Raw genomic sequence first — 112,697 nt, forward strand, 5'->3', positions numbered from 1 at the left:
CTGTGAAGTGCTGTCTGGGCTCATGAAGAGCCGCGGCTTTGGCGAGGTCTACCAGCTCGACGGTGGCGTCGTGCGGTATGGCGAGACGTTCGGTGATGACGGCCTCTGGGAGGGCTCGCTCTACGTTTTCGACAACCGCATGTCGATGGACTTCTCGGACAACGCCGCCATCGTCGGTGAATGTGCGATCTGCGGCGTTGCCAGCAAACATATGCAAAATTGTGCGGATGCCTCCTGCCGCACCCAGTTGGTTCTGTGTGAAACGCATGCGGCTGAAGCTCCACTCTGTGAGGCCCACGCGGCGGTGGGCAGCGTAACGCCGTAATCGCTTAGAACGAGATTCGGCAGTGCCGATGCCTCGGGCACCCGAAGCCCCACGCCGCGCTAGCCGGCTCCCTCCACAGGCACCGATCTGAGACTTTTTCGAACATAGCTTCTAATCTCGGGCGGGGTCTGGGTAGAATGGAGCATGGTCCAGATGTCGGAGCAGATTCGTCAGATCGCGCAGGGTGTGTGTGATCGGATCGCTTCGCTGGAAACCCCTTCACCCTCTCTCACCTCTCCGTTGGCGCCTTCCCTTCAGCTGGCGCCCTCACTTCACCCGGCGCCCTCACTTCACCCGGCGCCCTCCCTACAGCCGACGCCCTCCCTACAGCCGACGCCCTCGGTTCATGTGCCCTCTTCGGCTGAATTGTCGGCTGTGCCGTTGTCGGTGTTGATTGATGCGGCCTCTGATGCTGAGCTGCAGCAGTTGTTGTGTGAAGCGTCACAGTTACGGTCAGAGGCTGATGCTGTGGTGGCCGCGACAGCAGGGGTGGTCGCGAAACGTTCGCTACGTGAGCTGGGCTATTCCGGGCTCGCGAAACGGCAGGGCGATCACAACGCGGTAGACATGGTGCAACGACTGACCGGCTCCACCCGGGTCGAAGCGGCCCGGCAGGTCAAGCTTGGCGAAGCGATGGGTTCGGCCGATGCCGCCACCTACCCCCACACCACGAGCACTGACCCGGACGCTCCCGGCTCTGGCACTCCCGACGCTGACGCGCCCGACCCCAACACCGACCCTGACCCGGGTGCGACTGGTGGTGCTGCTGACCGGCCGGTGCTGGATGTGCCGTGGCATGAACCGTTGACTCGGGCTGTTCGCACCCGGGTGCTGAGGCCGGAAGCGGTGACAGTGATCATGCGTGGCCTCGGTGACCCGAACGACCGGATCAGCACCGACGACCTCCGAGTTTGCGCTGAGCAACTCGTCGCCGACGCGGCAGGAGCCAACGCTGACGAACTCGGCCGCCGGGCACGGCTACTCCGTGACCAAATCGACCCGGTCGGGGTTCAACTGCGGTGGGACCAACACTTCGACAACCGCAAATGGCGTTTCGGCCGCACCCCCGACGGGGCCCGCACCGCCTGGATCGAGTTCGACGACGAATCCGGTGCCTACATCGACCAACTCGTCGGCGCCGCGATGCGACCCCGCCGCGGCGGACCCCGCATGATCGACCCGGTCCAAGCGGAACAGGCCCAACAACTCCGCGACGACCCCCGCAGCAACGACCAACTCGTCTTCGACCTGCTGATGGCAACCCTGAAAGCCGGCGCCGAAGGCGACCCCCGCAGCACCGCCAGCGCCCGGCAACCCGGCGTCCGAATCGTGATCACCCAGGAACAACTCGACACCAGGGACGAGAACGGACACCTCACCGGCACCGGCTTCAACGAAGACACCGGAGAAGCGATCCCCGGCCCCATCATCGAACGCCACATCTGCAGCAACGGCACCCGCACCATCACCGTCGATGGAAACAACAACCCGCTCGACGTCGGCCGGGACGAACGCACCTTCACCACCAAACAACGCATCGGCCTCGCGATCAGGGACGGCGGCTGCGTCTTCGAGGACTGCACCCAACCACCCTCAATGACCGAAGCACACCACATCAACGAATGGGCCAGCCAAAACGGACTCACCGACATCGCCGACGGCATCCTGCTCTGCCGAGACGACCACATGCTCATCCACAACAACGGATGGAAAATCATCCGCGAAGACACCAAGTACTACTCGATACCCCCAAAAAGCGTCGACCCCGACCAAAAACCCCGACCCCTCCGCAGCCGCTCCACCCTCAAACAACCCCCACCCCAAGCCCACACACAACAACAAACCGCCCCAGCACAGCCGACGGGGTGCGAGTCGCCACCGACCGAGGTGGCACCTCCTAATGAGGAGATTGCTCAGACGACTGCGCCGCCCTCGGAACTGCCGCCAACTCCTCGGCGACAAGCGGCAGGAGCACCGTCAGGTTCTCAGACGCCGTCCAGACGATCGCGACCGGCGATTCGAGAACAGGCAGCCGGCGCCAGTCTGCCAGTCCGGCGTCGACCACAGAACGTGCGCGCCATGGAGGCTTGGTACGTACCGGAAGAGCCTGAGAAATAGCGAATGCGGCTGTGCTCGCGAGAGCACAGCCGCATCACTTTGCGAACTCAAGCCGCTCAACCGTCAGTTCGACCGTCAATCTGGTCGTCGAGAATGTCGTCTGCGGCGTCAAAATCGGTGTCAGAGTTGTTGTAGTGCTCCTTGAGCGTTTCGTTGTCGCCCTCATAATCCTGTGCACGAAGCTCGGGAGTCGAGACAATGTCTTCGCTGAAGCCCTGCTCAACGAACTGAGCGTCGACGACCTCGGGCGTCGCGGCAAGGCCATCGGGGAGTGCGTTCTTCGGCGATTCTGCATCAGTCATGTGGTGCCTCCTTCGTATAGCGTGCCTCTACGGTAAACCGATGAGCCGTGCGCTGGCAGGGGCTTGCGCAGTGGTTCGAGGACACGCAAGGGTGCCGCCGTCAGGTTTGCCGACGCCACGCACCGAGCTCTTCGACGTCTCGAATGGAACCAAACGCCCGCATGAGAGGCAGAGGTGACAGGAGGATGAGGGCACCGGCGACCCAGAGGGTCGCTCGTAAGCCAACGAGCTCTCCCAGCAACCCGCCGACCACCGCGCCGAGCGGAAATAGCCCCATGATGAGGACCCGCATTGTCGCGTTGACCCGACTCAGCATGTCGTCCGGACACAAGCGTTGCCTCAGGCTGACGTTCGTCACGGCGTAGACGATCTGCCCGAGTTCGCCAGCGGCCATGGCAACGGCCACAAGAATGACCGCCCAACCCGGCTGCGCCAACGGCGTAAGAACTGCCAGGGGCCCGGTAACCACGAGCGATAACCAGATGATGCGGACGCTTCCCACTCGTCGAGACACGAGCGGGGTGAGAGCAGCACCCGCCATCGCTGCGACTGATCCGACTGCCACGATGAGCCCGATCACAAACGGCGAGAGCTCAAGCGTTCGCGAGAGGAAGATGAAGGTCACAGCGGAGGAGATGGCGAAGGAGAAGTTGCCAGCCGCGCTCGCGAGTGCGGTCGCCCGAAGGATGCGGTTCCGACCAACGAAAACGAGTCCCTCGACGATCTGTGAGCTCAGCCGCGGGCGATTCGACGGCACCGGGATAGCGGCCTCCCGAGTGCGGATACCGAGCAAGCAGGCTGCCGACATGGCAAAAGTCACCGCTTGGATGAGCACCACGCTGGCCGCCCCGAACAGGGCAACGAGGCCGCCGCCTAAGCCCGGACCAACGACCTGGCCCGAGGCGCGGATGGTCTCCATGAATGAGTTTCCCGCGAGTACTCGTTCCTTACCGAGCACGGTCGGCACATAGCTCTGGTACCCGACGTCAAAGAAGACTCGCGCGAAGCCCGTGAGTAACGAGACCACGATGAGGTGAGCCATCGTGAGCACACCGAGAAGCGCTGCCAGCGGGATAGTCGCGAGGAGAAGCGCCCTGACCAGGTCGCTCGCGACGAGGACGGGAAGTTTCCGCCACCGGTCGAGCCACGCCCCTGCGGGAAGGCCGATCAACGCAAAGGCAACAGTGGACGATGCGGTGACCAGTCCCAACTCGATCGGAGAAGCGTCGAGAGTGATGACTGCCAGCAGTGGGATCGCCACCCCACTGACTTGCGCCCCCAACTGGCTCGTCGTCTGACCGGCGAGAAGTAACCGGAAGTCACGGTTTCGGATCAGTGGGGCATCGGACATGGAGTCCCATTGTGCTCGCCAGACTCAGCGCTCACAACGTCTCATCACCGGCGAGCGGCGACTTCCGCACCGGCGTGAGCCGACATACGCCACGCTTCGACCGCCGGCACGAGGAGGAGCACGGCGAGAACGGCGAACGCCCAGCGATAGCCGAGCTCGGACGCTCCAGGGTCGACCAATGATGCCCCGGCCGTCGTTGCCCGCACGATGAGCGCAGCCACCGCAATGCCCAAGCCGACCGCTACTTGCTGCAGCGTCGAGGCGAGAGTGTTGGCACCCGAGGTCAGCGACGCGGGGACATCCGCGAACTGCACCGAGTTGTAGCCGCTGAAGCCGATGGATCGGAACACTCCGCTCAGGAAGAGGAGCACGGCGATCAACGCAACCGGTGTCGACGAATCAACGAACGCGCACAGGCTGAACACCACGGCACCGCAGAGGTTGCTCCAGACGATCACCGCCCGAAAGCCAAACCGCCGAATGAGCGGACTCGTCGCCGGTTTGATCACGACGTTGCCCACGAAGACGGCCATGACGAGCAATCCAGCCTGGGACGCAGACCACCCGAAGCCCGACTGGAACAGGAGAACGAAGAGGAACGGTGCTGCTCCGATCACCAGGCGATACACGCCGCCCCCGACGTTGCCCACCCGGAAGGTCGCAATTCCGAGTGCGGACAGGTCAAGCAGCGGATGCACAGCCCGCCGTAAGCGCACGACGGCACAGACACCTGCGACAACGGCGAGCGTCAACATACCGGCCGCCCACATCCCGTCGGTACGGCTCCCGCCGAGCTGCTCCATGCCGAGTACCAGAGCGGCCAAGGCCACCCCGACCAGCACGAATCCTGCCCAGTCCAGTCGATGCCGGGCAATGGTGTCGACCGCTGGCACCAGTTTGACTGCCGCGACAAAGGCAACCACACCGATGGGAATGTTGATGAGGAAGATCCAATGCCAACCGACCGTGTCCGCGAGCACCCCGCCGATCACCGGCGCGAGAACCGGCGCGAGCAAGGCCGGCCAGGTGAGGTACGCCATCGCGTCGAGCAGGTCACGCTTCTCAATCGAGCGCAGCACGGCGAGCCGCCCAACCGGCACCATCATGGCTCCACCGATGCCCTGCAGCACCCGCATGACAACGAGCATCGGCAGGGTCGCACTCAGCGCACACAGCGCCGACGCCAGGGTGAAAATGACGATCGCCAGCATGAAGATGCGGCGCGTGCCGAAGCGATCAGCGAGCCACCCGCTGACCGGGATCCCGATCGCCAGCGTGAGCAGATACGCGGTCATTGCGATGTTGATGTCGACGGCCCGAACACCGAAGTCGAGCGCCATAGCGGGCGCCGCCGTCTGAATAATCGTTCCGTCGAGGTTCTCCATAAAGAACGTTGCGGCGACCAGAAGGGCGAGCGGCCTGTTGAGCGTCGCCGATCGGGTCATCGTCCCATTCTGCCCGACTGGCAACCGGCTGCCGCACACCCGGCCCCGCGTCGTTCGGTCAGCGCCTTAGGCTGGGCGGATGACAACGACGTTCCGGGCCTGGCAGGTTGAGAAGCAAACGGATGCTTCAGGCACCGCCACGCACACAGCATCCGTTTCACATCTCACCGACGACGATCTGATGGACGGAGACGTCACTCTCGACGTGTCGTGGTCCAGCATCAACTACAAAGACGGGCTTGCCCTGATGGGTAAGCCCGGTGTGGTGAGAACCTGGCCACTCATTCCCGGGATCGACGCCGTGGGCACGGTCACCGCGACGGAGTCCGACCGGTTTCAGGTCGGCGACGAGGTGCTGATGAACGGTGCGGGGCTCGGCGAATCACACCACGGTGGCCTGGCCGAGCGAGCCCGCGTCGACAGCGCGTCGCTCGTGCGGGTTCCGGAATCGCTCGGCGCGAAGCGGGCTGCAGCGATCGGCACAGCGGGCTTCACCGCCATGCTGTCGGTACTCGCCGTCGAGCGTCATGGTGTCTCACCCGGAGACGGGCCGGTCCTCGTCACCGGGGCAGCCGGCGGCGTGGGCTCGATCGTGATCGCCGTTCTCGCACGGCTCGGCTTCGAGGTGGTCGCCTCGACCGGGCGGGTCGACAGTCAGGGCGACTACCTCCGCCGACTGGGCGCGAGCACCGTGATCGACCGGGCCGAGCTCAGCGACGCGGGCAAACCGCTGCAATCGCAGAAGTACCCGGCCGTGGTCGACGCGGTCGGCAGCACGACGCTCGTCAACGCACTCGCCCAACTCACCTACGGCGGCATTGCGACCGCCTGTGGACTGGCTCAGGGCGCCGACCTGCCCGGAACGATGATGCCGTTCATTCTCCGCGGCGTCACGCTCGCCGGCATCAACTCAGTGGACGCGCCGCTCTCTCGTCGTGAGGAGGCGTGGGCCCGGCTGGCGACCGATCTCAATACCGATCTCCTCGACGAGCTGACGACGCGAATTGCCCTCGCTGACGCGCGGGACGCTGCCGACCAGATCCTTCAGGGCAAGCTGCACGGCCGAACGGTCGTCGACGTTCGCGCCTGACCTCAGGAGGCGGCAGAAGCTCCCGTCGACGGTGTCGATTCGGTCGACTCGGCTGTCGACGGTGCCGATGTGGTCGGCTCGCTTGGCGACGATGCCGCGACCTCGGTCGACGCGGTGCTCGCCGCCGCGGCCTTCGCCGGGGTCACCGGCTTCGCAGCAGCCGCGCGAGCCGTTGCCTTGGCGGCACCGGCGGCCGGCTTCGTGACTGTCGTCGCCTTCGCCGCAGCGGGCTTCTTCGTCGCGGCCGACTTCTTTGCGGCAGCCGGTTTCTTCTCAGCGGCGGGAGTCTTCGCGCGAGCCGCCCCCGTGCTGGCGGTTGCGGCCTTCTTCGCCGGGGTGACCGCGGCTTCTGGAACCGACGTGACCGCCTCAACAACCGAACCTGCCTCGGCGTCGCTGGCCGCGGCATCCGTTTTCGGCTTCATCACTCGCTTGGGCTTCGGAGTCACTCGCGGCGTGGCCTTGCGCGCGCGGGCCGTCTTCTTGGCCGGCTTCACATCGAGCTGCAGCTTCGCGACGAGTTCGGCGCCGTGCTTGGTCGTGATGATGACACGCGAGAACTCTTCATCGGCGATGTCGATGACCACCGACGACTTGGTGCCTTTGAGCACGAGGAAGTCCTTGCCGCCGTGGAACTTCCACTGGCCGACCGCCAGGGTGAGCGGAATGGCCGCGCCGGGCGCACGAATACCGCGCACCCAGATCCACGGGTCGTCGGTGAGCGTTGCGGAGCGAATGGCCGATCGCGGGATGATGATGTCGTCTTTGCGCAGCGCCAGAGTCTTTTCAGCCCTCGACAGGGTGATCTCGAGTCGGTCGGGGTGCAGGTGAAGACGGGCCATGGTTCCAGTCTGCCGTTTGGGTCATCGAATTCGGGTGGTGAAACCTCACAAAGAGGTAACAGCGGCGTTGTGGCCGGGTGGTCGGGTCGTAACCGATTAGACCGGCTGCGCTGCGGCGGCGGCCTTCGCTGCGGCGGGCAACACGTCGATGATGCGGCCGAGTACCTCGTCATCGTGCATCGCCGAGACGAACCATGCCTCGAACACGCTGGGTGGCAGAGACACTCCACCGTTGAGCATCGTGTGGAAGAACGGGGCGTATCGCCAGGCGTCCTGCGCCTGCACATCGACATAGTTGCGCGGCGCCTCGTCGGCGAAGACGAAGCTGAACAGGTTGCCCGCCCGCTGCACAACGTGGGCGACACCCTCGTGTGAGAGGGCGTCGGAGACGGCGTTGGAGAGGGTGACGGATGCCTCGTCCAGGCGGGCATACACCTCGGCAGTCGCTCGTTCGAGTGTCGCAATCCCGGCCGCAACGGCGACGGGGTTACCCGAGAGCGTGCCGGCCTGGTAGACCGGGCCAACCGGGGCCAGGTGGTCCATGATCTCGGCTCGGCCACCGAGAGCAGCGAGCGGCATCCCGCCACCGATGACCTTGCCGAACGTGAAGAGATCGGGCTGGTAGGCCGGGCCCTCAGCGACCGAGAGGCCCCAGTAGCCGGCCGGGCTCACTCGGAACCCGGTCAGGACCTCGTCGAGGATGACGAGCGCACCGTACTCGTGCGCCAGTTCGACCAGTGCGGCGTTGAAGCCGGGAAGCGGGGCGAGCACACCCATGTTCGCCGCGGCGGCCTCCGTGATGACCGCGGCGATCTGGTCGCCCCGTTCTTCGAACACGAGCCGGAGCGCGTCGATGTCGTTATACGGCAGCACGAGCGTCTGGGCGGCAATGGCGGCGGGAACACCCGCGGAACCGGGGAGCGCCAGCGTCGCGAGACCCGAGCCCGCCTGCGCCAGAAGACCATCGGAGTGGCCGTGGTAGTGCCCGGCGAACTTCACAAGCAGGTCGCGACCGGTGTAACCGCGCGCCAGCCGGATGGCCGTCATGGTGGCCTCGGTGCCGGTCGAAACGAGTCGCAGCTTCTCAATCGGTGCAAGCCCCTCGGCGGCAACACGCGACTTCACGAGTTCAGCCAGCTCGGTCTCGGCCGGCGTCGATGCACCGAACGACAGGCCGAGTGCGGCGGCGTCCTGAACGGCGCGCACGACATCGGGCTGCGCGTGGCCGAGGATCGCGGGGCCCCACGAGCCGACCAGGTCGACATACTCGGTGCCATCGGCGTCGGTGACGTATGCTCCCGACGCCTTCACGAGGAAGCGCGGGGTGCCACCGACCGAACCGAAGGCACGCACCGGTGAGTTCACACCGCCCGGGATCGATTCCTTGGCTCGGGCGAAGAGCGTGTCGTTGTTCACTTGAGCCACCCCGCGGCCTCGGTTGCCCAGTAGGTGAGCACGGCGTCGGCGCCGGCTCGGCGAATGCTGACGAGCGACTCTTCGATCGCCCGGCGACGGTCGATCCAGCCGTTCGCGGCAGCGGCCTCGATCATCGCGTACTCCCCGGACACCTGATACGCCCACACCGGAATGTCGCTCATCGCGGCAACGTCGGCCAACACATCCAGGTAACTCATCGCTGGCTTCACCATCACGATGTCGGCCGCCTCAGACATATCAAGCGTCGACTCCCGCATGCCCTCGCGCCGGTTGCCCGGGTCAAGCTGGTAGGTACGGCGATCGCCCTGAAGCTGCGAATCCACCGCCTCACGGAACGGCCCGTAGAACGCCGATGCGTACTTCGCCGAGTAGGCGAGAATCGCGGTGTCGATGAAGCCCTCCTCATCCAGCGCGGATCGGACCGCATCCACCTGGCCGTCCATCATGCCGGACAGGCCCAGAATCGCCGATCCGGCGTGGGCCTGCGAGAGGGCCATGTCGACATACCGCTCGAGCGTCGCGTCGTTGTCAACGGCACCGCGCTCATCGAGCACGCCACAGTGCCCGTGGTCGGTGAACTCGTCGAGGCACAGGTCAGTCTGAACCACGAGCGCGTCGCCCACCTCAGCCACGAGGGCTTCGGTAGCGACGTTCAAAATTCCTTCAGGAGCGGATGCCTGTGAGCCCGTCGCATCACGTATGAGGGGCACCCCAAAGAGCATGACTCCACCAACGCCGGCTTCGGCCGCCTCGGTCGCAGCGCGCTTGAGCGAATCGAGCGTGTGGTGCATCACGCCCGGCATTGAGCCGATCGCCGTCGGTTCAGTTGCGCCTTCACGAACAAAGAGCGGAAGCACCAGTTCGGCGGGATGCACCCGGGTCTCTGAGACCAGGCGGCGCATGGCCGGGGATGAACGAAGTCTGCGGGGTCGAATCACGGGAACATTCACCCGTCCAGCCTACGCTGGGCCGGCTGTGACCCAGCTTGAAGCCGGCTCCCAGCACGAGGCGAGAAAGCGACTCAGAACTCGCTCGGCTGTGGCTGGTTTGCTTCGACCGTTGCAACGATCGAGTCGAGCAGCGCTGACACCGTCTGGTGCCTCGAGACGACATCGACCTGCAGTCCGTAAGCGACAGCATCCTTCGCAGTTCGCGGACCGATAGCGGCAACCAGGGTTGCTTCCGGCAACTCACCGAACTGCTGCACAACCTGCTCGGCAACCGATCCACTGGTCACGAGGATCGCGTTGATGCGTCCGGACTTCACGTCAGCAATGATGTTCTCGGAGACCGGCTCACCGATGGTCCGATAGGCAACGACCGACTGCACGTGGTGGCCGGCTTCAGCGAGCCCCTCACTCAGCAGCGGCTTCGCGATCTCCGACCGCAGGGTGAGGAAACGCTTGGGGGTCGGCTCGAGCTGTGTGAGTTCAGACACCATGCCGCGCGCGGAGTTGTCCTTCGCGGGCACGAGGTCTACCCGGTACCCAACGGCCTGCAGTGCGGCGGCCGTTGTTTCTCCAACCGCGGCGACGCGAGTGCGATCAGGAATTTTCACGCCCTGCGAATACATGACGTCGACTGTGGTCGCACTCGTCACGGTCAACCAGTCGAACTCGCCGTTCTCCAGCGCCTGAAGCGCGTCGGTGAGGCGCTCCGGGTCGTCGGTCGGAGCGAAGTTGATCATCGGTGCAACAACGGGAGTCGCCCCGCGTGCACGCAGATCAGCGGCGACGCTGTCTCCCCAGGGGCCTCCCCGGGGCACAAGAATGCGCCAGCCCTTCAGGGGCTTGGATGATGGTGCAGAGTTCATCGGGTCCTCAGTCTTGCTTCAGTGGCGCGAGTGCGGCTGCTCCCCGCGCCAACAGTTCGTCGGCGAGTGCTGTGCCAACGGCTTCGGCTGTCTCTATGATGCTGGCTGAACTCAAACTCACGAAATCCTCAGCTTCGCCAGCCCCGGTGCGGGGCGCGCCGGCGACGGCTGAGTGAGTCGACGCGAGCTGTCCAGAGCCGTCAGGAGCATAGACCGCCCCGTGCAGCGTGACGCTGTTGTTCTCCACGACGGCGTGTGCACCAATGGGTGCGGCACAGCCCGCTTCCAGCCGGAAGAGAATCCGTCGCTCGGCGACGGCAGCTGCATGGGTGGCCTCATCCTGAATCGACGCGAGGGCCCGCGCGAGATCATCGCTGTGCTCCTCGTCGCGAACCTCGATGGCCAGCGCACCCTGGGCGGGAGCGGTCGGCCAGGAGTCCAGGTCAAAGTACTCGGTGACTCGTTCGCTGCGCCCCAGTCGGCCGAGGCCAGCCGCTGCGAGGACGACGGCGTCGAGCTCACCCGAACTGACGAAGTTCAGCCGCGTGTCCACGTTGCCGCGAATGTCGACGATTTCGATGTCCTGGCGGCGCGACGCCAGTTGTGCGGCACGGCGCGGCGATCCGGTTCCGACTCGAGACCCGGCGGGCAGGGTGGCCAGAGTGAGTCCGTCTCGCGCGCAGAGGGTGTCCCGCGCATCAGCGCGGACCGGCACTGCACCGATTCTCAACCCGGGGTACGCCGCGGTCGGCAGGTCCTTCATCGAGTGGACGACGAGGTCACAATTGCCGGCGAGCAGAAATTCGCGCAGCGCCGATGCGAAGACACCGGTGCCTCCGAGGCTCGACAACGACTCACGAGAAACGTCACCGTGCGTCGTGACGGGCACGAGCTCGGTCGGTACACCCGTCCGCTCGGTAATCTCACGCGCGATGTCACCCGCCTGCGCGAGTGCGAGGGCACTTCCACGCGTTCCTACTCGAAGGGTCACGGCTGGAGGCCTGCCAATGCTGGCTTGAAGCCGAGTCGCACGTTTTCACAGCACCCGGGCCGGCACACGTCGTACCAGGGCCCGAGGTCGGTCATCGCGGGGCGATCGGCAACCGCAACACCATCACGACGCTCAAGCACGAGGTCGATCAGGCCGGTCACGTAGGCCTGGTGCGTTCCCGGCGTCGGTACGCGCACCGAATACAGCCCGTTCTCCTGTGCCGACTCGGTTGCTTCGTTATCGAGGTCCCAGAGAACTTCCATGTGATCACTCACGAATCCGAGCGGAACAATAATGACCGCACGGATGCCTCGGGCTGGCAATTCAGCGATCGCGTCATTGATGTCCGGCTCAAGCCAGGGCATGCTCGGGGGGCCAGAACGCGACTGGTACACCAGCTGCCAGGCCAGCTTCGCGTCGAGCGAGAGCTCCTGCTGAACCGACTCGATGACGACTTCAGCGACAGCGCGGTGCTGGGCCGCATACGCGCCACCTTCACCGAAACCACGCTCGGCCGGGCCGGACTTCGCGGCATCTGTCGAGGGAATCGAGTGCGTCGAGAACAGGATCTCAACCTCGGTCGCGAGGTCGATGCCCGGGTTCTCCCGCTGAACCTCAACAAGGCCATCGCGCACACCGTCAATGAACGGGGTGACGAAGCCGGGGTGGTCGAAGAACTGACGCACCTTATCGATCTGGATGTGCCCGAACAGGCTCGTCTCGTCGAGCGCGATCGCGAAGTCCTCGCGGTACTGCCGGCAGCTCGAGTATGAGGAGTACGCGCTTGTCGCGATGGCAATGAGCTTTGTGTAGCCGCGGTCGTTGGCCTCGACCAGCGCATCGCGCAGGTAGGGGTCCCAGTTGCGGTTTCCCCAGAGCACAGGCAGGTCAATGCCCCGCTGAGCCAGCTCGGCCTCGAGCGCTGCCTTGAGCTGACGGTTCTGGTCGTTGATCGGGCTCACACCACCGAAGTGACGGTAGTGGTGAGCGACCTCCTCCAGGCGCTCCTCGGGGATCCCGCGTCCACGGGTGACGTTGCGCAGGAAGGGGATGACATCGTCCTGTCCCTCCGGTCCACCGAAGCCGGCCAGAAGAATAGCGTCATAGGCGACGGGCTCGGTGATGTGCGGCTCACCGGATGCCGCAGCCTCCGTAGCGCCGAGAACGAGATCGGTCACTGAATTACCTCGGGAATCTCTGCCGTCGAAATACGACGGCCGGTGTAGAAGGGAACTTCTTCGCGAACGTGTCGACGGGCATCCGTCGCTCGAAGGTCACGCATAAGGTCGACGAGCTCGGTCAGTTCGTCGGATTCGATGGGGAGGATCCACTCGTAGTCGCCGAGCGCAAAAGCCGAGACCGTGTTGGCGATGGCACCGCGGAACGCAGCGCCCTTGCGGCCGTGGTCTGCGAGCATCTGGCTGCGTTCAGCGTCCGGGAGCAGGTACCACTCAAAGCTCCGCACGAACGGGTACACGGTGAGCCAGTCCTTCGGCCCGATTCCGCGCAGGAAGCCAGGCACGTGGCGTTTGTTGAACTCAGCCTCACGGTGAACGCCCATGGCGTTCCACGTCGGCAGCAGACCGCGAAGGATGCTCGTGCGGCGCAATTCGCGCAGGGCACGCTGAAGGGAATCGGCGGTGTCGCCGTGGAGCCAAATCATGATGTCAGCGTCGGCTTTCAAGCCGGAGACATCGTAGAAACCTCGAACGACGACGCCGTTGTGCTCGACTCGCTTTACGGCGGAGTCAAGCTCGAATACAGCGTGGTCGCTGATCGAGAGCGCAGATTCGGGTCGGCGCAGAACGGCCCAGAGGGCAAATCCTGTCGGGTTCTCTTCGGGTTCGATTGTTTCGTGGGGCAGAGGTGCCTCGGCAGAGGCCGGGTGAGTCATACCTAACATCATCACCCCTTAATCTCTCCCCACCAAATGGGTGCCTTTTCCCTGAACGTTCGCTCAAAGCCGAAGCTCCGCCGGCGATCAAAACCGCTCGCGGAGCTTCGGAGAAGTTCTTTCTGTCCGATCTAGCGCCGGGCTATCCCGCGGACAATCGCCCATGCGGCGAGCCCGGCGACGGACGCGACTGCGGCAATCCCCGCGTAGATCGCTGTCGGGTTTTCGCGCTGCAGAGTTGCTACCTGTCTTTTGCCCTGCGTGACGAGGCGGTTGAACTTGCGCGGGACGTTGAGCTTGTCCTCGATGGCATTGAGTGTCGCGACGAGTTCGGCGCGGGCAGCGGCAGGTGATCCTGGATTAGTAGCGGTCATATTCACCCTCGCCCTTCACAGCACGAATGTCCTTCTTGACGCTCTCCACTGGGTTCGGGTCATCGCTGAGTTTCTTGAAGAATTTCAGCCCGATAAGCGCAAGCACCACGGCGATAAGCACGAAGGCCACAAAGACGATGAGCGCGCTGAGCCATGCCGGCAGCACAAGGGCGAGTGCGAGGATCGCGACCGCGACAAGGGTGCCGATGGCGAAGAACAGGAAGATTAGCGCCAGGACGAAGAAGATGACGCCCTTACCGGCGTAGCTTCCCAGGTGTTTCGCCTTGGTCTTGACCTGCTCGATCTCTGCCTTGATCAAGTTGGTGATCAGGTTCGGCAGGTCCGCGAGCAACTCAAAGAGCGATTCGCGGCCCTTATCGCCGAAATTTCGGTCCGTCATAGTCAGACGCTCCAGGTGCTACTTCGTGGGTGTTCCGGTTGACGGGTTTGCGTCGTCGTGCGGCAGGACTCGCTCCGCCACGTCATCGACAGCATCTTTGGTCTTCGCGATCGTCCGGTCGAGCTTCTGGCCCGGGGTACCCTCGCCGCCTACGGCGGTCGAAACCTTTTTGACGCCAGCGAACACGGCACCGGGCACCTCGCTCAGGCGCGCCTTCGCAAATCCCTGCACGACCTCGACCTTGTCCTGCACCATGTCGGTGTTCCAGACCTTCAGCCAGTTCTTCTTGATCTGGTTGTACCGCTCGCGGCCCGCACGGGATCCGAGGACGTATCCGGTGGCCATCCCTGCCACAAAAATCAGCTTGCCCTTCATGGGTCGCTCCGTTCAATTGGCGGTCAGTGGCTCAAGCGTAGTCCCTAGCTGGGGTTCGCGTCCGGGCTGGTGTCGTTCATGCCTGTTCTGGTATGCGGATCGATCACGACGCCGTCTGCGAGATAGCTCGCAGCCACCGCAGAACGGATTCGTGCGGATGCGGCGAGCGCATCCGGGACCACCGAAGCGAGGCCGGTGCCGGAGAGCCACCCGCCCGTGACGTCGAGTTCGCCGATCGCGAGCACGGAGGTGCGAAGCCGTTCTGCCCGCTCCCGCTGCCCGATGGCTGCCCCCGGGAGAGTCCCTACCCAGCGAGTGCGGGTGAACCCGAGCACCTGGCTGTCCTCAAGCGGAACACCAAGAATCTCTGCAGCGTCCGAGACAGCGAGCGCACGCAGCGCGTCGTCTCCCAGGTCCAGGCTCGGGTTTGCTGAGCCCAGGCGCCCGTAGGAGAGCCGAACGACGTGGCGGTGCGGGTGTCCGCTCGTCGCTTCGTCAGCGAGCCACTGCCATTTGGCCGTCGAATGAGTCAGCGCCTTAGCGGTCACTCGCGGACCTGACGCGCGTTGCCCTGGCGTCGCCTCGGCAACGAGAACCCCGGTTCCACGGGGCTTGGCATCGAGCTCCGGCGCGTCGAGAACGAGTGTCGCCAGCTCGACGGTGGGCGTTTCGAGCGGTTCCTCGTTCGAGAGGTCGTCGGACAGTGGCGCGAGCAGCGTGAGCGCTGCCTCTTCCGGCGTCGCGACAATCACATAGTCCGCGTCGACGATCTGGTCGTCATCGAGCACGGCCCGCCAGCTCGCGGTGGCGCCGTCTGCGGACTCGGAACGTTCCTCGTCGGTGAGGCGGCGCAGCTGAGCCACCCCCGACCCCAGAACGATGGTGGCTTCCCGTCGGCGAAGCTCATCGAGCATGGCCTCGACGAGCGTGTACATTCCGCCGCGGAGTCCCTCGACGTTGGACCCGGCCGGCGCAGCCGAACGCAACATCGCCACGGCACCCGAGAGAGAGCCGGCCGTTGTCAGCGCCTTGTTCAGTCCCGGCGCTGCACGGGTCACGTCGAGATCGTAGGGGTCCGCCGAGTAGACGCCACGCGTGACCGGCGCGACGAGCGAGTTCAACACCGCCGCGCCCATGCGTTTCGAAACCAGCTCTCCGAGGTTGTGTTCGAGCCCGATGGTCAGAACCGGCCGGATCCGATCCAGGTACGCACGGAGCGCTCCTCGCCACCCAATAACCCGCCGCACGTCATCGGCGAGAGGATTGGACGGGATCCCGAGCAGCCCCGCTTTCGGTAACGGTGCACTGACGCCCGACGGCAGTCGAACCCACGCCCCGCCCGCGGCCGGTCGGACGACAGAATCGGAGAGCCCCAGCCCGTCGACGAGCTTCCGCACCGTCCCTTGCCGGGTGGCGAAACTTTCTGCCCCGGTATCGACCCGAATGCCTGCAACAGTCTCCGTTGCGACCGAGCCGCCCGCGCGCTCCGCCTTCTCGACAACCGTGACGCGAATGCCCACTCGCGCACAGTCGAGCGCAGCCACCAGCCCGGCGACGCCGCCGCCGATAACGAGAACGTGGCGCGGTTCGATCACTGGGCGTGGACGAATTCGACGAGTCGGGTCAGCACGGTCGGATCCGTTTCGGGCGGAACCCCGTGTCCCAGGTTCAGGACGTGCGACGGGGCGCTCTTTCCACGCTCAAGCACGTCGAGGACATGCGCTTCGAGCACCGGCCACGGAGCAGCAAGCAGTGCCGGGTCGATATTGCCCTGCACCGGCACGAGTCCGCCCAGCCGACGCGACGCCTCATCGAGCTGAACCCGGTAATCGACACCGACAACGTCCGCCCCAATGTCGTGCATCGCTTTGAGCAGTTCGCCGGTGCCCACACCGAAGTGCACAATCGGCACATTCCGGGTCTCGCGCGCATCCTCCGTGCTTCCTGCCACCGAATAGGTGAGGTCTCGAACGTGATCAAGAGCGTGGGCGGATGCTGGCGCAACGTACCGCACATAGTCGTCAAGAGAGAGGGCGCCGGCCCATGAATCGAACAACTGCGCGGCACTGGCTCCGGCCAGAACCTGGGCGCGGAGGAACCGGCCGGTCACATCGGCCACCCAGTCCATCAAGCGCGCCCAGGCCTCAGGGTCGGAGTGCATGAGGGTTCGGGCGTGGATGTGGTCCTTGCTCGGGCCGCCCTCCACGAGATACGCAGCGAGCGTGAACGGCGCCCCGGCGAACCCGATCAGCGGAGTCGAACCGAGCTCAGCGACCGTCAGCGCGACGGCGTCGCGTACCGGCGCGAGCGACTCATCGAGAACCGACGGGTCACGGGCAACGAGCTCATCGACGTCTGCGGCCGTTCGAACAGCCTTGCCGAGTACCGGCCCCTTGCCCGGGACGATGTCGACGTCGACGCCGACCTGCTTGAGCGGTACAACGATGTCGCTGAAGAAGATACCCGCATCGACACCGTGCCGCCGCACGGGCTGCAGGGTGATTTCGCTCGCGAGTTCCGGGTTCAGGCAGGCGTCAAGCATGGCGGTGCCGACGCGAAGGTCGCGGTACTCGGGAAGCGACCGGCCGGCCTGCCGCATGAACCACACGGGAGTGACATCTGGGCGCTCACCGCGGTAGGCGGTGAGAAGCCGGGACGATGGGGTCAGTCCCGCTTCAAGCGGGTGGTTCGAAGAAAGCTGCACCCGACAATCCTCTCAAATTGCGGAGGCCCCCGACACTTCTGCACAGACGTGCGCACCGGCACCCCCCGCCGGGCGGACCGAACACTCAGAATCCCCCGGTATCCTTAACGGGTGCTCATGTGTCTGACGGCGAGTCACAAAAACGCCTCCTTCGATCTGCTCGAGCGACTCTCAACGGGTGCCGAGACCGTCGGCCAACGCATCACCGACCACTCCGAGTGCGTCGCCGGGGCCATCGTCATCGCGACCTGCAACCGGTTCGAGGCGTACATTGATCTCGATGAGCCGGTGACGGCGGGTGCGCAGGTTGCCCTTCAGGCCGCAACGGATGCCGTCAGTGCTGCGACAGGAATTCCTACGGAAACCCTGCACCAGACCTGGCACACGCACACCGATGAAGAGGCGGCCCGCCACCTCTTCGCTGTCTCCGCCGGACTCGAATCTGTCGTTGTCGGCGAGGGCGAAATCGCCGGCCAGGTGCGCCGCTCACTGCAGCAGGCTCGCGAATCGGGAACCACAACAAGCGACCTCGAACGCCTCTTCCAGCGCGCGTCGCAGACCTCGCGCGGAGTCAAGAACAACACTCCCCTCGGCCGAGCGGGCCGCTCGATCGTTCGCCTGGGCCTCGACCTCGCCGAAAGCCGTATCTCGGACTGGTCGAAGGTCCGCGTCCTCCTCATCGGCACCGGTGCATACGCTGGCGCGAGCCTCGCCGCGCTCCGTGACCGCGGCGTCACCGACGTGGCCGTCTACTCGCCGTCCGGCCGCGCAGCCAAGTTCGCCGCCGGCCACGACATCCGGCCCATTGACGCCGATATGTTTCCGCGGGAGGCCGCAGAGGCAACCGTCATTGTGACCTGCACGACAGCATCCGGTTTCGTGCTGGATGCTGAGACGATCACCGCAGGCCGTCGGGATCTCGAAGCGATGCTGCCCGCCTTCCCCATCGACGGCACCCCCGGCTGCCCAGTCGATCACTCGGCCGGTCAGCTGGTGATCGACCTCGGGCTGCCGCGCAACGTTGACCCCGACGTCGCAACGCTCGCCGGAGTCGACCTGCTCGACCTCGAGACCATCCGCATTCACGCGCCGCTCGAAGAGCTCCAGGCCACCGACCACGCCCGGCAGATCGTCAACAAGGCCGCGCGGAAGTTCGCGGCAGTGACCGACGAGCAGAGCCTCGCGCCGGCCGTCGTCGCCCTGAGGTCGCGTGCGACCGAGGTGCTGGAGCAGGAGATTGCGCGCGTCGCGCCCCGCGATACCGACGGAAATATTGAACGTGCACTCCGACACATGATGGGCCGGCTGCTGCACACCCCGACAGTTCGGGCCCGTGAACTCGGCCGCGCCGGTGATCACGACCGCTACGTCGACGCCCTCGACGCGCTGCTCGGCATCACGCTCGACGAGGAGGACGTCGACTCGGCACCGATATCCCTGCCTTCGACCGAGGACGAACGCGGTACTGAGCTCACCGCTGAGGCGTCCTGACCCTCGGAGCTGTCACGACAACGCCCGCCCCACGAAACCGTGGAGCGGGCGTTTCTTTCGGAACTGATCAATCGATTTAGTAGCCGGTGTAGAGATCGGGGCTGTTCAGCAGAGCGACGAAGAAAATGATCGCGATGATGTACCCGATGGTCGCGAGCGCGCCGATCACGATACCGACGATGGCGAGGACCTTGCCCTGCTCACCCGTGCGCTTGATCTGGTTGAGCGAGATGATGCCAAGCACGATCGAGATGATCGAGAAGCCGAGGATCGAGCTGACCAGGGTGATGATCGAGAGCACGTTCCACTTTGCGGACTGCTGCTGACCGTAACCCTGCGCACCGTACTGGCCCTGGGGGGCACCGTACTGCGGGGCCTGGGGAGCGCCATACTGCGGAGCCTGAGGGGCTCCGTACTGCGGAGCCTGGGGGTTCTGCCCGTACGGGGGCTGATTCGATCCAGCGTTGGCTGGCGGAATGTTGTTGGTGTTTTCGTCAGTCATTGTGCTCCTTTGTAAGCCGGCTTCCAGAGTGGCAGTGAGCTGTATGGGTGTCAATTACAACGGGGGCCCTTGCGTGGGGAGAAGTCCCCGTCGCCAGGGACTCGCGCTCTAGAACGGTGCGTTACGAGCAGCGCCCGCGGCCATCGCCGAGGCTTCGGCTTGGGCTTGCCGGGTAGACGGTGTGGAGATCTCGCCGTCGTCAAACGGCGACTGATGGTTGCGCCGATCCCTGACCGCAAGCGCGATGACGAGACCGATGATCAGCGCGGGAACAGCGATAACCACGATGAGCAGGAATGGGTCCATGACTGCACCTCTGTTTCTTTGCCGTCAACCTACGCCGATTCCGGCCGACGCGATAGGCCTCAGAAACGGACCGAGCGCCACACCCGTTGACGGTGTGGCGCTCGGTCGAACACACTGGGCTTAGGCTCCCTTGAGCCGCTCAGCCAGGTAGACGTAGAGCTTCTCGATCGGCACCCGCTCCTGGGCCATCGTGTCACGGTCACGCACGGTCACGGCGTTGTCCTCGAGCGAATCGAAGTCGACGGTGACACAGAACGGCGTTCCAACCTCGTCCTGGCGGCGGTAACGACGGCCGATGGCACCGGCGTCATCGAAGTCGATGTTCCATGACTCGCGGAGTTCGGCAGCAACCTTTCGGGCGAGAGGCGACAGGGCCTCGTTGCGACTGAGCGGGAGGACCGCTGCCTTCACCGGAGCGAGGCGCGGGTCGAGCTTGAGTACCGTGCGCTTATCGGTACCGCCCTTCGCGTTCGGCACCTCTTCCTCGTGATAGGCGTCGACGAGGAATGCCATCAGCGACCGGGTCAGACCCGCCGCTGGCTCGATGACATAGGGAACCCAGCGCTCGTTCTTGCCCTGGTCGAAGAACGAGAGATCCTTGCCCGAGTGTTCAGCGTGGGTGGTGAGGTCGAAGTCGGTGCGGTTGGCGACGCCCTCGAGCTCGCCCCAGTCACCACCGGTGAAGCCGAACTTGTACTCGATGTCGACGGTGCGCTTCGAGTAGTGCGACAGCTTCTCTGCGGGGTGCTCGAACAGGCGGAGGTTCTCGGGGTTGATGCCGAGGTCGGTGTACCAGTTGAATCGGTAGTCGATCCAGTACTGGTGCCACTCCTCATCCGTGCCGGGCTCGACGAAGAACTCGAGTTCCATCTGCTCGAATTCACGCGTGCGGAAGATGAAGTTTCCTGGCGTGATCTCGTTGCGGAAGCTCTTACCGATTTGCCCGACACCGAACGGCGGCTTCATGCGCGCCGCCTGCAGCACGTTGGCGAAGTTGACGAAGATGCCCTGTGCGGTTTCCGGGCGCAGGTAGTGCATGCCCGACTCGTCCTCGACCGGGCCGAGGTAGGTCTTCAGCATCATGTTGAAGTCGCGCGGTGGGGTCCACTCCCCGCGGGTGCCACAGTTCGGGCAGGCGATCTCAAGCATGCCGGTCTCGGGCGCCCGGCCCTTCTTCTCCTCGAATGCCTCGAGCAGGTGGTCTTCGCGGAACCGCTTGTGGCAGTGGAGGCACTCGACGAGCGGGTCGGTGAAGACGCCGACGTGGCCCGATGCTTCCCAGACCTTCTTGGGAAGGATGACGCTCGAGTCGAGTCCGACAACGTCGTCGCGGCGGGTGACCATGTACTTCCACCACTGGCGCTTGATGTTCTCTTTGAGTTCAACGCCGAGGGGCCCGTAGTCCCAGGCGGATCGCGACCCTCCGTAGATCTCACCGGCCTGGAAGACGAATCCGCGGTGGCGGGCGAGGGCGATGACTGAGTCGAGACGGCTGGATGCTGCCACAGTGGCTCCTGATACGAAAAAGAGTGCCCGTGCCGGCTGCACGGAAGCCCCTCCAGCTTAGCCGCGGCCACCTGAGCGGCGGTCCAGTGCACGTGCCCGTGCACCGCGCAACCCCATCCGGGCCCCCAGATCGCCTCCGTAGACTGGCGGCATGCCGACCCCATCCGCCCATGAGTTTCGCACTCGTGAACGCGTGACGGTCGTTGCGGAGAGCGGGTTGCACTCCGGACCCTCTTTCGTCCTCTTGCATGGCATCGGGATGGGCCGGCACTACTGTGGCGCGCTCACCGAGGCACTTGGGATGCACGGTCGGGTGTACGCCCTCGACCTGCCCGGTTTCGGTGATGCACCTGAACCGGAGAACCCACTCACCATGGCGCAGTCCGGCGATCTCATCGCCGAGCTTGTCCAGCGGAAGCACATTGTTCGACCCGTGCTGGTGGGCCATTCAATGGGAGCGCAGGTTGCGGTCGAAGCCGCCGCGCGGCATCCGCAGATCTTTGAATCGATCGTCCTGATCAGCCCAACGGTGAACCCCGCCGAGCGACGTGTACGCACCCAGGCTCTTCGGCTGGTGCAGGACCTCTGGGGTGCACAGGCGCGGGTCTTCGGCATTGGGCTGATGTACTACCTCAAGGCCGGCCCGCGCTGGTATGTAAAAAAGCTCGGCTCCATGATGAGGCACGAGGTCGAGAAGACCATGCCGAACGTGCGGGCGAACACGCTTGTTGTGCGGGGAAGCGAAGACAAGGTGTGCCCACGCGAGTGGGTCGAGACGATTGTGGCGGCGATTCCGCGGAGCCGCCTGGTCGAGATCCCCGGGTCTGGGCATGAGGTGATGATGACCCACGGCAAGCGCGTTGCCTCGCTCATCGTCCGGCACACGGAGGGCCGAGTGTGAATCTGTTCGACAAAGCGGGCGTCTGGGCACTGGACTATCTCGACGCAGCGGCACTGCACGTGCGAGCGATCGCCGGTGGCTGGCGGGTGCCCTCTCACTACGCACACGGTGAGCCCGGAAAGCCCACCATCGTCCTGATCCCGGGTGTCTACGAGCGGTGGAACTTCCTCAAACCGATCGCGGACCGGCTCTGGGAGGACGGCTACCCGATCAGCGTCGTGCACGGCCTCGGCTACAACCGCCGCCCCATCGTCGAGACCTCAGACCGCCTGGCCGCGGCACTCGCGCGGGTGAGGGCCAACCCGGCCGGTCGCATCATCGTGGCTCACAGCAAAGGCGGGCTCGTCGGCAAGCACCTCATGCTCAGCCACCACGAGGATCTCGGCGTCCGCGGCCTCGTTGCCGTGTGCACGCCGTTCGCCGGCTCCCGCTACGCCAAGTACCTGCTCGGCCAGACGCTGCGCGCGTTCTCGCCGACCGACGACACCATCGTGCTGCTCGGCCGGGACTCGAGCGTGAATGCCCAGATTGTGTCGATTTTCGGACCATTCGACCCGCACGTTCCCGACGGCAGTGTGCTCGTCGGAGCGACCAACGTGCGGATACCGGTGAGCGGGCACTTTCGGATCTTGCACTCGGCCGAAGCGGTTGACGCTGCCGCAGACGCGGTTACGCTTCTCGCGAGCCGTCCTGAAGACGCCGTGGCGGCATCCGTTTCACAAGGAGAACAGTGACGCGTCACCCCGACATTCTCGTGGCAGCTGTTGCGTTCGTTCGAGACCGGCAGGTACTCATGGTGCGGGCGCGGGGGCGCGACGTCCTGTATATGCCCGGCGGCAAGATCGATGAGGGAGAAAGCCCAGCGGATGGTGCCGCCCGCGAAGCATCCGAAGAGGTGGCGGTCGGTCTCGTCCCCGGCACGGTTTCCGAACTCTTCACCGTCGTCACGCAAGCGCACGGCGAACCCGACGGGCGACTCGTGCGAATGGTTGTGTTTGGCGCTGAGGCCGATGCTGAGCCGCGGCCGAGCGCGGAGGTCAGTGAGGTGCACTGGGTGACGACGGCAGCCATCGACCGCTGTCCGCCAGCGGGTGCGGACGTGCTGCGGCGGCTCGCGGCGCTGGGCATGATCGACTAAGGTCGCGGCCGTCGGCGCCTCCGGCTCGCTCAACTAGCGCTGATCGCCGGCCTCATCGCTCGGCGGGGTGGGCGCTGGAAGAGCGGCCGGGTGCGCCTGGGTGCGCGCCGCCTCGTCGAGCTCCTCGAACAGAGTGATCTGCAGCCCGGCTGGCGCGTCGAGCCGGGCGTTGAGGGAGTTCCACGGCGTCACTCGAGGTGCGGCGACCAACGTCGCGCCGTGCTCGGTGAGGGTTGCGGTGTGGCCCGCGGCATCCGTCACCTCAAAGGCAACCCGCAGGCGCGGTGCCACCTGGCGGCCGACCTCGACGTCGTCGATCATGCGCTTCTGGGCCGGATTCGCGATCTCGAGGGTGGCTCGGCCAGCATCGAGGATCATGACACGGGCGTCACCGTCGCCCTCGAACGCGGCCTCTTCGGGCAGGCCGAGGGCGTCGCGGTAGAACGCGATGGCCTGATCGAAGTCGTCGGCCTCAACGACGAGGCGCATCTGCAGGACGTTGCTCATTTTCGGGTCTCCTCTGCGGTCGTGTCAGAGGCAACCATTGTGAGGTGCGAGCTCTTCCCACGGGTGTGGATGCGTGTGCGCGGGCGTCGATGGCCTGCGTTGCTCGAGCACGCAGGGCGGGCACGGCGGCAACGGCCCGGACGGCGGCTTGAGACGTTGCTCGGACACTAACGGCGGGAGAGGGAGCCCCCGGACGTTTGCTCCGACACTAACGGCGGGAGCATGAGCCCCCGCACGGTTGCGCGGACACTAACGGCGGGAACGGGAGCTCCCGGACGGTTGCTCCGGCAGTAAGGGCGAGGAAACCCGGCACTTCCTCGCCGCTTTCGACGGAGCAATGGTCGGTCCCACCCTTTCTGACCGAGGAGACGCGTGATTGCCGCCACTTGTGGCGGAGGGCGAGGAGGGCGGCCGGCGTTCCGCCATTTGTGGCGGAGGGCGAGGAGGGCGGCCAGCGTTCCGCCATTTGTGACGGAGGTCGACGTCGAGCGGCCGGTGGCTGTCGCCATTTGTGACGGAGCTCGCGAAAGGCGCTCAGGCTTCAGCCACGCGTGACCGAGCGTCAGCGTTAGTGCACGTACTCCACGAGGTCGAGTCCGATCGTGTGCATCGCGTCGAGCACGGCCAACCGCGTGGACAACCCGGTATCGGTGAACGAGGCCGACACGGCGTAGGCGACTCCGGCGCGCGGGCCACGAACGGCCCCGACATCGGTGCGCACGCCCACATCGGTGCCCGTCTTGTTGAAAATCTGAATCCCGTGGTCGCCACCGCGGTGCGCGAGCGGGTCGAGGCCGAACGCCGAGGCGACCATCGACAGGTCCGTGTTCAGGGACAACCAACTGGCGACGCGCTGGCTGGTGGCCTGGTCGACGACTTCACCACGGGCCAGGGCCGAGAACAGCCAGGCGAGTTCCTTCATCGATCCGACGGAGAGGTGCGGTGCGTCGTCGGGTCCGCGGGTGTCGCGCACCTTGTCGAGCAGGGCGAGCCGCTTGAGGCCGATTGACTCGGCGCGCTCCCGCACGGAGTCGAGGCCGACGAGACGGAGCAGCACGTTGGTTGCGAGGTTGTCGCTCGTGGCTGCCACGAGCGCCGCAAGGTCAGCGACCGGGAAGGACGGTACCTGAAGGTGCTGCCACAGACCCGAGTCACCCACGGAGTCGTCGGACTCCCGGTCAAGAATGGTGAGTGCGGCGAACTCGGTGTCGGAGAGCCGGGCCGCGACGTCGATGAGCAGGAGAACCTTGCCAACCGAGGCCGTCGGCATCACGACGTAGTCGTCGACGCTGAGCAGTTCGCTTCCGCTGGCCAGGTCAGCGACCCGTGCTGACACCTGCACGCCGTTGCGAGCGAGGTAGCCGAGCGCCTTGAAGCTTCGGGTGAACGACTCGGTCGGCTCGGTTGAGCGGTGCTTGGCGCGCCGACGATCCCGGGCCCGCAGTCGTCCAGTGGACTGGGAAGCGGGGGGTTGCTGAGTCGGCGGTACCACGCAAGTTCTCCATCACAAGAGTCGACTCGGTGGAAACCAGACGGCTCCCGGCCCCCACGACGAAATCGACGTCGATAACGGTCGACTGCTGCACTGCCCCGTTCACCCTCGCGAGCGGTTTCGACCATTTTCCACGCTACCTCAATTGCCTCCCTCGTTTCGAGAAAATCCTGAGGGAGGCAATTGGGCGGGTTACCAGATGGTGACGCGCTCGGCTTCGTCGAGCCACAGGGCGTCGGACTCCGTGACGCCGAAGGTCTCGTAGAACTCGTCGATGTTGCGCACGATCTGGTTGCAGCGGAACTCGTTCGGTGAGTGCGGGTCGATCGCCAGCAGGCGGATGGCCTCAGCGTCTCGACTCTTCTGCTGCCAGGCCTGGGCCCAGGAGAGGAAGAAGCGCTCGGCGCCGGTGAGCCCGTCGATCACGGGCGGTTCCTCACCGTCGAGCGAGAGTAGGTAGGCCTTCCACGCGATCGACAGGCCGCCGAGGTCGCCGATGTTCTCACCGATGGTGAGCGCCCCGTTGACGTGGTGGTCGGGAACCTGGGCCGGCGCGAGCGCGTTGTACTGCTCGATGAGCGACGCTGTGCGCTTCTCGAACGCGGCGCGGTCGGCTTCGGTCCACCAGTCGGTGAGTCGACCATCGCCGTCGTACTTGGAGCCCTGGTCGTCAAAACCGTGCCCAATTTCGTGCCCGATGACCGCACCGATTGCGCCGTAATTCGCCGCGGCATCCCGTTTCTCATCAAAGAAGGGGAACTGAAGTATTGCCGCGGGGAAGACGATTTCGTTGAAGCCGGGGTTGTAATAAGCGTTGATGGTCTGCGGCGTCATGAACCACTCGTCGCGGTCGAGTGGCTTGCCAATCTTGCCGAGCTCGCGGTCGAACTCGAAAGCGCTGGCCCGACGTACATTGCCAAGCAGGTCACGCGGGTCGACGGTCAGCGTCGAGTAGTCACGCCACTTCACTGGGAACCCAATCTTCGGGGTGAACTTCTCGAGCTTCTCGAGGGCCCGGGCGCGTGTCGCCTCGCTCATCCAGTCGAGGGTTGAGATCGACTCGCGGTACGCCTGCACCAGGTAGTCGACGAGAACGTCCATTTGCTCCTTGGCCTGCGGCGGGAAGTGCCGCTCGACGTAAATCTTGCCGACAGCTTCACCCATCACGCCCTCGACCAGGGAAACCCCGCGCTTCCACCGCTCACGCAACTCGGGGGTCCCCGAGAGGGTGCGGCCGTAGAAGTCGAAGTTCTCCTCCACGAAGTCGTTCGACAGGTAGGGCGCTGCGCCGTGGATGATCTTCCACGCCAGCCAGTCCTTCCACGCCTCGAGCCGCGACGGCACGAGCAGCGGCGCGAGCTCCTCGAAGAAGCTCGGCTCGCGTACGACGACCTCGTCGAACGCCCCGGCCGGAGCACCGAGGGCGGCCCGCCAGGTGTCGAGCAGCCCGGCTGCGGCGCCCGATACGTCACGTTTGTCTCCCTCAACGCCAGCGGCACCCGCGAACAGTGCCGTGGCATCCGCCCATGAATAAAGGTTGTAGGTGGCCTCACTGTCGCGGGTGCGCACGTTGTCCCAGTGCGCGGCCGCAATGCTCGTCTCCAGCTCAAACACCCGCTGCGCGCGAACGTCGGCGGCTGTGGTGTCATCGGGGAGGCTTTCGGCGGCCAGCTCGAAGAGGCGCTGCACGTGCGCGAGGTAGGCCTCACGAATGGCCGCAAAGGAATCTTCGCGGTAGTAGCTCTCGTCGGGCAGCGAAATGCCACCCTGCTCGATCAGGACGAGGTAACGCTCGGGGTTGCCCGGGTCGTTGTCGACGTAGAGCTGGAAGAACCCGCTGACGCCAACGCGTTCAAGCCCGGCAACCGTTGCGACGAACTGCTCGATCGACTCGATGCCGTCGATCGCGGCCAGTTGCTCGGCGATCGGCGCGGCGCCGAGCGTCTCGATGAGCTCGTCATCCATGAAACTCGTGTAGAGGTCGCCCACCTTGCGCTGCTCGGCCGCTGTCGGGCCTGTCGCATCGGCCGGTGCGTCCTGCGCCTCGAGAATAATGTCCTTGACCGCCTTCTCGGCCTCTTCGGCAAGCTGGTGGAAGGATCCCCAGCGCGCCTTGTCTGCAGGAATCTCGGTGCGGTCCAGCCATCGGCCATTCACATGCCGGTAGAGGTCGTCCTGCGGACGCACCTCCGGGTTGAGTTCATCGAGTTCAATACCGGAGTCAAGCGGTGCGTTCGTCATGAATCCACCCTAGTTGCGACCCTTGAGATTGAGGCAGCGGATGCTTCGCGTTGCGTTCGCGGCTCCTCCTCGGTTACGACGTGGCCGGTTCGGTTACCAGTGTGCGAGCGAACGTCAAAACGAGTTCACGGTGCTGTGCGACCTCGCCTCCCCCGTACGTCGGCGAGTTCGAGTGCCAGCGCTCGCTCAGCGCGATGATCGCTTCAAGCAGTGTGGCGGCGTCCCAGGCCGATGTCACGAGGCCTAACGACTGCAGGTCGGCGATGGCCTGGATTGGCGTCATCTCCTCGAGCCCGATCTCGATCATCTCGAAGAACTCGTTTTCACGCTCCAGCCGGGCCCACGTCATGATGCGGGTGTTGCCGGGGTTCTGAACGACGTAGTCGAAGGCGGCGCCAGCAAACGCCTCGATGTTGGGTTGCCTTCCGCCAATGGCGGTCGAGAGGCTCTGGGCCGCACCACGGACGACGGTGTCGAAGAGGCCCTGCTTGTCGCCGTAGTAGGCATAGATGCGCTGCACATTGGCACCGGCCGCCTTCGCGATCCGATCGACCCGGCCGCCGGCCATCCCATGTGCCGCAAATTCTGCCCGAGCGGCCGCGAGAATGACCTCTTTCGTGCGCAGGGAACCGGTTGTCATGCAATCATTGTAGAGCTAAAAAGCAAATACTTATTTGGAAGGTTTCCTGTGTCACTTCCGTCCGAATCTCCACTCACCGCCACGCGCCGCTGGTGGGTGCTGGCGATCGTCGCCCTGACCCAGCTCGTTGTCGTCCTCGACGGCACGATCGTCAACATTGCCCTCCCCCAGGCGCAGCAGGACCTCGGGCTCACTGACGTCCAGCGGCAATGGGTCGTTACGGCATACGCCCTCGCATTCGGCGCACTGCTCCTCCTCGGCGGACGCATCGCCGACTACTGGGGCCGCAAGCGCTCCTTCATGGTCGGCATGATCGGCTTCGGCATCGCGAGCGCATACGGCGGCCTCATCGGCACGGGCGTCGAACTCATCGTTGCCCGCGGACTGCAGGGCGTGTTCGCCGCACTCATGGCGCCAGCGGCCCTCGCCATCCTCACCACGACATTCCCGTCCGGCCGGGAGCGCAACACGGCATTCGCGGTCTTCGGTTCCATCGGTGGTGCGGGGGCAGCGGTCGGGCTGCTTCTCGGCGGTGTGCTCACCGAATTCTTCAGTTGGCGCTGGTGCCTCCTCGTCAACGTCCCGGTCGTCATCATCGCCATGATCGCTGCCGCCGTCCTGCTGCGGGAGAGCAAGGCGGATGGCGACAACAAGTACGACTTCCTCGGCACGGTACTCGTCGCTTTCGGACTTGGGTCACTGGTGTACGGCTTCACCCTCGCCGAAGAAGGCTGGGACTCGCTCGGCGTCTGGGCCTGCCTCGGCGCCGGCGTTGTGCTCATGGCGCTGTTCTTCTTCTCCCAGTCGAGAGTCACACAGCCTCTCCTTCCACTGCGCGTGATCGCCAGCCGGGTGCGTGGTGGCTCGCTACTCCTGCAGATGGTCTCCGGCAGCGTAATGATCGGCATGATGCTCTACGTCACCCTGCACCTGCAGATCGTGCTGGGCTTCTCACCCCTCCTCTCCGGAGTCGCCTCACTTCCGCTCACCATCGTGATCGGTGTTGTTGCTCCCATCGCCACCAAGCTGCTGCCGCAGATTGGTCCCAAGGTGCTCATGGTCGTCGGTCCGCTCATCGCCGCGGGTGGCATGGTCTGGCTCAGTCGCCTCAGCTCGACCGGCAGCTACTGGACCGAGGTGTTCCCCGGAATGGTTCTGCTCGGCATCGGGATGGCCATGCTTTTCGTGCCCATGCAGAACCTGGCCCTCCTTGGTGTTGAACCGCACGACGCGGGTGCGGCGAGCGCGGCCAACACCGCAGCCATGCAGGTCGGCGGGTCAATCGGGCTCGGCATCTACACGGCGCTGTACACCGCGGGCAGCGCGAGCGGCACGGGGCTCGATGCCCTCGTCTCCGGCTACTCAGCGGTGTTCATCGGCACGGCCATTGCTCTCGTGGTTGGCTCTCTCATCGCGGCCACCTTCATCCGTGGGTCCAAGGAGTCACTGATGCCCATGGGTGAAACGGCCGAGAAGGTACTGCACCTCGGCTAAACCCGCTCCGTGCCCTCCGCGACGTCCTTCATCGGTATCTCGCGGAGGGCATCAGGGGTTAAAGGGCGGCAATCCCCGCTTCGGCCACCGTCTGGTCCTGCTCACCCGTGCCACCGCTCACCCCGAGGCCGCCGATCACAACGCCGTCGCGTTGAATCGGGATCCCACCGGCGAAGATCATGACCTTCCCACCGTTGCTCGCGTGGATGCCAAAGAATTGTTGACCCGGCTGCGAGTTCTCGCCCAGGTCCTTCGTCGAGATGTCGACGCTGCCGATCCAGGCGCCATCCATCCGCACGTGGGCGATGAGGTTTCCGCCCGCGTCGACCACAGCGATATTCATCGGCTGCCCAATTTCGTCGGCTCGCTGCTCAGCGGCGGCGATCAGGGCGCGGGCATCCGCGAGTGTCAGGGTGTTCATCGTTCTCCTCGGTGAATTGAACTGTTCAGTCGGCTCGCTCGAGCGTTCCGATTTCGTTCTGTTCGGCATCAAAGATCTGTAGCTCGTCGTCGTCATCTGCGAGTTGCGCCGATGACACGCCGCTGAGCCAGGTGTCGACGTCCTCGCACGCCATGAGCGTCGTCACTACGTCGGACAGCGTGACCGAATCCCCGTCGAGTGTCCACGACCCGACCAGCCGATTGCACCCGTCCGTGCCGGTCACCCCGCCCTCCTCGTCGAAGGTCAGGTTGGGGTGATGCTCGGCAGTGGATCCCCACGTGCCGACAAGCGTCTTGGTAGTGAGCACTTCTGCGGTCTCTGTCGGCTCCGATGAATCCTGCTCATCGTCGGAGGCCCCTCCTGACGACGCGCACGCCCCCAGCAACACGACCACGGCGGCGACCGACATCGCCGCAGACAATCGTGCGAAACGTGACGCGATCATGGAGCACCTCCCAACCGGCACCTCGGTGCTGCTCGTGGTCCGATCCCCTGCAGTCGAATACCGTCGAAACTCATCGCACCAGCGCCCGTTCCGGCGAGTCTAGCGACGTCCCCACCGAGCGGCTAGGCCTCGGTCACACCCGTCGATTACATGCTCGCAATATCCCGCCGTTCCAGGAGAACGGATGCTCCCACCCCGGCCACAAGCGCGAGGGCAATCATCACAAATCCCCCGCTCCAATCCACCTCGGTTCCGAGCGCGACGGGTGTGTGGCTGAACGGCGAGAGATTCTCGGCCCACTCGGGCAGGCCAACCAGTTTGCCAAACAGGCCAAGGAACGCCCCGGCGACCAGCACTCCCCAGCCGACCGGCGCCGTGAACCGCGGCCACAGGACAAAGACCAAAGCGACCAGACTCAGATACAGCAGCGCCGCAGGAAGCTGGGCCAGCGCCGAAGCAAACGCATCCCGTGCCGCACCTTCCTCCGCATCGACCGCCGCAGCCGAGAGCGACGCAGCAACTGCCGCCACGATCAGCACGATGAGCACGGCCGCGATCCCGACCGCGAGGTAGTCAGCGAGCCATCTAACGCGGCGCACCGGCGCAGCAAGCACGAGTTCCGCGGTTGTGACGGCCTCCTCTTGCCGAGCCCGAATGACGGCCTGAACGGCGCAACCGGCCGCGAGGATGCCGACCGCCGTGAAGATCACCGAGAGGAAGGCCTGGCTGAGCGATTCGCCGTCACCCGACAATGCTCGCAACTGCTCGGCGATCGGGTTGGTCGCACCGTCACTGCCTGCAATGGTGCCCAGCGCGCCACCGAAGGCACCGAGCAGCGCAGCACCGAGCGCCCACCCGATCACCGACGGCCACTGTAAGCGCCAGGCGAGGCCCAGCGACCCCGACAGCGTTGCGCGGGCCGTCGCCCGTCCCCGTCCGGCGCCGAAAACACTCGCGCCGCTGTCGCGACGCACATGCAACAGACACGCGGATGCCACCAGCACCGTCGCGAGACCGACATTCAGCACCAGCGGGGTCGCGTCGTTTGCCGTGAACGGGTGGCTGGCAAGCCCCCAGCCGATCGGTGAGAGCCAACTGGGCCAGGCGCTGGTCACAAACAGCCCGTCATCCGACACCGCGCCCAAGGCGTCCCCGACGCCTCGAGCCAGATAGGCGAGCACGACGGTTCCGGCCGCGATGCCGTTGGCGGCACGGGAGGTGAGCATGAGTTCCGAGGCCAGCAGCCCCACCGCCAGGAAGGAGATGCCGATGGCCCCGAGGGCAACCCCCGTGAGGATCGAACCGGCGACGTCCAGACCGGCGGCCACGCAGCATCCGCTCACCATGAGAGCCAGCAGCAGATTGACGATCAGTCCCCACAGGAGTGTTGCCGTCAGCGGAAGCAGCCGCGGGATCGGAGTGGCTGCAACGAGTTCGGCGCGACCGGTTTCCTCCTCGGCACGGAAATGACGCACCGCGAGGAACGTGTTGACCAACCCGGCGAGGAGGCCGAGGAACGCGAAGATCGAGAAGATAAAGAGCGCATCGAAATCGGCGCCCTGTGGCGGACCGCGGAGGACGACGATCGCCGGGTTCGCCGTCGCCAGGCGGAGGAGTACCTCGCGTTGGGCCTGGCCGCCGAAGTTGTCCTCGAGCGCAGTGGCCGCGAAAAACACCAGCGCGCCGATCGCGAGGAGCCAGCTGAGCACCTGCACGCGATCGCGTCGAATGCGCTGCCGGAGCAGCGAGCCGAGGCCGGTCACCGACCACTCCGGGCGTGCCGGGCGTGGGCCGGCTCTGCTGCCACGGCGGCGGTGGGCGGCTGGGCGTCGTTCCTGTCGAGACCGTAGTGCCGAAGGAAAAGCTCCTCCAGCGACGGCGGTGTGATCGTCAGGCCTTCGACCCGTAGGGCGGCGAGCACGGGCAACGCCTCGAGGAGCGTTGCGCTGTCGACCGTGAAGGCGACGCGGCCCGAGTCGATGCGCACGTCGCGTGCCGCCGGAATTCCGGCCAGGTCGGCTTCGGTGAGGTTCGCGGCCGAGAACGACACCTCCGTCCGGGTGAGCCGGCGGAGTTCGGCGAGTGACCCTTCCTCGACACGGCGCCCGGCGCGAATGATGCTCACTCGTGAGCAGAGCTGCTCGACCTCGCTGAGGATATGACTCGACAGCAGCACCGTGCCGCCGTCGGCAACGCGCTCACTGAGCTCGCGGCGGAACACGGCCTCCATCAGCGGGTCGAGCCCCGACGTCGGCTCGTCGAGCAGGTACAGCTCGGCCGGCACGGCGAACGCCGCGACGAGCGCCACCTTTTGCCGGTTCCCCTTCGAGTAGGTGCGCCCCTTCTTGCTCGGGTCGAGCTCGAACACGTCGAGGAGGTGCCGTTTGCGTCGATCATATTCATCGCGTGAACGGATGCCACGCAGCCGGCTGAGCAGATCGATCGCTTCGCCGCCCGTCAGGTTCGGCCACAAACTGACGTCGCCGGGAACGTAAGCGAGCCTGCAGTGAATGCTGACGGCATCCGTTCGGGAATTCTGTCCGAAGACCGTTGCCTCGCCGCCTGTTGGCCGGGCGAGCCCGAGGAGGATGCGGATTGTCGTCGACTTTCCGGCACCGTTCGGGCCGAGGAAACCGTGGATCTCACCCGGCTGTACGTCGAGGTCGAGGCCGTCGAGGGCGTGCACCCGACCGAAGTGTTTCTGCAGGTTGCGAGCCTGGATTACCGTGCTCATGAAGCCGAACACTACGCCTCAGGGCGACGGTTGGTAAGGGTGTCGGCGGCGACTACTCGACGAGGCAGAACGGGTGACCGGCTGGGTCGAGGAACACCCGAAAGTCGTCCTCGCGGTAGCCGGCATCGGTCGCTCCGAGGGCGAGCACCTGTTCCTCGGCGGCGTCGAGGTCGTCGACGGTGACGTCGATGTGGAGCTGTTGCGGCACGACCTGCCCGGGCCACTGCGGTGGGGTGTAGTTCTCGATCTGCTGGAACGAGACGCGGGGACCGCCTTCGGGCTTTTGCAGGGCAACCCAGTCATCACGGTCAATGATGCGATCCATGCCGAGGAGTTTCTCGTAGAACGAGGCGAGGCCGCGGGCATCCGGGCAGTCGAGCACGACGCTTCTGAATTCACCAATCATGCCGCGACACTACGACGGAAAGGGCCGCGAACGGAAGGGGCCGCTGCGACCGCCTCGGTTGCCCGGTCGATAGTGGTCGCTCGAGCCCGCTCCCCCGGGCACGACGCCTGGGGCACGACGCACGGGGCGCGCCCCGGGGCGACGCCCTGGGCGATACCCCGGCGTCGCATTGCTCGGTCTCTAGTGGTCACACACGAGGCCGCTCCCCGGGCACACCTCCGCGTCGCTGCGTTGCTCGGTCTCTAGTGGTCACACACGAGCCCGCTCCCCGGACACAACGTCCGCGTCGCTGCGTTGCTCGGTCACTAATGGTCGGAATACCCCTCACTTCGAGGTGCCGCATGCGGGTCAGTGGGTTGCTCGGGCAGAAAGGGTCACTGCACCGCGGTTGCTCCGTCAGTAGTGGTCACTCGCCTCCTTGCTCCGGCGGTAACGGCGGCTTTAAGGCTCGAAACGTGACCTAAAGTGACCGAGCAACGAATGAGTCGCCCTTTGTGACCGAGCAACGAATGAGTCGCCCTTTGTGACCGAGCAAAGGCTCGAGCAGCCCGTATCGACCGAGCACCGCCCGGAGGCGGCGGCGAAGGGCACGGCACAGCGCGGCGGCGGCGGCGGCGGCGGCGAAGGCTGCGGCACCCCGCCAGACCCGCCCTCCCGTAGGCTCGAGGGGTGAGAACGGTTGACCGCGACATCCTGCGCCTCGCCGTTCCGGCTCTCGGTGCGCTCGTCGCCGAACCGCTTTTCCTCCTCGCCGACTCAGCCATGATCGGCCACCTCGGCGTCGCACCACTCGCGGGCCTTGGCCTTGCTGGCGCCATCCTGCAGACGATCATCGGCCTCATGGTGTTTCTCGCATACGCCACCACCCCGGCCGTGGCCCGCCGACTCGGTGCCGGCGACGAACGCGGCGCCATCTCGGTCGGAATCGACGGCATCTGGTTATCGGTGGCGCTGGGTATGGTGCTCGCAGTGGCCGGCTTCGCGGCGACGCCACTGATGTTGTCTTGGTTCGGTGCGTCGACGAATGTCACGCAGCAGGCATCCGTTTACCTCTCTATTTCGATGGCCGGCATCCCCGCGATGCTCCTCGTGTTCGCGGGCACCGGTGTGCTTCGCGGGCTCCAGGACACGCGCACCCCGCTGCTCGTCGCCGGTGTGGGGTTCGCCGCCAACGTCGTGCTCAACTTCGTCTTCATCTACGCACTCGGCCTCGGCATCGCCGGTTCGGCGATCGGCACCGTCATCGCCCAGTGGGGCATGGCCGGTGTCTATCTGGCCGTCGTGATGCGGCATGCCCGCCGCACCGGCGCCGACGTCCGGCCATCGCGCGACGGCATCTCCGGCTCAGCGCTGTCTGGCGGCTGGCTGTTCGTGCGAACGGCGAGCCTCCGCGCGGCCATCCTGCTGGCCACTTTCGTTGCCACGGACCTCGGCAGCACCGAACTCGCCGGCTTCCAGGTCGTCATGACCCTTTTCACCCTCACGGCCTTTGTGCTCGACGCGCTGGCCATCGCCGCACAGGCCCTCGTCGGCAAGGGCCTCGGCGCGGCCGACACCGCCGGCGTGCGCGCCATACTCGTCCGCTGCCTCAGCTGGGGCGTCGGCTCCGGAGTCGTGCTCGGCCTCCTGGTCATGGCCACCGCCCCGGTCACCGGCCTGCTGTTCACGGGCGAGGCGGATCTCGCGGCGCTGCTGACACCGAGCCTTGTCGTTCTGGGCATCAGCACCCCGCTTGCCGGGTTCGTCTTCGTGCTCGACGGCGTGCTGATCGGCGCCGGCGACGCACGCTATCTCGCGCTCAGCGGCATCCTGAACCTCGCCTGTTTTCTCCCACTCGCGATCTGGGTCGCAACATCGGCACCGAGCGATGCGGCCGGCCTGGCCTTCCTCACCGCTGCGTTCTCGCTCGGCTACCTCGCGGCACGGGCCCTCACTCTCGGCCTGCGGGCCCGCACAACGGCATGGATGCGCACCGGCATCTAATGCCAGACTCGAACAATGGCACCACGCATCATCGTTGCTCACGGCTACAACGCCGCCCCCGATCGTCACTGGTTTCCCTGGCTGACCGAACAGTTCGCGCCGGGCATGGTCCGCGTTCCGGCCCTGCCGAACTCCACGGCGCCCGAGCGTGAGCCGTGGGTCGAGACGCTCTCTGCTGCCATCGGCGAGGTTGACGATGAGACCATCCTCATTGGACACAGCCTGGGCTCCATAACGACGCTGCGCGTTCTTGAGCGGATGCCACGCCCCTGGCGGTTGCGCGGCCTCATCCTCGTCGCCGGATTCGTGTCTGCGCTGCCAAATTTGCCCCAGCTCAGCGCGTTCACGGCGCCACCCATCGATCTTCGCGCTCTCGCGGACACCATCACGCACCGCGCTGTCCTGGGCTCGGACAACGACACCACCGTTGCCCCTCCGTTCACTGCGGAGTTGGCCCATGAGCTCGACGCTCCGCTGACGATCGTGCCGGGTGGAGGGCATTTCGTCGACAGGTTGGGCTGCTATTCCATACCTGAACTGCTTCCCGTGGTCAACGGGATGCTGGAAACTCGGGTGCCCTGACACCATCGAAGAACGGCGCTGAGGTATCGCGTCGTTCCCCGATGAAGCAGGAAAGGTTCTCATGTCGCCCGACCAGCACACGTTCGAAGATCCAAGCAAGAAGTACTCCGACATCGACACCACGGCCCAGTCGCAAGACGGCCCCGGCCTCGACGCCGACCTCGTTGAAACCGCCGACCACGGCGAGAAGAGCTACCACGGCGCTGGCCGCCTGAAGGGCCGTAAAGCCCTCATCACCGGCGCAGACTCCGGCATCGGCGCTGCCGTCGCCATCGCTTTCGCCCGTGAGGGTGCCGACGTCGCCATCTCCTACTTGCCCGAGGAAGAGGAAGACGCCCAGCGCATCGTCGGTCTCATCCAGGACGCCGGGCGAAAAGCCGTCGCGATCCCCGGCGACCTCACCGACGTGACCTACTGCCGCGACCTCGTTGAGCGCGTGGTATCTGACCTCGGCGGCCTGGACATCCTCGTTAACAATGCCGGAAAACAGCAGCACGTCGAAGACCTGCTCGATCTGACCGACGAGCAATTCGACGAGACCTTCAAGACCAACGTCTACGCGATGTTCTGGGTCACCAAGGCGGCGCTGAAGCACCTCGGCCCCGGCTCGACGATCATTAACACCTCGTCGATCCAGGCCTACCAGCCGTCGGAGAACCTGGTCGACTACGCCACAACCAAGGCCTCGATCAACACCTTCTCCAAGGCACTCGCCCAGCAGCTCGCGCCTAAGGGAATCCGGGTGAACATCGTGGCGCCCGGCCCGATCTGGACTCCGCTGCAGACGGCGGGCGGCCAGCCCACTGAGGCACTGCCCAGCTTCGGTGAGGACACGCCGCTCGGACGCCCCGGCCAACCGGCTGAGCTCGCACCGGCCTACGTGTTCCTGGCGTCGGGCGAGTCGAGCTATGTCTCGGGAGAGACCCTTCACGTGAACGGCGGGATGCCGACGCCGTAACACCCGCGTGCCGTCCGCCGCATGGCGGGCGGCACCTTCTTCAGTGAGGTGATCCGACCGAGGCGGACAGGAACAACGGTGACAGCGAAACGTGGGACCGGGCCGTTGCGACCGGCCAACCCTGCCGGTGCGCTCGAGCGAACCGACGGATACGCCGACCTCCGCGGTTACGCCGGAATCGGCGACGGCCGAACGGTCGCTCTCATCGCGCTCGACGGCTCGGTCGACTGGTTGCCCATCCCGGCGCTCGACTCCAAGCCGGTGTTTGCGGCCCTGCTCGATGCCGAACACGGCGGACGCATCACCCTGTCACCGGTGGAACCGTTCACGGCGACGCGGGCCTATATTTCCGGAACGAACGTGTTGCAGACGACGTTCGAGACGGCATCCGGGATCGTTCGCATCACTGACGCGCTGGTGACAGGTGTCGCCGGACGGCTGCCGTGGACGGAACTGGCGCGGCGGGTCGACGGTGTTCGAGGCTCGGTTGCCGTGAGGTGGTCGGTCCAGCCCGGGCGAACGCTCCGCACGACGATGCCGTGGGTGGACCGGACGGCAAACTGGCCGGTGATCCGGGCAGATGGCGTGATGCTCGCGGTCACCGGGGTGGAGCACGGGCCGAACGAACCGGGCACTCACCAATTGGACGGGAAGTTCACCACGAGCGAGGGGTCACGGCACCTCATCGCGGTGTCGGGCACGGCGCGCGAGCCGATTCATCCGCCGAATCCGCGCAACGTTGACCGCGGCATCGACCGAACGGTGGAGAACTGGCGCGCCTGGTCCCGGGAGTTCTCGTTCGACGGGCCGTGGTCGGACGCGGTCCAGCGCAGCGCCCTCGCTCTCAAGCTGCTCATCCACAGCCCGACCGGGGCGATCGCCGCCGCAGCGACGACCTCGCTGCCCGAGACGATCAGCGGGGGTAAAAACTGGGATTACCGGTTCGCCTGGGTGCGGGATGTGGCGTACACACTGCAGTCCATGATCCGATTCGGACTGCGCGAGGAGAGCCAGGCCGCGGTGTCCTGGCTGCTCACCACGATCCGGAAGCACGGGCCGAACCTCGAGGTGTTCTACACGCTCGATGGTGAGATCCCCGACGAAATCGAGCACACCGAGGCACCCGGCTGGCGCGAACTCGGCCCGGTGGTGTGCGGTAACGATGCCAAGCACCAGTTGCAGCTCGGGCCGTACGGCGACCTGTTCGACGTGATGCGGAGCTATGTCGACGCGGGCAACGTGCTCGACGCTGAAACCGGTCGCTCCCTCGCGGCGGTGGCCGATCGAGCCTGCGACGACTGGCAGAAGCCCGATGCTGGCATCTGGGAGCTCAAGGAGATTCGGCACTACACCACCTCCAAGCTGGGCTGCTGGCAGGCGCTGTCGAGCGCCGTTCACCTGGCGGAGCTCGGCGAGGTACCCGGCGATGCCGCCCGCTGGGAGGTCGAGCGCGACCGCATCGCCGACTGGGTCGCGGAGAACTGCTGGTCGGAGGACCGCCAAAGCTACACCATGTACCCCGGTTCAGACGAGCTGGATGCGTCCATCCTGCTGCATGCGCCGAGCGGCTTTGATCGCGGCGAGCGGATGTCACGCACGATCGATGCGATTGCCGCCGAGCTCGGCGAAGGTCCGCTCGTTTACCGGTACACGGGCATGCGTGAGGAGGAAGGAACCTTCGTGGCCTGCGCCTTCTGGCGGGCGGCGGCGCTCGCGTGTGTGGGCCGGATGGCTGAAGCGAAGGCGCTGATGGAAGAGCTCATCGGCTTGGCCAACGACGTGGGAATGTACGCGGAGATGATCGACGCTGATTCGCTCGACTTCGTCGGAAACCTGCCCCAGGGCCTCAGCCACCTCTCGCTCATCTATACGGCCATCCTGATCGCCGAGCTGGACGACGGAAATTAACGGCTCGGTTGACCGGCCATCCACCGATCGGTTGACCTGTGAATCAGCCGAGCCACCTCTGTTGCGCAAGGGGGTGACAGGACGATCCTGTAACCATGACCTCTTCGACGAGCGCGCCACAGGCATCCGCAGATCTGTCCGACCCGCCCGTCGTCCAGGTGCGGAACCTCGTCAAGCGCTACGGCGCACACGCCGCCGTGCGTGGGGTGAGCTTTGACATCTCGCGCGGCGAGACGTTCGCGCTGCTCGGGCCGAATGGTGCGGGCAAGTCGACGACTATCGAGATTCTCGAGGGCTACCGCGACCGCTCGAGCGGCGAGGTGCGCGTGCTCGGCGTCGACCCGCAGAAGGGCGACCTGGCCTGGAAAGCACAACTCGGCATCGTGCTGCAGTCGAGCGCGGAGGCCGCGCACGTCACCGTGCGGGAGCAGGTCGAGCAGTTCGCGGCCTACTACACGCACCCCAGGGACGTCGACGAGGTGATCGCCGCCGTCGGGCTGACCGAGAAGGCCGGGACCCGCATCGGCAAACTCTCCGGCGGACAGCGTCGGCGCGTCGACGTGGCGCTCGGTGTCATCGGGCGCCCGCAACTGCTCTTCCTGGACGAGCCCACAACGGGGTTCGACCCCGAGGCACGCCGCCACTTCTGGGAACTCATCCGCTCGCTCAAGGCCGAGGGCACGACGATCCTGCTCACCACCCACTACCTCGACGAGGCCGCCCAGCTCGCTGACCGGGTCGCCGTCATCGCCGCGGGGCAACTCGTCGAAATCGGGCCGGTCGGCACCATCGGCGGCGCAGACGCCCGGACTCCGGTCGTGCGCTGGCGCGATGCGACCGGCCTGCGCGAGGAACGCACCTCTGAACCGGCCGCTTTTGTCACGGCGCTCGCGTTGCAGTCCGGCACTGAGCCGCGCGATCTCGAGGTGATTCGGCCGAGCCTTGAGGACATTTACCTCGGCCTCGTTGCAGCAGCCGATGCTGAAGCGGCTGAAGCGGCGGAAACGACCGAACCGACTGGAGCAGCGCATGTCTGAATCGACACTCACTCGACCGACAGCGGCGAAACCGATCCCAGCGCTGCCGCGTGGCCGTGGCATCCGTTTGGGCCTGAAGAGGATTGGGTATGAGACGAAGACCTACTTTCGGGTCGGCGACCAGGTGTTCTTTACCTTTCTGTTTCCGGTCGTCATGCTCGCAATTTTCGCGACGGCGTTCAGTACGTCGGGCAACATTGGGACGAACCCCGATGGCAGCGGCGGCATCACGCAGGGCGCGTATTACCTGCCGGGGATGATTGCGGCGGGCATCCTGCTCTCGGGGGTGCAGAACCTCGCCACCGACATCGCCACCGAGAAGAGTGACGGGACGCTCAAGCGGTTGGGCGGATCACCGCTGCCCGTGATCAGTTACTTCATCGGCAAGATGGGGCAGGTCTTCGTCACGTCGCTCGCGCAGATTGCACTGTTGCTGCTGGTCGCTCGGGTCGTGTTCGCCATCGAACTACCGACCGAACCCGAGCTGTGGGCCCGGTTCGTCTGGCTCTACCTCCTCGGCATCATCACGTCAGCGGTGCTGGGGATCGCACTGTCGGCCGTGCCGCGGAGCGGGAAGAGTGCGACGGCCGTCGTAATTCCGATCGTGCTGGTGCTGCAGTTCATCTCGGGTGTCTACCTGATGTTCACCATGCTGCCCGAGTGGCTCCAGAACATCGCCAGTGTCTTCCCGCTCAAGTGGCTCGCGCAGGGCATGCGCTCGGTGTTCCTGCCCGAAAACTTCGCACCGCTTGAGCAGAACGCCGGCTGGGAACTCGGCTGGGTGGCAGCCATCATGCTCATCTGGTGCGTCGTGGGGCTGCTGCTCTGCCGGTTCACCTTCCGCTGGATCCGCAAGGACGGCTGACGCCGGAGGTGTCCGAACCGGCACCCGCCCGTCACCGAATGCGAGAGAGTAGTGCCGTGAACAATCCGAAGTGGTGGGACATCGCGGTTCTTGCGACGGTGGTGATCGTCGGTGTGACCGTGATCTACACCTCCGACGGATTCGACCGCTGGGCCGCGCTCACCGTCCTCGTTCTGGTCTGCGTGGCCTACGTCACGCTCGGGCGCAAATTGCTCGTGCTTGCCGAGCACCCGTCGCCCTCCCAGTCGGCAGCGGCCAGCGTCACCTTCCAGGCGGTGCTCGCCGTCCTCGTCGGCTGCGGGGCCGCATTCGAGCCCAATGTCGTGACCGCCCAGGCGATCGCGTTTCCCCTGATCTGGGTCGTCTCGCTCACCACACGGCAGGCAGTCCTCGCCAATGTCGGCGCGGCGATCATCATGGCCGTCGGGTTTGGCATCGGGCTCGGCGGTGGGACCGACGGTGTGATCGAGGCGCTCTTCGTCGGTGGACTCTCGCTGGCGTTCAGCCTCGCCCTCGGCCTGTGGATCACGAGCATCAGCAACTACGGCGAGGAACGCGGCCGCCTGCTGGGCGAGTTGCGGCTTGCGCAGGGCGAGCTTGAGGCGTTGAGCCGGGACGCCGGCGCCACCGCTGAGCGCGAACGCCTCGCCCGCGAGATTCACGACACCATCGCCCAGAGCCTCACCAGCGTGGTGATGCTGGCCCAGCGCGCCCGGCTGGAGCGACCGACGGCCGAGGCGACGCTCGAACTCATCGAGTCGACGGCGCGAGACGCACTCGGCGAGGCCCGCGCCCTTGTCACCGCCAACGCGGGGCTCGGCTCGAGCGACGCGTCACTGTCTGAAACGCTTGCTCGACTGGGCGAGCGCTTCTCGCGTGAAACCTCGGTCGCCGTCAGCACCCACGTCGCCGTGGCCGAGCTGCCCCGGGCGATCGAGGTCGTCCTGCTGCGGTGTGCACAGGAGGGCCTCGCGAACGTGAGAAAGCACGCGGCCGCACAGGCGGCATCCGTCACCGTCTCGCAGACCGAGGGAAGCGTCAGGCTGGACATTCGGGACGACGGCATCGGGCTCGGCCGTTATCGGCCCGGCGACGACCGCGGTTTCGGGCTCAGCGGCATGCGCGACCGAGTCGGCCTGGTCGGTGGCACGCTCACCGTGACGGATGTCGTGACTGAACCAGGCACGCTGCTCACTGTCGATATTCCCCTGTCGAAAGCGCCCACCGCATGACCGATCAGCCCATTCGGGTGCTTGTCGCCGACGACCATCCCATCGTGCGGTCAGGCATCGCCGCGCTGCTCAACCTGGCCGACGGCATCGAGGTGGTCGGCGAGGCGGCGAGCGGAGCGGAAGCGGTGGCACTGGCCGACGCGCTGAGACCCGATCTGGTGCTGATGGATCTGCGGATGCCCGTGGCACACGGTCCCGAGATCGACGGCGCGACCGCGACCGCTCAGATCATCGAGACCAGGCCGACAACCCGGGTCCTGATTCTCACCACCTATGAAACCGACGATCACATCCTCGGTGCCATCGAGGCCGGCGCGAGCGGCTACCTGCTCAAGGCGGCACCGCACGACGAGATCGTCGCGGGGGTGCGGTCGGTCGTGAGCGGTCAAACCGTGTTGGCTCCGGCGATTGCCGCAAAACTTGTGGAGCGGATGCGACAGGGCGCGGCAGCTGAACGACCGAAGCTCAGCGCGCGTGAGCGTGAGGTACTGAGGTTGGTCGGGGCCGGTTCCAGCAATCCCACGATCGCGAAGCAGCTCTTCATCAGCGAGGCCACAGTGAAGACCCACCTGATTCATGTGTTCGAGAAGCTCGGGGTTTCTGACCGAACGCGTGCGGTCACGCTCGCGCTGGAACTCGGGCTGCTCTGACGCTTAGCGGCGGTGCTGGTTAGCATGAGGCATGCGCGCAACGGAATTCACCCGGCCCCTCGAGACGGAGCGGCTCATCCTCCGGCAGCCGACCATGGCGGACGTCGACCCGATCCACGCCTTCCAGTCGCGCGAGGACGTCTGTGCCTACCTGCTCTTCTCGCCGCGCGACCGTGAGTCGGTAGAGGCCAAGGTCGCGGAGAGCCGAACCAAAACCCGACTCGAAAAGTCCGGGGATTACCTGCAGCCCACGATGGAGCGCCGCGACGACGGTCGGGTGATGGGGCAGATGTACCTCGCGGTCGACAACGCCGACGCCGAGTGCCTCGAAATCGGTTGGATCATGCACCCCGACTACGCCGGGGTGGGATACGCGACCGAAGCCGCTGAGGCGCTTCTCGAGTTCGCGTTCACCGTCGTCGGAGCCCATCGGGTGATCGCGACGCTCGACCCGGCCAACGACGCGTCGATCCGCGTGTGCCGTCGACTCGGTATGCGGAAGGAAGCGCACCTCCTCGAGGACATGAGGATCAAGGGCGAGTGGGCAGACACCGGCGTGTACGCGATCCTCGACCGGGAGTGGTCAGCCGCGCACCGCTGACGTCCGTGGTGACACTGGCGGGGTACCCGCCTTCGACCTCCCGAGCGGGAAGGTGCTCTGGGACGCCAGGACCAGTCCGGCACCGGCCGCCCCGAGTGCGGGCACCGTCCCGAAAGCGAGAGTCGGTTCGATAACGGTGGCCGCGGCGATGAGGGCCACCGATACCGACAGTGCCACCCGCACCGCGACCGGCGCCCGGAGAACACCGGTGAGAGCGAGTGCAACGGCCGCGACGGAGAACAGCACGGTGGGTGTCGCCATGACGAGCGACCACGCTCCCTCCGGAATGGCGCTGGCCGGGTGCCGGTTTCCCGACGCGACGAGGGATGCGGCGACCGTGAAAGCGAGGCTCGTGATCGCCACTCCCGCCACGGCCCGAACCGCGACGAGAGGACGCGGTATCCAGATGGCCACGACGAGCGCCGCCGCGAGGAGGAGCAGGGCGACGACGATCCCCAGCACGAGGCCAGGGCCGATGTAACTGATCCCGTCTGCACAGAGGAACGAGCCGGGGTCTGATGCGCCCATTCGCGCGAAGTCGCAGTAGAGGTACATTCGGTCGCGGAGGAACGGGATGGCCGCCATCGACAGCGGAAGCACGAGCAGCAGGTTTCCGACCAGCGTGATGCCGACCGCCAACCACACCCGTTCCCTCGTTGTCATAGTTCACTGTAGCGAGCAGAGATAGCCTTCTCAGGGTGAACCTGTGAGGATGAATCGATGACGTCAGCCCCACGCGCCGCCGTGCGCAGCACCGGGACGCGCGTGAAGTCCTGGCTCTCGCACCCCCGGTTCCTCCTTGCCGTGAAGACCGCGATCGCCGTCGGGATCGCCTGGCTCATCGCCCCACTCGTGCCGGGGGTGGCCGAGCAGTACCCCTACTACGCTCCGCTCGGCGCGCTGATCAGCATGTACCCCACCCTGATGAGTTCCGTGCGCACGAGCATCGAAACGCTGGCGTCTCTCGCCATTGGCATCCTGCTCGCCGTCCTTGTGCTCGTGCTCGCCGAGCCCAACGTGATCACCATCGCCCTCGTCTGCGGCGCCGGCGTGATCATCGCCGGCAGCCGCTGGCTCACAACGGGTGGTGACTACGTTCCGGTGGCCGCCCTCTTCGTGCTTATCATCGGCGGTCCCAACGCTGACGCCTACTCCATCGGCTATATCGTGCAGATGAGCGTCGGGGTCACGGTCGGGCTCCTGGTCAACCTGCTGATCCTGCCCCCGCTGAACTTTCGCGGCGCCGTCATGAAGCTCGCCCAGTTTCGGACGCTACTCGCCACCCACCTCGACGACATCGGGGACGCGCTGACGGAAAGCTGGCCCCCCGAACACGAGGAGTGGGCGAGTCGCAGCGACACGCTGGTCACGACCGCCGATGCGGTGCGGCAGGCCGTCCGTGATGCGGATGAGAGCCGACGAGGGAACCCCCGTGCGCGACTGCACCGTCGAGACGTCGATGAGGATTACCGTGACCTCGAAGCGCTCGAGCGCATCACCTTTTACGTGCGGGACCTCACCGAGGTGCTCGCGGCCGCGATTTGGGGCGCCGGGTTCCACTCGGAGGTGCCCGATCGGCTGCGCGAGCCGCTGTCTGACACCCTGCACGCGGTTGCCGAGGTCCTGAGCGACCACAACTCCGGGGAAGGCATCGAGGAGACCGTTCGTGCAGCGAACGCTGCTGCCGACACACTCATCGCGCGACTGGATGAAGACCGAAGCGCGCCCTCGGTGCTCAGCCCCGTGGCATCCGTCGCCATGGATCTTCGCCGCATTCTTGCCACCATGGACAACGCGGCCGACGGGGCCTGACGGGCGTCAGGACGGGGCGGGCCCGGTCGTGTCACCCGGCTGGAAGTCGACGTCGAAGGCGACCTCGTCGGCAACGTTCCCGGCCAGCATGTCCACGATCGCACGCCCGGCCGCTGCACCCTTGCCCTGCGCCGGTTGCCGGACGGTGGTGAGCGAGCGCTCAAGCCCGTCGACCCGAATACCGTCGAAGCCCACGACACTGAGGTCGTCGGGAACACGGAGGCCGAGCTCCTCGGCCGCGGCGATCACCCCGGCGGCGAGCAGGTCACTCTGCGCGATGATCGCGGTTGGCCGCTTCTCGGCTGGCACGTCGAGCAGGACGAGCCCTGCTTCGCGGCCCGCGTCGCTGCGACTTCCAGCGGCGATCATGCCGGTGACGTCGGGGAAGACGTCACGCGCACCCGCAATGCGCTCGAGCGTCGTGGTGATGGTGGCCTCGGCCTCCCGCTCAGACGTGAGCGGGGCGAGCCCGCGATTGCGGTCGATGCTGAGCGTGACGAGGGCAACCCGGGCGTGGCCGAGGTCAGACAGGTGCCGGGCCAGCAACCGCGTGCCACCCCGATTGTCGACGCTGATGGTCGGAACATCGTTGTCACCCGGGCCCTCGATCTGCACGATCGGAATGTTGCGGCGCCGCAGCACTTCGAGCGTGGAGATGGCGTCGGCGTTGCAGCCCACGAGGACAACGGCGTCGACCGGCGCCGTGTTCACGTTCATCACGTCGCCCCCGATGTCGGGCATGAGCAGCAGCCCAGCCCCGATCACGCTGATCTCCTCGGCGAGGCCGTCGAGCGTCTGGATCAGCACCGGGTCTCGAAACGAGACGCCGATGCGCGCCGGAATGAGGGCGCCAACGATACCGCTGCGCCCGCGACGCAATGACTGGGCGAGCGGGTCTGGTCCGCCGTAGTGCAGCTCCTGCGCGGCCGCCAGCACCTTCTCGCGAGTCGATTCCGACACCGGGCCCTGCCCGCTAAAGGCGAGTGAGGCGGTCGACGGCGAGACTCCGGCGCGCGCAGCAACCGCCGCCAGTGTCGGCCTGGGTTCGTGTGAGGGGACAGCGGATGCCTGTGGCTGCTTCGTCATACGTCCTCTCGTTCGGGCGAGATGAGTGGTCGCGGCACGGCGCCCTTGACCGTGGCTCTGTCTGGCGTTAGCTTAGGCGAAGCGCGCGGTCGAATCGATTCGATTCGATTTCGGTACAGTCGATTAACACGCTCGGCTCGTCCCGCGCCTTCCACCCCAGACACGTCCGGACCGCTATGCCCTCCCTGCTTCCTTCCCCTGCTCGTCGACCGAGGCAGGAACTCATCGCCTGGCGCAACGCCATCTTCGTGATCTTCACCCTGTCTGGGCTGAGCATCGCGACCTGGGCGGCCCGGCTGCCGGAGATCAAGTCGAACCTCGACGTCTCAACGGGCTCGATCGGAATTCTGATCCTCGGCATGAGTGCGGGGTCCATCCTCGGCCTTATGGCCTCGGCCTGGATCATGGCCCGGTTCGGCGCCCGCACGGGCATGGTGATCTCGCTGAGCTGCGTTGCGGTCGGACTGGTTCTCATCGGCATCGGTGCCGGGGTGGTGTTCTCCCCCGTCCTCGTCTTTGTCGGACTAGCCCTCTTCGGCTTCGGCAACGGCAGCGTCGACGTGATGATGAACGTCGAGGGCGCCGCCGCAGAAACCGAACTGGGCAAGACTGTCCTGCCGCTCATGCATGCCTGCTTCAGCCTGGGAACGGTGATTGGCGCTGGGATTGGCGCCGCAGCATCCGCTCTACGGATCGGTGTTGTGTGGCACGCCGGAGCCATGGCCGTCATCATCGCGGTTGCCGTTGTCATCGCTGTTCGATTCGTTCCGCTGCGCGAAGACCTGGGCGATGAGACCCCGACCCACTCGCACAAGCAGGACTGGCGGTCACGCCTCGTCGCCAACCTCGCGGTGTGGGCCGATCTGCGCCTCATTCTCATCGGTGTCATCATGCTCGGCATGGCCTTCGCCGAGGGCAGCGCCAACGACTGGCTGGCGCTGGCCTCCGTTGAGGGCCACGGCCAGTCGGAGCCAACCGGTGCAATCGTCTTTGGTGTGTTCGTCTCAGCGATGACCGTCGGTCGGGTCGCCGGCGGACCGCTCATCGACCGGTTCGGCCGGGTGCTCGTGCTGCAGGTGTCTGCGGTCTCCGCCGTCGTGGGTCTGCTCGTCTTCATCCTGGGCTCCGAGCTGTGGGTCATCGTTGTCGGAACGGTGTTCTGGGGACTCGGCAGCGCACTCGGCTTCCCGCTCGGCATGTCGGCGGCGGCCGAGGGCAAAAATGCAGCGGCCCGAGTGAGCGCTGTGGCCATGATCGGCTACCTGGCGTTCCTCGTCGGGCCACCGCTCATCGGTGTGCTTGGCGACCACATCGGCCTGCTGAACGCGCTGTTTGTCGTGCTTGTGCTCGTCGTTCTCTCGGGCCTCGCCTCGCCGGCCGCACGGGAGAGCCGACAGCCCTCGACGTCGCTCAAGTAACCCGGCTCGGCCTGCCATTCCTCTCGGGCTACACTCGTCGAGTGCGTTTGGTGATTGCGAAGTGTTCCGTTGACTATGCCGGACGACTCTCCGCGCACCTCCCCCTGGCCACGCGCCTGCTGATGGTGAAGAGTGACGGCAGCCTGCTCGTGCACTCCGATGGCGGTAGCTACAAGCCGCTCAACTGGATGAGCCCACCGTGCACCCTCACCGTCGGTGAACCAGATTCTGTTCAAACGGATGCCGGAATCACCGAAACCTGGACGGTCACGCACGCAAAAACCGGCGACAAGCTCGTCGTGTCCATCTACGAAACGCTGCACGATTCGGCACACGAACTCGGTAGTGACCCCGGACTGCAGAAGGACGGCGTGGAGGCCCACCTGCAGAAGCTGCTGGCCGAGCAGATCGACCTCCTCGGTGACGGCCACACCCTCGTGCGGCGCGAGTACATGACAGCGATCGGCCCGGTGGACATCCTGGCCCGCGACGCGCAGGGCGCGTCAGTCGCGGTCGAACTTAAGCGCCGCGGTGACATCGACGGTGTCGAACAGCTCACCCGCTATCTCGAACTGATGAACCGCGATCCGCACCTCGCACCCGTTTCTGGCGTGTTCGCTGCCCAGGAGATCAAACCGCAGGCTCGCACGCTGGCCGAGGATCGAGGCATCCGCTGTTTGGTTCTCGATTATGACGCCATGCGCGGACTGGACAACGCTGACGGGCGACTTTTCTAGCGTCGGTTGTTGCTTTCCCACAGATAATTGTGGTTTGCCTCACCAAATTGCCTATTATCGGATTCATATGTCTATTACCTCACCCGACCTGATGAGCACCGACTCAGGCGTTACCCGCACCTGGTCATGCGTGCTCTTCGACCTTGATGGGACGATCACCGACTCTGCCCCCGGCATCGTCGCGCGCCTCGCCAAAACGTTTGCCACACTCGGCCTGCCCGTTCCCTCCGAGGACGAGCTGCTCAACTGGGTCGGCCCGCCCATGCTCGAGTCGCTGGAGCAGCGCGCCGGTATGACACCGGCCGAGGCGCTCGACGCACTCACCGTGTACCGCAGCATCTCCGCCGTCGACGGACCGTGGACCGGCTCCGCCGTTTTCCCCGGCATCGCCGGCGTCATCAAGAACCTCTTCGCGGCAGGGATTCCCCTCGCCATCACGAGCAGCAAGCCGGAGTCCCAGGTCACGGCCGTTCTTGACCACTTCGGCCTCAGCCAGTACTTCACCGAGCTCTGTGGCGCATCAGAGGACGAGGTGCGCAGCTCGAAGGCCGACGTCATCGAAGAGGCGCTGCGCCGATTGACCGACCAGGGCATCGACCTCAGCCAGGTCGTGCTCGTTGGCGACCGTCACCACGACGTCGAGGGCGCCGCGGTTCACGGCATCCCCACCATCATGGTCGAGTGGGGCTATGGCTCCCCGGTCGAAGCGGAACACGCGATGGCTGTCGTGCACTCGACGGACCAGCTCAGCAAGCTCCTGCTCGGCTAAGGTTTTTCGCCCCCGGCTCTCGGCTTCTTCCCACCGGCCAGCCATACACTCAGACCATGCTGAACGGACTGTGGTGGCTCCCGTCGCTCATCGTCTTTGGCACAGCAGCCGTCGCTGTCATCCTCGGTGTTCGCGCGATGCGTTCGCGGCAGCGCACGCAGGGCATCGACCCGGTTTCGACGCGGGCCGCTCTCGAGCAGTCGGCGGGCGTTGAGCTGGTTCGTGCAGACGACCTGCTGCGAAACGCCCAAGATGAGGTGGAGTTCGCGCGCGCCCAATTCGGCGACCGGGCGGCTGCCGACCTCGCTGCCGCGGTCACCGCCGGGCAGGAGCAACTGCGTGAGGCGTTCCAGTTGCACCAGCAATTGCACGACGCCGTTCCCGACAGCGATGCCCAGCGCCGCCGCTGGTCGCAGCGCATCGTCGAGTTGTGCGGTGGAGTGTCGGAGTCGGTGCGTACACAGATGGCGCACCTCGACGGCCGACGAGCAATCGAACGATCAGCCCCCGAACACTTGGCCGAGCTCGACCAGAACATCAGCGACCTCTCGGGTCGCGTTGCCGACGCTGAGGCCACCCTCGATCGACTCAGCGAGACCTATGCGCCAGCGACATACGCCCGCGTCGAGACTGCCCCGGCGGCGGCGGCCCAGGCGCTCGACACCGCTCGCGCAGAGCTGGCCACCGCCCGTGCGCGCGTGGCGGCCAGCGAGCCAGCGTCTGCCGAGCTCGACGCTGCACGCACACAAGTGCAGGCCGCCCGGCATGCCCTCGACTCGGTGACCCGCACGGCCGCCGGCCTCGACGCGGCGAGTGCCGAGCTGGCCACTGTCGTCGCCCAGACCCGTCGAGCGGTCAGCGACGCCTCCGCACAGCGTGACGCCGCCGCGCTGCCCGCGTCCGCCGATGAAATTTCACGGGCACTGGATGTTGTCACAGCGACAATCGCGCTCGTCACGGACCGCAGGCAGCTGCCAGATCCCCTCGCTCGGCTCGATGAGCTGCGAGAGGCGGTCTCACGACTGGACGCGGCGCTGGCCAGCGCGCGCAGCGCCGAGCAGCGTATCGAGAACGCCCGTGAGGCACTCCGCGGAGCACTCTTCTCGGCGCGGAGCCACCTTGAGGTCGCCAAGGGCTTCATCGAAGACAATCGCGGACGCGTCGGAGCAGATGCGCGCACGCGGCTCGCTGAGGCGGAACGCCAGCTCGCTCTTGCCGACGCGGCAGACGACCCGGTGGAGGCGCTCGACACGGCCCGCCGGGTGTCGCGTCTTGCCCAGGATGCGGATGCTCTCGCGCGCTACGACGCCGGTCCGCGAACGGCGCCACTCAAGCGCTAAGTCATCGGACCCGCTCGCCCGCTAACCCACCGGCACCGGCTCGGTGCCCACCGGTGTAAACGACTCGAAGACGCCGTAGGCAGCCGGTTCGCCTGAACAACCCGCTTTTCGACGGGGGTAGGTGCGCCCCAATTCGGGGGCTAGAGCTTCAAGCGGCACATGAGACTGTTGTCGGCTGGGATGAGTTTCTGGTCGACCAGCATGGGTCGTGAACGTCCCGATCAGAGGGCGTTTACCGGGGGTCGCTCGGCCGACGAAAGTCACCGGCGGGAGCATGAGCACACGTCCGCTCTCAATAATACCTGACAAATGCTCGCGATTTCAAGTTGGAGAGAACCATTGCCAGGGGGCCGCTCGCGGATAGAGTTCCAGACGTACGTTGAGCGACGACCCGAAAGACGTTGAACGGACATCGAGATCAGCCATGTATGAAGTGGAAGAGTGACCGGGGTCCAGCCTTGAATCGTGTTGAACGCAACCAATTAGTCGTCGAGAATTTACCTCTCGTCGGCTACCTCGTATCCGAGTTGTGCGCTACTGCCAGCCACCTCTCCCGCGACGATCTCGCTTCGGCGGGCTCCATCGCCCTGATCACATCGGCCGACTCCTTCAACACCGACCTTGGAGTTCCCTTCGGCGCATACGCCCGCAGGCGTATCCTCGGTGCCTTCGCCGATGAGATGCGGTCGAACGACTGGGCTACCCGTGGAGCCCGGCGCCGGATCAAGGAAACGCTGGCGATTCAGGAGACCCTCACCGCGGCCCTTGGTCGCGCACCTGGTATTGACGAGATGGCGTCTGCCCTCGGCGTCGACCGCGAGACTGTCGTCGCTGGCCTCACCGACGCTGCACGCACGGTGTCAACACTCGACGACACGACCGCTGAGTACCTTGCTGCGGACATTCCGCTTCCTGAAGAGTCGCTCCTCGTCGCTGAGCGCCTCACCTACCTGCGCGCCGCAGTAGCTGCACTGCCCGAAAGCATGCGCTTCATCATTGAGCAGATCTACTTCGAAGACCGTGCGGTGAAGGACGTCGCTGCAGAACTCGGGATCACTCACTCCGCGGTGTCACAGCAGCGCGCTGAGGCCGTCCGTCTCATTCGCGACGGCATGTCGACGCACTATGCCGACGCGCCAGAGGAAGAGGCCATCACGCACTCTCGTGTTGCACCGGCTCGCCGCGCTGCGTACCTGACCGGCGTCGCCGAGCACGTTCTCCGTGCCGTGCAGCCCGCAGCCGTCGCAAGCTAAAGCGGAAGTCGACGACAGCCCAAAACATTTCTCCAACGGGAGCTAACGCTCGGTGAAAACCAGTCGATAGCTGAGAGGGAACACACCGGACCATGGATGGGCCGGATCTCAACACCCAATCACGGAGGAAATCACCATGGGTATGCAAATCAACACCAACATTTCGGCACTCAACTCGTACCGGAACCTCTCCAACACGCAGAACGACCTGTCGAAGTCGCTGGAGAAGCTCTCCAGTGGTCTCCGCATCAATCGTGCTGCAGATGACGCAGCTGGCCTCGCAATCTCCGAAGGCCTGCGTTCGCAGGTCGGCGGTCTCAAGGTCGCTGCACGCAACGCCCAGGACGGCATCTCGGTCATCCAGACCGCTGAAGGCGCCCTGACCGAAACGCACTCCATCCTGCAGCGTCTCCGCGACCTCGCGGTCCAGGCCGGCAACGACTCGAACAACGCTGAGTCGCGCACGGCGATCAAGGTGGAGTCCGACCAGCTCGTATCCGAACTGGACCGTCTCAGCACGTCGTCCAACTTCAACGGAATCGACCTGTTGAAGGGCGACGTGGGCAACGGCACGGCGAAGCTTAGCTTCCAGATCGGCGCCAACGGCACGAAGGATAACCAGATCGACGTCGACCTCAGCAAGGCGAACGTTTCATCGATTGCATCGGCGCTTTCCGGCGGTGCGATTGGGGCTCCTGCCGCAACCTTCTCGCTGCCGACTGATGCCGCTGCGAGCACCATCGCGGCGGGCGCAGCCACGTTCAGTGCTGTGCATGCAAACGGAACGACTACGGCAGTCTCGGTGAACATCACCGCCATACCAGCTGGTGGCGGTGTTCAGGGAGCTGTGGACCAGCTCAATAAGGACGCCGCCTTCAGCGCAAGCTTCAATGCAGAGGTCGTCAAAGATGCGAACGGTGCCGGCGTTGGAATCGCTGTCACTGCCAAGGACGGTTCGGTTATCGACCTGGGCGCTTCCGGCTTCGCAAGTGGCCTAACTGTCGAAGCGGCGGGTGCTTCCGTAACGGGTGGCCTGAAGTTCGACACCGCGGCAAACGCAAAGGCAGCGATCATCGAGCTGGATAAGCACATCACCTCCGTCTCCGCAGCCCGCGCAGACCTCGGTGCCGTGCAGAACCGTTTCGAATCGACCATCAACAGCCTCAACGTGTCGAGCGAGAACCTGGCAGCTGCCGAGTCACGCATCCGCGACACCGACATGGCGTCCGAGATGGTCAACTACACCCGTGCGAACATCCTGTCGCAGGCCGGTACCGCCATGCTCGCGCAGGCGAACCAGTCCAACCAGGGCGTTCTGCAGCTCCTCGGCTAGACCGGGTCCTAGACAACGCCCGGTGGCAGCCGAGCAGAAACTGGACCTTCTGTTTCGGCCGCCGCCGGGCGTTTCCGGCATCCACCCACAACGACGGGATCACAAATGGGACTCGCACTCGACGGCCTAGCTAGCGGTCTAGACACCAAAGCCCTCATCACCTCCCTCATGCAACTTGAGGCGATCCCCCAATCCCTTCTGAAGACCAAGGTCTCAAACACCCAATCTGCCATCACCGCACTCCAATCGCTCAACACCAAGATCTCGTCACTCGGCGACCTCGCGAACAAGGCAGCAAAACCGGACGCACTGGCCGTCTTCGCAGCGACGAGCAGCTCGGATAAAATTTCGGTTCGTGCAGCGCAGGGCGCGACACCCGGCCAGCTCGAAATCTTCGTGGAGAAGTTGGCGCAGGCGCAGACAACTGTGTCTGACACGGTCACAGCATGGCCGGAATCGGTCCTGACCATCACCGGATCCGACGGCAAACCAATGACAGTCACTGCCGCGTCAACGGCACTCGACGATGTGGTGCAAGCCGTGAACGCAGCAAAGGCTGGCGTCACAGCAACCAAGGTGGCAGCGGGAAAAGACTCGTCTACCGGCGAACCACAGTACCGATTGCAGTTCATCGGGTCCGAGACAGGGGCAACGGGAGCCTTCTCGATATCCGGCACAGCAGTCGGACTGACCACTATCAAAGCCGCTCAGGACGCTGAAGCAACGCTCTGGAAAGGCACGTCCGCAGAGCAACTTCTCACCTCTCCGACTAACACTTTCACTGACATTCTTTCGGGCGTTTCCGTCACCGCGTCCGCCGTGTCGACTGACCCTGTAAGCATCAGCGTGAAGCGCGATGCCGCTGCAGCGACGAAGGTCGCTCAAGATTTTGTTGGATCCCTCAACGAGGTTTTCGCACTAATTTCTGTCAAATCCGTCGTGACAACAACTACGACAAACGGCGAGACGTCTGTCAATGGTGGCGTCTTCACCGGAGACAGTGCGGTGCGAAGCGCCCGCCAATCGCTTCTGAGCGCCGCCTCAATGCCCGTCAATGGATTCTCGCCATCCGAGATCGGGATCAGCATCACAAAAACAGGCGTGCTGGAATTCGACGCGGATAAGTTCAAGACCGCACTCTCCGAAAATCCAACCAAGGTCGAATCGATGATTCACGAACTCGGATCACGTGTGGCAGGCGTCGCTAGTCAAACTTCGGACAAATACAACGGCACTCTCACCTCGAAAATTACCGGGCAAGAGTCGTTAGCGAAGAATCTCAACGGGCAAATCGAGGAATGGGATACCCGCCTCGAAAACCGGCGTGCGACCCTCTCACGCACTTACTCCGCAATGGAAGTTCGACTCAGCGCGCTGAACGCTCAGTCGTCCTATCTCACCTCGCAACTCGCTTCACTGAACCCCGGAAACTCGCAGAAATGACTCTGACAAACTTCGCTGCACAGCGGGCCAAATTCAACCGCGAGGCCATCCTTTCGGCTACCCCTGCAGCACTTCTTACAATGCTTTACGATCGACTTCTGCTCGACTTGGGACGCGCGGAAGCGGCCCAGCAGCGGGAGGACTGGGACGCCGCGAGAGAGAATCTGCTGCATGCACAGGACATCGTCGCCGAACTTTCGGGCTCGCTCGACCTCGACGCTTGGACTGGCGCTCGGGACATGTTCAGCCTCTATACGTACGTCAACGGCCTCTTGATCACCGCAAACATCAACCGCAACATTTCGCACACGCAAGAGAGCATCGCGGTGCTTGGTCCCCTACGCGAGGCATGGCACCATGCCGCTGAGTCGGCGGCCGCTGATCGCCCCGTGGTGGCAGCGAATGGGACGCTCGGAATTGGCTGACCAACAGCTGTCTGTGTGGACCGACATCCTCGATGCCTTGGAGGCAGACTTGGCGCGGGGGGTCGACTTGGACCAGATTGACTCCTGGGCAGCGCCAACTGACGCTGGCCCCATTCCCGAGGAACTCGTCGACCGTGCTCGAACCGTTCTTGAAGCGCAACACCGACTAGCGGCCGAACTGACGCTCGAGCGCGAAACCATCGGGAGGCACTTGGCCGCTTTGCGAACCGTGCCCTCCGCCCAGAACACCTACCGCTCGGTGTATCTCGACACCATCGGATAGCGCGAGGCCGAACGCTTAATCTGTTTCTAACGAAAACTCCGGTCCCGCCGATAGCTAAGAGTGAGCACGGATTGCTCACCCCTTAGGCCACGGATCGGCCGCACTGATTTTTCTCGCGAAACGGTTAATCGTGCTTGAATCCGTGACTTCTGCTGCGCTCTCGAGCGCTCTCGACGGGCTGTCGATGCGTCAGCGCGCCATTGCGAACAACATCGCGAACGTGAACACGGCGGGATACCGCGCACAGCGAGTGTCATTTGAAGATGCGCTGGCGAATTCCGTTCGATCTGGAAGCGGCGTCACGGCCGCGACCCTGCAGGAATCGCTTGAGCCCACGCAGCTCAACGGCAACAACGTGAACCTTGACACCGAAACACTCTCCAACATCGACACCGTGCTGCGCTATCAGTTCGCCGCACGAGCCGTTGAAGGAACATTCACGAGCGTTCGCTCAGCGATGAGGACCAGCTAATGACTTTTGACGCAATCGGCATCGCTGGCTCGGCCCTGACCGTGCACCGCAAATGGCTAGACGCTGTCTCGGACAACATCGCCAACGTGAACACGGTGACGAGCACCGACGGTGATGCGTTCCAAGCCCGATACGTCCTGGCCCAGGCCGGGGAGGGCACCAGCGGGGTGCACGTGGCCGGAGCCGCCTACGGCGACGCCGAGGGCCGGATCGTGTACCAGCCCGACCACCCGCTCGCCGATGAGGAGGGCTATGTCCGATACCCGGACATCGATATGGCCTCGCAAATGGGACAGCTCATCATGGCCCAGCGCGGTTACCAGGCGAACGCTGCTGTGGTCGACCGGGCCAAGGAAACCTACCAGGCCGCACTTCAGATCGGACGCTCATAATGCCTATGCCCATCGATGCCATCTCGGCACTTCAGGGATCCGTCGGCGTCGGCTCGGCCGCGACGACCGCACCGGCCGTCACCGACGGATCTGCATTTGCCAACGTCCTCGGCGGAGCGATTGACAACGTTCAGCAACTTCAGTCGACCTCCAACGAGCTCGCTGTCAAAGCCGTGACAGGCGATCTCAACGACATCCACACCGCGACGATCGCCTCGACGCGCGCGCAGGTCACCCTTGAGCTCGTTGCCGCAGTACGCAATAAGGGCGTTGACGCGTTCAACGAGATCATGAGGATGCAGGCGTAATGCCCCAGCAGATCACGTCAGCTTTCGGACGGCTCATGGCCGCCGTTCGGAGTTTCAGCCTGGCACAGCGAACCATCGCCATCCTTGGCGTTGCCGTGCTCGCCCTCGGCATCTTCGCGGTGTCGGCGTGGCTGATGAAGCCGGCGTACACGCCGCTGTTCTCCGGGTTAAGCCCCGCCGACGCCAGCACGATCGTCGAGCAGCTCGACGCCAACGGCGTCAGCTACGAGCTGGCCAACGGTGGCGCCACCATTCTCGTTCCCGAACAGAACGTCTACGCCGAGCGGCTTACCGCGGCAGCGGCGGGTCTGCCCTCGTCAAGCACTGGCGGATACTCGCTGCTCGACGAGATGGGTGTGACCTCGTCAGAGTTCCAGCAGTCCGTCACATACAAGCGGGCGCTCGAAGGCGAGCTGGCCTCGACCATCTCCGCTCTGGATGGCGTGACAACCGCGACCGTTCGACTTGCTGTACCGGAAGAAACGGTATTCGTTTCGGAAAAATCGAGCCCAACGGCATCCGTTTTTGTGGAGACGAAGAATGGCGTCACTTTGACGGCAGAGCAGGTGCAGGCGATTACGCACCTGACGTCGGCGTCGGTGGACGGCATGAAGGCGGAGGACGTGGCGGTCATCGACTCGAAGGGCACCGTGCTCTCGGCGGTCGGGGTTGGTGCGACCGGATCTGCGGCGCAGCAAACGAGCGACTACGAGCAGCGCGTGCGCGCGTCGGTTCAGGCAATGCTTGACCGGATCGTCGGGCCAGGCAACTCGTCGGTCATCGTCGCGGCGGGGGTCAACCTTGAGACGGCCGAGCGGGTCGAGGAGTCGTTTGTGACTCCCGAAGGTGCGCCGGTTCTCGACGAAGCGTCATCGAAGGAGTCGTATGTCGGCTCGGGCGGCGGAAACGCCGGAGTGCTCGGACCGGACAACATCGCTGTTCCGGAGGGAACCTCCGGCAACGGCAACTACACGTCCGAATCGACCACCAAGAACAATGCGGTCGACAAGGTGACGGAGACGCGCACCATTCCGGCTGGCTCGATTGACCGTCAGACGGTATCCGTGGCGCTGAGTGCTGAAGCTGCAGGAAACATCAACGTGAACGACATCACTTCGCTGGTCGAGTCAGCTGCTGGTATCGACGCGGACCGGGGCGACGCCGTCACCGTCGAGGTGGTCAACTTCACGACCTCAGCAGCGGACGAAGCGGCCGCGGCCATCTCTGCCGCCGAGAAGGCTGCAGCCGACGAGCGCACCACGCTCCTCATTCGCACCGGCATTATCGCTGCAGCAGTTCTCGCAGCTGCGATCATCGCGCTCGTGCTGGTGAACCGTAACCGCCGCCGCCGGCAAGAGGCGCTGGCGAGCCAGTCCAACCTCGAGCCGGGCGAGTTCCGCGACCTCGTGTTAGCCGACGCAGGCGCGACCGAGGTGCTGACCGCCCTGCCCGAACCGCAGCCGCTCGCTGGGCCGAACTCGATGGAGCGTACTCGCGCCGAGATCGGCTCGCTCGCCGAGCGGAACCCCGAGAAGACCGCCGCCTTCCTCCGCGGCCTCATGGATGAGAAGCAGCCCGTATGACGAACGCAACAGCCGAGCTGACCGGCACCCAAAAGGTCGCGGTCGTGCTGATGAACATGGAGCAGCAGCAGGCCGCCCTGGTCATGCAGCAATTCACGGACACCGAGGCCGAAGAGATCACTGCCGAGATCGTGCGGATGCGACGGGTCGAGTCGCACGTCGCCGAGCAAGCCTTGACGGAATTCCACGAACTCACTCTCGAGGATCGACTGAATTCCCGGGGCGGCAGCGACGTCGCTGCTGGGCTGCTTGAAGCATCATTCGGTTCCGAGCGCGCGACCGGCGTCATGAATCGAGTGACGGCATCCATGGCTGGGCGATCATTTGAATTTTTCAACACCGCCGAGCCGTCGCAGATCGTCACACTGCTGGAGGGTGAACTTCCCCAGACCATCGCACTCGTTCTGGCGCATCTCCGGCCCGGGCTCGCCTCGGCGGCACTGGCCGGACTTACCGATTCCCTGCGCACCGATGTGGCTGAATGCATCGCCGCGATGGGCCCCGCAACGCCCGAGGCTGTACGAATTGTCGCAGGCGCACTTCGCCTGCGCTCAGGCGGCGTTGTAGCTGCACGGTCAGCAACGGATGTTGTCGGTGGCGTTCGCCCCCTCCTCGACATCATCAATCAAAGTGACGTGGCAACCGAGCGGGCGCTGCTGGCCGGACTGGAAGAGCGTGACCCGGCACTCGCCGAGGAGATCCGCGCGCTCATGCTGACCTTCGCCGACATCGTCAAACTCGAAGAGCGCGACGTGCAGCTCGTTCTCCGTGGTGTCGATCCCGCCAACCTGGCCCTCGCTATGAAGGGTGCGGCCGCGCCTGTCATCGAGACGATTCGATCGAACCTGTCTGAGCGCAACCGTGAACTGCTCGACGACGAGATCGCCAACCTAGGTCCAGTGCGCATGTCCCAGGTGGACGATGCGCGGGCCGCCATCGTCCGCTCGATCCGCGATATGGAAGCGGACGGTCGCATCGTTCTCACTCGCGGGGACGAAGATCAATATGTCGACTAACACGTCCTTCTCTATGTTCGCGCTGCCGAGCCTCAGCCACCCCGAAGCGGATCGCGCTGAAGCGCGGGCCAAGACCCGCGGTCACGCGGCCGGCTACGCCGCGGGGCTGCACGCCGCACAGCGCGAACTGGCCGATCAGCGGATCGCACTCCAGGCAGAGTTCGACGAGGCCATGGAACGTGGTCGCGCAGATGTTCAGCGAACCCTGGACGCGCTGGCCGCAGCAATTCGGGCTGCCGATGCTCGGGCGCTGCCCGTGGTCGAGGACGCCCAAAACACCCTTGCCGTCGCGGCGATTGAACTCGCCGAAGCCGTGATCGGCCAGGAACTCGCCGATGGCGAACGGGCGGCCAGATCCGCCCTCGCGCGAGCACTTAGCTCCGTCCCCGTTGACGGTCTGACCAACATTCGAATGAACCCCGACGATATCGCCCGGCTCGCCCCAGAGGAACGCGCCGAGGTCCCCGCCGAGCTCATCGCCGATCCAGCACTGCAGCCCGGTGACGCCATCGCGGTGCTGCCGAACGGCTGGCTCGACGCACGAATCGAGACGGCTCTTGCCCGGGCGAAATCGGCTCTCCTCGGGGAGGAGTCATGAACGACGCATGGCGGCCACGGGCGAATCAATTCGGCACGGCCCTCGTAGCGGCCCGTCCTGAACGCGTGGGATCCGTCACATCCGTCGTCGGCCTCGCCTTGGAAATCCAGGGACTCGAAAGTGCCGTTGGCGACCTGGTTACCGTAGGCGATGACCGGCGCGCGGAGGTCGTGGCGACGAGTCGTGACGGCATCCGGTGCATGCCGCTTGGCCGCATGAGCGGCATTAAGGTCGGCACACCGGCTCGGTCCTACGGCCGGCCGCTCCAGGTCCCAACCGGCGACGGTCTGCTCGGACGGGTCCTCGACGGCCTCGGCCAGCCAATCGACGGCAAAGGCCCGCTGCGGTACGACCGCATGGTGCCCCTCGACAACGAGGCGCCATCCTCCATGGACCGAGCTCGAATCGACACCCCGCTCCAGCTCGGAGTGCGCGTGCTCGACACGCTCACCACCGTCGGCATGGGCCAGAGAATGGGGCTTTTCGCCGGCTCGGGTGTTGGTAAGTCGTCTCTGCTTTCGATGATCGCGCGCGGCACCGACGCAGCGGTCTCGGTCATCGCTCTCGTCGGCGAGCGCGGACGAGAGGTTCGCGAGTTTCTCGAAGATGACCTGGGTGAAGAAGGATTGGCGCGCTCGGTCGTCATCGTCTCGACCTCTGACGACCCCGCCCTGCTGCGCCTCCGCGCGGCGTTCACAGCCACCCGCATTGCAGAGTCCTTCCGCGAACGAGGCGAAGACGTCATCTTGATGATGGACTCGCTGACTCGAGTCGCCATGGCACAACGGGAAATTGGCCTTTCCGCCGGTGAACCGCCCGCCACCCGGGGTTACCCGCCATCCACGTTCTCTGTTCTGGCCCGAATCCTGGAACGTGCGGGTACCGATGCGATCGGATCGGTCACCGGCCTGTACACGGTGCTCGTTGACGGGGACGATCACAACGAGCCGATCGCAGACGCCGCGCGCTCCATCCTCGATGGGCACGTGGTCCTCGATCGAAAGCTCGCTGTCACCGGACACTTTCCTTCGGTGAGCGCCCTGGACTCGATCTCACGCGTAGCGAGCAGGGTCAACCCGCCGGAACGTACGCGCCAGGCAGCGTTTCTGCGGAAGGTACTTGCAGCAAAGAGAAACGCCCAGGACCTCATCGATGTTGGGGCATACCAGCGGGGAACCAATCCCCTCGTCGACGCCGCTTTGGATCACGACGGCGCGATTCAAACATTCCTGCAACAGCGGATGGATGATCAGACTCCCGCAGACCAGACGTGGGCGCATCTCGCCAGGCTTAATCACCTTTTAGGAGGATCCGCATGACTCGGTCGTTCTCACTCGCAGGGCTCCTCCGCTTGCGTCGACTCCGCGAAGATCAGGCAGCAGGCAACCTGGCGGCAGCCAATGCTGAGGTCCATGACGCTGCGATGCGAACCGCGCACGCACGCGACCTTCTCGCTGACACCCCGGCGGAGGTAAAGAACACCGCGGCGCTCAACGCCATCAACACGGCGCGGACGGCCTCCCGCAGCATGCTTGCAGAACTCAACGCACTCTCAGCGCTCAAGCAAGCCGCTGCTGACGAGTCAGCCGCGGCATTTGCAGCCGCTCGCTCCGAATCAGTACGCATCGAAAAGCTCGAGACCCGACACAGTGACCTCCTCGCCCAAGAAGACCTGCGCGCCGAACAGTTGGTTCTGGACGAGATCGCCTCGCGCTCGTGGCATTCTGCGCAGAACGAGGTAACCGCATGACCGTCATCGACGCCGTCGGGCGCATCTCCGAAATTCAGACCGCGTTGGTGTCGCTCGCGAATCCGACCCGGACGGATTCACTCGCGTCCAGCGCATTCGCGACCACCCTGTCCAAACTCGCTGGCAGCACGGCAACCCAGTCGGTGAGCGCTCCCTCGGCCGAGCCCGCAACGGATAGCCCCGGTGGTGACGACGTGGTCGCCACCGCAAAGAAGTACCTCGGCGTGCCGTACGTTTTCGGCGGCGAGGACTCAACCGGAATGGACTGCTCAGGCCTGGTTCAGCGGGTTTACGCCGATCTGGGAATTGATCTCCCTCGAGTGGTGCCCGATCAGGCAAAAATGGGCACCGCCGTCGGCTCGCTGGCCGAAGCGCAACCCGGCGACCTCATCGTGGCAAAAGGCAGTGGCCACATCCTCATCTACGCCGGTGACAATAAGGTCATTCACGCTCCTCGCCCCGGCACAACAGTGACGCTCGTCGACAACTGGCGGAAGGATTCCGACATCGAGACGATTCGTCGGATTGTGCCGGCCGCGTCTGCCGCGTCTGCCGCGTCTGCCGCGTCTGCCGCGTTGCCGAGCGGAGTCTCCGCGAGTGACATCGATGCACTCATCCTCGCGTCACAGCGCTCCGCGTTGACTGGGGGTGCGTGGTGACGATAATTCAAACCACGATGGTTTCGCCGTTCGCGCCCACCAGTTTCCTCACGGGCCAGGCCACCGATGCACGGTCCGGAGCGTTCGCTTCTGTCCTGCAGGGTGCGCTTGATCTGGAGGAGGCGACCACTGCTGCGACCGGAGCCGACGATCAAATACTCGGCGGGCAGGCTCAGGAGCAGGATGCTGCTCCGGTTACGCCCCTAAGCCCGGTTGCGACGACCCTTCGACCGGCAGAAACCGCTTCAGCCGCCGTATCCCTGCCCGTGAAGGCACCATCGGCGAACGTCGAGTCGGACGACATGCGTGCATTCTGCGACCGGCTGACAGCACCGTCGTCAGCGCTCGCACCTGCCGAGACAGACACGCCACCGGCTGCGCCCGATCCCAAACTTCCGGAGAGCGCGGATGGGTTCGCAATACCCCTCGTCCCCGCATTGGTGACAGCGTCGACAGTCGAAACTGCCGCCGTTCCCGCTGCAACTCCAGCTCGTCACAACATCCAGCCCGCGGAAGCACGAAACATGACCGAACCGTCGGCAGTCGTCTCCACCCCGACGGTTCCAGGACCAGGCGTCGACCTCGCCCAAGCGACCCCGCAACCGACGTCAGCGAGCACGGCAACGCCGCAGTCGGCCACATCACCGACCGCCACCCCGATCGTGCACGGGACTACCGCACCGTCGCTGACGACTCCGACAGAGGGCGCAACCGTGCCCAACGAGTCGTCTCTTCCCGCCGCGAACGAAGCTCCCGCACCGTCGTCACCGCCTCAATCAGAGAGCACAACCGTCACGGGAGAGTCGCCACTACCGGCCGCAAACAATGCCCTCCCGCCGGTTCCACATCGGACAAACACTGAGAGCAGCGGATCACGCTCCGCACTAGCTTCCGCAGCGGCACCCCTCGGTGCTCCGGCATCGGCGACTGTGCCCGCCAACTTCCCATCGGTCGAAGCCGACACGGACTCATCGCCAAGCACTCCGGGCGTAGCTCCGACCCTCACGGCAACGCTGATCCCAGTAACGAGCACCCCAAGTACACCCGCCGCACCAGCACCTGCCGCGCCCCCGCCACCCGCGCATGCGGCGCCTCCGACCCTCAACGCTCAACTTGCGCAACCGCTCTTCACGCTGGCGGGCGCGCGCGCGGGTGAGCACATCATGACGGTCCAGGTGAACCCGGACACCCTGGGCCCCGTTACCGTTCGCGCGGTCATCAGCTCCGACGATATTCGCATCGAACTTTTTTCAACGTCCGACAGTGGGCGCGACGCGCTTCGCCACATACTTCCTGAGCTGCGGCGAGACCTCTCAACTGGTGGTTTATCAGCAACTCTCGACCTGGGTACGAAGGACGGGACAGACAGCAAGGAGCAACGAGCACCTCAGCACGAGCAGCTCCCTCGACAGTTTGCTGAGTCCGCTCCAACACCTACACAGGGCCTTCGACCCAACCACTCCGCCACCTCGGCCCTCGACATCACCGTTTAACCCCAAGGAGATCACCAGTGCCCATCGACGCAATAGCACCGACAGACGCAGCCACCTATGCGGCCAAGGCGACGTCGGCTCCAAAACAGGAAATGGACGGTGAGATGTTCCTTTCGCTTCTCGTCACACAACTGCAGAACCAAGACCCCAGTTCACCCATGGACACCAACCAGATGATCTCCCAGACGACTCAGCTCGCCATGATGGAGCAAATCACCGCCCTCACAACGACCGGCACCGAAAACTTCTCGCTGCAAATGCGGACCTCCGCTGCCGCGCTGATCGGCCAGAACGTCAGCTACACCGGTGCTGATGGGTCAACCGTCTCAGGTATCGCCTCGGCGGTGTCCTATGTCGGATCCGTTCCACAAGTAACTATCGATGGGGTCTCCATCGCCCTCGACGCAATCTCCGGCGTGACAGCGCCCGTCACCGCCTAACTCACAACCGACCTAAGGACTCACCCATGCTTCGCTCCCTGTACTCAGGAATCTCTGGCCTCCGCTCACACCAAACCATGCTTGACGTGACGGGCAACAACATCGCCAACGTCAACACCGCCGGTTTCAAGGGGTCATCCGTACAGTTCCAGGACACCCTCTCGCAGCTCACCCAGGGAGCTGGCGGCCCGCAGGCCGAGGTTGGTGGAACGAACCCCGCTCAGGTGGGCCTCGGCGTCCAGGTCGCAGGTATCTCAACAAACTTCGCTCAGGGCTCGGCCCAGAGCACCGGACGAGCAACCGACCTGATGATCTCCGGTGACGGCTTCTTTGTGACCAAACTCGGCGGCGAAACGCTCTACACCCGCGCTGGCGCCTTCGACTTCGACCCGCAGGGGCGACTTGTTGACCCGAGCGGAGCTCTCGTCCAGGGGTGGGGAGCCGTCGACGGCAAGATCAACGAAGGTGGTGCGATTAACACAATCACGCTGCCACTCGGTGCCATCTCGCCGGCGATCCCCACCTCGACCGCCACGATGACCGGCAACCTGCCGTCCGACGCGATCGTCGGAACTCAACTGGTGCGCGACCTCGCCGTGTTTGACGCCAACGGCGACTCGACGAACGTCGCCCTGACGTTCACCCGCACGGCGGGTGGTTGGTCGCTCGGCGACGGCTCCGGCACCGCTCCGGCTCAGCTCACGTTCGCGAACGGTGCGCTCACCTCCGGACCGTCCGCCAACGTTGCTGGCGTGACGGTCGACGTCAGCAAGCTCACCGGCTTCGCTGGTCTCAGCACGGCGTCCATTTCCGGTCAGGATGGCCGCAAGGCCGGCACCCTAGAATCGTTCGCCCTGTCGAAGGACGGAACGCTCATCGGCTCGTTCAACAACGGCGCTTCGCAGGCCATCGGCCGCGTGTCATTGGCGACCTTCGTCAACCCGGGCGGGCTCGAAAAGGCTGGCTCATCCGCATACCGGGCGACATTCAACTCGGGAACCGCTGACCTGGGTACACCGGGTTCGGCCGGTTTCGGTTCGATCGTGTCCGGCGCCCTGGAGATGTCCAACGTCGACCTGTCGCAGGAATTCACCAACCTGATCGTTGCCCAGCGTGGTTTCCAGGCGAACGCCCGCATCATCACCACCTCGGACGAAGTACTGCAGGAGCTCACCAACCTGAAGCGATAACCGTTCCCGCTTCGGCCGCAGTCACCGCTAACTGAGCGGTGACTGCGGCCGACAGTATGCAGTGGAGGCTCATTCGAGCTCCGTGAGCAGGGATGAAACCAAATGATCGTAGTGACCCGTCTTAACGACGCGCAGTTCGCGATCAACCCTGACCTCATCGAGCGGATCCACGAAAACCCCGACACGACTCTCGTCACTGTGGACGGCGCCAAGTACATCGTCACCGAGTCAATGGCCGAAGTAATCGACAAGATCGCCCACTACCGCGCTCACGTGTTGACATTGGCGAGCGATCCACGCCCCGATGAGCTGGCTAGGCCCATCCGCATCCACCCGAGAGAAAACTAATGGATCCCGCAACACTGATCGGGCTCGTCGTCGCATTCGGCGCGCTCTACGCGATGCTCACCCTTGAGGGTGTGCACCTCGAAGCAATCTTGCTTCCGGCGCCAATGATCCTCGTCTTCGGGGCGACGATCGCCGTCGGAATCGCCGGCGGTACGATCAAAGACTTCTTTCAGGCGATCAAAGCGCTTCCTCGCGCTTTCAAGGGCAAGACCACTCCGCCGCAGAATGTCATCGAGCAGGTAGTCGGCTTCGCCGAGCGCGCCCGGAAGGATGGACTGCTCGCTCTCGACCAGGAGGCCGAGAACGTCGACGATCCCTTTCTCCGGCGGGCATTGCAAAACATCGCGGACGGCACCGACGGTGAAGAACTGCGGATGTTGCTCGAAGATGAGATTCACACGAGTGCGAAAGCCGACCGTGCCGCAGCGAAATTCTTCACAACACTCGGTGGCTATGCGCCCACCGTCGGAATCATCGGTACCGTGGTTTCGCTTGTCCACGTGCTCGAGAACCTCTCCACACCGGACAAGCTCGGACCGATGATCGCTGCGGCGTTCGTGGCGACACTGTGGGGTCTTCTTTCGGCCAACTTCATCTGGCTGCCGATCGGCACTCGGTTGGCTCGACTCTGCGATCTTGAGGTGGAGCGGATGACGCTGCTGATGGAAGGTGTTCTTGCGGTTCAGGCCGGAAGCCAGCCTAGGCTGTTGGGTGAGCGACTGCGCGCGATGACTCCGGCCTATACCCTGCCGGAAGCGGCATGAGGTCGCGGGGTTCCCGCCGGAGTTTCGAGGCAGAGGAAGCCCCGCACGCCGACGAACGCTGGATGGCGTCCTACATGGACATGGTCACCGTACTCATGTGCACGTTCATCGTGCTCTTCGGCATGTCGACCGTCGACCAGGCCAAGTTCGAGGAGCTGCGCAATTCGCTGGCGACCGGTTTCGGTGTCACCGAGTCTGAGTTCGCGGATACAGCGGACGGCATCGTCGTCGAAGCGGAGAAAGTCGACGAAGAAGGTGAAAGCCTCACCGACCTTGATCTCGCCCAGGCAGAACTCGACGATCTCGTTGCGCTTCGAGAAAAGATCAAATCGAACCTCGACGCGCAGGGCCTGGGTGGTGCAGTCCAGTTCGAGATCGGTGAGCGCGGCCTCACCGTCCGCCTCGTGAGCACCGAAACGTTTTTCGAATCGAACAGCGACACTCTGAGTGCCAGCGTCGTCACTGTGCTTGACGCCGTAGCGCCGCCGCTCGCCGAAGTGGAGTATCACATTTCGGTCGAAGGTCATGCCGACTATCGCGAGCCGAGTGGACCATTCCCGACAAACTGGGAACTCTCATCCGGCCGTTCCGTTCAGGTTCTTCGACACCTCGTTGAGCAATGTGCTCTTCCTGCTGAGAGGGTCGCCTCGGTCGGTTTCGGCTCCGCGCAACCTCTGACCGCCGGGGCGACACCGGACGAACTCGCCCTCAACCGGCGCGTTGACGTGGTCGCACTGTCTGACCAACCCGAGTCGGTCCGTTCTCTCCTGCCGGAGCTGGCCGCCAAGCAATAGTTCGGGATCTCGGCGCTCCGCTAACCCCCATGGGTTCGCAGCCGATAGTGCTTTGTGTGACGGTCCAGAAACAAGCATCATTCAGCGTGCCCGAGAAGCCGGTAAGTGTCTACGACTTCCGCCGCCCGACGACGCTTGCCCGGGAACACTCGCGTGTGCTCGAACTTGCCTGCGAGACGTTCGCACGGCAATGGGGAACCCAGTTGACCGCGAAGGTTCGCGCCTGGTCACAGGTCACCTTCGACAGTGTGTTGATGCAGACCTACGATGACTACGCATCATCGCTTCCCAACACCACGGCAATGGTGCTCTGCACGCTCGCCGGCCCGTCGCCCAAAGCAGTCATTCAGTTTCCGACCAGCGCAGCGCTCAGCTGGATCGATCGCATGCTCGGTGGCACACGCAACACTCCTGCTCCCGAGCGACGATTCACCGCGGTTGAACAGGCGCTGATCCGGCAGCTGATGGATGACGCCCTCGACGACCTGCTGTACTCGTTTGGTGCCATGCTGACCACGCCAATCGCCGTCGACTCGATCCACTACAACTCGCAGTTCGCCCAAGCCGCCGCGCCGTCTGAGCTGATGATCGTTGCCGGCTTCACGATTCAGGTCGGAGAGCACAGCGCACCGGCCACGGTCGCGATTCCGGCCGAAGCGTTGCTCAGCCAGCTGGGCGACACGGCGGTCGTGGACACCCCGGCCGAATTCACCGCGTCGCTCAAGGGCCAGCTCAGCCAGGTACCCGTAGACGTTTCGGTTCAACTGGCGTCCGCCGACGTGCGCCCCGGCGTCATTCTCGGCCTTGCGGTTGGCGACGTCCTTTCCCTTCCCCACCCTCAACACCGGCCGCTCGACGTCACCGTCGGCGGTCAGCCCCTCGCCCGCGCAGCGATGGGAGCAAACGGCTCCCGCTTGGCGTGTGTCGTAGTCGAAACTCAGGAGATCAGCCGATGACCATCACTCAGACTCAGCTCCGCTCAGCCGCTGACGCCGCGGCCGCTCTGTTGCCGACCATGCCGGCTCTTCGGGCCATCCAGGGCTACGACCGTGAGTCGATCGGTGATCACGCCCGGTCGGCGACGGTTGCCACGCTGGTCGGCGCGCCATCCGCCGATTTCGCGCTCATCCTGGTTGACCCGGATGCCCTCACGGTTGCCGCTGGCAGCGACTCCCCGCTGATTTCGGCACTGGACATCGTTCGTCCAGCGCTTGACGCGGCATCCGCTGCTTTCGGTGCGGGGGTACTGGGCGAGTCCCGCAGAGAAGACGCCTCGGCACTGTTCGCAGACGAAGATACCGTTGTGTTCGCCCTCGCTGGCGATGCAGGCACCGCGGGCTGGTTCGCCATCCGGGTGCGTGAGCACGGCACCCTCGGTGCGTCGGCCGCCCCGACGACCACTGCCGTCGGCAAACTCAATCGCATCAACAATGTCGAAATGGCGCTCACGGTTGAGATCGGCCGCACCCGCATGTCGGTGCGGGATGTGCTAGCCCTCGAGCCGGGCGGAATCATCGAACTCGATCGGTCGGCGGGCGCTCCGGCTGACGTTCTGCTGAACGGTCGACTCATCGCCCACGGCGAGGTCGTTGTTGTTGACCAGGACTACGCCGTTCGCATCACCCAGATCCTCGACGTTGCCGACGGCCAACTCTAAATGGACACCCTGTTCGTGGCGCTTCGCGTCATCCTCTCGCTTGCGGCCGTGCTCGGCCTGCTCTGGTATGCCCAGCGCCGCCTCACGCGTGGAAAGTCTCGCAGCAAGGCCGCCGAGCTTGTGACGGTTGTCGGGCGCCAAGGCATCGGCCTGAAAGCCTCGGTTGTTGTCGTCGACGTTGACGGCAAGCGGTTTTTGCTCGGCGTCACCGAGCACGCGGTGAACGTGCTGCACAGCGACGATGTACCCGCCCTCGAAACCGCGACGACCGCAGAGGTGACCTCGGAGTCACCCGCGAAGTCCTTCGCGAACACGCTCGCGGAAGTGACGGACATCAGCGGCGCAGCGACCGCTCCAACGGCTCCCCTTCGGCCGCGCAAGCACCAGCCGTCGGTACAGGCATCCGGTTCCATTCTTTCTCCGTCCACCTGGAAACAGACGGCCGCTGCTCTTCGACAGATCCGTTGATGACCGCCCGCCCGACGCCGACCGTGTCTCGGCACGTGCAGCGTCGTGTCGTGCTTGCCGTTGTCACTCTCGCCCTCATTGTCGTCTTTCTCCTGATCGCGCCGACGGTCTCACACGCGGTACCGGTTGACCCGACACCGCCGACCGACCCCACGAACCCGAGTGATCCGGGGGACGTGACCGTCGATATTAACGGCATCAACGGCACACCGTCGGCCGCCGTTTTGACGCTCGTCGGAATCACATTGCTGTCGGTGGCACCGGCACTGCTCTTGATGATGACGTCGTTCACCAAGATTTTCGTGGTTCTGGCGATGACCAGGAACGCGCTGTCGCTGCCGTCGATCCCACCCAACCAGGTGCTTGCCGGCCTCGCGCTCTTCCTGTCGCTGTTCATCATGGCGCCGGTGTTGACCGACATCAACACCCTCGCCGTCCAGCCCTACCTGGGCGGCTCACTGTCGTTCACCGACGCGCTCGACCTGGGCTCGGGGCCGCTTCGCGACTTCATGCTCGCCCACACCCGCGAAGAAGACCTCGCCCTGATGACGCGGGCGGCTGATCAGCCCAATCCTGAGAACGCGGATGCTGTTCCGCTCCTGACCCTGATTCCAGCGTTCATGATCTCTGAACTACGCGCCGCCTTCATCATCGGTTTCGTAATCTTCGTGCCGTTCCTCGTCATCGACCTTGTCGTGGCCGCGGCCCTGATGTCGATGGGCATGATGATGCTCCCGCCCGTAATGATCTCGCTCCCGTTCAAAATTTTGCTGTTCATCCTTGTCGACGGCTGGGGTCTCATCATCACCTCGCTTATCTCGAGCTATGGGGCCGGCTAATGGACTCCAATTCCGTTCTCGACATCGCGATGCAGGGCCTCATCGTCGCGGCCAAGCTTTCTGCGCCCATCCTCGTCACCGCCCTCGTGGTGGGCTTCGCGGTCTCACTCGTCCAATCGATCACGCAGATCCAGGAGGTCACGCTTTCCTTCGTGCCTAAAGCGATCGCGGTCGCGCTGGCCCTCCTTGTTGCCGGGCACTGGATGATCGCCGAAATCGTCTCGTTCACCCACCGAATGTTCGACATGATCCCGTCACTGTTGAACGGCGGCTGAGATGGCGTTCACACTGGACTTTCCTTGGATCGAAGCTGTTTTGCTTGCCAGCGTCCGCATGGTGGCCTTTCTGGTCATCGCACCGCCGTTCTCCTACGGCGCGATTCCGGTGCGGGTCAAAGGCATGCTTGGCGTGGCACTTGCCCTCGCGGTCTCCCCACGCCTGACACCGGGTTACGAGTCCTTCGACACCGGCCCCTTCATCGGGGCGCTCATCGCGGAAATCCTCATTGGAGCGGTTCTCGGTTTCCTGGTGATGCTGGTGTTCGCGGCTGTGCAGTCCGCTGGCAACCTGATCGACATGTTCGGCGGATTCCAGATGGCACAGGGATTCGACCCACAGTCAATGATCAACGGTGCCCAGTTTTCCCGTCTCTTCCACATGACGGCCCTTGCCCTGCTTTTCGCCTCCGGCGGCTACCAGCTCATCTTCGGTGGCCTGATCCGCACCTTCACCGCGCTACCGCTGGGCGGAATGATCGATCTCACGGCGCCGGCCCAGGCGATGACCACCGGCGTAACCCAGATGTTCCTCGCCGCGGTCCAGATCGCGGGCCCTCTGCTCGTCGTTCTGTTTCTCGCCGACGCCGGGCTCGGCCTACTCACCCGTGTCGCTCCCGCGCTCAACGCGTTCGCACTCGGCTTCCCACTCAAGATCTTCTTAACGCTTACCCTCGTCACCGTCACCTTTGTGGCCCTGCCGCAGCTGGTCTCCTCACTGACCGGCGATGCCCTGCGCCAACTCACGGGGGTGAGGTAATGGCCGAGAACGATTCAGGGGAACGTACCGAGCAAGCGACCGAAAAGCGGATGAAGGAAGTCCGCGAAAAGGGACAACTCTCCAAGTCGCAGGACCTCACGGCCTGGCTGGGCATCGGCGCCGCTGCGCTCATGATGCCGGCGACCATGGGCCTGGCCGCCGACGCCGGAACACTGCAGCTATTTCGGATCGGTGCTATCGCATCTCAGCCCGACCCAAATGTAGCGCTGGGCACGCTTGGACTCGGCTTGTCCTCCCTCATGTCCAGCCTCGCACCCCTCCTCGCCGTGGTTGGCGTAGTCGTGCTTGCCGGTGCCGCCGCCCAGGGCGTTCACCTCAAAAAGTTCACCGGAAAGTACGAACAGTTCAACCTCGTCACCGGCATGAAACGTGTTTTCGGAATGCAGGCGCTGTGGCAGGGCGCCAAAGCTCTCCTGAAGACCATCGTCGTCGGCGTCGTTCTCTATCTGGTCATCCAGGGCCTCATGCCTCTGCTTATGGGCACAGGCGGGCTGTCGGTCTCTGCGGTGGTGCAGGCCGCTGCGGCAGGAACCGGCTCACTTCTCCAGTCGGCCGTCGCGGCCGGGCTGATCCTCGCCGCTGCAGACGTGTTCGTGGTCATGCGCCGCAACCAGAAACGCACTCGGATGACGAAGAAAGAAGTGCGGGACGAGAGCAAGAGCTCCGAGGGTGACCCGCTGATCAAATCGCAACGCCGGTCCCGGCAGCTTGCCATGAGCCGCAACCGCATGATTGCGGCGATCGCCGATGCCGATGTCGTCCTGGTGAACCCCACACACGTCGCCGTCGCCCTGAAATACGAGCCCGGCAAATCCGCCCCCCGTGTCGTTGCCAAGGGCGCAGGAACCATCGCAGCCCGTATCCGGGCCGAGGCGGAGACCCAAAACGTGCCGATGGTGCAAGACATTCCGCTGGCCCGTGCACTGCACGCGGCCTGCGACCTCGGCCAGGAAATCCCCGTTGACCTCTATAACGCCGTCGCTCGCGTTCTCATGTTCGTCATGGCGCTTCGACGCCGTGGCTCAGCCAGTGGGATGCACACCATGACTTCTTCAGTTCTCAGCCCAGGAGGCGCCTGACGTGAACCGTAACCTTCCCAAGATCGCCGTTCCCCTCGGTGTGGTCGGCATCCTCATGTTGCTGATCGTGCCGGTGGCCGCCGGACTGCTCGATGTCCTCATCATCGTGAACATCCTCTTCGCGCTCGTCATCCTGCTCACCACCATGTTCGTGCGCAAGCCGCTCGACTTCTCGGTGTTCCCGTCGCTCCTCCTCGTCGCTACCCTGTTTCGGCTGGGCCTCAACGTCGCCTCGACACGCCTGGTCTTGGGCGAAGGCTACGCCGGCCACGTCATCGAAGCCTTCGGCAACGTTGCGGTCGGCGGCTCCATCGTCATCGGCGCAGTGGTGTTCCTCATCCTCGTGGTGATCCAATTCGTTGTGGTCACCAAGGGTGCGGAACGTGTCGCTGAGGTCGGCGCACGATTCACGCTCGACGCGATGCCCGGTAAGCAGATGGCGATCGACGCCGACCTCAACGCCGGCCTCATTACCGACACCCAGGCGCGAGAACGCCGGGCCGAAGTCTCTGCCGAGGCCGACTTCTACGGCGCGATGGACGGTGCATCCAAGTTCGTCAAGGGTGACGCAATCGCCGGCATTATCATCATCATCATCAATGTCGTCGGCGGCATCGCGATTGGCATGTTGCAGAACGGCATGGAGATCGGTGAAGCGGTCAGCACCTACACCCTCCTGACCATCGGCGATGGGCTCGTCACCCAAATCCCAGCACTCCTCATGGCGGTTTCTACCGGCATGATCGTCACTCGTTCCAACGCCGAATCCGACATGGGCTCCACGGCATCCGCCCAGCTCTCCCAGTCGCGAAACGCGTTGATGATTGCTGGCGGCGCCGCCATCGCAATGGCGCTGATTCCCGGAATGCCTGTGCTGCCGTTCATTGGCGTCGGCCTGTTCCTGCTTTTCGCCGCCCAGCGCATCAAGACGTCGGAAGCAGCCAAGAAGGCATCGGCAGAACAGGCAGAACTCGCGGAAAACGCGCCGGCTCCCGAAACGACGGAAGAACTGATGGAGCGGATGCGTGTGCACGCATTGGAGATTCTGCTTGCGCCAGACGTCGTCAACATCGTTTCCGGATCCTCGGACGACCTGCTCGCGCGGGTGCGCGCGCTCCGCCGCACGATCGCGATGGACCTCGGCATCATCGTGCCTCCGGTTCGCACGAGGGACAGTGTCGACCTGCCCTCCTCCACTTACGTCATTCGGATTTCCGGAGTCGAGGCCGGGCGCGGGCTGGCACCATCCGGCAAGGTGCTGGCACTGGGCGACGCTCTCGACAACCTGCCAGGGCAGGTCACTATCGAGCCGGTCTTCGGCCTCGCCGGCAAGTGGATTCCGCAGGAGATGCGGCACAGCGCAGAAATGACAGGTGCAACAGTGATTGACCGCGTCTCGGTCGTGGTCACCCACCTGTCATCCATCATCACCGGCAACGCGGCCCGCCTGCTCACCCGCGAGGACGTGAGGCAGCTCACCGACAGCATCAAGCAGGTGAACCCATCTGCCGTCGACGAGCTGACGCCCGCACTGCTCAGCCTCGCCGAGGTACAGCGCGTGTTGCAGGGTCTTCTCGCGGAGCAGATCCCCATCAATGACCTCGCCCGCATCTACGAGGCACTTGCGCTGCGGGCCAAGGTGTCGACCGACCCCGAAGGGCTGATCGAGGCAGCGCGCCAGTCGCTGGGCCCGGCCCTCACCAGCCAATACCTCGACGGCCGCATACTTCGTGTGATCATGATCGACCCGACGCTCGAGCAGTCCATGCTCGAGGCAATGCGTCCGTCAGAACTCGGCACCCAGATTCTGCTTGACCAGGGCCGGATCGAATCGGTCTTCACTTCGCTGAAGGGCGCCGTCGCGCGCGCAGAGGCTAATGGTCACTCCGCAGTGCTGGTCTGCGCACCGGCGTTGCGACCGGCCATCCGGCGCCTGGTCTCGAGCCAGTCCAACGGCCTCCCGGTACTCTCTTACCAGGAAGCCGGAGCAGCTAACGTCGACATCGAAACAGTGGGAGTGATCGGCAATGCCGAACCGATTTCAGCGAACTGACCCGCCCACGGTACCGACGGTGCCTGGCGCCGCGATGGCCGCACTACTCGACTCCGTAGACGGCGCGGAACGCAAGCTCTACACAGAGCAGGCCCAGGCCGAACCGGTTTCGCCGGGCGGCCACGCTTTCGCGCAGGTACTGGATGACCTCACCGCAAACCTGGACACGGCGTCCCCCGTGCTTCCGCCGCTCTATCGACGTCGCCCGGCCGCGCCAGCACCGCTGTCGGCTCCCGGTGACCTGGTTCTCGTGATCGGTGCCCCAGTGGATGCGCTCGCTGTCGTGCGATCGATGGCGGCGGCCTCGGATGCCGTGGAGATCGCGGTCGCCGGTACCGTTGAGAACACCGGAGCCCCGCGAGTGGATGACCGCCGCACCGCCGTGCGCGCCCGAGCCATGGGCGTGCAGAACTCAAGCCCTGTGTTTGTCGCATACGGACTTGACCGCGGGCCGAGCCCGGCACCGGGCTGGGCCGACACCGTGGGCAGCATCTCACCCGACCAGGTCTGGGTGGCCATTGACGCCGGGCGCAAGCCGGACGACACGGCGGCCTGGGTCAACACGGTGGCCGCACTCATTCCGGTGGACGCCGTGGCCGTGGAGGGCAGTGCTTTCACGACGAGCCCCGAAACCGTCGAGCAACTCAACCTGCCGATCGGCTGGGTCGACGGCCGGACGGCTCGTCCGGCCCCGGCACAGCGACCCGTATGGGATAGTTGACCGGTGCTAGTTCTCACGCGTAAACCCGGTGAGCGGGTTCTGATCGGCGACGATATCGTGGTGACGTTCCTCGAATCGCGCGGCGACAGCATCCGTATCGGAATTGATGCGCCATCGGGCGTTCGGATTCAGCGACACGAGATCGTTGAAGCGGTCACCGAAGCCAACCGCGCGGCGACCGAGGCCGACACGTCGGCCGAGGACCGTATCAAGGCGGCGCTCGGCTACATCCCGACCGCCGACTGACGGGGGTCTTAGGCGGCGTTCGCGAGCTCGGCCTTGATCGGCCAGTCCTGGCCTTCGAGAATCAGCTGTGCGCAGCCGCCGGTTGTCATGTTCACCACGATGGGTGCCATGAGGTTGACGGTCGTCTTCTCGTTCGCGGCCGGATTGACCACCACGAGCACCGAGGCGTCCTCGGGCTTCTGCAGCGCGAGCAGCTCGCACTGCTGGTCGGTGATGGTGGGCTGGTAGCTGGGCAGGTGCACGGCGGCATCAAGCACGAACAGGCGGGGGCCGCCCTCAGCTGCAGCGGTCACCGTGTAGAGGCCTGGTGCACCCTCGATCTCTACCAACAGAAAGTCGACGAAAGGTTCAAGGCCCGGAGGCGAGACGAGGAACCGAAGTGGTGCGCTCATCGGAGGAAGTCCATCAGGGTGGGCTGGAGCACCCGCGCGGTAACCGCCAGAGCGGTCTGGTAGGAGACCTGCTGCACCTGCAGATCGAGCACAGTCTTCGCCAAGTCGATGTCTTCAACGTTGGACCGCTCGGACTCGAGCGAAACAGATTTCTCCACGTTGACCTCCCCGGCCCTCAGGATTTCGGCGTGGCGCGCACCGATGGTGGCGTGCTGGCCGAGCACGGCTTCGTGGTGCGCGTCAATGGCGGTGAGGTGACTACCGATGTTCGTTCCGTTTCGCAGGTCGCTGACGATGTTTTTGACCAAGGCGAAAACGGAGTCGTCACCGACACCGAACGCGGCCGCGCCGTCGGCGTCGACACGCACAGTGGTTCCGGAACTGACGCGCCGTTCAACCGTCGCGCCGGGCTGGCCAGTGAAATCAAAAGCTGCCGTGAAGGCGGCGCCCGCATCGGAATTGCCCGCGAAGACGGAGCGACCCAGGTAGCTGGTGTTTGCCTCGCTGAGCAGCTCTGATTGCAGGCTTTCGAGTTCGAGTGCGATTGCTTCCTTGGCAGGTGCCGACAGGGCACCATCGTTGGCACCCTTCACCGTGAGGTCACGGATCTTGATGAGAAGCGCGGAGGAATTGGAGAGAGCGGAGTCGACTGTTGTCAACCAGGCGTTGCCGTCACTGATATTTCGGCCGTATTGCACGGTTGCCCGCTGTTCGGAACGGATCGCCATTGCGCTTGCCGCCGCTGTGGGATCGTCGGACGGCCGGTTGATGAGCTTCTGGCTTGAGGCTTGCTCCTGCAGCTTGGCCATCTGGCTCATGTTCGACTGCAGGTTGGTGAGCGCTGAGCGCATCATGGTCTGATTCGTCACACGGTTAATCACGATCTACCTCCCCACGATTCCGGTGCGGTTAATGAGTGTGTCCAGCATCTCGTCTACCGCGGTCATCACGCGGGCGGCACCCTGATAGGCCGACTGGAACATCACCAGGCTGACGTTTTCCTCGTCGAGGTCGACGGTGGCATTCGCCAACTGGGCGCTGGAGGCGGATCCCGCAGCAAGTTCGGCCAGTGCCGCCTGCTGCAGTTCGGTGCGGGCCACTACTCCGGTACGGGTGACGAAGCTGGTCCAGATCTTGTCGGGTGCTCCGGCTGATGTTCCGATTTGGGCGATGGCGTCCGCATTGGATCCATCGAGCCCACCCTTACCGGGTGCACCAGCAGCGAGGTCGCCGACATCCTTCGGCACCACACTGATGCTCCGCGCGGCAGGACCGGTGCCAAGTGAGAAGAAGTCGCCGCCCGGGGCACCCGACTTGGTCTCACCGGTACGGTGAATCGCGTTGACTTGGCCGGCAAGTGAGAGGGCGAGGTCGTTGTAGGACTCGGCGGCTTCAGCGATGGATCCGCCGGTTCCCGAGGCGTTAGCTGGCGCGAGCATCGACAATGCGCCGGCAATCTCGCCACCGCCGAGCGCCACTGCGCTGCCCGGACGCTTGGCCCATTCGAGCCGCACCGGGCTGTCGGTCGCGCCGTCCATCTGAAAGGAGCCGGTGACCGTGATGGGATTGGCGGTGTCGCCCGTGACCAGGGCGTTGCCGGCGATGAGTACATCGACCGTTCCGTCGGGACGCTCGGCGACCGTGGCTCCGGTGAGAGCAGCCATTGTCGTCGTCAGTGCGCTTCGCTGGTCGAGGAGTTCGTTCACCGAGCCACCTGCAGCAAGAGTTGAACGAATAGTGACGTTGAGGTTCGCCACTTGGGTTGCCGCGGAATTCAATTCATCCGCCATACCGCCCAATTCGCTTCGCACCTGCGTCCACTGAGCGTCGATTTCGTTGTAGCCGCGCGCGATTTGCGAGACCAGCACGCCCGCCTGTTCAAGCACGACGCCGCCGGACGCTGCGACGCCGGAGCTGTTCGCCAGCCCCTGCCACGACGCCCAGAATTCCTGCATTTGTGCCGAGAGCCCGTTCTTGCCTGGCTCACGGAGCGAGTCTTCAATTCCGCTCATGACGTTGGCGCGTACTGCGGAGTACCCTGCGACGCCCGCTGTCGTGCGCACACGCGCGTCGAGATACACGTTCCCGAGTCGGGCGATTGAGTCGACCGACACGCCACCGCCGACACGGGGTGCCCCCGCGAGGGGGCCGACGTGGCCCAACGAGCCAATCGCGCTGGTGGTCACTCGCTGACGCGTGTACCCGACCGTGTTCGAGTTGGCGATGTTCTGACCGACTACATCAAGGCTCTGCCGCGCCGCGGCCAGTCCGGTGTACGCGGTGTTCAATCCACTGAAAGTACTCATTTGGCTCTTACAGGTCCCTGTCGAAGATGCGAGCAGAAGCAGCCGACCCGTCGGACTCACCGTTCGCGGTGTAAACGCCGGCCTCCGGCGTCGTTTGCGCGAGTGTCTCCTGGGTCGATCGAGCCGCCGCTCTAAGCATTTGTTCGTTGGCGTCCCGAAGCGATTTGATGTCGGTAGTGAACTGGGTCAGCGCCTGCAAGTGGTCGGAGAAGATCTCGGCCCACGGCCCCGCTGGAGCGTTCTCTATCAAGTGCCGCAGAGTGGCGTTCTCCGGCGTTCCCCACTCCCGGGCTACGACGGTGACCTCGACGCTGCGGGCGAGTCCTACTTCGCGCAGGCTCTCGACCACTTGCTCGATCTCGGTCGTGGCTTGGTGCAACCATTTCGTCTTGCCCGTCGTGAGCAGCAGTTGCTCCACCTCAAGCTTGAAGACCACGAGCTCGAGCAACTCCCTCTCTCGCCAAATCAGCGCTGAGAGTTCGTTTGCGCCCATGTCTTCCAACTTCCAGGGTCTGTCTGTCCAGGCACTCAGTCTGCTGGGCAGGAGCGCGATGTCGGGTTCGCTCATTTGCGGCCGCTCCTCGTTAGTCTTTTTCGACTATCGGCGGAGGTATCGTCCATGTTAGGACGACTGGGCAGTTGAGCACACGAGTTCGGCGGCTGATGGCCGTTGAACTACAGCCGAAGGCCGCGGCTCGCGAGGTACGGGACCGGGCTGGTGAAGCTGCCGTTGATGCCGATCTTGAGGTCAAGGTGGCATGCGGTGACCACACCGGTCGCGCCGACACCGGCCACCACCGTTCCCGCCTCAATGAGGTCGCCCACCGAGACCTTGAACGACCCGGTCGAAAGGTGGCCATAGATGGAGGCCACTCCATTGCCGTGATCAACCACGACGCGGTTTCCGTAGCTGCCCGCGTTGCCCGTGAAGGTGACACGGCCCGCCGAGACCGCCTTGACCGGGGTGCCACAGCTCGTCCCGAAGTCGATTCCATCATGGAACGAGTTGGAGCAGCCCGCACCGTTGCAAATGAGTCCGCGGGGACCATACGGCGAAGAGATCGACGCGGCGACCGGACGAATCCAGGTGTCGCTCTTCCCGGTCAGGAAGGCGGCGAGCTCGGGATCCGACGTGCTGTACGGGTATCCGCCCGACCCCCTGGATCCCATGGATCCGCTAGACCCACTCGACGCCTTCGCCTGGGCGGCGCGAGCAGCGGCGGCAGCCTGCGCGGCAGCAGCGGCCGCGGCAGCCTTCGCGGCCGAGAGTTCTTCGACGGTCGTGGCCGAGTAACTGTCGCGCGCAACGCTCTCGCCAGCCCAATCGTTCACAATTAACGACTGCGCGCCGGTGTCGTAGACCGGGGCGGTGGTTGCCGCCGGGGTGGTCTCGAAGGCATATGCCGGCAAGGCAATGGTGCCGAAAATACCGGGCACGACAAGCGCCACAATCACCATCGAACGGATGCTTCGCCACCTCGATGCGACCGTCGTGCGTGACACTGTCGGTGCGGCCGATTCACTGCGCGCTGCTCGCGCGCTTCGGCGGGCGTGACCGGTTGTCGACGCCTGGGCCGCACGGCGGACGCTCGCCCGCGTGGGGAAGGGGTTACCGGCCGATGGGTCGATGGAACCGCTCTCACGGGCGACGTTCTCGGACATTCGATCTCCAGCCTTGCGGCAGCTCCAAAGCACACCGGGCGGCAATTCTTCGGCGGGTGACGAGGGCGATGGGGCACCACTCGTCGAACGGGTTCATTCGAGACTAATCGCTTTGGCTGGGAATTCCACTCCCCGAGCGAGGGGCTGTGGAAAGAGCGTTCCGATTCGATCACTGTGGAGTGCCTATCATTGGACAGACATGGTTACGCGTAGAGAAGCCGCACAGCGACTGGACATTCCGCTCGAAATGGCGGTTCGCCACGGCATTCCGGCCCGGTTATCGGAAGAAGAACTCACCGAGCTCGACACCACCCCTCCGGCCTGGCTCGTACAGTCCCGGGCGAACCGTACGGGCAAGAAAGCGGTGTGGGTTTCGCTCACCTGCGACGTCTGCGGATACACCGAGACCACCCGTCCCAAGAAATGGTGGCCCTCGTACACCTACCTCACCTGCTCGCACCATGACCCTGACGAATTGCCGGCTCCGGCGGCAGGGAAGAGCCGCACCGAGGTCGACGGCATCGGCGACGGCTTCATCGCAATCGTCGACGAATAGGGCTCATCGCCGCGGTCCCGCGAGCTGCATTTGCGCTTTATCACGGAACAGATCGACCGTTGTCGGACACGTGTCCGAGAAGTGGTAGACTGGCTTGATGTTGCGCTCAGAAGCCCCCGTAGAGGCGGAGCGCTCTCTCAAATCTGATCCCCGCGCCGAGAAGACCCGCCGGGCGATCTTCTCCGCGGTCGAGTCGCTGACCACCGCGCAACGAACTCCCATCACCGTGAGCGATATCGTGCGAACGGCATCGATCAGCCGCAGTTCGTTCTACGCGCATTTCAGTGGCCTCGACGACCTGGCCCGCGAATATCTGCACGTCCAGCTCGCGGAAGTGCGAGCATCCGTTGCCCTTTTGGTTCGCACCGATTCCGCCGACAGGCAGGACGCCGCCCAGCACAGCTACCGTCGCCTGCTCACCCACATGGTGAAGCACTATCCGGTGTACGCGAATGTGCTCGACCTCTCGCTGTCGCGCGGCGCCTATGACGAAGTGGTGCACGGCTACGCGAGCCTCTGGCTGGACTCCATCGATACGTTGGGTGGCCTGCCGATCGGCCCTCGCCCCGAACTCACCGCGACGTTCGTTGCTGGCGGGGCGCTCACCCTGATCGGGTCAACCCTCAAAGGCCGGGTCTCCGTCTCAGACGACGACCTGGTGGACGAACTCGCACAACTTTTGCCTGCCACCCTGCTCGAAACCCAGTTTTGCTGACTCCCCGACCGGTCGCTTCCCGCGCCGACCGGCACCAACGCCGTCCTTCGTTGAAGGACCGATTGAAAAAAGAGGTACACCGGAAATGAATTTCACCGTCGGAGAAACACTCGTCTACCCTCACCACGGCGCGGTCACCATCACCGAAATCTCCACTCGGCTGATCAAGGGCGTTGAAAAGAAGGTCATGACGCTCAGCGCTCACACCAGCGAGCTCGTCATTAAGCTGCCCATCGACAACACTGAGCTCGTCGGCGTTCGCGACGTCATCGATGCCGCTGGCGTTCAGGCCGTCTCAGACGTGCTGCGCGAGCCGTTCGTCGAGGAGCCAGGCAACTGGTCGCGCCGCTACAAGGCGAACCAGGAGAAGATGGCCAGCGGCAGTGTCTACCGTGTCGCCGAAGTTGTTCGCGACCTGTGGCGCCGCGACCAGGACCACGGTGTCTCGGCCGGTGAAAAGCGACTGCTGATGAAGGCACGCCAGATCCTTGAGTCCGAGCTGGCCCTCGCGCAGAAGTTCACCCCCGAGGAAGCATCCGCTGCTCTCGAGGAAGTCCTCGCCAGCGCCCACGGCACAGCGGCGGTCGCCCAGGCGTAACCGCTTCTTTCGCATAGCCGATCCGGTCGGCTCACCGCAACCATGCGGCGAGCCGACCGGATCGCTGCGTTCGGTGCGGCACCATGGAGTCGAAGCGGCATTCGCTTCCCGGCCGGGTGCCGGATCTCACAGGGCAGCAGGGAACGATGCGCAGAAACCGCAAGCAGGTCTTGGAAGACGCTCGAAACCTCAAACCTGATATCGCCATTCAAACGGGCGGCGACGCGCCGGGGTTCAGCATCAACGCCTTCCGCATCGGCTTGGTCGGCGGGCTCGGTGTTCTCGCCGCGCTCGTCATTGGCGGCATCGTCACCCAGCTCGGCACTGTCCTGATTTACATCGGTGTTGCGCTCTTTCTCTCGCTGGGTCTCGATCCCCTTGTCACCTGGCTGGAAAAGCGGATGCCACGTGCGATCGCCATTCTCCTCGTCGTTGTTGCCGTCCTCGGAGTTTTTGCCGGTCTGCTCTTCGCGGTCGTTCCGGTCCTCGTCACCCAGATCGGCAACCTGGTCGAGGACCTTCCCCGCCTCGAACAGGAGCTGACCAACAGCACCTTGATTAAAGACGTGCAGAACGCACTCGGCGGCGCGTTCAGCATCGACGAAACAATTTCCAACGGCGTCACATTCGTGAGCGACCCGAAGAACCTGCTCGCCATCGGAGGCGGCCTGGCCGCGGTCGGTGCCGGTGTAGCGAGCGGCGTCACCGGGGCGACCATCGTGGTCATCCTCACCCTGTACTTCCTCGCCTCGCTCCGCTCGATGAAAGGCATCACCTACCGGTTCGTCCCGGCATACCGCCGCGTGCGTTTCGCACAGATTACCGAGGAGATCACGAGCGCCGTCGGGCGATACGTCGTTGGCCAGGTATCCCTCGCCCTCTGCAACGGCATCCTCAGCCTCATCTTCCTGTCGATCATCGGGGCGCCGCTGCCGTTCCTGCTCGCCGTTATCGCGTTCCTTGGCTCACTGATTCCCCTCGTTGGTACCTTGACGGCCTCAATCATCAACACCCTCATCTGCCTGTTCGTTTCGCCGATCACCGCGCTGATCGCCGGAATCTACTACCTGATTTACATGCAAATCGAGGCCTACGTGCTGAGCCCGCGCATCATGAACCGCGCTGTCGCCGTCCCCGGAGCGATCGTCGTCATCGCGGCCGTCGCTGGCGGCGCGATCGGCGGCATCCTCGGCGCGCTCGTTGCCATTCCGGTTGCAGCGTCCGGCATCATCATCGTTCAGAAGGTCGTCTTTCCCTTGCAGGATGCAAAGGAGACACCGGCAGGGCCCGGCGCTACCGCCAAGTAACGACGGCCCCAGGCCGAAGGACCCCTTGACCTCCCGCACGGCGCGGAGAAAGATTCTCCGGAGATCCCCCACCGGCAACCTGCGGAGTAACGTCCATGACCACCGTCGATCCATCTCCCATTCACCCTGACGCTGTCGCCGACCTCAAGCAATCACTCGCCGGCTCCGTAGTTCTTCCCGGCGATCCCGAGTACGAGTCTGCGGCGACCGTTTACGGCACCGTCTACGGCGCCACAGCCGCACCCGCTCTCGTGGCACAGGTCTCCGACGCTGACGACGTTGGAGTGGCCGTCGCGTTTGCTCGATCACACGGGCTGGAACTCTCCGTCCGCAGTGGTGGACACAGCGGCAGCGGTTTCAGCACGAACGTCGGTGGAGTAGTCATCGATCTGCGTCGACTGAACAGCGTTGAGATCATTGACCCGGTCCGTCGACTCGTCCGAATCGGGGCAGGGGCCACCTGGGGCCAGGTCGCCGCCACATTGGACGGTTCCGGGCTTGCTCTGTCCTCCGGCGACACGACGTCCGTCGGGGTGGGCGGGCTCAGCCTTGGTGGCGGCATCGGTTGGATGGTGCGCACGTGCGGCCTCGCTCTCGACAGCGTGGTGGAAGCAACGATCGTCACGGCAGGAAGCGAGGTGCTTCGGGTCAGCGCAGACGAACACCCGGAGCTGTTCTGGGCGATCCGTGGTGGAGGGGGCAACTTCGGGGTTGTGACAAGCTTCACCTTCCACGCGCGCTCACTGTCACGCGTTTTCTCCGGAACACTGCAGTTCGGCGATGCAGACCTCGCCGAACTGCTGGCCGGCTGGCGTGATGTGATGCGAGCAGCGCCCGATGAGCTCAACACCACGTTCCTGGCCATGCCCGCGTTTCCGGGCATGCCCGGTGGCGTACAGGTCCTGGTGTGCTTCGCCGGGGACGATGCTGTCGCAGCTGAGGCCGCTCTTGCTCCTCTCCGTGACCTGCCCGGGCTCACGAGCGATGACGTTGCGGCTCACCCTTACGTCGACCTCCTCGAGGAGGCCCACCCGCCCGAGGGCATGACGATCATCGGGCACAACGCCTTCGCTCGAGAACTGACCGATGAAGCTTTGGGCGACCTCGCGTCGATGTACGCCGAGTTGGGCGGCTCGGTCCTCATGATTCGCAGTTTGGGAGGCGCCTTTAGCCGGGTGCCGAACGACGCAACGGCCTTTGGCTTCCGGGACAGCGAAGCTCTGATCATCTCGGTGGCGTTCCTCCCACCAGACGGACCGGCCGAGGCTGGCTCACGCGTGCGTGACCTCTGGCAACACGTCTCCCCTCATCTGCAGGGCACGTACGCCGGCTTCTCCAGCGCGCCGGGTGGTGAGGAGCCAGCACTCCTTTACTCGCCTGACACTCTGTCGCGACTCATGAGCCTCAAGCGCACGTACGATCCGGAGAACCTGTTTCGGCGCAACCACAACATCCCGCCCGACCTGGCGCGCTAGCACGGCCGGGCAGGAGCCGATCAGGAGGTCGGTTCCTCCTGCCTGGGTATGTCCGTCCCCCGGAGGGATGCGCCTGCGGTTTCCGGAACGAAAAGCAGTGCGACGAAACCAACAGCACATGCAGCCATCATGTAGAACGCCGGAATGAGCAGATTGCCGGTGGACTGGATGAGTGCTTCGTTGACGAGGGGAGCTGTTCCTCCGAAGAGCGCGGTGGCGACGTTGTAGGTGATCGCAAAACCGGCGAAGCGCACCTGAGTGGGGAACATCGCGGGAAAGGTCGCTGAAATCGTCGAGAGCTGCAAGACGTACAGCACTCCGAGGATCGCGAAGCCAACCAGCGCGCCGAGGAATCCTGTGCCCATCAACAGGTAGAGGGGAATCGCGCCGATGAAGAGCCCGACGACCGATACTCGCCACATCGGCTTCCGTCCAACGCGGTCGGAGAGGCGGCCCGCGAAGGGGATAAGGGCCATCATGACGAGTTCACCGACAAGGATGAGCGCCAGCGACGCACTCGCGTCCAGCCCAATCTGGGTCTCCAGGTAGGTCGGCATGTAGCTGATGAGTGTGTAGTTTGCGACGTTGAGGGCGATGACCAGTCCCGCCATCGAGACCAACGGACGCCAGTAGTGGGCGAACAACTCTCGGAGCCCCGAACGAGCGCTCGGCTCCATCTCGTGCTGTTCTTCGACCTCGCGGAACACCGGCGAGTCTTCGAGCTTGCTGCGAAGATAAACGCCGATCAATCCCAGCGGACCCGCGAGGAGGAACGGGATTCGCCAGCCCCACTCGGTCATGGTGTCCTCGCCGAGCAGCAACTGCAGAGCGAGGACAACGGCGGTTCCCAGAACAAAACCGCCGAGGGTGCCGAACTCGAGGAAGCTGCCGAAGAACCCGCGCTTCTTGTCGGGTGAATACTCGGCCATGAACGTCGCCGCTCCGCCGTACTCTCCACCGGTCGAGAAACCCTGAATGAGTCGCATGAGGATCAGCAGGATGGGTGCCCAGATGCCGATCGCGTCGTACGTGGGCAACAGGCCAATCGCGAACGTCGCACCGGCCATCAGAATGATCGTGAGCGCGAGAATCGCCTTGCGGCCGATCCGGTCGCCGAGGGGACCCCAGACCAGACCACCCAGCGGGCGCACCAGGAACGAGATGGCGAATGTGGCGAGGGCGAAGACGGTTCCGCCGGGAAAGAAGTTTGCGGTGATGTAGGTGACGGCGACCGCGTACACACCGTAGTCAAACCACTCGGTCGCGTTTCCGATCGCCGACGCCGCGATCGCCTTGCGGATCGTGCGGCGCCCCTCGGTGGTTCCAGTTTCCGGCGGCGCGAACTCTGCCGCCGGGTCCTCGGGCAGGTTGGTGTTGTTGGGGCCGGTCGACATCACAGCACTGCGCCGCATGTTCTGGGGATGGACGGCTGTGCTGCGGTGAAAATGAACATTCAGCGAGGATAAATGTGCACTTAAAGGGTCGCAACCCCCCGCTGCATCGAGGCTCTCATCACCGGACCGAGGTAAAATTCAGCCCTCGCGTAGCGGAACTCAGGCGCCGTCGACCGTTCCCTCTGCCTGGCGACGCGCACGCCTGGTCAACGGTCCGGGCTCTACGGGCGATGGTGACGGCACACTCGGCGACGCGCTCGAGGATGTGGAACGCGGTGCCGGTGGAGACGCTGGCGAGTGGTTCAGGCCAGCCGCCCACGAGACGCTGGGCGGTCGATTGATCGACGCGACAGCATCCGTTTTCGTCTCGTCAGAATGAGCGTGAGCCTCAACCTTCTCCGCGGTCGAACTGGAGCCGACCGCTTTCACGACGAGAACGGCGATGGCGGTGGTCACCGGAATCGCCAGCACGAGACCGATCGACCCAACGAGGGTGCGCACGATTTCTTCGGCAAGCTCACCACTCGAGATGGTCTCCAGGAATGGGCGGTCCTGGAGGGACAGCAGGATGAGGAGAGGAAGCGCGGCACCGGCGTAGGCGAAAACGATCGTGTACACCGTGGAGGCGATGTGGTCGCGTCCGACCCGCATCGCGCCGGCGAAGAGCCGACGTGCGCTCGATTCCGGTGCAAGTTCGTGCATCTCCCAGACCGCGGATGACTGAGTGATGGTGACATCGTTGAGCACACCGAGTCCCGAAATGATGAGTCCGCAGAGCAGAATGCCCGACAGCGAGATCGAGTCGGTGGCGTAAGCCAGCGTGTAGTCGGCATCATCGTTGAGACCGGTGAGGTTGGCGGCTCCGGTGGCCCAGGCCGCCACCAGGGAGGTTGTCACCAGGCCGAAGATCGTGCCGAGCAACGCGGTCGAGGTGCGGGCGGAGAACCCGTGCGCGAAGTACAGCACGGCGATCATGATGACGCTCGACCCCACCAGCCCGAGAAGAAGCGGCGGTTTCCCTTCGACGAGACCGGGCAGAATGAAATTCGCGACAACCAGGTAGGCGCCGAGCAGTCCGAGCAGCGCACGGAGCCCACGCCAGCGCGCGACAAGTATGACCACGAGGGCATATACCGCCGCCAGAACACCCATGGGCACGGTTCGCACGAAGTCGATGAACGAATAGCGTGCCTCTGGACTCTCCGCTCGCTCCCCCAAATCGATGAAGCGGATGCGATCGCCCACCTTCACGGTCACCTCACGACCGATCTCAGGCGGCACTTCTACTGAGACGGAGTCACCGCCCCGATCGGTGACGAGGCGCGTCACCACACAGGTTTGTCCCTCCGGGGCGTTCGCGGAGGGGTAGAGACACGGAGCGACGGTAGTGCTTTCCACCGTTCCGACCTGGAACCCACCGCCCACTGCCGTCGCGTAGGGGTTGCCTACCTCGACGTTCTCGCTCGCACCGCTCGGCCACAGCAGCGCCATGCCCACGAGCGTCACGAGGGCCAGCGGAATCAGGATGGCGGCCAGCAGGCGGTTCGCACGCTGCCGGATGGCCAGGGCATCGGTGCTGGGAGGGCCAGAGGGTGCCGCGTGCGAGTGTGACATGGAGTCGACCCGGCTCAGGCCGCGAGCAGCCGGCGAGCCCGCGACGCACGCATGACATCCGTTCCCACGGTGAGAACGAAGGCGATTCCGACGAACAGCACGAGCGTGCCCGGCAGTGACTCGATACCCCGGCTGTCGAGGAGGAGCCCGCCCACGAGCGCACCGCCACCGATACCCACATTGAATGCGGTGGTCTGCAGCGCGGCCGCAAGGTCACGCGTTCGGAATGAGGCGGTGTGAAGCATCCGTGTCTGAAGCATTGCGGGGATACCACCGAACGCCGTGCCCCAGACAACGATGGCGACCGTCACGACAACCGAGTTGGCCGACCAGATTGCCAGCGAGAGGACGGTGGCCATGACGCCGAGGAGGGCGATCGCGAATCCTCGCTTCGGGAATCGGTCTGACGCGAAGCCAGCGAGCACCAGGCCGATCGCTCCCGCACCGCCGTAGAGGAAGAGCAGGAACGGAACGCTCGACTCATCAAACCCAGCCGCGTTGATGAGCCACGGCGCGATGTAGGTGTAGTAAATGTTCTGTCCGGTGATGAGAATCACGATGACGACACAGAGCAGCACAATTCCGCGCATGCTGCGGTCCTTGCGCAGTGGCAGCGGGATTTCCCCAGTCTTGAGCACGACGTGGTGATTGACCGGAGGGAGGAACTTCATAACGGCGAGCGCGAGCAGTGCGATGACAACCGCGATGATGCCGAATGCCACGCGCCAGCCCAGCCCGTGACCAAGCGCCGTTCCGACCGGAACCCCGAGCACGAACGCCGCCGACCCGCCGCCAGCGGTGATGGCGACGGCCTTGCCCAATTGCTGCTTCGGAACGAGATGCGCCGCGTACGCCGCAACGACAGCCCAGAACAGCCCGTGCGCCAGTCCGCCGAGCACACGAGCACCGACGAGCACTTCATAGGTGGGAGCAACGGCGGCCAGCACGTTGGCGAGGGCCAGCACAAGCAGCACCACAACGACGAGCCCCTTCCGCGAGTACCGGCGGGTGAGCGCCGCGAGCGGAGTGGTCGCAATCACCACCGTTCCGGCGAACACACTGACCAAAAAGCCCGCCGTCGACAGGCTGACGTCGAGGTCGCCGGCCATCTCCGGCAACAGCCCTGTGGGCAGGAATTCGCTCGTCACCGAGATGAAGATGGCACCGGCAAGAGTGAGCAGACCGATCCACGGGAAGGCGGGCAGTACGGCAGAGGGGTTCGTTGATGTGGACACAGGCGTCGCCGATCGAGGTCATGAGCAAGAAGTACGTGCCGACGTCGATGTGCGGCGTGCGAGTGCCAAGTTTATTCGAGCCGTTGTCCCGATCCGTCAGTTTTCAAGAAGCGGATGCCGTCGGCCGGTTCCTAACATGAGGTTCAGTACCGAAATTTCACAAGGAAGGACAGGACCATGGCAACCAAAGACAGCAGAGTGTCAGATACCCAGGACGGGTTTTCCGCCGAGGAACGCGAGGCCATGAAGGAGCGTGCCCGGGAGTTGAAGGCTGAGGCTCGTCGCGGTGAGCGTGATGCCAAAGCGCGCGAGAAGGGCGAGGCCGACTTGCTGCAGAAGCTCGCCGAGATGTCCGAGACCGACCGGGCTCTGATCGAGCCCTTGCACGCCCTCATCATGAGGACCGTGCCGGAGCTCTTGCCCAAGACCTGGTACGGCATGCCCGCTTACGCCAAGGATGGCGACGTGCTCTGCTTCGTGCAGCCCGCCGATAAGTTCGGCACCCGCTACACCACCCTCGGTTTCAACGATCCGGCCATGCTCGACGACGGCGCCATGTGGGCGACAACGTTCGCCCTGACCGCACTCACCCCCGAGGCAGAGGACCGAATTGTCGCGCTCCTGCACAAGGCAATGGGCTGAACGAACGGCAGGCGGTTGTCAGCGTCCCGACGCGAGCAGCTTGATGACCCGATCCGGTGAGTGAAGAAGCTCCCGAGACGCAGGGTCATCGACCAGGCGGCTGAGAAGGGCCGACGCGGCCCGCACACTGCGTGTCCAGTATCCGCCGACGTGGTGCCGGGTCACGGGCATTAGCACCGGTTCCGCACCCGCCACGCCCACCGTCAGCGTGCCGTCTTCGAGGTCTTCACCGAGGTTCCAGTCCGCAAAGACCGCCCCCAGCGCACCGAGCACCACCGTTGATACGAGCCCGGGCAGTCGAAAACGGGTCTCCGGCACCTCCAGCTGCACGCTCGTTACCCGCGACCAGTCAAGGATGAGAGGCTGCTCCCGGAATCGACGAAGAATGAGAGCGGATGCCGTCAGCTCGGCATGGTGACCGCCTGCGTCTCCGAGAACGAGGGTGGTTCCCCTCGTCTCGAGCGGTCCGAATCGGCTCATGAATCCCAGCCTAGCGATGGATGGTGGGCGCCGCCGAGCCCGCCTATATCCCCGGGCTCCGGGTGAGACAAGCCCCTGTCGCTCACCGGGACGGGATGTGATTCTGTCTTCACGGAACAACGACGGGAGTACAAATGCGAGCGATGGTGTACCGGGGACCGTACAAGGTCCGCGTCGAAGAGAAGGACATACCGCCGATCGAGCACCCCAACGACGCGATCGTGCGGGTCACCCTCGCGGCGATCTGCGGCTCAGACCTTCACCTCTACCACGGCATGATGCCCGACACCCGGGTGGGGATGACCTTCGGCCACGAGTTCATCGGGGTTGTCGAACAGGTCGGCTCGTCGGTGCAAAACCTCAAGGTGGGCGACCGCGTGATGGTGCCATTCAACATTTACTGCGGCTCGTGCTACTTCTGTGTTCGCGGGCTTTACTCCAATTGCCACAACGTCAACCCCAACGCGACCGCTGTCGGCGGCATCTATGGCTACTCGCACACCTGCGGCGGGTACGACGGCGGCCAGTCTGAGTACGTTCGCGTTCCGTTCGCCGATGTCGGCCCGTCGATCATTCCGGACTGGCTGGACGACGAAGATGCACTCATGTGCACCGACGCACTGTCCACCGGGTACTTCGGAGCGCAGCTGGGTGACATCAGCGAAGGAGACACCGTAGCGGTCTTCGGCGCGGGGCCCGTCGGCCTCTTCGCCGCGAAGTCAGCGTGGCTCATGGGCGCCGGCCGGGTCATCGTCATTGACCAGCTCGAGTATCGCCTTGAGAAGGCCCGCAGCTTTGCCCAGGCCGAAACCCGCAACTTCGCCGAATACGACGACATCGTCGTTGAAATGAAGAAGACCACCGACTACCTCGGTGCAGACGTTGTCATTGACGCGGTCGGTGCTGAAGCCGACGGCAACTTCACCCAGCACGTGACGGCCGCGAAGTTCAAGCTGCAGGGCGGATCACCCATTGCGCTCAACTGGGCCATCGACTCGGTCCGCAAGGGCGGAACCGTGTCGGTGATGGGCGCATACGGGCCAATGTTCAGTGCCGTCAAGTTCGGCGATGCCATGAACAAGGGTCTGACGCTCCGGATGAACCAGGCCCCGGTGAAACGCCAGTGGCCGCGACTGTTTGAACACATCCAGAACGGTTACCTGAAACCGAACGACATCGTCACCCACCGCATCCCGCTCGAACATATTGCCGAGGGGTACCACATGTTCTCAGCGAAACTCGATAACTGCATCAAGCCGGTCATCGTCCCGAACGCCTGACAGGAAGGTCTGAACTATGCCGTACACAGCGAACCAGCCTCCACGTGCGGAGTCGAACGATGAGCTTCGTGCACGCATCCCTGGCTGGGGTGCCGATCTCGATCCGAAAGACCGACCGTCGGTTCCGCGCGAACGATTCGATCCGGGCGCAACCGGTGCGCACTGGGAGTTCCCCGACCGCCAGGAGGAGAAGTGGCCGCGCGAACGCTCGATTGAGCATAAGTTCCTCACCCCGGTCTTCGGAACCTCGTCTCCACCGAAAGGGTTGTCTGGGGTGCTGCGCAAGTTTGCCTACGCGACGTACAGCGAAGGCCGAGCTGCGCACTGGCTCATCCTCCTGGGCGCCGACCGGGTGGACGCGATTGAGAGCCACCTGAAGTCGTTCCTCACCACGCGACCCGACAACCCCATCACCGAGACGGGCGTGCTGAGCGAGTTTCACCGCAATGGCTTCTCGTCGCGGTTCGGCCGGAAGCGTGTGGACCTTCACCACCAGTGGATCGACCCGATCCTCGTGGCCGGACCGTGGATCGCGGCAGTGTGTGCGATCGTCTGGGGAGCCAGGGCACTCGCGAAGCGCTAACCCGTCAGGCGCTCTGCGCCTTCGGCGCGCGGTCCGCCCGCTCCCGGCTCCAGAGAACGAGCGGGCGCATGAGGGCAATCAGGCGCCTGCCGTCATCAGTCGGGGTGTAGCTGATCGTCACGGGCGTCGTCGGTGTCACGTCCCGCCCGATCAACCCGTCGGCTTCAAGTTCGCGCAGACGGGCGGCGAGCAGGCGGTCTGAGATTCCGTCCACGCTGTCCCGGTACTCCGAGAAACGACGCGCGCCCCTGGCTCCGGCGAGGAGGATTGCCGCGTTCCACTTGCGCCCGGCAAGCTCGACCGCGGCCTGGAATTGACGACACTCGTCGTCATTGATGTGTTCGAAGCTCGTTCCGCGCATTCGTCCTCACTAACTTTCAGTTAGTAGCTTACGCCTCGTTGGTGGACTCGGCAAATATCGACCACACTGAGGACATGCATGCCCACTCCATCGTCGTCGGCCCGGCATCGTGAGCCCCACCCGTAAGGTGACCTTCGGGCTGGCGCTCACACCGTCCGCCACTCATCCCGAGCACACCATTGCCCAGGCGCAACTCGGCGAGCGCAGCGGGTTTGACCTCGTCACCCTGCTCCGCGCCCCTGGGCAGGTGGTTGACGGGTGGACACTCCTGTCCTGGATTGCTGGAAGCACCGAGCGCATTGGTCTCCTCGGCCAGCTCGCCTGCCTTCCTTCCGAGATGCCCACGGTAACCGCGGGTGCCGCCGCGAGCCTCGACCTGCTCTCGCAGGGGCGGCTCACCCTGGCCATCACGAGCGACGAACCGTCAGACGACAACCAGCATCCCGTCGAAGGTGTGGAGGAGACCCTCGACATCATCCGCCGGATGTGGGCGATTGGCGAGCCAGGAACCGTGCGGTACACCGGAAACGTCCACCGCGTCGACGGTGCCCAGCGCGGACCGGCACCGGCGCACGACGTTCCGCTCCTCATTACTGGCGACAGTCCCGAGCTTCTTCGCCTGGCCGGCGAAAAGTCCGACGGCTGGCTCTCGGAGATCAACGGCTCATCACTCGACAGGTTCATCGCGGGAAGCACCTTGATCGGCCACACGGCCGTCGCCAACGGGCGCGACCCGCGCGAAGTGCCGAAGATCGTGACGATCCGTGGGACGTTCGCCGACACGCGGGGCGGTTTCCTTCACGGCCGAAGTGCCGACTGGGTCGACGACCTGCTTCCGCTCATCGTGGATCACGGCGTCACAACGCTCCTTCTCGCCACCGAGGAGAACGCCGTCCTCCAGCAGTTTGCCGAGGAGGTCGCTCCTCGGCTCCGTGACGCTGCATCTTCGCTGTTACCGGCCCAGACACGAACCGGCCGCCTGCGAAAGTCGACGGCGATCGCCCAACGGCGCAGCGGCATCCGTTATGACGACGTTCCTGACCTTCTGGTTGACTCCGCGATTGAGCCCGGGGATTTCGATTTTCCCCGGGTCAAGTCGACGTATCTGCGCGGCGGCTCGCCCGGCCTCGTTCTGCGGACGCGTACGGTCGACGAGGTCGTTGCCGCGCTCGGCTTTGCCCGCGAACACCCCCACCTTCCGCTCTCGATCCGGAGCGGAGGGCACGGCATCAGCGGCCGGTCAACCAATGACGGCGGGATCGTGATCAACCTCAGCCTCATGAATCGCATCGACGTGCTCGACGAAGCCACCCGACGGGTACGCATTGAGCCGGGAGCGCGATGGATGGACGTTGCTGCCGCACTACAACCGTACGGCTGGGCACTGACGTCAGGTGACTATGGCGGCGTGGGCGTCGGCGGCCTCGCCACCGCCGGAGGTATCGGCTTCCTGGGCCGAGGGCACGGCCTCACCATTGACCACCTGCGTGCGGTCGACATGGTGCTCGCCGACGGATCCCGGGTACGCGCGAGCGACACCGAGAATACTGAGCTGTTCTGGGCAGTGCGCGGTGCCGGCGCGAACTTCGGCATCGTCACCGCCTTCGAATTCGAAGTCGACGAGGTGGGCGACGTCGGGTGGGCACAACTGGGTCTCGACGCCACAGACACCGCGGAATTCCTCGAGAAGTGGGGCCACACGAGCGAAGCAGCGCCCCGCGACACCACGAGCTTCCTGATCATGGGACCGCCGCGTCACGGTCAACCCGCCCTCGCGCAGCTGATGGCCATGGTCGACTCAGCGAACCCCGACACCATCATCGAGCGGCTCCAGCCGTTCGCGAACATCTCGCCGCTGTACAGCCAATCCGTGCAGCTGATGCCGTACGCCGCAGTAATGGCCAACGCACAGGGCGAGTCGAACGGTGGCCAGGGCGAACCGGTCACCCGCAGCGGGCTGCTCGATCACATCACTCCCGAGTTCGCGGCTGCCGCTGCACGCCTGATCTCGAGCGGCACTGTGTATTTCTTCCAGATTCGAGCGGTCGGTGGCGCTATTTCCGATATCGATGCGGATGCCACAGCGTACGCACATCGGTCGGCGAACTTTTCCGTTGTGGCGTTCGGTTCACACCGCCAGCGCCTCGACGCCGCGTGGGAGGAGCTCTATCCGTTCTTCACCGGTGCGTACCTGAGTTTTGAGACCGATCCTCGACCCGAGCGACTCACCGACGCGTTCCCGCCGGCGACCCTGGCCCGATTGCGCGAGGTGAAGGCGCGGCTTGACCCGGATTCGGTCTTCCGCGACAACTTCCCGATCTCCATCCCGACGCTCACGGAGGCGACCTCATGATCGACTACGGACACGACCTGCTATTCGGCGCATTCATCACGCCCACGAACAGTCCGCCGATGCACGCCGTCGATATGGCGATCGCCGCCGACCGCGCCGGGCTCGACCTGGCAACGTTTCAGGACCATCCCTACCAACCGTCATTTCACGACACCTGGACCCTCCTGTCATACGCCGCGGCTCGAACCGAGCGCATCCGCCTGAGCGGCAACGTGCTCAACCTCCCCCTGCGTGACCCAGCGGTCCTTGCCCGGAGCGCCGCAAGTCTCGACCTGCTCAGCGGTGGGCGATTCGAGCTCGGCATCGGCGCCGGTGGCTTCTGGGACGCGATCGAAGCCATGGGCGGCAGGCGGCTCACACCCGGCCAGTCGATCGAAGCTCTCGAAGAAGCGATCCGGATCTTCCGCGGAATCTGGGCGACGGATGCCACGGGGCGGCTGGTCGTGGACGGTTCCTTTTATCGCGTGAACGGCGCGAAACGCGGACCGAAGCCCGCGCATGACATTGGCGTGTGGGTTGGCGCGTACAAACCGCGGATCCTGCGAATGACCGGCCGTGCGGCCGATGGCTGGCTGCCTTCTCTGGCCTACCTGCCCGGTGGGCCGCGGGACCTGACGGCGATGAACGCGCACATCGATGAGGGAGCAACCCGTGCCGGCCGGGATCCTCGATCGATCCGGCGCCTGCTCAATATCTCCGGGCAGTTCTCGGCGACCGGGCGGGGGCTGCTCGTCGGTCCGCCCGAGCAATGGGTGGACCAGCTCACCGGCATCGCACTCGAGTACGGCATCTCGGGCTTCATTGTGACCGCAGACGATGAGGCGACGATTCAGTTGTTTGCCGAGGTGGCCGCCGGCGTCCGTCGACAGGTCGCGGCCGAGCGCGGCTGAGGACAGTTTCGCTCGCCGTCAGTTCGCGCTGAAGGCACGTGCGAAGAGCGCGACCGCTCGTTCACCGACGGCGACTCGCTCATCGGCGTCAGTTCGCGCCAGGACCCCGGCGAGCATCGACACGGCAAGCAAGACGTCATCGACTGTGACATGGGTGCCGATCGCACCTGCCGCTCGTTCCCGCTCAACCTCGCGCGCGACCATCCCGGCGAGCCGGTCACCCAGGTGGACGACGCGCTCGTCATGGGAGTGTGCCCAGATCAGATCGATGAGTGCTGTCGCGACGACCGCCTGGTCAATCACCCGCTCCAAGAGGTCAGCCATTGAGCTGTCCGGCCGGTCGATGAACTCCTCAAGCTGAGTGAGGTTCTCGTCGAACACCGCGACCGCCAGCGATGTCCGGTCGGGGAAGTGCCGATAGAGACTTCCCTGGCCGACTCCCGCGCGCCGGGCAACGGCACTGAGCGGGGCGGACAGCCCTTCAGCCGTGAACACCTCGCGTGCGGCGGCGATGAGCGCCCGTCGATTCTCGGGTCCAGCACTGGGACCACGATTTGCTTTCGACGTCGGTGACACGGGTGTAGCCTACAACCGGACAGCGTTGTCCGGTTTTGCGCAGAGAAGAAAGAGAACCCATGACCACACCACTTACCGCCGACTCCACCATCGGCACCTGGATCGACCACCCCGTCGGAGGAGCGGTCCTCGGCCAGATGCTCTCGGCAGGAGGGCAGACGCCTGACGCCCTCCGCCCGGTCAGCGCTTTGCCGCTCAAGCAGCTCGTCAAGCTCAGCCAGGGCGCCTTCAGCGAGGAAATGCTCGATGGCCTGGTTGCACGAGTCGCTGCCGACCCCGCCTCACAGTCCGACTCTGATGACGCTGACGCTGACGCTCAGTCCCCTGAAGCTCCGGTTGTTCGCCCCGAGTGGGTCGAACGCATCAGCACCGGCCGCTTCACCGGAAAGACGGTCATCGTGACCGGCGCCGGCTCGGGCATCGGCCGCGCGACCGCGTCTCGGGTCGCCCGCGAAGGCGGACGGGTCGTCGCTGTTGACATTTCGAGTGAGCGCCTCAGCGAGTTCGCCGCCGAACTGCCCGACGCCGACATCGTGACCGTCGTCGCCGACATCACCGATGACGCCGCCATTGCGGCCATCGTCGAAGCATCAGGTGACACTATTGACGCTCTCGCGAACGTTGCCGGGATCATGGACGACATGACACCGGTCCACGAGATCTCCGACTCGGTATGGAAGCGCGTCTTCGCGATCAACGTCGACGGCACCATGAAACTCATGCGCGCTGTCGTTCCATCCATGCTCGCGCGAGGCGTTGGCTCTATCGTCAACGTCGCTTCCGAAGCCGGCCTCCGCGGTTCGGCCGCTGGTGCCGCATACACCGCGTCAAAGCACGCTGTGATCGGGCTCACCAAGTCGAGCGCATTCATGTACGGTCCCAGCGGCCTCCGTGTGAATGCTGTCGCCCCGGGCGCCGTCATCACCAACATCCAGGCGACGTTCGCTTCCCCGCTCGGAGCCGGCCGTGTACAGACTGCGATGGCCATCATGCCGACCCCGGTTGAAGGCGACGCACTCGCCGCGTCCATTTCCTTCCTCCTCAGCGACGACGGCGTGAACGTCAACGGTGTGGTCCTGGCCAGCGATGGTGGTTGGTCAGCAGCGTAAGAAAATGTGCCGGTCCGCGGCTAATTGTGGACCGGCACAGTCCCTCCCTGAGTATTGGATGGGCGCCCCGTAGGCTTTTGGATATTCAGTGTGTAAGCTCGACCCTCGTGTTCGGCAAAGTAAAGTCACATTCGTCATCTCAGACGGACTCAGCGGTCATCGACCGTGAGTCCCCCGCTGTGGATTGGGACGCGTTTCGCGTCAACATCGAGGCAGCGCCTCGTGCTCGCGCTGGGTCGTCCTACGCTGAGGCGACTCCCCGGGTCCTCGTTCTCGGCGACGACGGTGGAACGTTCGACGCCATCGTCAGCGAATTATCTGAGCACGGCGTCGACACTGTCCGTGCGAGCGAAATCGCGGCCTGCGCCGCGTCCCTGAACGAACACGAGGCCACGGGAGTGGTCCTCACCGTCGACACGGCAAGTCTCGCTGACCGGCGTGCCCGCAAGGAGTTCGCGACAACTCTGTCAGGCACCCTGCACAGGCTTTTGCCCCTGTTGGCGCAGCCCGCGCAGGTTCTCGTGCTCGCGCGCGGGGCCGATGTCTCCCTTAAGTCTCGCCTGGACAAAGAAGTAGTGTCGGTTATCACCCGCACGAGCCGTCAGGCGACAAACGAGTACGGGATGAACCTCAGCATCAACGCCGTGGATATCACCGGCGATGTCGATGCCGCACTGGTCGCCCACCGCGCCGCCGAGCTGTTCAACGGACGGGAAGAAGTCTCCACGGGCGAGGTGCTGGACTACTCCGAGATCGAGGCGCAGTCCATCGGCTGTGCGCTCGCGTTGCGCTTCGTCTACTGATTCCTCTCCACGTCCGCTAACAGATCCGGTACGGGATCGGAACACCTTTTTTTCTTCTGCATGAAGATCGAGAGTTAACTCTCCAGTCTTTGCACAGGGAGGGAAGCATGGCATCCACCCACTCGGCAGTTCCGCCGCCGGAACGCGTCGCAGCTCGCGACGCCCGCTCAGCGCAGAACGCCTGGTCAGGAGTGCTCTTCGGGGTGGGTCTGATCGCCTTCTGTGACGAGGCGGTCTTCCACCAGTTGTTGCACTGGCACCACTTCTATGATCGATCCACTCCCGATGTGGGGCTCGTCTCGGATGGCGTTTTTCATGCGATCAGCTGGTTCGCCACGATTGCCGGCCTCTTCCTCTTCGCCGACCTGAGACGACGAGGCGCCCTGTCGCCCCTGCGATGGTGGGGCGGTGTCCTGGTCGGTGCCGGAGCTTTTCAGCTGTACGACGGAACCATCCAACACAAGGTGCTCGGGCTCCACCAGATTCGATATGTTCCCAATCTGCTGGTCTATGACCTGATCTGGAACATCACCGCGGCTCTCATGCTGGCCGCGGGAATCATTGTGCTCGTTTATACGCGCCGACGGGCGCCTTCGGCGAAGTAGGGACGCAGTGCATTCGCACGGTGGGAACGGGCTCCTATCGCTCGACACCATGCTCGGCCTGGCCGTTCTCGGCGTTGCGAGCCTCTACCTCGCCGGGACGGTTGTCACACGTCGACGGGGACGGCCGTGGCGGCGTATGCGAACCGCCTCATGGCTGCTGGGAGTGGGGACGATCGGTGTCGTGATGATCGGCCCGTTGGCGGTTGCGGCTCATGAGAGCTTTCCCGCTCATATGCTGGGGCACCTTCTGGCAGGGATGGTCGCGCCCCTGTTCCTCGTCGCTGGGACACCGGTGACGCTGGCACTGCGAGCACTGGACAGCCGGCAGGCTCGCGTTCTCTCGCGTCTCCTCCGCAGCCGCCCCGCTCGAACTGTTGCCCACCCGGTGACAGCGGCAATCATCAACGTCGGAAGCCTGTGGCTGCTCTACCGCACTCCCCTCGCCGAGGTCATGTTCTCGAGCGCGTTTGTCCACTCCCTCATCACCGTGCACTTCGTCCTGGCCGGATACCTGTTCGTCGCTTCACTCGTCGGCCAGGACCCCAACCCCCATCGCGCGAGCTTTCCGGTCCGAGCCGGCGCCCTCGTCGCCGCACTCGCGGGCCACAGCATCCTGGCGAAGTACCTGGTGGCCCATCCGCCCTCCGGAACCACCGCAGCCGAGGCCGAGGTGGGCGGCATGCTCATGTATTACGGAGGGGACATCGCGGATGCTGTTCTCATCATTGTTCTCTGCCTTCAGTGGTACCGCGCGGCCGGCAAACGCCTGACACCCGTCACCGCGCGCTTAGCCGACGGATGACCTAATCTCCCGTGTCGCCTCGAGCCCGACCGTGCGGACCGCTCGTCAGGCGCGATCGTGCAGGGTGATGCGGTATCCGTCTGGATCTTCGAAGGTGAACGTCAGTCCGAAGGGACCGCTCACCAGTGGCGAAATGATCGGAACACCGACGCCGTGGAGCCGGTCATGGATACCTTGCACGGCGTCCGCGTGCATCCAGACACTCACCCCGACTCCCAATTGCGAAACAGAGCTCAGATCGGTGCCCGGCATTGCCTCCCTCACGGCGAAGCTTGCCGGACGCGTGTCGAAGACAACGGCCTGAGGCGGTCCGGCCTGTCGGGCAAAACCGAGGTACGCCTCGTAGAAGGCAGCCGAACGCTCGAGGTCGCGCACCTGAAGTGAAATAAAACCGGGTCCGGAAACGGACATAAGAACTCCTTGTCGAGTGTCAGAAAACTGACATCGCCATACTATGTCAGAATGTTGACATGGCGCAAGGTGAAACTATCAACCTCGAAACCTCTCTCGGTTACCTGCTGAAGGAAGCCGCCAGTGCGCTCCGCTCGGCGATGGAGGATGTTCTCCGTCCGCTCGGCATGAACGTAACCCACTACTCCTGTCTCGAACTGCTGGCCCAGCGACCCGGGCTGTCGAATTCAGAGCTGGCTCGAGGTGCTTTCGTCTCGAGACAGTCCATGAACGTTCTCCTGCAGTCGATGGAACGAGACGGCTTTGTCGTGCGGGCCGAGGAGGCGCCGACCGGTCGCGCGCTCCCGACGCAGCTAACGCAGGCGGGCAGGAAGCGGCTGGCTGCGGCGAGCGCCGCCGTACGCGGTGTCGAACTCCGAATGAACTCCACCCTCGATGCCGCAGAGCAGGACCAGTTGCGCGCTCTGTTGACGCGCTGTGCCACATCGTTGCGACAACACGCCCAACCCTCGACCGGTTCATAACCTCTGGACAGCCCGACCGCCGCATGGCACGATCGGGCCTGTGACACGCAAAACCGCCGACACACAGCGCCTGCTCGATCTGGCGCAATTGCGTCGCGTCCGCGATCGGATTGATCGGGAGTACGCTCGACCCCTCGATGTCGAGTCACTTGCCCGGGGTGTCCACATGTCTGCCGGGCATTTGAGCCGACAGTTTCGGATGGCGTTTGGCGAGTCGCCATACTCCTACCTCATGACCCGGCGAATCGAGCGGGCGATGGCTCTGCTGCGGACGAGCGACCTGAGCGTAACGGACATCTGTTTTGCGGTGGGATGTTCCTCCCTGGGAACATTCAGCACGCGATTCACCGAACTGGTCGGCGTGCCTCCGACGATCTACCGTTCCCACAACGCCGGGACACCCCTGACGATGGCACCCTGCGTTGTGAAGCAGGTCACGAGACCGGTCAGGAATCGAGAAGCGAAGCCCCTGCAGTCGGAACTAGCGTGACGAACATGAACATCACCATTCACCAGTCCTTTCTCCCCCACACCGATGCCGATGCATCACTCGCGTTCTATCGGGACGTCCTCGGCTTCGAAATTCGCAACGACGTCGGCTACCAGAACATGCGATGGATCACCGTTGGACCACCTAACCAGCCGGATACCTCCATCGTGTTGATGCCACCCACGGCGGCTCCCGGTCTCACCGAGGAGGAGGCTCGAACACTTCTCGACCTCATCGCCAAGGGCAGCTACTTCGGCGTCAACCTGGCGACCCACAACCTCGACGAGGCATTCGCCGAGGTGGAAGCGGGAGGCGCAGAAGTGGTGCAGGAACCGACTGATCAGCCGTACGGCATCCGTGATTGTGCATTTCGTGATCCTGCAGGCAATTTGATTCGCATGCAGGAACTGTCTTAACCCTTCGCCACCGACGTATGCTCGGGACTGTCCACGCCACGACCAGCTACTCTCGCGGGTCGCAAACACGCTTCCGATGGGACGACACAGAGTGAGCATCGCTACTGAAACCAGCAACAACGCCGCCGAGACGCACCCGGCTGACCGCCATGACCTCATTCGCGTGCAGGGTGCTCGGGTCAACAACCTCAAGGACATTAGTCTCGTCCTGCCCAAGCGCCGACTCACGGTCTTTACCGGACTGTCGGGATCCGGGAAGAGTTCGCTGGTCTTCGGAACCATCGCCGCAGAGTCGCAGCGCATGATCAACGAGACCTACAGTGCATTCGTCCAGGGGTTCATGCCCAACCTGGCGAGGCCAGACGTCGACGTGCTTGAGGGCCTCACGACCGCCATCATCGTCGACCAGGAACGAATGGGCGCCAACTCGCGGTCGACGGTCGGCACCGCGACGGATGTCAACGCCATGTTGCGCATCATCTTCAGCCGGTTGGGCCAGCCGCATGTGGGCTCACCGCAGGCGTTCTCGTTCAACGTCGCATCGATCAGCGGTGCCGGAGCCGTCACGGTGGAGCGCGGGGGCAGGACAACCAAGGAGCGGCGCGACTTCGAGATCACCGGAGGAATGTGCCCGCGGTGTGAAGGTATGGGGACAGTCAACGACATCGACCGCACCCAGCTTTACGACGAGTCAAAATCGCTGAGCCAGGGCGCCCTCACCATTCCCGGATACACCGCCGACGGCTGGGGAGTAAAGATCTACAGCGGATCGGGATTCTTCGATCCGGACAAGCCGATTCGGGATTTCTCGAAACGTGAACTCGATGATTTTCTCTACAAAGAGCCGGTGAAGGTCAAAATCGGCGACATCAACATGACGTACGAGGGGCTGATCCCCCGGATTCAGAAGTCGCTGCTCTCCAAGGATCGCGAAGCCATGCAGCCGCACATCCGGGCATTCGTCGATCGCGCCGTGACGTTCACTGTGTGCCCGGAGTGCAACGGGACCCGGCTCAATGAGGGAGCGCGCTCGTCTCGCGTCGCAGGAATCAACATCGCCGAGGCGTGTGCCATGCAGATCAGCGATCTGGCGGCCTGGGTGCGAAAGCTCGACGAGCCGTCGGTGGCACCCCTGCTGGTCGCACTTCAGGAAACACTCGACTCGTTCGTCACTATTGGTCTCGGCTACCTGTCGCTCGACCGACCGGCGGGAACACTGTCGGGTGGTGAAGCGCAGCGGACCAAGATGATCCGCCACCTCGGCTCGTCCCTCACCGACGTGACCTACGTCTTCGATGAGCCCTCCATCGGATTGCACCCCCACGACATCCAGCGGATGAACGAGCTCCTGCTTCGGCTGCGTGACAAGGGCAACACGGTCCTCGTCGTTGAACACAAACCGGAGATGATCGCGATCGCGGACCACGTCGTCGATCTCGGACCGGGTGCCGGAACCACGGGCGGAACCATCTGCTTCGAAGGGACCCTCGACGCGCTGCGCGAGAGCGACACCCTGACCGGACGCCACCTGGCTGATCGCGTCGCTCTGAAATCGGCCGTGAGAAAGCCCACCGGTGTCCTCCCGGTTCGTTCTGCGACGAAGCACAACCTCAAGGGCGTGGATGTCGACATCCCACTGGGGCTGCTCGTGGTCGTCACCGGAGTGGCTGGGTCGGGCAAGAGTTCGCTCGTGCATGGCTCGCTGCCGGCAAATTCCGGCGTGGTCTCCATTGACCAAGGCGCCATCCGCGGATCCCGTCGAAGCAACCCAGCGACATACACCGGGATGCTCGAACCCATCCGTAAGGCGTTTGCAAAGGCAAACGGCGTGAAGCCGGCACTCTTCAGCTCCAACTCCGAGGGTGCATGCCCCAACTGCAATGGAGCGGGCGTGATCTATACCGACCTCGGCATGATGGCAACTGTTGAGTCACCGTGCGAAGTATGCGAGGGCAAAAGATTCCAGGCATCCGTTCTCGAATATCGACTCGGTGGACGTGCCATCAGCGAGGTGCTCGGCATGTCGGTGCTCGAGGCCGAGGATTTCTTCCGCTCCGGCGACGCACGCACCCCGGCCGCTCACGTCGTACTGGAACGCCTGGTCGACGTCGGGCTCGGGTACCTGAGCCTCGGACAGCCGCTCACCACACTGTCGGGCGGCGAGCGCCAGAGACTGAAGCTGGCCACGCAAATGGGCGAGAAGGGGGGAATCTACGTGCTCGACGAACCCACCACCGGGCTGCACCTCGCCGACGTGGAGAACCTCCTCGGCCTGATGGACCGCCTCGTTGAGTCCGGCAAGTCCGTCATTGTGGTGGAGCATCACCAAGCGGTGATGGCGCACGCTGACTGGATTATCGACCTGGGCCCGGGTGCCGGGCATGACGGCGGCCGGATCGTCTTCGAGGGAACTCCAGCGGACCTCGTCGCTCAACGCTCGACCGTGACCGGTGAACACCTGGCAGCATACGTCGGCGCGTAACCGATGGTCGCGGTGCTCTGCTAGAACTCCGCGCCTTGAATGAGGAACACCACAAGAAGCCATCCGGCGACCATCGAGCCGGTGAACCAGATCACCCAGCCGAGGATGCGGTTGGCCAGGATGAGTTTCCACGCTCCCGTCCGATTAGCCAGGGCGTACTCCTCCGCACGCACATAACTGCGACCGTAAATCCATGCGGCATTGACGGCGATCTCGAGCGCGCTCAAGATCGCCGCTAGACCGTAGAGGAAGATCAGCCCGCCGTAGAGTTCCTCGTCTAGCCACGGCTCGAGCAGTGTTTCAGCGAGGATCACGAGGCCAAGCACGCCAAGTACAGCGCCATTCATCAACGACCAACGCTGTGATCGGCCACCGAAGGTGACGAAGGAGGCGTGAACCTCAGAGTCGCCGGTTTCGGCGAGCGCTGCCCGAGCAGACCGGCGCATGCGCACGATGATGACCGTGGCGATCACGGTGTAAGGGATCGCGATACTGACGAGGAGGAACGCGATCGGAAGCATGGCGATCACCGCGAACACCCCACCGAGGCCGAGGATGACCGCGAGTGAAACGTACCCGATGACGGATCGCGTCCAGCTCTCCGGCGCAGCAACCGGTCTCCCGGGAACGGCTTTGGGGAGCACTGGGCTGTTCGTCACGCGTTAGTCGTCGCTGACAAGGCGCGGCCGTCTGCCGGCGGACTAGCCGACACGCTGAGCCGTGAACTGCATGCGCGGGTTGGCATAGAACTCTTGCGCCTCGATGAGCCTGAGCTCGCGCTGGCCCGAGTGATAGGTCATCTCCACCAGGTCGAAGACACTGGATGCGGTGCGCTCGAGGGCCAGGGCTGCGTCTTTCGTCGAGCCGTAATGCGCCGCGAAGAGAGCGGCGGTCACGTCGCCCGATCCGTTGGCTTTGAACGGAAGCAACGGTGTCGTTACGAGCCACTTGCCCGAGTCGTCGACAACGAGCATTTCGATGGTGTCTGGCTCACGGTCGGGGCGCTCGACACTCGTGACCAGCACGGTCGACGGGCCCATCGCGCGTGCAAGGTCCACCGAGTCGAGCGTTGACTCCAGGGAGGACGGCTCGGTGCCGGTGAGGTAACCGAGTTCGAACTGGTTGGGCGTGATGATGTCAGCGACCGGAACCACCCGGTCGCGCAAGAGGTCGGGAATCTCGGGTGCCACGAAGCACCCTGATTTTGCGTTTCCCATCACCGGGTCGCAGGCGTACAGGGCCGACGGGTTAGCCGCCTTCACCCGCTGCACCGCGTCGACGATGACGTCGCCGATTCCGACGCCACCCTGGTAGCCGGAGAGAACGACGTCGATCTGCGGGAAGGCGCCTCTCTCTTCAACCCCAGTGATGACATCCGCTACCTGACCGGGATCGATCAGAGGCCCGCGCCAGGCACCGTACCCGGTGTGATTCGAAAAATTGACCGTATAGACGGGGATGACCTCGACGCCGATGCGCTGGAGCGGAAAGACGGCGGCCGAGTTTCCGACGTGGCCATAGGCAACAGCGGACTGGATAGAGAGAATCTGCACCATCTCACACTAATCACCGATCGGCGTTCTGTCCCTCTTCGACGGCGTCAGTTCGCCGCGCGAGAGAAACTATTCCACGCTCAAGGCCAGATCGACGGCAGCCTCAACGTGAAGACGTGTGGTCGGAAAGACAGGAACCGAGCTGTCCTCGGCCCTCACGAGCAGCTCGATCTCCGTGCAACCCAGAATGATTCCCTGGGCGCCCTGGTCCACAAGCTGCGCGATGATGGCCCGATACTCCTCCCTCGATTCCTGCCGAACGATCCCGTGGACCAGCTCGTCGTAGATGACGCGATGAACGATCTGGCGAGCGGATGCCTCTGGCACCGTCACGTCGATACCGAACGTCGCGAGACGGTCGCGATAAAAATCCTGCTCCATCGTGAAGGACGTGCCGAGGAGCCCGACGTGGCTGAGTCCGGCACGTTGGATGGAGGCACCGGCAGCAGCGGCGATGTGCAAAACCGGAATCGTCACGGCGTTTTCGATAACCCCGATCACCGCGTGCATCGTATTGGTGCAGAGCACAAGCATGTCCGCGCCGGCATATTCGAGTGCGCGGGCACGACTCGCGAGCAACTCCCCGGCTTCGTCCCACTGACCCGACGACTGGAACGCCTCGATGTCGGCGAAATCGACCGAGTCGAGCAGAACCCGTGCCGAGTGAAAGCCGCCCATTCGCACTGAAACGAGCTCGTTGGCCAACCGGTAGTACTCGGCAGTCGACTCCCAGCTCATGCCGCCGAGCATCCCGATAGTTTTCATGACGACTCCTTCCGTAGACGACCGAGCCTATGGCTCCTCGGCGACCCCTGCCGCAACCGACTCGGGCACTTCTCCGGGTGCGTACTTCGCCAGTCGCTCGCAGATCGCAACCGCGCTGTGCCCGGCGACTACGAGAAGCCCGATCCGGGGTACACCGGCCGCGATTGCCAGCACAAGAACGAGCGCCGACCATTGGGATCCAGGACGCGCGTTCCTGAACACCGGAAGATGCTCCGGTCAGTGACGTACCTCTCTCTTAGTAGTGGGACTACTCCGAGCGAAAGTGAGATCCCGAAGCGAAAATATTCAGACCCATCGCGCGCGACAGATATGCGGTCGCAATCTGCCCTTGAACGCTGTTGCCGGCAAGGTCGAGCCGCGGTGCGTACGAACCGATACCGACCTTGCCCGGTGCGACGGTGATGAGACCGCCGGAGACCCCCGATTTTCCCGGCAGCCCGATGTCGAACAGCCATTCCCCCGACGCCTCATACAGTCCGCTCGCTGCCAGAACCGCGAGTGTGTCACGGCAGACCGTCGCAGATACGACGCGTTCGCCCGTCACCGGATTTACCCCACCATCAGCGAGGGTCGCCGCCATGGCCGCGAGGTCCCGGGCGTCGACCGAAAGCGAGCATTGGCGCGTATAGACGTCGACGACGTCGAGCGGGTCGCGTTCGATCCGGTCATAACTCGCGAGCAACTGCGCGATCGCCCGGTTTCTGAGGTTGGTGTGGGACTCGGACTCATACACTTCGTCGTCCATCCGAAGGTCTCGACCGGCGAACAGTGACAGTCCCTCTCGAACGGCCTCCCATTGCTCATCCGCTGTTCGCCCCGGCACGAGTGCGGTGGTGGCGAGCGCGCCCGCGTTCACCATGGGGTTCATCGGGTGGCCGTCATTTAGCTCGATTGCCACCACAGAGTTGAATGCAAGCCCCGTGTTGTTGACGCCAACGATCTCGAGGGCGCGCTCGTGCCCAATCGCTTCGCAGACGAGCGCGAATACAAAAGCCTTGGAGATCGACTGAATGGAGAACTGACGTCGGGTGTCGCCCAGTTCATGGAGTCCACCGGACACATCGGCGATGCAGAGTCCAAATGCTTCAGGGTCGGCCCGGGAGAGAATCGGGATGTAGTGAGCGACCGTTCCCTCGGAGTGCTTCGACGCGTGTGCGAATGCTTCGGCCAGGAGAGCGTTGATGCGGGAATCGGATGGTGGCGCACCGGTTGCTACCGCCTGCTCGATTCCTGCAACGTCCAGTTCCACGGCGCCCTCCAAGGGTGCACTCACGTGCGACTGATCTGAACCTAGTCGATCCCAGCCGGGGTGGACAGAGTGGACAAGGATCCCGCACAAGCTCCCGGTCAGGACGTCCCCAGGTGACCCAGTTCTCCGCTTCAGAATGTCAGCGAAGACGCAAGCGGTTCCACCCCGAACTGGAGGCTATCCGACGGCACGGTGAATGGCTTCACTGAAGACAGTATTGAGGGGAGTCACCGTGGATTCTGAGGAGAGCATTCGACCGCACGCTCAGCCGACGAGGTGCACCTCGTGATCCCCCTGGGTGTTGCGCTTCTCGCTGTCGGTCTCACGGTTTCCGTTGGATCCGGCATCCTGGAGACTCAAGCGGCGGGTCGTCAGCGAATATCTCTTTGGCCCAATCGCCGTGGCTACCGACGCCCGCGATCGACCGCCATTACGGGGTGGGTCGCCGGTTTGCTGGTCGGAGTGGGGGCCGTGATCTTCATCGTCGTCTGGGGACCAGCTGCGCTCTACCTGGCAGGCTTTGTCGTACTGCCGCGTCTGTTGGTGGTCGCCATCCACAATAGGGACGTTCGGGTGCGACAAATCGCGCGTGGGCCACTGAACAGCGGTGCGCCGGGCCGCACCACGAGTCACACCAGGCCGGAGGCGGCCGATTCTCCGAACACCTGAATACCGCGGATGTGATCGCTGTCCACGGGCCGACGTTGGCCGTGACACGGCTCAGTCCTCGGTTCGCATCCTGGTGGGCCGGGAGAACAGGTTGACGAGGTTTCCGTCGGGATCCCGAAAGAGCGTCGAGCGATTGCCCCACGGCATGGTGGTGGGTTCAAGCACGATGTCGTCAAGCTCGTCGCGGAGACGAGCGAAATCTGCGTCGACGTCGCTGACGAGGAACTCGACGATAACGGAATTGTTGCGCTCTGGCTGAGGGGCTGCGTCCCCCAACACGGCGACGGTGGCGGTGCTTCCGATCGCCAGAGCGCCGGTGGCAGTACGGATTTCGGCGAAGATCGGTGCCGGCCGTTCTGCGGTCACGCCCGTGACCTTCTCATAGAAGCGGGCCAGGCGATCGACATTGTTCGTGATGATGCGGATGGATGCGAATTCCATGGGGTTCCCTTCAATCGGACCAGTTGTGCTGGATCACTCCATGGTCGCAACGCCTGGCGACACCGTCCTGTCGGTGATTAAGGACGTGTGCTCTCTTCGCCGATCGATGTGAGGTCACCGAATGGGATAGTCAGATCCTCGACTCGCAGGGTGCGCGCTGGGCTTCTCTCCTCAGTGGGGTCGGCCCGCGCGATGCGATCAGCGCGGAACGCGCGGACGCCGCATCGAAGCCGGCACCATGCGATGAGGTACCAGGTGCGGCCCCGGACGATGTATCCCATCGGCTCAACAGGCCGAGACGTTTCAACTCCGTGACGATCCTGGTACAGGATTCGGAGTACACGACCCTCGCGTAAAGCACCGGCCAGGACGGCGGGCACTCCTGCCCTCGGGCCGTCACTTAAGAGGTGCACGCGAGTGGCGAGTTCAACCGTCTCGGCGAGCTTCCGATCATCGGTCACCGCTGTGACTTTGCGCAGGGCTGACCTCGCAGCGTCGGTAAATGGGCTGTTCGTCAACATCTCCAACGAAACCATGATCGCAAGGGCCTCATCGACAGTGAAACTGAGGGGTGCCAGGGTGTGCGAGGTATCGAGACAATACCCGCCGGTGCGGCCGGGTTCCGCCCAGATCGGTACGCCCGAAATTTGAAGCGCTGTGAGATCTCGCTCAATGGTGCGCGAACTAACCTCGAACCGTGCGGCGAGCCACCGAGCACTTCGCGGCCGCGGTGCGACGGCGCGCAGTTCTTCCACAAGCGAATACAAACGGTCTGTGCGGTTCACCCTCTGACCCTAGAGGGTCCCAGGTAAGTGCGGAACGCTCTGAACAACACCGTGAAATGACAAAAGGCCACCGAAATTCGATGGCCTGTCATTGAGAATCTAAACTACCCCACTGTGCGCGAGGGGGGACTTGAACCCCCACGCCCTTTCGAGCACTGGCACCTGAAGCCAGCGCGTCTGCCAATTCCGCCACTCGCGCAGTGTTGCGACATGCGAGCATGTCAACTCAGCGAGATTAGCATGACCCGACGCCAATCGCCATTCGAGGGCCACCCACGAGCTCCTGATCCGCGCCGTTCCGCGCCACCGACGCGCCCCGACACCCGTTTGAGTGGCACTCACAGCCCCGCCCACTAACATGTGCATAGCCATTTGACGCGATCGGGAGACCTGTGGGCATTCTGGACAACTTCGAGAAAGGTCTCGAACGTGCCGTAAACGGTGCGTTCGCCAAGACCTTCCGTTCGGGGCTGCAACCGGTCGAAATCACCTCCGCTCTCAAGCGCGAAGTCGATACCAAAGCGGCGGTCGTCAGCCGCGAGCGCATCCTCGCTCCGAACCAGTTTGTCGTGCACATGTCGGCATCGGATTACGAGCGGATGACCGCGATCGGACCGGCGCTCATTGACGAGCTGACCGGCCTTCTTCAAAAGCATGCGAAGAATCAGGGTTATTCCTTCGCCGGTGGAATCAGCATCCGTTTGAAGTCTGATCCTTCGCTCAGTGACGGAATGCTGTCTGTCGACTCCGTAAACGTAAAGGGTGCGGTGTCGTGGACTCCCGTTCTCGACATCGGTGGCAAGCGCCACCCGCTGGTGAAAAGCCGCACGATCATCGGTCGGGGAAGCGATGCCGACATCACCATTGATGACTCGGGAACCAGCCGCAAACACGTCGAAATCCTGTGGGACGGCGAGCGCGCCCAGGCCCGTGACCTGGGCTCAACCAACGGCTCCACGCTCAACGGCCAGCCGTTCAGCCAGGCCGCCCTCGACCCCGACTCGGTCGTTCAGATCGGCCGAACGCGTATTGTGTTCCGAGTGTTGGCACAGGCTTCGACCAGAAATTCCCCGGCAAAACTCGACGATTCGACCCGGGCATACGAAGCCGGCGACGGATTTTGGGGGCCCGCCCGGTGAGTGAACTCACATTGCTGATCCTCCGGATCGGCTTCCTGCTTTTATTGTGGTTCTTCGTTTTCGCAATCGTCTACGCGTTGCGGTCAGACCTCTTCGGTGCATCGAACCGAAAGAACACCGCAGCACCCGCGGCTTCCCCGGCTCCAGCCCCCAGTGCGGCACCCCGTGCACCGGCTGTTCCTCCCCGCTCGGCCGCTCCACCCCCCGTGCTCCCCACTCCCGCGCGCAAGCACGAGAAGGCGACCATCCACAACGTCAGCCGCCTCGTGATCACCGCGGGCCCCAAGGAGGGTCTTGAAGTTTCACTCGGCCGCGACCCGCTGACCATCGGTCGGTCGCCTGACTCCGGCCTCGTCATTCGCGACGATTACACCTCCACCCACCACGCCAAACTCCTGCTCTGGAACGAAGAGTGGATGATCCAGGACCTGGACTCCACCAACGGCACTTTCCTTGGCGGCAAGCGCATCAGTTCACCGACGCAGATCACGCTCGGCACCCCGATCAAGGTCGGCGCGACCAGTTTTGAACTGCGGCGGTAGACGATGACGAAAGCGGGCGACTCAGCGGCCCTCTCCCATGTGGGAAAGATCCGCTCAAACAATCAGGACTCCGGTTACGCCGGTTCACACCTGTTTGTCGTCGCCGACGGCATGGGTGGGCATGCAGGTGGCGACGTGGCATCCGCTATCGCTTTGAAAAGAATTATTGAAGCGGATGCTGTGTACACCAGCGCGCAGGACGCCGAAGCGGCCCTGCAATCCGCGATTATTGCCGCGAACAACGAGCTCGCTGACGCTGTCTTTGAGCATCCCGAACTCGGCGGCATGGGTACGACCGTTGACGCCATTGCCGCGGTGGGCGATGAGATTGCCATCGCGCACATTGGTGACTCACGCATCTACCTGCTCCGTGACGGCGAGCTGAGCCAGATCACGACCGACCACACCTTCGTGCAGCGCCTCGTCGATTCGGGCCGCATCACCGAGGAAGAGGCGATGGTGCACCCGCGCCGCTCGGTGCTCATGCGAGTGCTCGGCGACGTCGACTCGAACCCCGAGATCGACACCATGGTGATGGGAACCCACCCGGGTGACCGCTGGATGCTCTGTTCCGACGGGCTGTCCGGTGTCGTCGAAAAGGACGCCATCGAGGCGACCCTGGCCCAGGATCTGCCCGCACGGCAGGTCGGTGAGCAGCTCATCCGCAAGGCACTCGACGGAGGAGCGCCCGACAACGTCACGGTCGTGATTTACGACGTCGGCGTTGAGCGGTCCGCAAACGCACAGACGCCGGTCATCGTCGGATCGGCCTCGCGACCCCTCGCCTACCAAAACGAGGCGCCCAAACGAACGGGCCTGCTGCCGTCACTCCGACTGCATGCCGCACGCCCCAACCCGCTGGCATCGAGCCACTTTGAGCCCGCCTCAGAGGACTACCTCGACGAGCTCATCGAAGAGGACGCTCGCCGTGCGCGCCGCCGCCGACTGACCTGGCTCGTCGGAACCATCACCCTCGTGCTCGCGCTCGTCCTCGCCGGTCTCCTCGGCTACGCCTGGACGCAGTCCCGCTACTTTGTCGGGGCAGACACCAACACCGTCGTCATCTTCCAGGGCATCCAACAAGACATCGGGCCGTTCAGTTTGTCGCACGAGTACAAGGACACCGGCATTCCCGTTTCCCTGCTCTCGACATACGACCGACAGCAGGTCGAGCAGACCCTCAGTGCGTCGTCGCTCGAGGAGGCGGAAGAGATCGTGTCTCGGCTCCGAACAACGACGTCACAGGACGAAGAGGGCGGCGAATGACGAACACCACCACTCCGTCATCGACCGACTCTTTCGCCCCGGACACCGGCGTGCTGCGCACCATGCGCAAACTGCACCTTCCCCAGAAGCTCCGCAACCGTGAACTCGCCCTCCTGCTCTTCGCCTGCGTGATCAACTCGGTCGCCATCGTTCTTGTGCAGCTCGGTGCCACGGGAGCCGTTGACCTCGATCTCGTGTACCTCGGGGCCGGGCTCTCCGCGCTCGTCATCGGGCTTCACGTCTGCTTGCGCTATGTGGCGCCGAAGGCAGATCCGCTTCTCCTTCCGACCGCCACTGTGCTCAATGGGCTCGGCATCGCGATGATCTACCGCATCGATCTCGCCAAGGGGCTCGTGGGCTGGAGTGCGGCGTCGACCCGCCAGATCACCTGGTCAGCCGTCGCCATCATCGCGGCGATCGTCGTCATCCTTGTGATCCGCAACTACCGGGTCCTCTTCCGCTACACCTACGTCTTCGGCGCGCTCGCTTTCGTTCTCCTGCTCCTCCCTCTGGTTCCGGGCATCGGCCGCGAGGTCAGCGGGGCACGGGTGTGGATCAGCCTGGGTGGGCTCGGCAGCTTCCAGCCCGGTGAGATCGCCAAGATTGCCCTCGCGGTGTTCTTCGCGGGATACCTGGTGCGCACACGTGACAGCCTGTCTATGGTTGGCAAGAAGTTCCTCGGCATACGCTTCCCCCGGTTGCGCGACCTTGGCCCCATCCTCGTGGTCTGGGCCCTGTCCATGCTCATCATCGTGTTCCAGCACGACATGGGAACCGCTCTTCTCTACTTCGGCTTGTTCACCGTGATGCTCTACATCGCCACAGGCCGCCTGAGCTGGATCCTCATCGGCTTCGCCCT

Annotated in this window: 123 protein-coding genes and 1 tRNA gene (2 of these 124 cut by a window edge); 75 read left to right on the forward strand and 49 right to left on the reverse strand. The window is 64.4% G+C overall.

Going from position 1 to position 112,697, the window contains the following annotated elements:
* On the forward strand, window positions 1–325 hold the final stretch of the coding sequence (locus L1277_RS14740; protein ID WP_253377485.1) for a rhodanese-related sulfurtransferase. The gene continues 590 nt to the left of window position 1, outside the view; only the last 325 of its 915 coding nucleotides appear in the window; its start codon lies beyond the left edge, outside the window; it ends in the stop codon at window positions 323–325.
* 375 nt (window positions 326–700) lie between these two features.
* The gene (locus tag L1277_RS14745) at window positions 701–2,443 is read left to right on the forward strand and encodes a DUF222 domain-containing protein (RefSeq protein ID WP_253377487.1); all 1,743 of its coding nucleotides are present in this window, start codon (window positions 701–703) and stop codon (window positions 2,441–2,443) included.
* A gap of 56 nt (window positions 2,444–2,499) precedes the next feature.
* On the opposite strand, the gene L1277_RS14750 is transcribed toward L1277_RS14745, so the two are convergent.
* The 3 genes from L1277_RS14750 to L1277_RS14760 form a co-directional block, all read right to left on the reverse strand.
* Window positions 2,500–2,745: a hypothetical protein gene (locus tag L1277_RS14750; RefSeq protein ID WP_253377488.1), complete on the reverse strand. Its 246-nt coding sequence runs from the start codon at window positions 2,743–2,745 to the stop codon at window positions 2,500–2,502.
* A gap of 100 nt (window positions 2,746–2,845) precedes the next feature.
* Complete coding sequence (locus L1277_RS14755) at window positions 2,846–4,096, reverse strand: MFS transporter (RefSeq protein ID WP_253377489.1); 1,251 nt, start codon at window positions 4,094–4,096, stop codon at window positions 2,846–2,848.
* Between the two features lie 44 nt (window positions 4,097–4,140).
* On the reverse strand, window positions 4,141–5,541 hold the full coding sequence (locus L1277_RS14760; protein ID WP_253377490.1) for an MFS transporter: 1,401 nt from the start codon (window positions 5,539–5,541) through the stop codon (window positions 4,141–4,143).
* Window positions 5,542–5,620: 79 nt separating this feature from the next.
* Between L1277_RS14760 and L1277_RS14765 the strand changes: the two genes are divergently transcribed.
* Window positions 5,621–6,631, forward strand: coding sequence for an MDR family oxidoreductase (locus L1277_RS14765; RefSeq protein WP_253377491.1), 1,011 nt, complete (start codon window positions 5,621–5,623; stop codon window positions 6,629–6,631).
* 2 nt (window positions 6,632–6,633) lie between these two features.
* On the opposite strand, the gene L1277_RS14770 is transcribed toward L1277_RS14765, so the two are convergent.
* From L1277_RS14770 to hemE, 12 genes are all read right to left on the reverse strand, one after another.
* On the reverse strand, window positions 6,634–7,473 hold the full coding sequence (locus L1277_RS14770; protein ID WP_253377492.1) for a hypothetical protein: 840 nt from the start codon (window positions 7,471–7,473) through the stop codon (window positions 6,634–6,636).
* Between the two features lie 96 nt (window positions 7,474–7,569).
* Window positions 7,570–8,889: a glutamate-1-semialdehyde 2,1-aminomutase gene (gene hemL, locus L1277_RS14775; RefSeq protein WP_374110255.1), complete on the reverse strand. Its 1,320-nt coding sequence runs from the start codon at window positions 8,887–8,889 to the stop codon at window positions 7,570–7,572.
* Window positions 8,886–9,812: a porphobilinogen synthase gene (gene hemB / locus L1277_RS14780; RefSeq protein WP_253377701.1), complete on the reverse strand. Its 927-nt coding sequence runs from the start codon at window positions 9,810–9,812 to the stop codon at window positions 8,886–8,888. The genes hemL and hemB overlap by 4 nt, the downstream gene beginning before the upstream one ends.
* 119 nt (window positions 9,813–9,931) lie before the next feature.
* The gene (locus tag L1277_RS14785; protein WP_253377494.1) at window positions 9,932–10,723 is read right to left on the reverse strand and encodes a uroporphyrinogen-III synthase; all 792 of its coding nucleotides are present in this window, start codon (window positions 10,721–10,723) and stop codon (window positions 9,932–9,934) included.
* A gap of 7 nt (window positions 10,724–10,730) precedes the next feature.
* Window positions 10,731–11,714 carry a hydroxymethylbilane synthase gene (hemC, locus tag L1277_RS14790; RefSeq protein ID WP_308215114.1) on the reverse strand — a complete coding sequence of 328 codons (984 nt, stop codon included), beginning with the start codon at window positions 11,712–11,714 and terminating at the stop codon, window positions 10,731–10,733.
* A complete protein-coding gene (locus tag L1277_RS14795) occupies window positions 11,711–12,892 on the reverse strand; it encodes a ferrochelatase (RefSeq protein WP_253377496.1) in 1,182 nt (393 codons plus the stop codon). Before L1277_RS14795 ends, hemC begins: the two co-directional genes overlap by 4 nt.
* Window positions 12,889–13,608: a hydrogen peroxide-dependent heme synthase gene (hemQ, locus tag L1277_RS14800; RefSeq protein WP_253377497.1), complete on the reverse strand. Its 720-nt coding sequence runs from the start codon at window positions 13,606–13,608 to the stop codon at window positions 12,889–12,891. The genes L1277_RS14795 and hemQ overlap by 4 nt, the downstream gene beginning before the upstream one ends.
* A gap of 131 nt (window positions 13,609–13,739) precedes the next feature.
* Window positions 13,740–13,982, reverse strand: a complete 243-nt coding sequence (locus tag L1277_RS14805; RefSeq protein WP_253377498.1) for a hypothetical protein — start codon at window positions 13,980–13,982, stop codon at window positions 13,740–13,742.
* A complete protein-coding gene (locus L1277_RS14810; protein ID WP_253377500.1) occupies window positions 13,969–14,382 on the reverse strand; it encodes a phage holin family protein in 414 nt (137 codons plus the stop codon). Before L1277_RS14810 ends, L1277_RS14805 begins: the two co-directional genes overlap by 14 nt.
* An 18-nt stretch (window positions 14,383–14,400) precedes the next feature.
* Window positions 14,401–14,757 (reverse strand): hypothetical protein, encoded by a 357-nt coding sequence (locus tag L1277_RS14815; protein ID WP_253377502.1) that lies wholly within the window; start codon window positions 14,755–14,757, stop codon window positions 14,401–14,403.
* A gap of 44 nt (window positions 14,758–14,801) precedes the next feature.
* Window positions 14,802–16,352 (reverse strand): protoporphyrinogen oxidase, encoded by a 1,551-nt coding sequence (gene hemG, locus L1277_RS14820; protein ID WP_253377503.1) that lies wholly within the window; start codon window positions 16,350–16,352, stop codon window positions 14,802–14,804.
* A complete protein-coding gene (gene hemE, locus L1277_RS14825) occupies window positions 16,349–17,461 on the reverse strand; it encodes a uroporphyrinogen decarboxylase (protein ID WP_253377504.1) in 1,113 nt (370 codons plus the stop codon). The genes hemG and hemE overlap by 4 nt, the downstream gene beginning before the upstream one ends.
* 111 nt (window positions 17,462–17,572) lie before the next feature.
* Here hemE and L1277_RS14830 point away from each other — a divergent pair, with 111 nt between their 5' ends.
* Window positions 17,573–18,952, forward strand: a complete 1,380-nt coding sequence (locus L1277_RS14830; RefSeq protein WP_253377505.1) for a glutamyl-tRNA reductase — start codon at window positions 17,573–17,575, stop codon at window positions 18,950–18,952.
* A gap of 76 nt (window positions 18,953–19,028) precedes the next feature.
* On the opposite strand, the gene L1277_RS14835 is transcribed toward L1277_RS14830, so the two are convergent.
* The 3 genes from L1277_RS14835 to L1277_RS14845 form a co-directional block, all read right to left on the reverse strand.
* Window positions 19,029–19,454 (reverse strand): DUF4190 domain-containing protein, encoded by a 426-nt coding sequence (locus tag L1277_RS14835; protein ID WP_253377507.1) that lies wholly within the window; start codon window positions 19,452–19,454, stop codon window positions 19,029–19,031.
* 108 nt (window positions 19,455–19,562) lie between these two features.
* Window positions 19,563–19,760, reverse strand: a complete 198-nt coding sequence (locus tag L1277_RS14840) for a hypothetical protein (RefSeq protein WP_253377509.1) — start codon at window positions 19,758–19,760, stop codon at window positions 19,563–19,565.
* Window positions 19,761–19,880: 120 nt separating this feature from the next.
* The gene (locus L1277_RS14845) at window positions 19,881–21,266 is read right to left on the reverse strand and encodes a glycine--tRNA ligase (protein ID WP_253377510.1); all 1,386 of its coding nucleotides are present in this window, start codon (window positions 21,264–21,266) and stop codon (window positions 19,881–19,883) included.
* A gap of 151 nt (window positions 21,267–21,417) precedes the next feature.
* Here L1277_RS14845 and L1277_RS14850 point away from each other — a divergent pair, with 151 nt between their 5' ends.
* Genes L1277_RS14850 through L1277_RS14860 form a run of 3 tightly spaced genes read left to right on the forward strand, consistent with a single transcriptional unit; the run spans window position 21,418 to window position 23,305 of the window.
* Window positions 21,418–22,167, forward strand: coding sequence for an alpha/beta fold hydrolase (locus L1277_RS14850; RefSeq protein ID WP_253377511.1), 750 nt, complete (start codon window positions 21,418–21,420; stop codon window positions 22,165–22,167).
* Window positions 22,164–22,901, forward strand: coding sequence for a triacylglycerol lipase (locus L1277_RS14855; RefSeq protein ID WP_253377512.1), 738 nt, complete (start codon window positions 22,164–22,166; stop codon window positions 22,899–22,901). Before L1277_RS14850 ends, L1277_RS14855 begins: the two co-directional genes overlap by 4 nt.
* Entirely contained in the window at window positions 22,898–23,305 is a 408-nt protein-coding gene (locus L1277_RS14860; protein ID WP_253377513.1) for an NUDIX domain-containing protein, read from the forward strand. Before L1277_RS14855 ends, L1277_RS14860 begins: the two co-directional genes overlap by 4 nt.
* A gap of 33 nt (window positions 23,306–23,338) precedes the next feature.
* Here the strand turns inward: L1277_RS14860 and L1277_RS14865 are convergent, their stop codons facing one another.
* From L1277_RS14865 to L1277_RS14880, 4 genes are all read right to left on the reverse strand, one after another.
* Window positions 23,339–23,812: a VOC family protein gene (locus L1277_RS14865; RefSeq protein ID WP_253377514.1), complete on the reverse strand. Its 474-nt coding sequence runs from the start codon at window positions 23,810–23,812 to the stop codon at window positions 23,339–23,341.
* A 568-nt stretch (window positions 23,813–24,380) separates the two neighbouring features.
* Complete coding sequence (locus tag L1277_RS14870; protein WP_253377515.1) at window positions 24,381–25,304, reverse strand: serine hydrolase; 924 nt, start codon at window positions 25,302–25,304, stop codon at window positions 24,381–24,383.
* Between the two features lie 192 nt (window positions 25,305–25,496).
* On the reverse strand, window positions 25,497–27,545 hold the full coding sequence (locus L1277_RS14875) for a M13 family metallopeptidase (RefSeq protein WP_253377516.1): 2,049 nt from the start codon (window positions 27,543–27,545) through the stop codon (window positions 25,497–25,499).
* 73 nt (window positions 27,546–27,618) lie between these two features.
* Window positions 27,619–28,185, reverse strand: a complete 567-nt coding sequence (locus L1277_RS14880) for a TetR family transcriptional regulator (RefSeq protein ID WP_253377518.1) — start codon at window positions 28,183–28,185, stop codon at window positions 27,619–27,621.
* Window positions 28,186–28,233: 48 nt separating this feature from the next.
* Between L1277_RS14880 and L1277_RS14885 the strand changes: the two genes are divergently transcribed.
* The gene (locus L1277_RS14885) at window positions 28,234–29,679 is read left to right on the forward strand and encodes an MFS transporter (protein ID WP_253377519.1); all 1,446 of its coding nucleotides are present in this window, start codon (window positions 28,234–28,236) and stop codon (window positions 29,677–29,679) included.
* A gap of 58 nt (window positions 29,680–29,737) precedes the next feature.
* Here the strand turns inward: L1277_RS14885 and L1277_RS14890 are convergent, their stop codons facing one another.
* The 5 genes from L1277_RS14890 to L1277_RS14910 form a co-directional block, all read right to left on the reverse strand.
* Entirely contained in the window at window positions 29,738–30,100 is a 363-nt protein-coding gene (locus L1277_RS14890) for a heme-binding protein (RefSeq protein ID WP_253377520.1), read from the reverse strand.
* A 25-nt stretch (window positions 30,101–30,125) separates the two neighbouring features.
* Window positions 30,126–30,566, reverse strand: coding sequence for an META domain-containing protein (locus L1277_RS14895; RefSeq protein ID WP_253377521.1), 441 nt, complete (start codon window positions 30,564–30,566; stop codon window positions 30,126–30,128).
* Between the two features lie 146 nt (window positions 30,567–30,712).
* The gene (locus tag L1277_RS14900) at window positions 30,713–32,329 is read right to left on the reverse strand and encodes an ABC transporter permease (protein WP_253377522.1); all 1,617 of its coding nucleotides are present in this window, start codon (window positions 32,327–32,329) and stop codon (window positions 30,713–30,715) included.
* Window positions 32,326–33,300: an ABC transporter ATP-binding protein gene (locus tag L1277_RS14905; protein WP_253377523.1), complete on the reverse strand. Its 975-nt coding sequence runs from the start codon at window positions 33,298–33,300 to the stop codon at window positions 32,326–32,328. Before L1277_RS14905 ends, L1277_RS14900 begins: the two co-directional genes overlap by 4 nt.
* Before the next feature lie 52 nt (window positions 33,301–33,352).
* Window positions 33,353–33,706: a VOC family protein gene (locus L1277_RS14910; protein ID WP_253377524.1), complete on the reverse strand. Its 354-nt coding sequence runs from the start codon at window positions 33,704–33,706 to the stop codon at window positions 33,353–33,355.
* A 669-nt stretch (window positions 33,707–34,375) separates the two neighbouring features.
* Between L1277_RS14910 and L1277_RS14915 the strand changes: the two genes are divergently transcribed.
* From L1277_RS14915 to L1277_RS14955, 9 genes are all read left to right on the forward strand, one after another.
* Window positions 34,376–35,689, forward strand: a complete 1,314-nt coding sequence (locus L1277_RS14915; protein WP_253377525.1) for an MATE family efflux transporter — start codon at window positions 34,376–34,378, stop codon at window positions 35,687–35,689.
* Window positions 35,690–35,704: 15 nt separating this feature from the next.
* Entirely contained in the window at window positions 35,705–36,271 is a 567-nt protein-coding gene (locus tag L1277_RS14920; protein WP_253377526.1) for an alpha/beta hydrolase, read from the forward strand.
* Between the two features lie 61 nt (window positions 36,272–36,332).
* Complete coding sequence (locus L1277_RS14925; protein ID WP_253377527.1) at window positions 36,333–37,229, forward strand: glucose 1-dehydrogenase; 897 nt, start codon at window positions 36,333–36,335, stop codon at window positions 37,227–37,229.
* A gap of 78 nt (window positions 37,230–37,307) precedes the next feature.
* A complete protein-coding gene (locus L1277_RS14930; RefSeq protein ID WP_253377528.1) occupies window positions 37,308–39,137 on the forward strand; it encodes a glycoside hydrolase family 15 protein in 1,830 nt (609 codons plus the stop codon).
* 95 nt (window positions 39,138–39,232) lie between these two features.
* Window positions 39,233–40,174, forward strand: a complete 942-nt coding sequence (locus tag L1277_RS14935; RefSeq protein ID WP_253377530.1) for an ABC transporter ATP-binding protein — start codon at window positions 39,233–39,235, stop codon at window positions 40,172–40,174.
* Window positions 40,167–41,039: an ABC transporter permease gene (locus L1277_RS14940; RefSeq protein WP_253377532.1), complete on the forward strand. Its 873-nt coding sequence runs from the start codon at window positions 40,167–40,169 to the stop codon at window positions 41,037–41,039. The genes L1277_RS14935 and L1277_RS14940 overlap by 8 nt, the downstream gene beginning before the upstream one ends.
* Before the next feature lie 56 nt (window positions 41,040–41,095).
* The gene (locus L1277_RS14945) at window positions 41,096–42,271 is read left to right on the forward strand and encodes a sensor histidine kinase (protein ID WP_253377533.1); all 1,176 of its coding nucleotides are present in this window, start codon (window positions 41,096–41,098) and stop codon (window positions 42,269–42,271) included.
* On the forward strand, window positions 42,268–42,921 hold the full coding sequence (locus L1277_RS14950; protein ID WP_253377535.1) for a response regulator transcription factor: 654 nt from the start codon (window positions 42,268–42,270) through the stop codon (window positions 42,919–42,921). Before L1277_RS14945 ends, L1277_RS14950 begins: the two co-directional genes overlap by 4 nt.
* Before the next feature lie 31 nt (window positions 42,922–42,952).
* Complete coding sequence (locus tag L1277_RS14955) at window positions 42,953–43,522, forward strand: GNAT family N-acetyltransferase (RefSeq protein ID WP_253377537.1); 570 nt, start codon at window positions 42,953–42,955, stop codon at window positions 43,520–43,522.
* Here the strand turns inward: L1277_RS14955 and L1277_RS14960 are convergent.
* The gene (locus L1277_RS14960; RefSeq protein ID WP_253377538.1) at window positions 43,505–44,185 is read right to left on the reverse strand and encodes a hypothetical protein; all 681 of its coding nucleotides are present in this window, start codon (window positions 44,183–44,185) and stop codon (window positions 43,505–43,507) included. The genes L1277_RS14955 and L1277_RS14960 overlap by 18 nt on opposite strands.
* Before the next feature lie 57 nt (window positions 44,186–44,242).
* Between L1277_RS14960 and L1277_RS14965 the strand changes: the two genes are divergently transcribed.
* The gene (locus L1277_RS14965; RefSeq protein WP_253377539.1) at window positions 44,243–45,334 is read left to right on the forward strand and encodes an aromatic acid exporter family protein; all 1,092 of its coding nucleotides are present in this window, start codon (window positions 44,243–44,245) and stop codon (window positions 45,332–45,334) included.
* A 6-nt stretch (window positions 45,335–45,340) separates the two neighbouring features.
* Here L1277_RS14965 and L1277_RS14970 read toward each other — a convergent pair whose 3' ends face one another.
* On the reverse strand, window positions 45,341–46,420 hold the full coding sequence (locus L1277_RS14970; RefSeq protein ID WP_253377540.1) for a LacI family DNA-binding transcriptional regulator: 1,080 nt from the start codon (window positions 46,418–46,420) through the stop codon (window positions 45,341–45,343).
* A gap of 176 nt (window positions 46,421–46,596) precedes the next feature.
* Here L1277_RS14970 and L1277_RS14975 point away from each other — a divergent pair, with 176 nt between their 5' ends.
* From L1277_RS14975 to L1277_RS15140, 34 genes are all read left to right on the forward strand, one after another.
* On the forward strand, window positions 46,597–47,838 hold the full coding sequence (locus tag L1277_RS14975; protein ID WP_253377541.1) for an MFS transporter: 1,242 nt from the start codon (window positions 46,597–46,599) through the stop codon (window positions 47,836–47,838).
* 41 nt (window positions 47,839–47,879) lie between these two features.
* Window positions 47,880–48,575 carry an endonuclease NucS gene (gene nucS, locus L1277_RS14980; RefSeq protein WP_253377542.1) on the forward strand — a complete coding sequence of 232 codons (696 nt, stop codon included), beginning with the start codon at window positions 47,880–47,882 and terminating at the stop codon, window positions 48,573–48,575.
* Window positions 48,576–48,642: 67 nt separating this feature from the next.
* Complete coding sequence (locus L1277_RS14985) at window positions 48,643–49,344, forward strand: HAD hydrolase-like protein (protein WP_253377543.1); 702 nt, start codon at window positions 48,643–48,645, stop codon at window positions 49,342–49,344.
* Between the two features lie 56 nt (window positions 49,345–49,400).
* Window positions 49,401–50,684 (forward strand): hypothetical protein, encoded by a 1,284-nt coding sequence (locus L1277_RS14990; RefSeq protein WP_253377544.1) that lies wholly within the window; start codon window positions 49,401–49,403, stop codon window positions 50,682–50,684.
* 458 nt (window positions 50,685–51,142) lie between these two features.
* Complete coding sequence (locus L1277_RS14995) at window positions 51,143–51,937, forward strand: sigma-70 family RNA polymerase sigma factor (protein ID WP_253377545.1); 795 nt, start codon at window positions 51,143–51,145, stop codon at window positions 51,935–51,937.
* 136 nt (window positions 51,938–52,073) lie between these two features.
* Entirely contained in the window at window positions 52,074–53,270 is a 1,197-nt protein-coding gene (locus L1277_RS15000; protein WP_253377547.1) for a flagellin, read from the forward strand.
* A gap of 105 nt (window positions 53,271–53,375) precedes the next feature.
* A complete protein-coding gene (gene fliD / locus L1277_RS15005) occupies window positions 53,376–54,713 on the forward strand; it encodes a flagellar filament capping protein FliD (protein WP_253377549.1) in 1,338 nt (445 codons plus the stop codon).
* On the forward strand, window positions 54,710–55,138 hold the full coding sequence (gene fliS, locus L1277_RS15010; protein WP_253377551.1) for a flagellar export chaperone FliS: 429 nt from the start codon (window positions 54,710–54,712) through the stop codon (window positions 55,136–55,138). The genes fliD and fliS overlap by 4 nt, the downstream gene beginning before the upstream one ends.
* Window positions 55,131–55,421: a hypothetical protein gene (locus tag L1277_RS15015; protein WP_253377553.1), complete on the forward strand. Its 291-nt coding sequence runs from the start codon at window positions 55,131–55,133 to the stop codon at window positions 55,419–55,421. Before fliS ends, L1277_RS15015 begins: the two co-directional genes overlap by 8 nt.
* A 130-nt stretch (window positions 55,422–55,551) precedes the next feature.
* Window positions 55,552–55,893 carry a flagellar basal body rod protein FlgB gene (gene flgB, locus L1277_RS15020; protein WP_253377555.1) on the forward strand — a complete coding sequence of 114 codons (342 nt, stop codon included), beginning with the start codon at window positions 55,552–55,554 and terminating at the stop codon, window positions 55,891–55,893.
* On the forward strand, window positions 55,893–56,285 hold the full coding sequence (gene flgC, locus L1277_RS15025) for a flagellar basal body rod protein FlgC (RefSeq protein ID WP_253377557.1): 393 nt from the start codon (window positions 55,893–55,895) through the stop codon (window positions 56,283–56,285). Before flgB ends, flgC begins: the two co-directional genes overlap by 1 nt.
* Before the next feature lie 5 nt (window positions 56,286–56,290).
* Complete coding sequence (fliE, locus tag L1277_RS15030) at window positions 56,291–56,593, forward strand: flagellar hook-basal body complex protein FliE (protein WP_253377703.1); 303 nt, start codon at window positions 56,291–56,293, stop codon at window positions 56,591–56,593.
* Entirely contained in the window at window positions 56,593–58,176 is a 1,584-nt protein-coding gene (gene fliF, locus L1277_RS15035; protein ID WP_253377558.1) for a flagellar basal-body MS-ring/collar protein FliF, read from the forward strand. Before fliE ends, fliF begins: the two co-directional genes overlap by 1 nt.
* Window positions 58,173–59,192, forward strand: a complete 1,020-nt coding sequence (fliG, locus tag L1277_RS15040; RefSeq protein WP_253377560.1) for a flagellar motor switch protein FliG — start codon at window positions 58,173–58,175, stop codon at window positions 59,190–59,192. Before fliF ends, fliG begins: the two co-directional genes overlap by 4 nt.
* A complete protein-coding gene (locus L1277_RS15045) occupies window positions 59,182–59,790 on the forward strand; it encodes a FliH/SctL family protein (protein WP_253377562.1) in 609 nt (202 codons plus the stop codon). Before fliG ends, L1277_RS15045 begins: the two co-directional genes overlap by 11 nt.
* Window positions 59,787–61,109, forward strand: a complete 1,323-nt coding sequence (locus L1277_RS15050; protein WP_253377565.1) for a FliI/YscN family ATPase — start codon at window positions 59,787–59,789, stop codon at window positions 61,107–61,109. Before L1277_RS15045 ends, L1277_RS15050 begins: the two co-directional genes overlap by 4 nt.
* A complete protein-coding gene (locus L1277_RS15055; protein WP_253377567.1) occupies window positions 61,106–61,540 on the forward strand; it encodes a flagellar FliJ family protein in 435 nt (144 codons plus the stop codon). The genes L1277_RS15050 and L1277_RS15055 overlap by 4 nt, the downstream gene beginning before the upstream one ends.
* On the forward strand, window positions 61,537–62,199 hold the full coding sequence (locus L1277_RS15060) for a C40 family peptidase (protein WP_305884300.1): 663 nt from the start codon (window positions 61,537–61,539) through the stop codon (window positions 62,197–62,199). The genes L1277_RS15055 and L1277_RS15060 overlap by 4 nt, the downstream gene beginning before the upstream one ends.
* A complete protein-coding gene (locus L1277_RS15830; protein WP_253377569.1) occupies window positions 62,196–63,692 on the forward strand; it encodes a flagellar hook-length control protein FliK in 1,497 nt (498 codons plus the stop codon). The genes L1277_RS15060 and L1277_RS15830 overlap by 4 nt, the downstream gene beginning before the upstream one ends.
* A gap of 17 nt (window positions 63,693–63,709) precedes the next feature.
* The gene (locus L1277_RS15070; RefSeq protein WP_308215115.1) at window positions 63,710–64,132 is read left to right on the forward strand and encodes a flagellar hook capping FlgD N-terminal domain-containing protein; all 423 of its coding nucleotides are present in this window, start codon (window positions 63,710–63,712) and stop codon (window positions 64,130–64,132) included.
* A 26-nt stretch (window positions 64,133–64,158) separates the two neighbouring features.
* Window positions 64,159–65,322 carry a flagellar hook protein FlgE gene (locus L1277_RS15075; RefSeq protein WP_253377571.1) on the forward strand — a complete coding sequence of 388 codons (1,164 nt, stop codon included), beginning with the start codon at window positions 64,159–64,161 and terminating at the stop codon, window positions 65,320–65,322.
* A gap of 102 nt (window positions 65,323–65,424) precedes the next feature.
* Entirely contained in the window at window positions 65,425–65,670 is a 246-nt protein-coding gene (locus L1277_RS15080; RefSeq protein WP_253377573.1) for a flagellar FlbD family protein, read from the forward strand.
* A complete protein-coding gene (locus L1277_RS15085) occupies window positions 65,670–66,434 on the forward strand; it encodes a motility protein A (protein ID WP_253377575.1) in 765 nt (254 codons plus the stop codon). The genes L1277_RS15080 and L1277_RS15085 overlap by 1 nt, the downstream gene beginning before the upstream one ends.
* A 74-nt stretch (window positions 66,435–66,508) precedes the next feature.
* Window positions 66,509–67,228: a flagellar motor protein MotB gene (locus L1277_RS15090; RefSeq protein ID WP_253377576.1), complete on the forward strand. Its 720-nt coding sequence runs from the start codon at window positions 66,509–66,511 to the stop codon at window positions 67,226–67,228.
* A 56-nt stretch (window positions 67,229–67,284) separates the two neighbouring features.
* On the forward strand, window positions 67,285–68,184 hold the full coding sequence (locus L1277_RS15095) for a flagellar motor switch protein FliM (RefSeq protein WP_253377578.1): 900 nt from the start codon (window positions 67,285–67,287) through the stop codon (window positions 68,182–68,184).
* Window positions 68,181–68,885: a flagellar motor switch protein FliN gene (fliN, locus tag L1277_RS15100; protein ID WP_253377580.1), complete on the forward strand. Its 705-nt coding sequence runs from the start codon at window positions 68,181–68,183 to the stop codon at window positions 68,883–68,885. Before L1277_RS15095 ends, fliN begins: the two co-directional genes overlap by 4 nt.
* Window positions 68,886–69,353, forward strand: coding sequence for a flagellar biosynthetic protein FliO (locus L1277_RS15105; protein ID WP_253377582.1), 468 nt, complete (start codon window positions 68,886–68,888; stop codon window positions 69,351–69,353).
* Window positions 69,353–70,192: a flagellar type III secretion system pore protein FliP gene (gene fliP, locus L1277_RS15110; protein ID WP_253377584.1), complete on the forward strand. Its 840-nt coding sequence runs from the start codon at window positions 69,353–69,355 to the stop codon at window positions 70,190–70,192. The genes L1277_RS15105 and fliP overlap by 1 nt, the downstream gene beginning before the upstream one ends.
* Entirely contained in the window at window positions 70,192–70,467 is a 276-nt protein-coding gene (gene fliQ, locus L1277_RS15115; protein ID WP_253377586.1) for a flagellar biosynthesis protein FliQ, read from the forward strand. The genes fliP and fliQ overlap by 1 nt, the downstream gene beginning before the upstream one ends.
* Window position 70,468: 1 nt before the next feature.
* Entirely contained in the window at window positions 70,469–71,227 is a 759-nt protein-coding gene (locus L1277_RS15120; protein WP_253377588.1) for a flagellar biosynthetic protein FliR, read from the forward strand.
* Window positions 71,227–72,327, forward strand: coding sequence for a flagellar biosynthesis protein FlhB (locus L1277_RS15125; protein ID WP_253377590.1), 1,101 nt, complete (start codon window positions 71,227–71,229; stop codon window positions 72,325–72,327). The genes L1277_RS15120 and L1277_RS15125 overlap by 1 nt, the downstream gene beginning before the upstream one ends.
* A 55-nt stretch (window positions 72,328–72,382) precedes the next feature.
* Window positions 72,383–74,380 (forward strand): flagellar biosynthesis protein FlhA, encoded by a 1,998-nt coding sequence (locus tag L1277_RS15130; RefSeq protein ID WP_253377705.1) that lies wholly within the window; start codon window positions 72,383–72,385, stop codon window positions 74,378–74,380.
* Complete coding sequence (locus L1277_RS15135; RefSeq protein WP_253377592.1) at window positions 74,355–75,101, forward strand: hypothetical protein; 747 nt, start codon at window positions 74,355–74,357, stop codon at window positions 75,099–75,101. Before L1277_RS15130 ends, L1277_RS15135 begins: the two co-directional genes overlap by 26 nt.
* Window positions 75,102–75,104: 3 nt before the next feature.
* Window positions 75,105–75,347, forward strand: coding sequence for a carbon storage regulator (locus L1277_RS15140; protein WP_253377594.1), 243 nt, complete (start codon window positions 75,105–75,107; stop codon window positions 75,345–75,347).
* 8 nt (window positions 75,348–75,355) lie between these two features.
* On the opposite strand, the gene fliW is transcribed toward L1277_RS15140, so the two are convergent.
* The 5 genes from fliW to L1277_RS15165 form a co-directional block, all read right to left on the reverse strand.
* Window positions 75,356–75,739: a flagellar assembly protein FliW gene (gene fliW / locus L1277_RS15145; protein WP_253377597.1), complete on the reverse strand. Its 384-nt coding sequence runs from the start codon at window positions 75,737–75,739 to the stop codon at window positions 75,356–75,358.
* On the reverse strand, window positions 75,736–76,608 hold the full coding sequence (gene flgL, locus L1277_RS15150; protein ID WP_308215116.1) for a flagellar hook-associated protein FlgL: 873 nt from the start codon (window positions 76,606–76,608) through the stop codon (window positions 75,736–75,738). The genes fliW and flgL overlap by 4 nt, the downstream gene beginning before the upstream one ends.
* Window positions 76,609–76,623: 15 nt before the next feature.
* Window positions 76,624–78,045, reverse strand: a complete 1,422-nt coding sequence (gene flgK / locus L1277_RS15155) for a flagellar hook-associated protein FlgK (protein WP_253377600.1) — start codon at window positions 78,043–78,045, stop codon at window positions 76,624–76,626.
* A gap of 7 nt (window positions 78,046–78,052) precedes the next feature.
* Entirely contained in the window at window positions 78,053–78,613 is a 561-nt protein-coding gene (locus L1277_RS15160; RefSeq protein WP_253377602.1) for a flagellar protein FlgN, read from the reverse strand.
* Between the two features lie 107 nt (window positions 78,614–78,720).
* Window positions 78,721–79,707: a M23 family metallopeptidase gene (locus L1277_RS15165; RefSeq protein WP_253377604.1), complete on the reverse strand. Its 987-nt coding sequence runs from the start codon at window positions 79,705–79,707 to the stop codon at window positions 78,721–78,723.
* 199 nt (window positions 79,708–79,906) lie between these two features.
* Here L1277_RS15165 and L1277_RS15170 point away from each other — a divergent pair, with 199 nt between their 5' ends.
* From L1277_RS15170 to L1277_RS15190, 5 genes are all read left to right on the forward strand, one after another.
* A complete protein-coding gene (locus tag L1277_RS15170; RefSeq protein ID WP_253377606.1) occupies window positions 79,907–80,263 on the forward strand; it encodes a hypothetical protein in 357 nt (118 codons plus the stop codon).
* A gap of 97 nt (window positions 80,264–80,360) precedes the next feature.
* Complete coding sequence (locus L1277_RS15175; RefSeq protein ID WP_253377608.1) at window positions 80,361–80,978, forward strand: TetR/AcrR family transcriptional regulator; 618 nt, start codon at window positions 80,361–80,363, stop codon at window positions 80,976–80,978.
* Window positions 80,979–81,063: 85 nt separating this feature from the next.
* The gene (locus tag L1277_RS15180) at window positions 81,064–81,576 is read left to right on the forward strand and encodes a CarD family transcriptional regulator (protein WP_253377610.1); all 513 of its coding nucleotides are present in this window, start codon (window positions 81,064–81,066) and stop codon (window positions 81,574–81,576) included.
* A 146-nt stretch (window positions 81,577–81,722) separates the two neighbouring features.
* Window positions 81,723–82,883, forward strand: a complete 1,161-nt coding sequence (locus L1277_RS15185) for an AI-2E family transporter (RefSeq protein WP_253377611.1) — start codon at window positions 81,723–81,725, stop codon at window positions 82,881–82,883.
* 95 nt (window positions 82,884–82,978) lie between these two features.
* Window positions 82,979–84,358, forward strand: a complete 1,380-nt coding sequence (locus L1277_RS15190) for an FAD-binding oxidoreductase (RefSeq protein ID WP_253377612.1) — start codon at window positions 82,979–82,981, stop codon at window positions 84,356–84,358.
* 20 nt (window positions 84,359–84,378) lie between these two features.
* Here the strand turns inward: L1277_RS15190 and L1277_RS15195 are convergent, their stop codons facing one another.
* The 3 genes from L1277_RS15195 to L1277_RS15205 form a co-directional block, all read right to left on the reverse strand.
* A complete protein-coding gene (locus L1277_RS15195; RefSeq protein ID WP_374110259.1) occupies window positions 84,379–85,770 on the reverse strand; it encodes an MFS transporter in 1,392 nt (463 codons plus the stop codon).
* Between the two features lie 141 nt (window positions 85,771–85,911).
* Window positions 85,912–87,366, reverse strand: coding sequence for a YibE/F family protein (locus tag L1277_RS15200; RefSeq protein ID WP_253377613.1), 1,455 nt, complete (start codon window positions 87,364–87,366; stop codon window positions 85,912–85,914).
* 14 nt (window positions 87,367–87,380) lie between these two features.
* A complete protein-coding gene (locus L1277_RS15205; protein ID WP_253377614.1) occupies window positions 87,381–88,601 on the reverse strand; it encodes an MFS transporter in 1,221 nt (406 codons plus the stop codon).
* 177 nt (window positions 88,602–88,778) lie between these two features.
* Between L1277_RS15205 and L1277_RS15210 the strand changes: the two genes are divergently transcribed.
* Window positions 88,779–89,243, forward strand: a complete 465-nt coding sequence (locus tag L1277_RS15210; RefSeq protein WP_253377615.1) for an iron chaperone — start codon at window positions 88,779–88,781, stop codon at window positions 89,241–89,243.
* A gap of 18 nt (window positions 89,244–89,261) precedes the next feature.
* Here L1277_RS15210 and L1277_RS15215 read toward each other — a convergent pair whose 3' ends face one another.
* Window positions 89,262–89,723 carry a hypothetical protein gene (locus tag L1277_RS15215; RefSeq protein ID WP_253377616.1) on the reverse strand — a complete coding sequence of 154 codons (462 nt, stop codon included), beginning with the start codon at window positions 89,721–89,723 and terminating at the stop codon, window positions 89,262–89,264.
* 134 nt (window positions 89,724–89,857) lie between these two features.
* On the opposite strand from L1277_RS15215, the gene L1277_RS15220 reads away from it, so the two are divergent.
* Complete coding sequence (locus L1277_RS15220; RefSeq protein WP_253377617.1) at window positions 89,858–91,003, forward strand: zinc-dependent alcohol dehydrogenase; 1,146 nt, start codon at window positions 89,858–89,860, stop codon at window positions 91,001–91,003.
* Between the two features lie 16 nt (window positions 91,004–91,019).
* On the forward strand, window positions 91,020–91,586 hold the full coding sequence (locus tag L1277_RS15225; RefSeq protein ID WP_253377619.1) for a hypothetical protein: 567 nt from the start codon (window positions 91,020–91,022) through the stop codon (window positions 91,584–91,586).
* Between the two features lie 4 nt (window positions 91,587–91,590).
* On the opposite strand, the gene L1277_RS15230 is transcribed toward L1277_RS15225, so the two are convergent.
* Window positions 91,591–91,947 (reverse strand): helix-turn-helix domain-containing protein, encoded by a 357-nt coding sequence (locus L1277_RS15230; protein WP_253377621.1) that lies wholly within the window; start codon window positions 91,945–91,947, stop codon window positions 91,591–91,593.
* 109 nt (window positions 91,948–92,056) lie between these two features.
* On the opposite strand from L1277_RS15230, the gene L1277_RS15235 reads away from it, so the two are divergent.
* Together L1277_RS15235 and L1277_RS15240 are read left to right on the forward strand one after the other, a co-directional pair.
* Window positions 92,057–94,300: an LLM class flavin-dependent oxidoreductase gene (locus L1277_RS15235; RefSeq protein ID WP_253377623.1), complete on the forward strand. Its 2,244-nt coding sequence runs from the start codon at window positions 92,057–92,059 to the stop codon at window positions 94,298–94,300.
* Window positions 94,297–95,190 (forward strand): LLM class flavin-dependent oxidoreductase, encoded by an 894-nt coding sequence (locus L1277_RS15240; protein WP_253377625.1) that lies wholly within the window; start codon window positions 94,297–94,299, stop codon window positions 95,188–95,190. Before L1277_RS15235 ends, L1277_RS15240 begins: the two co-directional genes overlap by 4 nt.
* Before the next feature lie 18 nt (window positions 95,191–95,208).
* Here the strand turns inward: L1277_RS15240 and L1277_RS15245 are convergent, their stop codons facing one another.
* Entirely contained in the window at window positions 95,209–95,766 is a 558-nt protein-coding gene (locus tag L1277_RS15245) for a TetR/AcrR family transcriptional regulator (protein WP_253377627.1), read from the reverse strand.
* Window positions 95,767–95,825: 59 nt separating this feature from the next.
* On the opposite strand from L1277_RS15245, the gene L1277_RS15250 reads away from it, so the two are divergent.
* The 4 genes from L1277_RS15250 (at window position 95,826) to L1277_RS15265 (ending at window position 99,085) form a co-directional block, all read left to right on the forward strand.
* Entirely contained in the window at window positions 95,826–96,875 is a 1,050-nt protein-coding gene (locus L1277_RS15250; protein WP_253377629.1) for an SDR family NAD(P)-dependent oxidoreductase, read from the forward strand.
* Between the two features lie 107 nt (window positions 96,876–96,982).
* On the forward strand, window positions 96,983–97,678 hold the full coding sequence (locus tag L1277_RS15255) for a hypothetical protein (RefSeq protein WP_253377631.1): 696 nt from the start codon (window positions 96,983–96,985) through the stop codon (window positions 97,676–97,678).
* A 107-nt stretch (window positions 97,679–97,785) separates the two neighbouring features.
* The gene (locus L1277_RS15260) at window positions 97,786–98,283 is read left to right on the forward strand and encodes a DUF2243 domain-containing protein (RefSeq protein WP_253377633.1); all 498 of its coding nucleotides are present in this window, start codon (window positions 97,786–97,788) and stop codon (window positions 98,281–98,283) included.
* A gap of 7 nt (window positions 98,284–98,290) precedes the next feature.
* The gene (locus L1277_RS15265) at window positions 98,291–99,085 is read left to right on the forward strand and encodes a cytochrome c oxidase assembly protein (RefSeq protein ID WP_253377635.1); all 795 of its coding nucleotides are present in this window, start codon (window positions 98,291–98,293) and stop codon (window positions 99,083–99,085) included.
* Between the two features lie 45 nt (window positions 99,086–99,130).
* Here L1277_RS15265 and L1277_RS15270 read toward each other — a convergent pair whose 3' ends face one another.
* On the reverse strand, window positions 99,131–99,496 hold the full coding sequence (locus tag L1277_RS15270; protein ID WP_253377636.1) for a VOC family protein: 366 nt from the start codon (window positions 99,494–99,496) through the stop codon (window positions 99,131–99,133).
* A 59-nt stretch (window positions 99,497–99,555) separates the two neighbouring features.
* On the opposite strand from L1277_RS15270, the gene L1277_RS15275 reads away from it, so the two are divergent.
* The 4 genes from L1277_RS15275 (at window position 99,556) to L1277_RS15290 (ending at window position 103,408) form a co-directional block, all read left to right on the forward strand.
* Window positions 99,556–100,020, forward strand: coding sequence for a MarR family winged helix-turn-helix transcriptional regulator (locus L1277_RS15275; protein ID WP_253377637.1), 465 nt, complete (start codon window positions 99,556–99,558; stop codon window positions 100,018–100,020).
* Window positions 100,021–100,060: 40 nt separating this feature from the next.
* Window positions 100,061–100,510: a helix-turn-helix transcriptional regulator gene (locus tag L1277_RS15280; protein WP_253377638.1), complete on the forward strand. Its 450-nt coding sequence runs from the start codon at window positions 100,061–100,063 to the stop codon at window positions 100,508–100,510.
* Between the two features lie 5 nt (window positions 100,511–100,515).
* On the forward strand, window positions 100,516–100,926 hold the full coding sequence (locus L1277_RS15285; RefSeq protein ID WP_253377639.1) for a VOC family protein: 411 nt from the start codon (window positions 100,516–100,518) through the stop codon (window positions 100,924–100,926).
* 76 nt (window positions 100,927–101,002) lie between these two features.
* The gene (locus tag L1277_RS15290) at window positions 101,003–103,408 is read left to right on the forward strand and encodes an ATP-binding cassette domain-containing protein (protein ID WP_374110260.1); all 2,406 of its coding nucleotides are present in this window, start codon (window positions 101,003–101,005) and stop codon (window positions 103,406–103,408) included.
* Window positions 103,409–103,428: 20 nt separating this feature from the next.
* Here the strand turns inward: L1277_RS15290 and L1277_RS15295 are convergent, their stop codons facing one another.
* The 5 genes from L1277_RS15295 to glsA all read right to left on the reverse strand — a co-directional run bounded on the left by L1277_RS15295 (window position 103,429) and on the right by glsA (window position 106,996).
* Window positions 103,429–104,067, reverse strand: coding sequence for a hypothetical protein (locus L1277_RS15295; RefSeq protein WP_253377641.1), 639 nt, complete (start codon window positions 104,065–104,067; stop codon window positions 103,429–103,431).
* 42 nt (window positions 104,068–104,109) lie between these two features.
* Window positions 104,110–104,961 (reverse strand): pyridoxal kinase PdxY, encoded by an 852-nt coding sequence (gene pdxY, locus L1277_RS15300; protein WP_253377642.1) that lies wholly within the window; start codon window positions 104,959–104,961, stop codon window positions 104,110–104,112.
* Window positions 104,962–105,030: 69 nt separating this feature from the next.
* Window positions 105,031–105,726, reverse strand: coding sequence for an aspartate/glutamate racemase family protein (locus tag L1277_RS15305; protein WP_253377643.1), 696 nt, complete (start codon window positions 105,724–105,726; stop codon window positions 105,031–105,033).
* Window positions 105,727–105,753: 27 nt separating this feature from the next.
* Window positions 105,754–105,948, reverse strand: a complete 195-nt coding sequence (locus tag L1277_RS15310) for a hypothetical protein (RefSeq protein ID WP_253377645.1) — start codon at window positions 105,946–105,948, stop codon at window positions 105,754–105,756.
* A 46-nt stretch (window positions 105,949–105,994) separates the two neighbouring features.
* Entirely contained in the window at window positions 105,995–106,996 is a 1,002-nt protein-coding gene (gene glsA, locus L1277_RS15315; RefSeq protein WP_374110261.1) for a glutaminase A, read from the reverse strand.
* Window positions 106,997–107,281: 285 nt separating this feature from the next.
* Between glsA and L1277_RS15320 the strand changes: the two genes are divergently transcribed.
* Window positions 107,282–107,665: a hypothetical protein gene (locus L1277_RS15320; protein WP_253377647.1), complete on the forward strand. Its 384-nt coding sequence runs from the start codon at window positions 107,282–107,284 to the stop codon at window positions 107,663–107,665.
* A gap of 51 nt (window positions 107,666–107,716) precedes the next feature.
* Here the strand turns inward: L1277_RS15320 and L1277_RS15325 are convergent, their stop codons facing one another.
* The 3 genes from L1277_RS15325 to L1277_RS15335 all read right to left on the reverse strand — a co-directional run bounded on the left by L1277_RS15325 (window position 107,717) and on the right by L1277_RS15335 (window position 109,090).
* Window positions 107,717–108,106, reverse strand: a complete 390-nt coding sequence (locus L1277_RS15325; RefSeq protein WP_253377648.1) for a VOC family protein — start codon at window positions 108,104–108,106, stop codon at window positions 107,717–107,719.
* A 77-nt stretch (window positions 108,107–108,183) separates the two neighbouring features.
* Complete coding sequence (locus tag L1277_RS15330; protein WP_253377649.1) at window positions 108,184–108,891, reverse strand: YafY family protein; 708 nt, start codon at window positions 108,889–108,891, stop codon at window positions 108,184–108,186.
* Window positions 108,892–109,006: 115 nt separating this feature from the next.
* A tRNA-Leu gene (locus L1277_RS15335) sits at window positions 109,007–109,090 on the reverse strand.
* Between the two features lie 193 nt (window positions 109,091–109,283).
* Here L1277_RS15335 and L1277_RS15340 point away from each other — a divergent pair.
* The 4 genes in view from L1277_RS15340 to L1277_RS15355 are tightly spaced (at most 3 nt apart) and all read left to right on the forward strand, a layout consistent with a single transcriptional unit that may run on beyond the window.
* Window positions 109,284–110,030: a DUF3662 and FHA domain-containing protein gene (locus L1277_RS15340; protein ID WP_253377650.1), complete on the forward strand. Its 747-nt coding sequence runs from the start codon at window positions 109,284–109,286 to the stop codon at window positions 110,028–110,030.
* A complete protein-coding gene (locus tag L1277_RS15345; protein ID WP_253377651.1) occupies window positions 110,027–110,572 on the forward strand; it encodes an FHA domain-containing protein in 546 nt (181 codons plus the stop codon). The genes L1277_RS15340 and L1277_RS15345 overlap by 4 nt, the downstream gene beginning before the upstream one ends.
* A gap of 3 nt (window positions 110,573–110,575) precedes the next feature.
* Entirely contained in the window at window positions 110,576–111,838 is a 1,263-nt protein-coding gene (locus tag L1277_RS15350; protein WP_253377652.1) for a Stp1/IreP family PP2C-type Ser/Thr phosphatase, read from the forward strand.
* On the forward strand, window positions 111,835–112,697 hold the 5' portion of the coding sequence (locus L1277_RS15355) for an FtsW/RodA/SpoVE family cell cycle protein (RefSeq protein WP_374110263.1). 550 nt of this gene lie beyond the right edge of the window; the window shows 863 of its 1,413 coding nt (coding positions 1–863); the start codon lies at window positions 111,835–111,837; the stop codon falls past the right edge of the window. The genes L1277_RS15350 and L1277_RS15355 overlap by 4 nt, the downstream gene beginning before the upstream one ends.

Source organism: Okibacterium sp. HSC-33S16, from assembly GCF_024171565.1.
Taxonomy (GTDB): Bacteria; Actinomycetota; Actinomycetes; order Actinomycetales; family Microbacteriaceae; genus Mycetocola_A.

Excerpts from the sequence above, each read along its gene's own strand:
- L1277_RS15080 (WP_253377573.1), top strand. The coding sequence starts at position 65,425 with ATGATCGTAGTGACCCGTCTTAACGACGCGCAGTTCGCGATCAACCCT.
- L1277_RS14840 (WP_253377509.1), bottom strand. The coding sequence starts at position 19,760 with ATGGACCCATTCCTGCTCATCGTGGTTATCGCTGTTCCCGCGCTGATC.
- L1277_RS15260 (WP_253377633.1), top strand. The coding sequence starts at position 97,786 with ATGGCATCCACCCACTCGGCAGTTCCGCCGCCGGAACGCGTCGCAGCT.
- L1277_RS14890 (WP_253377520.1), bottom strand. The coding sequence starts at position 30,100 with ATGAACACCCTGACACTCGCGGATGCCCGCGCCCTGATCGCCGCCGCT.
- fliN (WP_253377580.1), top strand. The coding sequence starts at position 68,181 with ATGACCATCACTCAGACTCAGCTCCGCTCAGCCGCTGACGCCGCGGCC.
- L1277_RS15090 (WP_253377576.1), top strand. The coding sequence starts at position 66,509 with ATGGACATGGTCACCGTACTCATGTGCACGTTCATCGTGCTCTTCGGC.
- hemB (WP_253377701.1), bottom strand. The coding sequence starts at position 9,812 with ATGCGCCGCCTGGTCTCAGAGACCCGGGTGCATCCCGCCGAACTGGTG.
- L1277_RS15055 (WP_253377567.1), top strand. The coding sequence starts at position 61,106 with ATGACTCGGTCGTTCTCACTCGCAGGGCTCCTCCGCTTGCGTCGACTC.
- L1277_RS15225 (WP_253377619.1), top strand. The coding sequence starts at position 91,020 with ATGCCGTACACAGCGAACCAGCCTCCACGTGCGGAGTCGAACGATGAG.
- L1277_RS14865 (WP_253377514.1), bottom strand. The coding sequence starts at position 23,812 with ATGAGCAACGTCCTGCAGATGCGCCTCGTCGTTGAGGCCGACGACTTC.
- fliP (WP_253377584.1), top strand. The coding sequence starts at position 69,353 with ATGACCGCCCGCCCGACGCCGACCGTGTCTCGGCACGTGCAGCGTCGT.
- L1277_RS14815 (WP_253377502.1), bottom strand. The coding sequence starts at position 14,757 with ATGAAGGGCAAGCTGATTTTTGTGGCAGGGATGGCCACCGGATACGTC.
- fliE (WP_253377703.1), top strand. The coding sequence starts at position 56,291 with ATGCCCATCGATGCCATCTCGGCACTTCAGGGATCCGTCGGCGTCGGC.
- L1277_RS15275 (WP_253377637.1), top strand. The coding sequence starts at position 99,556 with ATGGCGCAAGGTGAAACTATCAACCTCGAAACCTCTCTCGGTTACCTG.
- L1277_RS14895 (WP_253377521.1), bottom strand. The coding sequence starts at position 30,566 with ATGATCGCGTCACGTTTCGCACGATTGTCTGCGGCGATGTCGGTCGCC.
- L1277_RS14805 (WP_253377498.1), bottom strand. The coding sequence starts at position 13,982 with ATGACCGCTACTAATCCAGGATCACCTGCCGCTGCCCGCGCCGAACTC.
- flgK (WP_253377600.1), bottom strand. The coding sequence starts at position 78,045 with ATGAGTACTTTCAGTGGATTGAACACCGCGTACACCGGACTGGCCGCG.
- L1277_RS14965 (WP_253377539.1), top strand. The coding sequence starts at position 44,243 with ATGACGTCAGCCCCACGCGCCGCCGTGCGCAGCACCGGGACGCGCGTG.
- L1277_RS15130 (WP_253377705.1), top strand. The coding sequence starts at position 72,383 with ATGTTGCTGATCGTGCCGGTGGCCGCCGGACTGCTCGATGTCCTCATC.
- L1277_RS15000 (WP_253377547.1), top strand. The coding sequence starts at position 52,074 with ATGGGTATGCAAATCAACACCAACATTTCGGCACTCAACTCGTACCGG.
- L1277_RS15285 (WP_253377639.1), top strand. The coding sequence starts at position 100,516 with ATGAACATCACCATTCACCAGTCCTTTCTCCCCCACACCGATGCCGAT.
- L1277_RS14990 (WP_253377544.1), top strand. The coding sequence starts at position 49,401 with ATGCTGAACGGACTGTGGTGGCTCCCGTCGCTCATCGTCTTTGGCACA.
- L1277_RS14880 (WP_253377518.1), bottom strand. The coding sequence starts at position 28,185 with ATGACAACCGGTTCCCTGCGCACGAAAGAGGTCATTCTCGCGGCCGCT.
- L1277_RS14835 (WP_253377507.1), bottom strand. The coding sequence starts at position 19,454 with ATGACTGACGAAAACACCAACAACATTCCGCCAGCCAACGCTGGATCG.
- L1277_RS15045 (WP_253377562.1), top strand. The coding sequence starts at position 59,182 with ATGTCGACTAACACGTCCTTCTCTATGTTCGCGCTGCCGAGCCTCAGC.
- L1277_RS14985 (WP_253377543.1), top strand. The coding sequence starts at position 48,643 with ATGTCTATTACCTCACCCGACCTGATGAGCACCGACTCAGGCGTTACC.
- L1277_RS14785 (WP_253377494.1), bottom strand. The coding sequence starts at position 10,723 with ATGAACTCTGCACCATCATCCAAGCCCCTGAAGGGCTGGCGCATTCTT.
- L1277_RS15060 (WP_305884300.1), top strand. The coding sequence starts at position 61,537 with ATGACCGTCATCGACGCCGTCGGGCGCATCTCCGAAATTCAGACCGCG.
- L1277_RS14905 (WP_253377523.1), bottom strand. The coding sequence starts at position 33,300 with ATGAGCACGGTAATCCAGGCTCGCAACCTGCAGAAACACTTCGGTCGG.
- L1277_RS14955 (WP_253377537.1), top strand. The coding sequence starts at position 42,953 with ATGCGCGCAACGGAATTCACCCGGCCCCTCGAGACGGAGCGGCTCATC.
- L1277_RS15350 (WP_253377652.1), top strand. The coding sequence starts at position 110,576 with ATGACGAAAGCGGGCGACTCAGCGGCCCTCTCCCATGTGGGAAAGATC.
- L1277_RS15170 (WP_253377606.1), top strand. The coding sequence starts at position 79,907 with ATGGTTACGCGTAGAGAAGCCGCACAGCGACTGGACATTCCGCTCGAA.
- L1277_RS14850 (WP_253377511.1), top strand. The coding sequence starts at position 21,418 with ATGCCGACCCCATCCGCCCATGAGTTTCGCACTCGTGAACGCGTGACG.
- fliW (WP_253377597.1), bottom strand. The coding sequence starts at position 75,739 with ATGAGCGCACCACTTCGGTTCCTCGTCTCGCCTCCGGGCCTTGAACCT.
- L1277_RS15085 (WP_253377575.1), top strand. The coding sequence starts at position 65,670 with ATGGATCCCGCAACACTGATCGGGCTCGTCGTCGCATTCGGCGCGCTC.
- fliQ (WP_253377586.1), top strand. The coding sequence starts at position 70,192 with ATGGACTCCAATTCCGTTCTCGACATCGCGATGCAGGGCCTCATCGTC.
- L1277_RS15050 (WP_253377565.1), top strand. The coding sequence starts at position 59,787 with ATGAACGACGCATGGCGGCCACGGGCGAATCAATTCGGCACGGCCCTC.
- flgC (WP_253377557.1), top strand. The coding sequence starts at position 55,893 with ATGACTTTTGACGCAATCGGCATCGCTGGCTCGGCCCTGACCGTGCAC.
- L1277_RS14950 (WP_253377535.1), top strand. The coding sequence starts at position 42,268 with ATGACCGATCAGCCCATTCGGGTGCTTGTCGCCGACGACCATCCCATC.
- L1277_RS15125 (WP_253377590.1), top strand. The coding sequence starts at position 71,227 with ATGGCCGAGAACGATTCAGGGGAACGTACCGAGCAAGCGACCGAAAAG.
- L1277_RS14925 (WP_253377527.1), top strand. The coding sequence starts at position 36,333 with ATGTCGCCCGACCAGCACACGTTCGAAGATCCAAGCAAGAAGTACTCC.
- L1277_RS15250 (WP_253377629.1), top strand. The coding sequence starts at position 95,826 with ATGACCACACCACTTACCGCCGACTCCACCATCGGCACCTGGATCGAC.
- L1277_RS14875 (WP_253377516.1), bottom strand. The coding sequence starts at position 27,545 with ATGACGAACGCACCGCTTGACTCCGGTATTGAACTCGATGAACTCAAC.
- L1277_RS15215 (WP_253377616.1), bottom strand. The coding sequence starts at position 89,723 with ATGAGCCGATTCGGACCGCTCGAGACGAGGGGAACCACCCTCGTTCTC.
- L1277_RS15210 (WP_253377615.1), top strand. The coding sequence starts at position 88,779 with ATGGCAACCAAAGACAGCAGAGTGTCAGATACCCAGGACGGGTTTTCC.
- L1277_RS14760 (WP_253377490.1), bottom strand. The coding sequence starts at position 5,541 with ATGACCCGATCGGCGACGCTCAACAGGCCGCTCGCCCTTCTGGTCGCC.
- fliD (WP_253377549.1), top strand. The coding sequence starts at position 53,376 with ATGGGACTCGCACTCGACGGCCTAGCTAGCGGTCTAGACACCAAAGCC.
- L1277_RS15180 (WP_253377610.1), top strand. The coding sequence starts at position 81,064 with ATGAATTTCACCGTCGGAGAAACACTCGTCTACCCTCACCACGGCGCG.
- L1277_RS15165 (WP_253377604.1), bottom strand. The coding sequence starts at position 79,707 with ATGTCCGAGAACGTCGCCCGTGAGAGCGGTTCCATCGACCCATCGGCC.
- L1277_RS15290 (WP_374110260.1), top strand. The coding sequence starts at position 101,003 with ATGGGACGACACAGAGTGAGCATCGCTACTGAAACCAGCAACAACGCC.
- L1277_RS14755 (WP_253377489.1), bottom strand. The coding sequence starts at position 4,096 with ATGTCCGATGCCCCACTGATCCGAAACCGTGACTTCCGGTTACTTCTC.
- L1277_RS15325 (WP_253377648.1), bottom strand. The coding sequence starts at position 108,106 with ATGGAATTCGCATCCATCCGCATCATCACGAACAATGTCGATCGCCTG.
- L1277_RS15185 (WP_253377611.1), top strand. The coding sequence starts at position 81,723 with ATGCGCAGAAACCGCAAGCAGGTCTTGGAAGACGCTCGAAACCTCAAA.
- L1277_RS14975 (WP_253377541.1), top strand. The coding sequence starts at position 46,597 with ATGCCCTCCCTGCTTCCTTCCCCTGCTCGTCGACCGAGGCAGGAACTC.
- L1277_RS15220 (WP_253377617.1), top strand. The coding sequence starts at position 89,858 with ATGCGAGCGATGGTGTACCGGGGACCGTACAAGGTCCGCGTCGAAGAG.
- fliS (WP_253377551.1), top strand. The coding sequence starts at position 54,710 with ATGACTCTGACAAACTTCGCTGCACAGCGGGCCAAATTCAACCGCGAG.
- L1277_RS15190 (WP_253377612.1), top strand. The coding sequence starts at position 82,979 with ATGACCACCGTCGATCCATCTCCCATTCACCCTGACGCTGTCGCCGAC.
- L1277_RS14970 (WP_253377540.1), bottom strand. The coding sequence starts at position 46,420 with ATGACGAAGCAGCCACAGGCATCCGCTGTCCCCTCACACGAACCCAGG.
- L1277_RS14920 (WP_253377526.1), top strand. The coding sequence starts at position 35,705 with ATGGCACCACGCATCATCGTTGCTCACGGCTACAACGCCGCCCCCGAT.
- L1277_RS15305 (WP_253377643.1), bottom strand. The coding sequence starts at position 105,726 with ATGAAAACTATCGGGATGCTCGGCGGCATGAGCTGGGAGTCGACTGCC.
- L1277_RS14810 (WP_253377500.1), bottom strand. The coding sequence starts at position 14,382 with ATGACGGACCGAAATTTCGGCGATAAGGGCCGCGAATCGCTCTTTGAG.
- L1277_RS14960 (WP_253377538.1), bottom strand. The coding sequence starts at position 44,185 with ATGACAACGAGGGAACGGGTGTGGTTGGCGGTCGGCATCACGCTGGTC.
- fliF (WP_253377558.1), top strand. The coding sequence starts at position 56,593 with ATGCCCCAGCAGATCACGTCAGCTTTCGGACGGCTCATGGCCGCCGTT.
- L1277_RS14750 (WP_253377488.1), bottom strand. The coding sequence starts at position 2,745 with ATGACTGATGCAGAATCGCCGAAGAACGCACTCCCCGATGGCCTTGCC.
- L1277_RS15240 (WP_253377625.1), top strand. The coding sequence starts at position 94,297 with ATGATCGACTACGGACACGACCTGCTATTCGGCGCATTCATCACGCCC.
- L1277_RS15230 (WP_253377621.1), bottom strand. The coding sequence starts at position 91,947 with ATGCGCGGAACGAGCTTCGAACACATCAATGACGACGAGTGTCGTCAA.
- L1277_RS14940 (WP_253377532.1), top strand. The coding sequence starts at position 40,167 with ATGTCTGAATCGACACTCACTCGACCGACAGCGGCGAAACCGATCCCA.
- L1277_RS15075 (WP_253377571.1), top strand. The coding sequence starts at position 64,159 with ATGCTTCGCTCCCTGTACTCAGGAATCTCTGGCCTCCGCTCACACCAA.
- L1277_RS15120 (WP_253377588.1), top strand. The coding sequence starts at position 70,469 with ATGGCGTTCACACTGGACTTTCCTTGGATCGAAGCTGTTTTGCTTGCC.
- L1277_RS14770 (WP_253377492.1), bottom strand. The coding sequence starts at position 7,473 with ATGGCCCGTCTTCACCTGCACCCCGACCGACTCGAGATCACCCTGTCG.
- L1277_RS15195 (WP_374110259.1), bottom strand. The coding sequence starts at position 85,770 with ATGCGGCGCAGTGCTGTGATGTCGACCGGCCCCAACAACACCAACCTG.
- L1277_RS15175 (WP_253377608.1), top strand. The coding sequence starts at position 80,361 with ATGTTGCGCTCAGAAGCCCCCGTAGAGGCGGAGCGCTCTCTCAAATCT.
- L1277_RS15270 (WP_253377636.1), bottom strand. The coding sequence starts at position 99,496 with ATGTCCGTTTCCGGACCCGGTTTTATTTCACTTCAGGTGCGCGACCTC.
- L1277_RS15160 (WP_253377602.1), bottom strand. The coding sequence starts at position 78,613 with ATGAGCGAACCCGACATCGCGCTCCTGCCCAGCAGACTGAGTGCCTGG.
- hemQ (WP_253377497.1), bottom strand. The coding sequence starts at position 13,608 with ATGACTCACCCGGCCTCTGCCGAGGCACCTCTGCCCCACGAAACAATC.
- L1277_RS14935 (WP_253377530.1), top strand. The coding sequence starts at position 39,233 with ATGACCTCTTCGACGAGCGCGCCACAGGCATCCGCAGATCTGTCCGAC.
- L1277_RS15135 (WP_253377592.1), top strand. The coding sequence starts at position 74,355 with ATGCCGAACCGATTTCAGCGAACTGACCCGCCCACGGTACCGACGGTG.
- L1277_RS15105 (WP_253377582.1), top strand. The coding sequence starts at position 68,886 with ATGGACACCCTGTTCGTGGCGCTTCGCGTCATCCTCTCGCTTGCGGCC.
- L1277_RS15200 (WP_253377613.1), bottom strand. The coding sequence starts at position 87,366 with ATGTCACACTCGCACGCGGCACCCTCTGGCCCTCCCAGCACCGATGCC.
- fliG (WP_253377560.1), top strand. The coding sequence starts at position 58,173 with ATGACGAACGCAACAGCCGAGCTGACCGGCACCCAAAAGGTCGCGGTC.
- L1277_RS14910 (WP_253377524.1), bottom strand. The coding sequence starts at position 33,706 with ATGATTGGTGAATTCAGAAGCGTCGTGCTCGACTGCCCGGATGCCCGC.
- L1277_RS14765 (WP_253377491.1), top strand. The coding sequence starts at position 5,621 with ATGACAACGACGTTCCGGGCCTGGCAGGTTGAGAAGCAAACGGATGCT.